Here is a 112657-nt window from a genome sequence, read left to right on the forward strand (position 1 = left end):
TCGAACGCCTCGCCACCATCCATGAAGCATTCCTGAAGATCGCCTGTTGCATCATCTGTTGGCGACACCTCAGGAAGTCATTTTGTTAGGCCTTCTTAATGCGCGGGGTGCCGGCAGGGAGGCCGGAAACCCTTCCGTCGAGCCGGCGGTCAGCCACGTGGCGGTAAACGCAAAGCGCCCCGCCGGAGCGGGGCGCCTGCCGTGGCTGGCACGGGCACGGGTCAGCCGGTGGTCTCGTCTTCCGGTCCGTCTTCGGGCGGGACACGGGAGGCCAGCACCTTGTCGATGCGCTTGCCGTCCATATCGATGATCTCGAAGCGCCAGTCGCCCCATTGCACCACGTCGGCGGTCTGCGGCAGGCGGCCCAGCAGCAGCAACAGCATGCCGGACAGCGTGTGGTAACGCTCTTTTTCTTCTTCCGGAACGTGGCGCAGCCCGGTGCGGTCCTTCAGCTCCGGGATCGGGATCAGGCCGTCCAGCAGCCACGAGCCGTCATCGCGCTGCACCGCCCACTCCTCGCCGGCGCTGTCGGGCTTGAACTCGCCGGTGATGGCCTCGATCAGATCCTGCAGCGTCACCAGGCCCAGCACCTCGCCGTATTCGTCGATCACGAAGGCCATCTGGCCGCCCGAGGCGCGGAAGTTCTCCAGCAGCTCCATGCCGGTCACGCTTTCGGGCACGAACACGGCCGGCTGTACCGCGGCGGTCAGGTCCGCCTCTTCGCCGCGCAGCCGCCGCGCCAGCAACTGGCGGGCGCTGACGACTCCAACGATGTCGTGCATGCCGCCACGCACCACCGGGAAGCGCGAGTGGTCGGATTCCTCGATGCGCTTCAGGTTCTCTTCCAGTGGCGCTTCCACGTCCAGGTAGACCACGTCGCCGCGCGGCACCATCAGGGAAGCGAGCTGGCGGTCGTCCAGCCGGAAAACGTTGCGCACCATGGTGTGCTCATGCTGCTCGATGACGCCGGCTTCGGAGCCTTCGACCAGCAGCGCATGGATTTCCTCTTCGGTGACGCCGGGGCCGCGGTCGGTCTTGGTGCCGAGCAGGCGCAGGACCAGCCGGGTAGAGCCGGAAAGCAGCTTCACAAATGGCGTGGAGGCGACGGCCAGCCAGGCGATCGGACGCGAGACCAGGCGCGCAATGGCTTCAGGAGCCATCTGGCCCAGCCGCTTGGGCACGAGTTCGCCCAGCACGATGGAAAAATAAGTCAGGCCCGCGACCACGATCGCCGTGGCAACGTAGCCGGCCGTGGTCTGCGCCAGGCCGTAACCCTGGAGCCATGTCCCGAGCGGTTGCGCCAGCGTGGATTCGCCCACCACGCCGTTGAGCACGCCGATCGAGGTGATGCCGATCTGGACGGTGGAGAGGAAGCGTGTAGGGTCTTCGCCCAGCTTGATCGCTTCGATTGCGCCACGGTCGCCGTCTTCGATCTGGCGCTGCAGCCGGGCCTTGCGGGCGGTGACCAGCGCGATTTCGGACATGGCGAACAGGCCGTTTAGCAGAATCAGCGCCAGTAATATGGCTATTTCCATCAGGGTGCGCGCCCTCTGCGCGCGGGGGTTTTAAAAGGGCAAGCATACCATCCGCGCAAGACCACTCGACGCCGGGCAGCGTGGCGACAGCGGTGGCCGGTTGTCCGGTCCGTATAGCGATAACCTGGGGAAATAGCTTGATATAAAACTTTCAATAGATAGTTATGGCTCGCTGCGCCAGACTTCTCTCCACGGCGGCACCCGTGCCGCCTTCGAAAAGCCTGAACCCAACAGGCGTGCGAATGACAAGGAGACAGAATGGACATCCGATGGACTGCCGTGCTGGTAGAGAAATTCGGCCACAGCTTCAGTGCCTACGCGCTGGATAGCGGCGCCCGCCGCTTCAGCGTGCAGCTGCCGGACTATCCCCATGAATTCGTGGTGGACCGCGAGCGGCTGTGCGGCTACGTGGGCCACTATGGTGTGCAGACCTTTGCGCACGGCGGCGATGGCGGCGCCGCGGTGATCGCGGTCGACCTGATGCGTGGCGCAGCTTCGGCCCGGCTCGATTGCGCGCCCTGGCACCGCATCCATGGCCTGCAGATCGACCGGCAGGGCCGGGTCTACGCGCTGAGCGAGCGCGACAATATGCTGCTGGTATTCGAGGCTCCGCTGGAGCGCCCGGTGCCGGATCGCGTCGTGCCGACTGGTGGGGTGAAAAGCCATTTGTTCGTACTGTCGGCCGATGGCGAACGGGCTTACGTGACCAACCTGCTGTCGCATAGCGTGACGCTGGTGCATCCGTACGATGCCACCCGTGCGCCGCGCGCGGCGAATGCGGGCAGGCGCCCCGAGGGTTGCTGCCTGAGCCGCGATGAATCGGCGCTATATGTCGCCAGCCGTGACGATCACAGTCTCACCCGGCTCGATGCGCGCACGATGGAAACGGTGCGCACGGTGCCGACTGGCGAGGATCCCACCCGTATCTACTGGTCGCCGGACGACCGCTTGTTCGTGCTCAACTACGGCGAGCGCAGCATCCGCATATTCGACCCCGGCACGCTCGCCGAAATAGGCCGGGTCGATACTGGCGCCAAGCCGATTGCGCTCGCCTTCCACCCGGCTGACCCGAACTGCGCCTATCTCACGCTCAACGATCACACCGTCAGCCGGCTCGACCTGCCCGGCCTGACCCTGCGCCATGCCTTCGCCACCGGCAAGGAACCGGACGGCCTTGCCATCCTGGCTTTGCCGCAGCAGTAGCTCCCGCACGTTTCAACAGAAAAGGCGTCGGCGCAGCACGCCGCCGGCGGCCAATACACAGACATACGGAGACAGAACATGAAAGGCCTGGAGCAAGCCGGCGCCGGCACGGCCGTTGCCCTCGATGCGGCAGCCGCGACCACTTCCGCCAGCATTCCCGCCCAGCGCTGGTGGCGCGTCATCCCGCCGATCCTGATGGTATGCATCGTCTCGGATATGGATCGCGTCAATATCGCCTTCGCGATGCCCGGCGGCATGGGCGACGCGCTCGGGATCGGCGCCAGCATGGCCGGGCTGGCCGGCGGCATCTTCTTTGTCGGATATCTCTTCCTGCAGATTCCCGGCGGCAAGCTGGCCGTGCGCGGCAGCGGGCGCAACTTCATCGCCTGGTCGATGCTGGCCTGGGCCGTCATTTCGGTGCTGACCGGCCTGGTGCGGAACCAGACTGAGCTGCTCGTGCTGCGCTTTGCGCTGGGGGTGGCCGAGGGCGGCATGCTGCCGGTGGTGCTGACCATGGTCGGCAACTGGTTTCCCGACCACGAGCGCGGCCGCGCCAACGCGCTGGTGATCATGTTCGTGCCGATCGCCGGCATCATCACCGCGCCGCTGTCGGGCCTGGTGATTGCCGCACTCGACTGGCGCTGGCTGTTTATCGTCGAAGGCCTGATTTCGCTGGTCTGCCTCGCGGTATGGTGGAAGCTGGCCTGTGACCGGCCAGAGCAGGCAAGCTGGATTTCGCCCGACGAGAAGGCGTACATTCAGACCCGCCTGCACGAGGAAGCACAGCGCTCGGCCGTCGCTGGCGCGCCAACGGGGCGGGGCGCGCCCGGCACGCGGGCGGTGCTGGCGCAAATCCTGGCGCAGGGCGTGATCTGGCAACTGATCGCTGTCAATTTCCTCTACCAGATGGGAATCTACGGCTACACGCTGTGGCTGCCCACCATCCTGAAAGGCCTGACCGGAGGCGGCATGGGCCAGGTCGGCATGCTGGCCATGCTGCCGTACGTGGGCACCATGGCTGGCATCCTCGTGATCTCCACGCTGTCCGACCGCACCGGCCGGCGCAAGGTGTTCGTGGTCTGGCCGCTGCTCGGCTTCGCCGCCTGCCTGGCGGGTTCGGTGTGGTGCCACGGCAATACCTGGCTGGCCTATGGCTTGCTGGTCGGAAGCGGCTTCTTCCTGCAGTCCGCCGCGGGGGTGTTCTGGACCATGCCGCCGCGCTTGCTGGCGGCCGAGCAAGCGGGCGTGGCGCGCGGCGTGATCAACGCGCTGGGCAACCTGGGCGGATTCTGCGGTCCCTATGCGGCGGGCGTGCTGATCGAGCGGATCGGCGCGGGAGCCGGCGTCTACCTGCTGGTTGCCGCGCTGGTGCTGGCCTCGGCCCTGGCCGCCACCTTGCCGGGGCGGTGCCGATGAACGGCAATCCGAGCGCTATGGGTGTCCAGGGCGCGCTGCCCCCGGGCCTGGCCATCGTCGATGCCCACCACCACCTCTGGCCACTCGGGCGCGGCCGCTATCCCTGGCTGCAGGACGAGTACCGGCCTCAGACATTCTTTCTCGGCGATTACGAGGCCCTGCGCCGCGATTACCTGGAAGCAGACTACGCTCATGACACCAGCGCCGTGACTGTGCTGGCGACCGTGCACGTGGAGGCCGAACGCGACCGCCGCGAAGCGGTCGATGAGACCGCGTGGCTGCATCAGGAACCCTGGCGGCGCGGCATGGCCGCCGCGGTGGTGGCCTACGCGCCGTTCGGCAATCCCGGGTGCGCCGCGCTGCTGGCTCGCCAGGCCGGTTTCGCGCGGGTCAGGGGAATTCGATGCAAGCCGCTGACCTCGGAGGGGCCAGGCCGATCGGTGGCGGGCCAGCCCGGGTCGATGCAAGACCAGGCCTGGCTAGATGACCTGGCGCGGCTGGCACACCATGGCCTGTCATGGGACCTGCGGGTGCCATTCTGGCACTTGCGAGAGGCGGCGCAGGTGGCGGCCGCCTTGCCTGGCCTGTCCATCGCGCTCAATCACGCTGGCCTGCCGCTGGATCGCTCGGAGCAGGGCCTGGCGTGCTGGCGCGCCGGCATGGAGGCGCTGGCAGCCTGCCCCAATGTGTCGGTCAAGCTATCGGAGCTGGGACTGGCCGGCGGGTACTGGGATGCACAGGGTAACCGCCGTGTCGTGCGCGAGGTGCTGGCCATGTTCGGCCATGAACGGGCAATGTTCGGCAGCAACCTGCCGGTCTCGCGGTTGAGCGCGGACTTCGGCACGATCCTTGGCACGATATGTGAAGCGCTGCCGGATCCCGTGGCCAGGCGGCGCGTGCTGGTCTCCAATGCGGCGCACTTCTACCGCATCGTTCCGGCGCAAATGGCCCCGGTCGCCGCACCGATGCCAGCGTCGCATGGGGTCGCTGGCTGAGCCGCCTCATGCTATAAGAGTCGGCTTTTGCCGGAGTCACCCCAAGCGGCCATCATGTCAGACTTTCCCGCGATCCTGCCGAGCGCGGCCACGCTGCGCAACCGCCTTCAAATGCGGCATTTGCGCCTGGCGCTGGCGCTGGCCGAACACCGCTCGCTGCGGCGTGCGGCTGCACAGATGTCGCTGTCGCAGCCCGCGGTCACCAAGGCGCTGCACGAGCTGGAGGGGATGGTCGGCACACTGCTGTTCACGCGCCACGCGCGCGGCATCGAGCCGACGGTGTTCGGCGAGGCCCTGATCCGCTATGCGCGCGTGGTGCTGGCGGACCTGGATGCCCTGCATGATGAATTTGCTGCGATTGCCGCGGGGGAGGTAGGCAAGGTACGGCTGGGTTCGATCCTCGCGCCGGTCCCGTCGGTGCTCTCCGGCGCCATCCATGCGCTCAAGGAACGCTATCCGCGCCTGAACATCGTGATGCATGTCGATACCAGCGACGTGCTGGTGCAGGCGCTGCGGCAGGATGCGCTGGACGTCATGATCGGGCGCATTCCCGAAGGCACGCTGGCTGACGATCTCGCCTTTGAACCGCTGTTCGAGGAAACCCTCGCCATCGTGGCGCGCGCCGGCCATCCGCAGGCGCGCAGGCGCAGTGTAAAGCTGGCCACCCTGGTTTCCTATCCCTGGATCATCCCGCCGGCGGCCACGCCGATGTGGCAGATCATCGACCAGACCTTCCGTGATAACCGTGTGGCGCTGCCGGAAGACATGATCGAAACCTCGTCGATCATGGCGACGCTGCCGCTGCTGGCCGGCAGCGACCGCATTGCGGTCGTGCCGAGTGCCATCGCGGATTACTTCGCCTCGCTGGGCGCGCTGGCAGTCCTGCCCGTTGCGATGCGCGGGCGGATGGTGCCCTATGGGATCGTGGTGCGCCGCCGCCGCGCCGCCACGCCTGCCATGCGGTTGCTGATCGACGCCGTGCGTGCGGCCCAATCTGGCAATTCGTGTGAGTTGACTGAATCGCTGTCATTACCCGCAAAGTAATCGTCATCCGCCGCAGTACATGCTGTAATGCAGTCATGGAAACCCTGACCCCCGGCTCCGAAGCCGCACTCGATTTCCCCGGCCTGCTGCGCTACTGGCGCAGCAGGCGTGGCTATAGCCAGCTCGCGCTGTCGCTGGCGGCCGGCGTGTCGCAGCGGCATATCAGCTTCCTGGAGTCCGGGCGGGCGCGTCCGAGCCGGGAAATGGTGCTGGCGCTGGCCGAGCGGCTCGGCGTGCCGCTGCGCCAGCGCAACCGGCTGCTGCTGGCGGGCGGATTCGCGCCGGCGTACAGCGAACACGCGCTGGCCTCGCCGCCGATGCAGATGGTGCAGCAGGCCATCGCGCTGATCCTGGCCAAGCAGGAGCCTTATCCGGCTGTGGTGCTGGACCGGTTCTGGAATCTGGTCGATGCCAACCAGGCCTACCGGCGCATGCTCGACCTCCTGCTCGAAGGGCGCGAGCCCGCCTCGCTGGGCGACGACGGGCGCCGGATCAACCTGATGCTGACGGTATTCGATCCCGATGGCTTGTGGCCGGTGATCGAAAACGCCAGGCAGGTAGGCAGGTACCTGCTGCGCCGTGTCTGGCAGGAGCTGCAGGTTCAGGCCCACGACCAGACCGCCCGCGAAATCTTCGACCGCATTGCCGGATGGCATCCGGATATGGTCGGCCCCGGTGGCGTGCTGTTGCCGGAAGAGGAGGGTCACGAAGGGCCGCCCCCTCCCGTGCTGCCGGTCGTGCTCCATGCCGGCGAGTTCCGGGCCTCGCTCTTCTCCACGCTGACCACGCTTGGCATTCCGCAGGACATTACCCTGCAGGAACTGCGCATCGAGTGCTTCTTTCCGGCCGACAATGCCGCGCGCACCGTTTTCGAGCATCTGGCTTCCAGGCGTGAACCAGCACTTCAGAACCGGTAGCGCAGATAGAAGGTGCTGAAGCCGGTTCCGGGATTGGGCTCCTTGATGCCGGCATTGGAAATGTGCTGGTAGCGGTAACCGGCGGCGAAGCGCTGGTCTTTGCCGAAGGCGATCCCGACGCCGGCGTACTCCGAAAACTGGAACGCGGTGGAGTAGCTGTGGTCATCCGAGGTGCGTGTCTCGCTGATCAGGCGCGGCCCCACTGACAACTCCAGGAACGGCACCCACGCGTGCCGCCGCCAAGCCAGCCGTACCACCGGCGATACGCCGAACTCCCAGGGATTACGCGGGTTCTTGTCACTCGTGCTGTGCCAGCGCGCCACGTTGACCTCCCATTGCAGATCCACCAGCCATCCCTCCGGATTGCCCCAGGCAAAGCCGGAGTCCCAGAGCAGGGCGATTTCCGCTTTCTGGACGTGGTGCTTGCCGTCAACGCCATAGCCGACCTGCACGGCCGGGTCGGCGCGCGCGGTACCCGCCAGCAGCAGCGAGCTCAAGAGAACGGTGGCAGCGAGTGCCTCCGGCGAGAGCCCGGGGCGACGACGCACCTGAACGTGCGGGAGGGGTTGGTTTCTTTCATAGCTGGCGTGCGTGCGCATAGGGCTTGGCTGGCTCGTTGTTGTCGGGTCGAGTTCTGTGCGGGGACGGCTCCCGGGGCGCTGTGTTCCTCGGGCCCGCCATCAGCCCGGCACCTATCGCAAACATCACCCGTCACCTATTTGTAGTACATGAAAGCGCACTCCGCAGCCCTCGAAGTGCTTCTCAATCGAATAGAACACTCGTGCTAAGATTCGCGAGCCAGCGCCGCGGGCGATGTCCACATGAACAATGCGGGGCAAACGCGAGCAGCGCCGGCATCGTTACGTCTTCAGGGCGGGGTGAAAGTCCCCACCGGCGGTATGCCGCAGCGCGCTTGCGCGCAATGCGGCGAGCCCGCGAGCGCTCGCATTCCCGTGCGAGGTCAGCAGACCTGGTGTGAGGCCAGGGCCGACGGTCATAGTCCGGATGAAAGAAGATGGGCGGAGCTTGCCAGCATGAATGCCCTTGTCCGCTGCCATGGACCGCGGCGCGCAGCCTGCTGCCGGGATTTTCATTTCCCGGCGCTGGCGCGTTGCTCTGTTGTTCTGGCGTGGACGCATTCCTGTTCCCCCAGGCAGTCCGCTGATCCTTCCCCTGAAACGCCCACTGAACTTTGCTCAAGGAGCGTTTCATGCTTAGCTTTCCGACCGAAGAAATCCAGACCCTTGCTGTTGCCGAAGCGGCGGACGCGCGACCGCTTGCGGTACGCATTGCCCAGGCGCTCGACGCCATGCGCGAAGGCCGTCCTGTCGTCCTGCTCGATGACGACGACCGCGAGAACGAGGCGGATCTCATCCTCGCTGCCGAATGCCTGACCCAGTCAAACATGGCCATGATGATCCGCGAATGCAGCGGCATCGTCTGCCTGTGCCTGACCGGCGAGAAGGTCCGTCAGCTTGGTCTGCGCCCGATGGTGGAGAACAACCGCAGCCAGTACGGCACGGCCTTCACGGTATCGATCGAGGCGCGCGAGGGCGTGACCACCGGTGTCAGCGCAGCCGACCGCATCACCACGATCCGGGCTGCCATTGCCGATGGCGCCGGAACCGATGCAGTGGTCAGCCCCGGCCATGTGTTTCCGTTGGTAGCCGTCGAAGGCGGCGTGCTGGCCCGGCGCGGCCACACCGAAGGCTCGGTCGAGCTGGCCCGCATGGCGGGGCTGTCGCCGACGGCCGTGCTTTGCGAACTGATGAATCCGGATGGCACGATGGCACGCCGTCCCGAGGCATTGGCCTTCGCCGAAATGTACCGGCTGCCGGTGCTGACCATCGCCGACCTGGTTGCCTGGCGCGAACTGCACGGCTGAAAACACACGGCACAAGCGCTGAACAAGCGCGGCATGTGCGACAATGCGGCTCGTTTTTCCCGTCAATTCGAGGGCGATTCCATGCTTTTCCGCATTCTTGCATGCACTGCCGCGCTGTTCGGCAGTGTCGTCAGTTTTTCCGCCCATGCTGAAGCCAGCGCGCTGCAGGCCCCGCGCCCGGCCGCTGGTGCCGGGCTCTACGAGTGCCCGGGCCCGAACGGCGGCACCGTGTTCCGCTCCACCCCACGCGAAGGCTGCTCGCTGCTCGCCGCGCCCGATCCGGCTGCACCGGACCCGCAACGCTGGCTGCCGCTGATGGGCGCCAATGGCGTGATCTCCTATTTCGACCAGTCGGCCGTGCGCCGGCAAGGCCCCGAGGTGGGCGTCGTGGTGATGCGCAACGCGCCGGCCGGCGTCATTCGCACCACCAGCGGCGAGCCGATCCGTTCCTCGCTCAAGCGCATGGTATTGAACTGCGCGACGTCGATGTACGCAGTGGTCGAACAGACGCTGTACAGCAAACGCTTCGCGCGCGGTGAGTCGCTCTACACCATCCGTGGCCCGCACACTGGCACCTTCCAGCCGGTTTCGTCGGGCTCCATTGCCGGCGAGTTGCTTCGCAGGCTGTGCCGCTAGACACCGTCCGACTTCAGAGTTTCAGTGAACTAGGGTTTGTCCCGGTCAACCTTCGGCCGTTCGTCCCCGTTGATGCAGATGACGACGCGCCGGCAACGCTGCCGGCCGCGACAGTCAACGCAGTCGATACCGACAAGGCAAGGCTCACAAGGAGGCTGAGATGAAGAAGTGGATCGTAATGCTGTCGATGGCAATGTTTGGCGCTGGTGCATTTGCACAGACTCCGGCGACCCCGGCAACTCCAGCCACTCCCGCTGCTCCCGCGGCAGCCAATAGCGCGGCACCGGCCAAGGCTGATACCGGCAAAGCCAAGGTCAAGAAAACCAGCGCCAAGAAGAAGAGCCACGCTCCCAGCACCAAGAACCCGATGACGAATAAAGGCGCCTGAGCGCCGGCTGTCGAAGGCGGCGGGCGGATGGCTCCCCGGCAAGCGGGGAAGCAAGTTCCGCCCGGAAACCGCCACGCCGCCGCCCGCGCGCCATGGCCGAGCCAGGCAGACTCTCAATGGCGATGTCGCGGATGGCTACTCTTGGGGCACGCACGCGTGCCGGCCGGGGGGCTGGGTAGTCAGGCGGATAGAGCAGAGAGGCTTCGGCCTCTCTTTTTTTTGCCTGTAGCCTGTCCGTGCTACAGCGCGCGTTGTCGGACTTCTACGTGGAGTACGAACTGTTCGTCGCGCTGGATCAGCCGCGCAACCGCTTCTTCGCGCTGTCCGCGCTGCACGCCGCGATCCAGGACCAACCAGCACGGCGTGCAGATCATGTCGCCGCATTTCCTGGCGCAGCCCGACAACACCGTCTACGTGCCGCGGCCAAGATGGTTCGAGGCGCCCGGGACTGCAGCGATCGACCCGGCCGGTAGATCGCGCCGCAAGGCATCGCCACCGGCCTGATGCCGGAGAACCCGGTTCAGTCAGCGACCTGGCGCGACTTCCATTGCCCGTTGGACTGCTTGCAGAACCATCCGGCCCAGTGCTCTTCGGCGCTGCCGCGCTTGAGATCGGACTTCAGCCGGCGGCATGGCTGGCCCTGATCCGTCTTGCTGCTGACCGGTGTGAGCGTGCCATCGATCTGCTGGCGCTTTCCGGCGGCGGGGTAGGTCCACTCCACCGCCTGCCCGTCGGCCGTATCGTTCAGCGCCTTGCGCACCGACTTCGCCAGCGATTGCGCTTCCTTGTCATTCAGGGTGCCGATGATGGTGCCGGTCAGGTAGTTGTCGAAGTAGGCATGCGCCGGGGTGGCCAGGGCCAGCAGCAGCGAAGATCCCAGTGCGCAGGCAAGGGCGCGGGGCAGGGCGGAGCGAAGGGCTTTCCGTGACGGCATGGCGATTCCTTGTGGCGTGGACGCGGAGGCGTTGGCGCGATTGCGCCGAGGCCGGCTTCCCGCGTGGATATTGAGTGGCATTGTAAGCGCAAGTGGCTGTCTCGAGGCCGGCCTGCAGCACGCATGATGCAGTGCGGCACAATGCCGGGCGACATTGACAGCCGGCGGTCGCTGGCCTAGCGTGGATTGTTGCCTATGACGCTTCAGCCGATGGCGGGAGCGCGTTCACCGGCAGCAGGGCGCGCAATGCGCAACAACCGCGAGAGGAGTTCCCATGAAGATGCGTTATCTGACCCTCGGACTGGCGCTTGCCGCAGCGCTCGGCGTCGCGCATGCACAATCGCCCGGCAAGTCCGGCAAATTCGATCCTTATACGGATGGTGCCAAGGCAGGCAAGGCAGACCCGTACACCGACGGCGCCAAGACGGACAAGTTCAACCCCTATACGGACGGCGCCAAGACAGACAATGTCAACTCGCTGACTCCTGGTGCGCGCACCGATCAGATGGAGCCGATCCAGGGCGGCGCCCAGAAGAGTGGCAAGTTCGACCCATATTCGGATGGTGCCAAGTCCGGCAAATTCGACCCGTATAGCGACGGCGCGAACAAGCAGTGAGGCGGTCTCGGCACGAGGCCTCGCGTACTGATGCATCACACTGGACAGCGGCGCCTGACGGCGCTGCTGTCGATGTGACCTCGCAGCCCGCAAACGCCCGTGCCATGCGCCTTTCCGGCTACCGGGGTTTCATTTTGTTTCAAACATTGCGTGATCGAAACGTGACTTTCGAGGCTCGAATTGTTATGGTTTGTTGCGCATCGCAGCAAATCGAACTTCGCGTTGACAGTCTCATCCCGTTCCCGCCCGGGCCATCCGGATTCGCGACGGGTCCGTCTCTTGCTGTGTCTTCATCCATCGTCCCGACCGCCGAAGCCGGTCACGTCATTTACGCTCACGCCCTTGGCATACATGTCAGCACCAGCCACGCCACGTCTGTCCGCAACGCTCATCGCGCCGCTCGCCAGCCCGACCGCCCGTCGTCGTGGCGCAGTGCGGCTCGCCGGATGGCTAGGTGGCGGCGTGCTGGCCATGTTTGCGGTGGCGGCGCATGCGTTCGACTTCGATACCGTGGCGGCGCGCGCGCGCCAGCTGGCGGCGTCGCCCTACAAGGCGCCGCAGCAGAACCTGCCGGGCGAGTTGCGCGAGCTGTCCTACGAACGCTATCGCGAGATCGAGTACAAGCCTGAACGCTACGTCTGGCGCGGGGCGCGCTTGCCATTCGAGTTGTCGTTCTTCCACGAAGGCATGGTGTTCGACCAGCCCGTCAAGATCAACGAAGTGGTGAGCGGCAGCGTGCGTGAATTCCGCTTCGATCCGGCGGCATTCAATTACGGCCCGCACAAGGTGGATGCCGGCAAGCTCAAGGGGCTCGGCTTCGCCGGCTTCCGCGTGCTGTATCCGCTGAACCAGGGCAAGCGCAAGGATGAGCTCGCGTCTTTCCTCGGTGCGAGCTACTTCCGCGCGCTCGGCAAGGACCAGTGGTACGGCTTGTCCGCGCGCGGCATTGCGGTCGACACCGCGCTCAACTCGGGCGAGGAGTTTCCGCGCTTTGTCGAATACTGGATCGAGCGGCCGAACGGTTCGGACAAGCAGCTGACCATCTACGCGCTGATGGATTCGCGCCGCATGAGCGGGGCCTATCGCTTTGTCATCAAGCCGGGCGAAGAGACCGCGATGGAGGTCAAGTCCCGCCTCTACCTGCGTGAGAACGTGACCAAGCTCGGCCTGGCGCCGCTGACCAGCATGTACCTGTTCGGCGAAAACCAGCCGTCGCCGACTACGGATTTCCGTCCCGAGGTTCATGACTCCGACGGCCTGTCGATCCATCTGGGCACCGGCGAGTGGGTCTGGCGTCCGCTGATCAATCCCAAGCGTCTGCTGGTGACGTCGTTCACGGCGACCAATCCGCAGGGCTTCGGACTGATGCAGCGCGACCGGAATTTCGGCAACTACCAGGAAATTGGCGCGTGGTATGAGCGCCGGCCCAGCGGCTGGATTGAGCCGCGCGGCAACTGGGGTTCTGGCCGGGTCGAGCTGGTGCAGATCCCGACGCCGGACGAGACCAACGACAACATCGTGGCCTACTGGGTCCCCGATAACCCGCCCAAGCCCAGGCAGCCATTCGACTATGAATACCGGCTGCTGTGGCAGAAGGACGGCGAGCAACTGCCGCCACTGTCGTGGGTCACGCAGACCCGGCTCGGCCAGGGCCTGACCCGCAAGCAGGACGACCCCAGCTTCTCGCTGGTGGTTGACTTCGAAGGCCCCGCCTTCAGGAAGCTGCCTGCCGACGTTCGCATCGACCCGGTGGTTTCGGCCGATGCAAACGGTGAATTGCTCAAGACGTCGGTGCAGCGCAATGACGCGACCGGCGGATGGCGCATGACCATGGTGATACGCCGCAAAGATGAAACCAAGCCGGTAGAGTTGCGCGGCTACCTTCGCAACGGCAATACAACCCTATCCGAGACGTGGAGCTACATCTTACCCCCAGGCTAAAGCAGCGACCGGTCCAGGCGGCGGCATGCGAGCGCTATGTCGACCGCCTGCCCGCATCGCCCGAATTGCGTACCGAGCTGCTTGCCGACGCATCGCCGGCCGCCTCCCTGTCCGTCAATGGCCGGGATGCGCAGGCGGCAATGGAGCAATTGCAGTCGAAACTTGCCAAGGACGCGGCGACCGCGCCGGGCGGCGCGACTTACGGTTCCGTCGGCCGTCGCTTCACGATGGCTTACGGCAATCCCCAGGTCGGTGGCGAACCGCTCCTGCAGCGCCGCGACGACGGCACCGTGCGCGTCAATACCGGGCCGGCGCCGGAGCGCAGCTCGATGGTCCCGCGCCAGTGGCCGCCGCATGTGCTGACCGGCTGGGTGCGCAACACCTGGCGCGGCATGCGCGGCCGCCCGCCGGTGCCCGAATCCTGGGACACCCTGCATGACGGTCCCGATGCCGAAGGCAAGTGGCATCCCGCCGGCTCGCACCGGCGCTGGTTCCTGCTCGGGTTGGTCATTGCACAGACGGTGCTGGCGACTTTCTTCATGACGAAGGTGCTGCCGTACCACGGTGCCGATCCGCTCGAGATCGCCATCCTGGTGCTGTTCGCCATCCTGTTCTCGTGGGTCTCGGCTGGCTTCTGGACGGCCATGATGGGCTTCCTGGTGCTGGCCAGGGGCGGCGATCGCCACCTGATCTCGCGCTCGGCCGCGCCCGATGCGCCCATCGCGCCCGATGCACGAACGGCGGTCATCATGCCGATCTGCAATGAGGACGTGACACGTGTCTTCGCCGGGCTGCGCGCCACCTATGAATCGCTGGAGCGGACCGGCCAGCTCGCGCAGTTCGATTTCATCGTGTTGTCCGACAGCGGCAATCCCGACCTGCGCACCGCCGAACACGATGCGTGGATGGAGATTTGCCGCGCGGTGGGCGGCTTCGGCCGCATCTTCTATCGCTGGCGCAAGCATCGCGTCAAGCGCAAGACCGGCAACGTGGCCGACTTCTGCCGCCGCTGGGGCAGCAAGTACCGCTACATGGTCGTGCTCGATGCCGACAGCGTAATGAGCGGCGACAGCCTGGCCACGCTGGTGCGGCTGATGGAAGCCAATCCGGGCGCAGGCATTATCCAGAGCGCACCGGTGGCCGTGGGCCGGGAAACGCTCTATGCACGCGTGCAGCAGTTCTCGACGCGCGTGTATGGGCCGCTCTTCACCGCTGGCCTGCACTACTGGCAGCTGGGCGAATCGCACTACTGGGGGCACAACGCGATCATTCGCGTGAAGCCTTTCATGGAGCATTGCGCGCTCGCGCCGCTGCCTGGCCGCGGGCCGCTTTCGGGCGAAATCCTTTCGCACGATTTTGTCGAAGCCGCGCTTATGCGCCGCGCCGGCTGGGGCGTGTGGATTGCCTATGACCTGCCGGGCTCGTATGAAGAGCTGCCGCCGAACCTGCTCGACGAGGTCAAGCGCGACCGCCGCTGGTGCCAGGGCAACCTGATGAACTTCCGGCTGTGGCTGAAGCAGGGCTTCCATGTCGTGCACCGTGCCGTCTTCCTGACCGGCATCATGGCCTATCTGTCGGCGCCGTTGTGGCTGCTGTTCCTGGTGCTGTCCACGGCGATGCTGGCCAAGCACGCGCTGGTGCCGCCCGAGTATTTCACGCAGCCGTACCAGCTGTTCCCGACCTGGCCCGAGTGGCATCCGGAGAAGGCGCTGGCTCTGTTCTCCGCCACGGCAACGCTGCTCTTCCTGCCCAAGGTGGCGAGCGTGCTGTTGCTGATGAAGGATGCACGCAGCTACGGCGGTCCGGTGCGGCTGGTGCTGAGCATGCTGATCGAGGTGTTGCTGTCTGCCTTGCTCGCGCCCACCCGCATGCTGTTCCACACCAAGTTCGTGATAGCGGCATACAGCGGCTGGGGCATCTCGTGGAAATCGCCTCCGCGTGAAGATACCGAGACCACCTGGGGCGAAGCCTTCCGCCGTCACGGCTGGCATACCGTGCTGGGCCTGGCCTGGGGTGCGCTGGTCTACTGGCTCAGCCCGTCGTACATCCTGTGGCTGCTGCCGATCGTGGGCTCGCTGGCCGTGTCGATCCCGTTGTCGGTGATGCTGTCGCGGGTGTCGCTGGGACGTGCCTCGCGCCGCGCGGGTCTGTTCGTGATTCCGGAAGAAGTCACGCCGCCGCGGGAGATCGTCGAAACCCAGCAGCATGTGGAAGCCGCCGGCGAAACGCCGGACTTCGTCGATGCCGTGGTCGACCCGGTCACCAATGCGCTGATGTGTGCCACGGTGTCGGCCCGCGTCGTGCAGCCGGATTCGGCGAAGCAGCGGCATGCCGCGCTGGTTCAGCATGCGCTGACCGGCGGCCCGCGCGCGCTGACGCCTGCGCAGAAGCATGTCTTGCTGAGCGATCCGTTCGCGCTGGCAAAGCTGCACGAACTGGTGTGGGGCTCGCCCCTGGCGGACGCCGGCTGGAAGGATACGCGGCTGCTGGTGCGGCGCGCCCCCAATGTCGTGCCGCTGCGCCCCAGGCTCGCCTGAAGCCGGAACACGCCTGGCGCAGGACTGCAGTCCGCCAGGCGCAGCCACTCATCGTGCAAGCCTTCTAATAATGCGAATGAGAATGACGTGCGATCCGTGCGCCATGCAGGCGCACTTGTCTGAGCCGGGCGGCAGCTTCAGCGCAGCGCCGCCGTGCAGATCGGCGAAGTGATATAGACATCCCCGACGCGGCGCTCGCCGCGGTCGTTCCGCGTCATGTAGCGGAACATCATGCTCACACCCAGCTTGGTCAGGATTTCCACGTCGCGATTGGCGCAGATATTGCGCTGCAGCGGCGCGGCATAGTTCACCTCGAAGCTCGCAAGGTCCAGCATCGGGCCGCGGTAGTTGGTGAGTTCCAGCTGAAACAGCACGTGCTTGCCGGGAACGGACTGGCAGCGGCGCAGGCGCGTCTCGCGGTCGATCTCGATGGGCAGTGCGTCATTGAGCTGGCGGCAGGCCCGCGCAAGCACGCTGTCGGGACGGTTCGTGTTGCGCAGCAGTTCGGGCACGCCGGCGGCGCCGGTGTTCTGGCCGGTGGCGGCACCCTTGAGCATGCGTGAGAGCGCTTCGGCCTCGTCGAATGGTGCCGCGGGCGCCGACGCCGATGCGGGCTGCCGCAGCTGTGCAGGGGCGCATTGCGCCGGCACAGGCAGCAGCAGCGCGGCTGCAAGTGCGGCAGCGCTCAGTGAAGCGGTAATCGGCGTGTGTCGTGTTCTCATGCAGGATAACGTTGCCGGGACCGGTATCTGTCGTCCGTCTCTGCGCGGCCGGCGGCGTGTGTCGCCGACAGGCAGGCATTGTACCCTTCACCTTGCTGCGCGTGAAAGCCACGCCACACGGGAGTGCGCCAGAATGCGTTGCCAGGCGCAGCCGTAGCGGCATCTTTTTGCGCGCTTTACCACTGATAACAATAGTGCCAAGGTTGGCAATTTCACCGAACCCGACTTTGGCAGGGCCTCATCAGTTTTCATGGCGGCACGTGTGCAACTCGGACAGGTTTCGTGAACGACTTCTTCAAACCTGGCTCCGCTCACGGCAGGCCGTGTTTGTTATGTTGTGAAACAATTGCACCTCATTCCAGGTTGCCCTCCGGCCCCGAGCCGCCGGCAACCCGGACCATTCCCCCGGAACTGCTCTGATGACCCAATCCTCAAGCGCCACGCAGTCGTCGCGTTTTCCTGTCTGGCTGCTGATCTGCGCCTCGCTGACCGCGCTTGCACCGCTCTCGATCGATATGTACCTGCCGAGCTTCCCCACGCTCGCTGGCGAAATGGGCGTGGATATCGGCCGGGTCCAGCTCACGCTGGGTACGTTCCTGGTGGGCCTTGCGCTGGGGCAGGCCTTCTACGGGCCGGTCAGCGATCGCTTCGGACGCAAGCCGCCGCTGTATCTCGGGCTGGGCCTGTATGCGCTGGCGGCGGTGGGCTGCGCCATGGCGCGCAGCGTGGAATCGCTGATGCTGTGGCGCTTCCTGCAGGCACTGGGCGGATGTGCCGGCATGGTGATGGCGCGCGCGGTGATCCGGGACCGGCTGGAAGCGCATGAGTCGGCGCGCGCGTTCTCGTCGCTGATGCTGGTGATGGGCCTGGCGCCCATTCTTGCTCCTATCCTGGGCGGTGCGGTCCTGGGCGCGCTGGGCTGGCGCGCAATCTTCTGGCTGCTGGCCGCGTCAGGCGTGCTGATCCTTCTGTTCGTGCACTTGCGCATGGAGGAATCGCTGGACCATCGCAAGGCCAGGCCGCTGCGTCTTGGCACGGTGGCGAGGAGCTACCTCGAGCTGCTGCGCGACAAGGAGTTTCTCGGCTATTCGCTTTCGGCCGGCTTCGGGTCGGCCGGCATGTTCGCCTATATCGCCGGGACGCCGTTCGTGCTGATCGAATTGCACGGCATCGATCCTTCGCACTACGGCTTCGTGTTCGGCGCCAATGCGCTGGGCCTGATCACCATGTCGCAGGTCAATGCACGGCTCGTACGTACCCGGACTGTTGACCAAATTCTCGGCCGCGCGCTGATCGGACCTTGCGTGGCGGGACTGGTGCTGGCTGCAGCTGCGCTCGCGGGGTGGGCAGTGCTGCCGGTGCTGCTGGCCGGGTTCTTTGTCTTTATTGCCGCGCTCGGCTGCATCACGCCCAATGCGTCCGCGCTGGCACTGGCGCATCAGGGGCATCGCGCCGGGACAGCCTCGGCACTGATGGGGACGCTTCAGTTTGGACTGGGCACCGTGGGCGGTGCCGCCGTCAGCCTGTGGCGCGACGGCACGGCACTGCCGCTGACGGTGGTGATGGCAGCCTGCGGCGCAGGTGCGATGCTGGCACGCGCCTACGGGCGGGCAGGCGCGTCGAAGTAAAGCGCTCGCGCCGTCAGGCCGCGTTCTGCATCACGACCATATGGGCCGGCATTGGCGCGGCATAGCCGGCCTGGCCGAAGCTTTCGCGGATGACGCGGTTGGTATCGAAGTACACCTGCCAGTAGTGGTCGTTATGGCAGTATGGCCTCACGGCCAGCACCGGGCCGACCAGCGTGAAGTCGAGAATCTCGACATCCACCGCGGGTTCCGGAATGACATTGGGAATCGCGGCGACACGCTCCTTCAGCAGCGCCGCCGCAGCCGCCGCGTCGGTGCTGCCCGCCAGTTGCGCCTTCAGTTCCACGCGCCGGTACGGATTGGCGGTGAAGTTCTGGATGGTGTCGGAGAAGATCTTGTTATTGCCCACCACGGTGAGCACGTTGTCGGGCGTATCGAGCGTGGTCGCAAACAGGCCGATCTCGCGCACCGTGCCGGTTACGCCGCCTACGGTAACGAAGTCCCCCACCTTGAAGGGCCGCAGCACGACCAGGAAGGCGCCGGCCGCAAAGTTCGACATCAGGCCCGACCACGCCATGCCAATCGCCACGCCGGCCGCAGCGATCAGCGCCGCGAAGGTGGTGGTCTGGATCCCGAAGTAGCCAAGGATGCCGATCACCAGCACGACGTTCAGCGTTACCGTGACGATCGACCCCACATAGCGCAGCAGGGTCGGGTCAACCTGCTGTTTGCCCAGCGAGTTCTGCACCAGCCGGACCACGAAATGGATCAGCCAGCGGCCGATGACCCAGAAGGCAAGTGCGGCGAGAATCTTTACCCCGAATTCGGTCGCATAGGCAACGACCACAGTCTGGAACTTCTCCAACGTTGAGGCATCCATCGTTATTTCCCTTTATTGTTGGCCAGTAACCGGCCGGCAAGAAATGAGGATCGCGAAGAGAGTCTGGCAAGCTGCAGCAGCCCGGCGCGCTGACGCGGCGCAAATACGTAGGCACGTAGGCACGTAGGCACGTAGGCACGTAGGCACGTAGGCACGTAGGCACGGAATTATTGCCATGCCGTTGGCGGAAGTTCAAGCAAAGAATTGTCAGGACAAGCTGCCTGAAGGCTGCTTGTCCTGTCTGGTGACGCCGCGGTGCTTACCAGTTGGTTTCGTGTTCCGGCGTGGCGGAGATGCGGTGCAGGGTCAGATCGGCGCCATTGAATTCGCTTTCGGCATCGAGCCGGATTCCGACCACTTTCTTCAGCGTGCCATAGACCACTGTGCCACCGACCAAGGCCACCACGATGCCCAGCGCCGTGCCGATAAACTGGGCGCCGAGCGAAACCCCGCCCATGCCGCCCAGCGCGCGGGCGCCGAAGATGCCGGCGGCAATGCCGCCCCATGCACCGCACAGGCCGTGCAGAGGCCAGACGCCGAGGACGTCATCGATATGCCATTTGTTCTGCGCCAGCGTGAACAGATGGACAAACAGCACGCCGGCCACGGCGCCGGTAACAAGGGCGCCAAGCGGATGCATCAGGTCGGAGCCCGCACAGACTGCCACCAGCCCGGCCAGGGGGCCGTTGTAGGCAAAGCCCGGATCATTGCGTCCAGCCCACCAGGCTGCCAGCGTACCACCGGCCATGGCCATCAGTGAGTTGATCGCCACCAGCCCGCTGATCTTGTCCACGGTCTGGGCGCTCATGACATTGAAGCCGAACCAGCCCACCGCCAGCACCCAGGCGCCCAGCGCCAGGAAGGGAATATTGGAGGGCGGATGGGCGCTGATGCGTCCGTCCTTCTGGTAGCGGCCACGGCGCGCACCGAGCAGCAGCACTGCCGGCAGTGCGATCCAGCCACCCACCGCATGCACGACCACCGATCCGGCAAAATCATGAAACGGTGCGCCAGTCAGCCTTGCAATCCAGTCCTGGATGCCGAAGCGCTGGTTCCAGGCGATGCCTTCGAAGAACGGGTAGACGAAGCCGACCAGCACGAATGTGGCCAGCAATTGCGGATTGAAACGCGAGCGCTCGGCAATACCGCCCGAGATAATCGCCGGGATGGCGGCAGCAAAGGTCGCCAGGAAAAAGAACTTGACCAGTTCGTACCCGCTCTTCTGCGCCAGAGTTTCCGCGCCGGACATGAATTGCACGCCGTAGGCGACTGTGTAGCCGATAAAGAAGTAGGCGATGGTGGAAACCGCGAAATCCACCAGGATTTTCACCAGCGCGTTGACCTGGTTCTTTTTGCGGACCGTGCCTAGTTCGAGAAATGCAAAGCCCGCGTGCATGGCCAGCACCATGATTGCGCCAAGCAGGATAAACATGGCATCGGTGCCGGTCTTCCAGTTGTCCATACGTACCTCATGCTCAAAATGGGAGCATGGGTACGCAAGAAGCATTCCAGGAACGGCTGCATGATGGTGCCGAATGCACCGGCATGGTGGAAGTCGCACCAGAATGCCACCGGGCAAGGCGGGCGGCGGGGTGGCAACCGGCCGGCCACTACCTTTGCAGGGGCGGCGACGAGACCGGCATGCGCCAATTTGAGGCATGAGGCAATGATTGATGACGCCTTACGGTGCAATGCACCACTAATGGGATGCCAGTTTCGGTGCCAACCCGGCTGTGGCAGCGTGGTTGGCTGCCGTCAAGAGGACAGCTGGTGCCGCGCGGAAAAATCGCCGTGGCAAGGCGAAAAAGAGGGGGAAATCGCCCGCTAACCGGCCTCAAGCAAGGATTTGCGGGCTTTTTCGTTGCATTGGTGCCACTGGGGATTGCCCAAGCCACAAAGGGCAGATTAGACTGCGCCGATCGGTGATTTGCCTTCTGGCAGATACATCGGTGACGACGACCAACAAGGGAAATCAGCCATGAATAAAGGTGAACTGGTATCGGCCATCGCCGCGGAAGCAGAACTGAGCAACGCGGCAGCCGAGCGTGCGCTCAACGCAGCGCTGGACAGTATCAAGAAGGCAGTGGCAAAAGGTGATTCGGTAACGCTGGTAGGCTTTGGCAGCTTCAGCTCGGGCAAGCGCGCAGCCCGCACCGGCCGCAACCCGCGCACGGGCGAAACCATCAAGATCCCGGCGGCCAAGACGGTCAAGTTCTCCGCCGGCCAGGGTTTCAAGGACGCCGTGAACAAGAAGAAGTAAGCTGTCTGCGTCCAGCATGTATGTGGAAAGCGGCCTCAAGGGCCGCTTTTTTGTTGCGCGCGATGCGCAAGGACGGGCTGGTATCTGCATGGCGATTGCCGGGCGCGCGCTTGCTCGCCCAACGGCGGGTTCCGGGTTAAACTGCCGGCGCCTCGCCCCCGCAATCTGGATCTCTCATCATGAACGACCTGTCCCACCAGCTTTCCATGACCGTGCTGATGACGCCGGACATGGCTAATTTCTCCGGCAATGTGCACGGCGGCACGATCCTCAAGTACCTGGACATGGTGGCCTACGCCTGCGCCAGCCGCTACGCCGGCCGCTACGTGGTGACCCTGTCGGTCGACCAGGTGGTGTTCCGCCAGCCGATCCATGTGGGCGAACTGGTGACCTTCCTGGCCGCCGTCAACTACACCGGCCGCAGTTCGATGGAGATCGGGATCAAGGTGGTGACCGAGAATATCCGCAGCAAGCTGGTGCGCCATACCAACAGCTGCTACTTCACCATGGTGGCCGTCGACGATAACGGCACGCCCGCGGAAGTGCCGCCGCTGCAACCGCGCGATGAAGCCGAGCGCCAACGCTTCGCCGCCGCCCAGCAGCGCCGCGCGCTGCGCCAGGAAATGGAAAAACGGCAGGGCGACATCAAGGCTTTGGTGCACTGACCGGGAGAGCTATGTTGCGCATCGGCACGATACTGGCCACGCTTGCCGTGATGTCCCTTGGACCCGTCGCCCACGCGGAAGAGATCGGCAGCGTCAGCACCAATTTCCGCATGACCGGCTCGGACAAGGTGGTGATCGAGGCCTACGATGATCCCCAGGTGGACGGCGTGACCTGCTATGTCTCGCGCGCCCGCACGGGCGGCATCAAGGGCTCGCTCGGCATGGCCGAAGATCCGCCGGAGTCCTCGATCGCCTGCCGGCAGGTGGGGCCGATCGTTTTCAAGGCACCGCTGAAGCAACAGGACAATGTGTTTTCCGAGCGCATGTCGATGCTGTTCAAGACCCTGCACGTGGTTCGCGCGGTGGATCGCAAGCGCAATACGCTGGTCTACCTGACCTATTCGGACCGCATCGTCAGCGGCAGCCCGCAGAACAGCGTGACTGCCGTGCCGGTGCCGACGGGCACGGCGATTCCCGTAAAGTAAATCGCCAGCCCGGGGCGCTGCGCGGCTATTGCGCCAGTGCCAGGCTTTCCGCCTGGCAATCGCGCGCCGGACCGGCTCCGCTGGCGCGTGCCGCGGCAAGTTCGGCCTTGGCCCTGGCCACGTCGGCCCGGAAGACCGGGTCGGCATGCAGGCGCGCAACGGTCGCCGCCGCCACCATGCGGCCTTCGTTCACATCGCTTTGCCAGTGCACATTGCAGACCACGCGGCTCTGCCCGAATGCGCGTCCGCGCGCCAGGATGGCGTCGGCACGCTCGGGCGATACCTCCGCCAGCACCAGTGCCCAGGCCCAGCCGATTGCGCTGTGGCCGGACGGGTAGGAACCGTCCGTGACCAGCGCCGCCTCTTCGGCCGGCGTGCACATCGGCGTCTTGTTGGCCATGAACGGACGCGCGCGGTTGTAGCGGTTCTTGGCGCCGTAGGTGGAGAGTCCCGCATCGACCATGGTGCGCCGCAGAAGCATGTAGAGATGCGGTGTCGCCTGCTCCGTGACAGGTGTGCCCAGCGCACATGAAAACGCGCCGGCGGCCTGCGGGAACTTGAGTTCGGCATCGGTTTCCGCCTGCTGCCAGCGCGCGGTGCCGCGCAGGGCGCTGGCCTGGCGCGCCACGTCCTGGTCGAGCGCGAAAGCCGGCGAATCCGCGGCCGGCGGCTGCGGAAGCAGCGCAAGGCTGTCAGGACGTGCATTGGGGGCAAGGTAGCCCGCAGGTACGCCGGGGCGCAACTGCGGCACGTCAGCCAGGTTGGTGCCGCCGCTCGTGCTGGCGCAGCCCGCAACCGCAATGAGCGCCAGTGCCGCGGCTGTGGCGGGTCGTGCGCGAAGCCAATTCATGTGATGCATCGATTCTGGTTTCCTTTTTTTGGATGCGAGGATCCGCCCTTCGGGCAGGCTTCAGGCCGCGCTTGCCTCGAACAGCTTGCGCAGATTCGACTTCATGATCTTGCCGTTGGCATTGCGCGGCAGCATGTCGGGCAGCAGGATGATCCGGGCCGGCACCTTGAACGCCGCCAGCTTCTGCCCCACGAATGCCTGGAGTTCCGCCTCGGTGGCCTGCATGCCCGGCTTGAGGCTGACCACCGCGCCGGGTTCCTCGCCGAGCATCTTGTGCGGAATGCCGACCAGCGCCGCGTCCATCACGGCAGGATGCTCGTACAGCACGCTTTCGACCTCGATGCAGTAGATGTTCTCGCCGCCGCGGATCAGCATGTCCTTCATGCGGTCGACGATATAGACGTAGCCTTCTTCGTCCATGCGCGCGATGTCGCCGGTGCGCAGCCAGCCGTCAATGAAGGTCTGCGCGGTGGCCTCGGGCTTGTTCCAGTAGCCGCGCACGACATTCGCGCCGCGCACCATCAGTTCACCGGTCTCGCCAGCTGGCAACGCGCGCCCGCGTTCATCGACCACCTTCATCTCGCCGATGGGCAGCGCCGGGCCACTGCTGTCGGGGCGAAGGACATATTCCTCGGCACTGTGGCTCGTGAAGGTAGCCGACGTCTCCGTCATGCCCCAGCCGATGCCCGGTGCGGAATGCGGGAATACCTCGCTGATCCTGCGCACCAGTTCCGGTGAAGCGGGTGCGCCGCCATAGTTCATATTCTCTAGCGACGAGAGGTCATAGCGATCGCGATCCGGATGTTCGATGATCTGCCATGCGATGGTTGGCACGCCGCCCGCAGCGGTGCAGCGCTCGCGCTCGATCAGCGCCATCGCGCGCTGCACGTCCCAGCGATGCATCAGCACGATCTTGGCGCCATTGACCAGCGCGGAATTGAGCACGGCCATGCAGCCGGTCACGTGGAAGAAGGGCACCGACAGCAGCATGCCTTTCTGTGGTGCGGCGGGGTCCGGTACTGGAATTGGCTCGCCCCGGCGCAACAGGTTGCGCATGGGGCTGAACAAGCCCGCCACCGCCACGCTGGTGGCATTGCGGTGCGTGCCGAGCGCGCCCTTGGGCTTGCCGGTGGTGCCGGAGGTATAGAAGATCGTTGCATCGTCATCGGCATGGATGGCAATGTCGGGCGCCGGCAGTTCGGGGAGATCAGCCCACGCATACGATGCGCCGATCACGCTTTCCAGCGGCGCCACGCGGGCATCGCCGATATCCGCGCCCGCGCGTGCGGCGTACACGCGTTCGAGTGCCGGGCATTGCGGCAGGTGTTCGAGGATGCGGTCCAGTCGTTCGGCGTCGACGATAGCCACGCGGCAGCCCGAGTCAGCCAGGCCGTACTCGAGTTCGGCGCCGGTCCACCACGCGTTGAGCGGCGTCACGATGGCGCCGGCCAGCAGCGCGCCGTAGAACGCCACCGGCCACTCGGGCAGGTTGCGCATGGCCACCGCGACACGGTCGCCCTTGCGCACGCCATCGCGTACAAGCGCATGTGCCAGTGTCAGCGCTGCACGGTGGAATGCCTCGAAGGAAACACGCTCGTCCTCATAGACCACAAAGGTCTTCTCGCCGAAGGCGCGCGTGGCGAGGAACAGGTCGCGCAGCGTGGGTGGCGCGTTCTTCCAGATGGTGGTGGGAATGCCCCGGATCTCGCGCGTTTCGGTCTCGAACGGCGCGCCAGGCGCGGTGAGCCGGGCGTGCGCCTCGGCCAGCGACATGACCGGCCATGAAAGGGCCGCTTGCGGATTGCTTGACATGACTGCCTCCCGGACTGCATTGCAGGTTAAGAGACGCTATCAAAATGATTCTGGCGTCGTTGCGCGGCCTTGCCGTACGACTTGTACTGTCTGCGGCCGCGCGTCTAGCCAGAACCGCTTCGCTTCATTTTGATAGCGTCTCTAAGAACCCAATTCATAATGAAATGGGTTCTTAGGGGACATGCAGAAGCTTGCCCGCTGAACAGCGGGCTCAGCGGAAGGCGGCAGGACGCCGCCCTTCCGCAGCGCGGATCAGATCGTGACGCCTCCGTCCACGACCAGCGCCTGGCCGGTCATGAAGGTGCTGGCGGCGGATGCCAGGTAGACGGCAGCGCCGGCGATTTCCACCGGCTCGCCGATGCGGCGCAGCGGGGCGCCCTGGGTGGACTGCTTGTAGCGCTCGGGATCTTCCCACAGCGCGCGCGCAAAATCGGTCTTGATCAGGCCCGGTGCGATGCAGTTCACGCGCACGTTGTGCGGCCCGAACTCCACGGCGAGGTTGCGTGCCAGCTGGAAGTCGGCCGCCTTGGAAACGTTGTACACGCCGATCGTCGGCGAGCCGCGCAGGCCGCCGATAGACGAAACGATGATGATCGAACCCTCCCTGCGCTCGATCATCTGCGGCGCCACCATCTGGATCAGCCAATGATTCGAGATCACGTTGTTGTCGAGCACCTTGCGGAACTGGTCGTCCGATACGCCGCTCATCGGGCCGTAATAGGGGTTCGATGCCGCGTTGCAGACCAGGATGTCGACCTTGCCAAAGGCGCGGTTGGTTTCGTCGACCAGGTGCTGCAGGTCTTCCTTCGAGGAAATATTGGCCGGCACGGCAATGGCGGTGCCCGCGCCGTGGCGGGCATTGATGGCATCCACCACTTCCTGGCAGGCCTCGGCTTTGCGCGACGAAATGACCACTTTGGCGCCCTGGACGGCCATCTGCTCGGCGATGGCGCGGCCAATGCCGCGGGATGAGCCGGTAACGACGGCAACCTTGCCCGTCAGATCGAACAATGACATGGAGTCTCCTGGTGTAGCTTTGGCTGGCGCATGGGCCGCCTGTGTTCCCGGCGTTCTGCCTGGCAGCACGCCTTGGTGAAGTACCGCCGGAACATTATGGTTGGGCGGTTTCGCCCAGTCCACAGGCAGATACCCCGCGCGCGGCGCATATCAGCAATCTTTCTGCAGGCAATGCGCGCCGTGCATGGCAGGCATGCTGCACAGCGGAACGGCTACGGGAGAACCCGTAAGAAGTCAGCTTCCCGGCGCGGATTGCAGGAGGTTCGGGAGCGCGCCCGCCAGCGCTGCGCGCAGTGGATCGTCCAGCGTCAGGCCGAAGCGGTTCGAGAGCGCATCGATGACGTCGGCCGGCGTGCCCAGCCGCACCTTGCTCACGCTGCCGTCCGCGCCACGCTCGGCCAGATCACCATTCAACAGCGTCAGGCGTGCGGCGCCATCGGTGCGCGCGGCCATCAGCCTGCTCACGAAGACGCTGTCCGGATGCGTCGCGACGTACCAGTTGCGCGAGACGAAATCGATCCATTCCTGCGGCGTCAGGTCGAAGCGATAGACCTTCATCCAGCCGCTTGCGCCGTGCACCTCCAGGTCAAGGCAGTGAAAGGCGCTGCCGGAGAGCGCAGCCGGGGCGGGGACCAGCCGATAGGAGGACGCGTCGGGAGCAGGGCCCGAAAGCGGTAGCGCGCGGGGCGGCGTCGGACCGCCAAAACCCACATCGGCGATATAGCTACGGTGCTCGGCTTCCACCCGCAGCAGCATGTGCGAGGGCATGGTCTGCACGGCATCCGGCATGCCCCAGCGCACGCGCGCAGCCAGCGGGATGACCGCAAAGCCCAGCGCGGCCAGTGCCGCGGCCAGCAGCGTGTTGAGCTCAAAGCAGTAGCCGCCGCGCCCGCGCGTCACCAGTTTGTCGAACACAGTGTCCAGATCGATCGCCACCGGGCGACCCAGCAGCGGATCGACGTTCTCGAAGGGAATGCGGGCAAGCTGGGCCGCGATCACCGTATCGAGCGCCTCCAGCGTTGGCGAGGGCGGAGCATCGATGCCCAGGCGTGCCAGGTAGGCGTCCAGGCGGGGAGCGTCGAGGATCATCATCTGTATTGGGATCGGGAGGCGAAAACCGGCTCAGTGAAGCGATTCCAGCGCCGGCAGGTCAACCAGGTCGATGCCGCCGTACCGCAGCCGCAGCAGGCCGCGCGCTTCCAGCTCGCGCAGTGCGTGGTTGACGGTCTGGCGGGACAGGCCGAGCATCTGGGCCAGCTGTTCCTGGGGAATCCGCACCGTGCGCACGCCCACGGGACCCTGCTCGGGGAAGTTGCCGTAGCCGTGCGCGATCGCGGCGAGGCGGCGGGCCGTGCGCGCCGCGGGCGGCAGCAGCTGCGCCTCCTCGACAAAATCGAAAGCCTGCCGGGTCTTGTTGGCCAGCAGCCGGCCGAACTCGCGCCACCATGCCGGCTGCCCGGCCAGCAGATGCTCGAGCCGGGTGCGCGGCACGTGCAGCAACGTGGTTGCGCTGACCGCGCGCGCGTCGTGCGTGCGCGGCAGCCCGTCGAACAGGCAGATTTCGCCGAACCATGTACCGGGCTCCAGCAGGCCGAGCAGGGCGGCCTTGCCGGATTCCCCGCTGGCATCGATCTGCACCGTGCCGCTGACAACGCAATACAGCCCGTCGAACGCGTCGCCTCGCGCAAAGAGGGTCTCGCCCGTCACCAGACGGCGCAGCGTGCCGTCGGCGAGCAGCGCCTGCTGCAGCGCGTCGGGCAACTGGGCAAACCACGCCCCCGTGCGGACGGCGCCCAGCGCATCGGTGGGCTTGCCGGGCTGGATTGCGGCACCCATGTCGTCTCCGGTCTACTGTTGCTTGTCTGCGCGGACGGGTTCGAACCCGTTCTGCGCGGCACCGTGCAGACTGTCAAAAACCGGACAGACTGCGCGGCCCCGCGCCCACTACTATAAATCCACAATGAATCCGGTAGCGATGGGCTGAATGCTTGCCTGCGCGCGCCGCAACAAGGAGACGCCCCCGTGAAGACCCTGATCGATCACCTGGCGAACTACGCCGCCTACCATCGGGACCCGCGCAACGTCTTTACCCACTTCATCGGCATCCCGATGATCGTGCTGGCAGTGACCGCGCTGCTGGGCCGCCCCGCCATACCGCTGGGCGATGGCTCGGCCTACCTGACGCCGGCGATGCTGGTGTATATCCTGTCGTGCCTGTTCTACCTGCGCCTGTCGCTTGGCTTCGGGATAGCCATGGCCGCGATCCTGGCCGTCTTTCTCTACGTGGGCGCCCTGATTGCCGCGCTGCCGACCGGCTGGTGGCTGACGGCCGGTGCAGGCCTGTTCGTAGTGGGCTGGGTCATCCAGTTCATCGGCCACTATTACGAAGGCCGCAAGCCTGCCTTCGTTGACGACCTGGTCGGCCTGCTGGTCGGCCCGCTGTTCCTGGTCGCGGAAACTGCCTTCGCGCTCGGCCTGGCCCGCGATACACGCGAGGCGATGGGCGCCCACGCGCCCTGAAGCGGCGGTAGCGCAGGCTCAGGCCATTCCGGCAGGCAGCCGCAGCCGGGCCGAAAGTCCGCCCTGCGGACTGCCGGCAAGCGTCAGCGCTCCGTCGTACAAAGCGGCAATTTCCGTCACGATGGACAGCCCCAGGCCGCTGCCGGCGGCGGCCTCGTCGAGCCTGCCAAAGCGCGTGGCGGCCAGCTCGCGAGCCTCGGGCGGCATGCCCGGGCCGTCATCCTCCACCACTACTTCGAGCATGCCACCGTCTTCATGCAGGCGGATCCGAACCTGGGAAGTGGCCCACTGGCAGGCATTGTCGAGCAGGTTGCCGAGCATCTCGATCAGGTCCTGCCGGTCTCCGGCGAAGTGACCTTCGCCTTCCACAGTCATCTCCAGCGCACGTGCCGCATGCAGGCGGGAGAGGGCGCGCGTCAGTTCCCGCACAGCCGGCCCGGCTTCGATCCGTGCGCCACGCGCGGCTGCCGCACCGGCAGCGCGCGCCCGCGCGAGATGGCGATCCACCTGCCTGCGCATTGCTTCCACCTGCCTTGTCACCGCGTCGGCGGTGCCACCCGGCAGGCTGCCCGCCTCGTTGGCGATGACCGCCAGCGGCGTCTTGACCGCATGCGCCAGGTCAGCCGCCTGGCGGCGAGAGCGCTCCAGCGCCTCGGCATTGCGCGCCAGCAGCGCATTGATTTCGCTGACGAGCGGCACGACTTCCGTTGGCCAGCTGCCGCCCAGGCGGCTTTCGCGCCGCGCCTGCATGGCGGAAAGCGCGCGCCGCAGGCGCGCCAGCGGCGCCAGCCCGAACTTCACCTGTGCGGCAATGGCCAGTAGCAGGCCGGCGCCCAGCGCCGTCAGCGACCATCCGAGCAACTGGTTGAAGGCGTAGCGCGCGGCGCGCAGCTCGGTCCGGTCCAGCGCGACGGAGAGTTCCACCGGGGTGTCCGAAGATGCCAGCACGAGCTGCCTCGATACCACCAGCAGCGACTGACGGTTCGGGCCGGGGCGCACGTCGGCCTGGGTGCCGGCTACCTTTTGACCGACGGTAACCGGCATTTCGGTATCCCACAGCGAACGCGAACGCAGCAGGGCGCCGGGCGCCCGCGCCTGCCAGTAGGCGCCGGAATAGGGCAGTTCATAGCGGGGATCGGCCGGCGCACGGGTCAGCAGCAGCTTGCCGTCCGGAGCCCAGTCCAGCGCCGCCGCCAGGCTGGTCAGCTGATGGTCGAGCTGGCGCACGTAAGTGTCGTTGACGTGACGCTCGAACAGCGTCGACAGCAGCCATCCGCTCGCGCCCAGCGCCGCGGCCAGCCAGATCGCTGCTACGGCAAGCAGCCGCAGTGCGAGGGAATTTCGCATGGCTAGGCGGCCGGCGGCGGGCGCAGCCGATAGCCCTGTCCGCGCACGGTCTCGATCACGTCCACGCCGAGCTTGCGGCGCAGGCGCCCGACAAAGACCTCGATAGTGTTGCTGTCCCGGTCGAAATCCTGGGCATAGATGTGCTCTGTCAGCGTGGTCTTGCTGACAATGACGCCGGGATGGTGCATCAGGTAGTCCAGCACCTTGAACTCGTGCGCGGTCAGGACCACGGCCGCGCCGTTGACGCTCACCGTGCCGGCGCGCGGATTCATCAGCACCGGCCCGCAGGACAGCTCGGGGGCAGGCATGCCGTGGCTGCGCCGGATCAGTGCGCGGATGCGCGCCTGCAGCTCCTCCATGCGGAACGGCTTGGCAAGGTAGTCGTCGGCACCGGCATCGATGCCTTCGACTTTCTCGGTCCAGCTGTCGCGGGCGGTCAGGATCAGCACCGGCAGGTTGAGCCGCTCCGCGCGCCAGCGGCGCAGGACAGAGAGGCCATCCAGGCGCGGCAGGCCGAGGTCGAGGATGACGGCATCGTAGGGCTCCTGGCTGCCCAGGTGCCAGGCATCCAGGCCGTCCGCCGCCAGGTCGACGGCGTAGCCTGCTTCGGCGAGGCTCGCGCGGATCTGCCCCGAAAGGGTCGCTTCGTCTTCTACCAGCAGGATGCGCATCGGTTCGCTCCGTGTCCCTTGGTGTCCGTCATGGCTTCTTGCGGGCCTGGTCGAGGTCGCGTCCCTTGGCCTTGATCAGGGCCGCGGTGCGGGCATCGTATTTGAGCTTTGCCACGGAGCCGGTGGGCAGCAGCAGCTTGACTTCGTACTGCCAGATGCCGTCATCGCGATCCAGTTCGACGCCGATCACGTCGCCGGCGTACTGGCTGGCTACCGTTTCCAGGATGCGCGACAGCGGCAGGATCTCGCCCGACTGCACCGCGGCGCGTGCGCGGTCGGCATCCTTGTCCGCATGGGCGGGGGTGACGGCAGCCAGCGCCAGCACGATTGCGGCGGGAATGAGGGCGACTGCGGGGCGGCGCAGGAAGGCGGGAAGCAAGCGGCTCATGGCCTGAAGTTTGCATCAGAAACACTGAACGCGGGCTGAACGGGTCGCTCAGCACGGGTTCACGCCGTGCTTACGACAATGCTTGCCAACGCCATCCTCCGGAGTCCAGACATGTCGTCCAGCCCCATGCATGCCCCCGTTGTATCCCGCTTCCCATCGCTGCGCCGCCGCCACCACCGCGTACTCGCACTGGTGATGGGGGCACCGTTCTCCATCCTGTGCGTGGCGAGCGTGTTCTGGATGCAGGTCGACCTCCTCGCGCTCTGGCATGAATGGATGCGTGCCGACGCCAGCCCGGCGATGGTCGCGCTCGGTGCGCTGGCAGCGGGTCCGCTGCTGGCATTTTGCCTCGGCGAGTAGCTGAATTTCGTACGCGGCGCGAAGGCATTCCGGACGCAAACGGACCGGCTGCGAGATCGCGAAGAACGCGAAAGTGGGGGTACGTAGGCCCTCAACGCGCTTCCGATGAGGTAAAGCTGCGACAAAACACGGGGTTTTCACGGGGTTTTGCTGTTTGGGCGCATGAAAAACCCTTGACTTGTGGTTGTTTCCGCTATGATTCAGTGGGCGTCGGCATAGACGATCTGCAACGCGATGCGAAGCGATCCGCCGGCTCTTATTGTTCAACTCACGTATATCGATATGGCGACCAAAGCGAAACCGACCGCGAAGACTGCAACCAAGCCCGCTGCCAAGAAGGCCGCGGCAACCAAGGCTCCTGTGAAGGCTGCCGCAAAGAAGGCCGCGCCGGCCAAGAAGGCTGCTCCGGCTGCCGCGGTGACCCCGCGTCCGCTGAAGGACACCTTCAACAAGTCGAGCCTGGTCGCTCACCTGGTAGCTCAGACCCAGCTGGAAGCCAAGGCCGTGAAGACGGTGCTGGCCCATCTGGAAAACACCATCGTTAGCGCACTGAACAAGAAGGGCGCTGGCGAATTCACGCTGCCGGGCCTGCTGAAGGTGACCGCGCAACAAGTTCCGGCCAAGAAGAAGCGCTTCGGCAAGGATCCGTTCACTGGCGAAGAGCGTTGGTTCCCGGCCAAGCCGGCCAGCGTCAAGGTCAAGGTGCGCCCGCTGAAGAAGCTGAAGGACGCCGCAGCTTAATTCGCGACAGCTTGTCAGTACTGAAAAAGGAGCCGCCTGCCGGCTCCTTTTTTTTTCGGGCTCCGGAAGCGTCCGAGACGTGTTCCGCGCATTGCCGACGCCGGCGCCAGACCGGCAACAGGAGGAGAAACCATGCCCAGTATCCGATGCCGCCTGTGGCGGCTGGCCTTGCGGGTGGTCCGGCGCAAGCAGCGCTTTGCCAGCGTGCAGGCGCTGCACGAGGAGATCCGCCGCCGGCGCCTTGCCGGCCGGGCCCATCCGTCGGCAAGGCTGTGTGCCAGGCATGACATCAATGTCGCCCGGGTCGAGGGGATGGAGGTCTACACGGTGAGCCCCAGAGGCGCGCCGAATGCCGGGCGCGCCCGCCACGTGCTCTACCTGCACGGCGGAGGCTACGTGTTCGACATCGTCAGGCAGCACTGGGATTTCATCGGCAAGCTGGTCGATGCACTCGGCTGTACGGTGACGGTGCCTATCTATCCGCTGGCGCCGGAGTATTCGTACCGGGAAGTCTTCGGCTGTCTGCAGCCGCTCTATGCGCAATTGCGGCACCAGGACCCGGGGATGGACCTGACCGTGATGGGCGACTCGGCCGGCGGCGGCATGGCGTTGGCGCTGACGCAGTTGCTGCGCGACAGCGGACAGCCGCAACCACAGCGGCTGGTGCTGCTGTCACCGTTCCTGGACGCTACCGGTGAGAACCCCGGCATTGACGCACTGGAGCCGCTTGACCTGATGCTGTCGCGACCGGGCGGCATCGAGTGCGGCCGGGTGTACGCCGGTGGCGACCCGGTTACGCTGGCGCAGGTCAGCCCGATGCGTGGCGATCTGCGCGGGCTGCCGCCTGTCTCGCTGTTTATCGGCACCCACGACATCCTGCTGCCGGATTGCCGCTTGTTCCGCATGCAGGCGCAGGAACGAGACCTGCCGCTCCAGTACTACGAGTACGAAGGGATGTTCCACGTCTGGATGCTGCTGCCGATGCCGGAGGCCGATGCGGCCTTTGCGCAAATCGTCAGGGCCGTGCTGGCGGACGAAGCGGGTACGGCGGGCGAGCGGGCTGTGCCTGAGGCAGTGGCGGACGCGGCATGAATGCGAGGCACACGCCATGCGGGTAGCGTCCGCGCGCGGAAGCTTGCGGCGATATGGCAGCGGCTTAATCCACGTCAAATTGCCGGTACCCGCGCCCCCCTAGAATCGGCTTCGTCATGGGTGCGGGGGCGCTCCCCGTGACAACCAGCTTCCGGTGTTCTCCCGGAGGTTCAGCCCGCGGCCAGCAGTGGTCGTGGGCTTTTTCTTTGCTGAAACGCCGGCGCGCTGCCAGGAATATTCACTGTGGCCCTGCGATGATCTGCTTGGCGTAGCTCGCGCGCTCCATTTCGCGCACTTCGACGGAGATCTGCACGCTCTGGCCATCGGCGGATGGACGTACGGCCTCGGCAATGACGTCGCACACGGCGCGCCCGAGCGCCTGCCGCACGGCAAGTTCGCGTCCGTCGAGGATGGACAGCCGCGCATGGACGAAAGCCCGCTCCTCATTCTCCACGCCTTGCCGGAAGATCGGGAGCGTGATGCAGCGCGACTTGATATCGGGCTCCTGGAATTCCCCGGATGCGAGCAGTGCCGCGTTGGCTTCGTCGAGCAGTTCTTCCTGCGAGCAGTTCAGGCGGGTGTTCTCGGTGATTTCGATGACAAGGTGCGGCATGGCAGTGATCCGGTAAGAAGCCTTGGGGTGCCGCCATGATAAGGGGAATCCCTCGGCCTGAGCGACTGGCGGAGGTAAGCTTGCCGCATGGCCCGACGTACGGGCGCGACCGATTCTCCAGATGGAAGCCATCAGCCTTGAACTCTTCCTGCGCCTGCTGTGCGGGCTGCTGGTCGGTGCCTTGATCGGCCTGGACCGGAACCGGCATGGCAAGGCCGCCGGCATGCGTACGCTCGGTCTGGTCTCGCTGGGCGCCGCAACTGCGGTCAGCATGGTGACGCTGAGCGCGCATCCGCCCGACGCCAAATCGCGGGTCCTGCAGGGCTTGCTGACCGGGATCGGCTTTCTCGGGGTGGGCGTGATCGCCCGGCACGGCACCCGCGACCGCCCGCAAGGCCTGACGACCGCGGCTGCGATCTGGCTGGCGGCAATCCTCGGTGCGGCGGCGGGTGCCGGCTATTACGCGGTGCTCGGCCTGTCACTGGGCCTGGGGCTGATCTTGCTCCTGCTGGGAGGCCGCTTCGAAATGGCGATGCACCGCAGGCTGGACAGGCTGAATGGCGGCAAGCAGCGGCACGCCGCCAGCGGTGACCCGGAGGATCCGGACGCGAGCAACGGGCCGGCCTGAATCAGACCTTGCCTTGAAACGACTTTTCGCACTCCTGGTGAGCCCAGCCGTCCTGTCCGGCTGCGGCACGCTCACTCGCAAGTCGAGCCTGACGGAGCGCACCTGCTTCTGAGCGAGAAGGCGTCGCCGGGCTCCAAGCGCTGATTGCGCAGGCCACGCAGTCGGCAAAATGAAAAAGGGGCGCAACATGTGCGCCCCTGTCCAGCCTGACCCTGGCTATGGATTCAGGCGTGCACCGCGGTGCGGCGGCGATGCTGCCGGATCGCAAGCGGCGGCACGGCAACGGCGGCCTGCGGGACGGCGATCGGTTGTGCCGGGCTATCGAAGCGAGCCGGTTTTTCGCGCGCCAGCTGCTGCAGCTGGGCCAGTTTCGCCTTCAGGCCTGCATCGAGCTTCGGCGCGGGCGCAAGCGTAGAAGGGCAGGCCACGCCGAGGATGTCCAGGGCCTGGCGGAAATTGCCGACCGTCAGTCCCTCGGCCGGATCGATGCTCACGAGGTGCTCGCGCTGGGCTTCGGTCATTGACTCGGGCGATGCGCAGGACAGGATGACGTAGCTTGACGGCATCACGCGGCTGGCGAAGTACGCGGTAATCTCGGCGCTGTGGCCACCTGCGACCGGTGGGGTCATGCCTTCGACCTGGAGATCCAGCTGCTGCAGGATCGCCGAGGGCGTGCCACGCCGCCAGGCATCCGATACGACCACGCGCGCACCGGCTACGCCGAACAGACGCCGGATATAACCAAGTGCGATGGGATCGAAGAACCTGACATCACGCAGGGTCCCCGTATTGGGAGTGCCGCCCAGCCGTGCGTTGGAGCGGTCCGAGTAAAGGACGCCGGGGACGTCCAGCATGATGAGTCGTTCAGACATGATTTCCTGGCGGTGGCCAGATCGGGTTGGTGTGAGGAAAGATTACTCGGCAATCCCCCCTCTGCGCGTAACCGCGGCCGCCGCAACTTGAAACATATCTGTAACTTTGTCGAGGGAGACGTAAATGCCGGTTACCCCTCCATGTCAAATGTTTCCGGCAGACACATCTGTCACCAGCTGTATCGGAGCGTTGACGCGGGGCGCCGTGTCAGAAGCGGAAGCGCGCCACGTCCGAGGCCAGCCCTGCCGCCTGTTCGTCCAGGCGCGCAGCCTGGCCGGCGACGGTATCGACCAGCGCCGCATTCTGCTGGCCGGTCTGCTCGAGTTGCCCGACCGAATGGCCGACTGCGCGCACGGCCTGTGCTTGCTCGTCGGCCAGTCCGCGCAGGTGTTCGGCCAGCATGTGGCTGTGCCCGACCGCGGCTTCGATGCGGCCCATGGCGGCAACGACGTCGGCACTCAGGCGGGCGCCGCGTTCGATCTCGCGCGTGGCGTTGCCGACGATGCCGCCGATTTCGCGTGCCGCGCTGGCGCTGCGCTGGGCAAGCGCCCGGACTTCCTGCGCGACCACCGCAAAGCCGCGCCCGGCAGCTCCGGCACGGGCAGCTTCCACCGCGGCATTCAGCGCCAGGATATTGGTCTGGAAGGCGATGCCTTCGATGACCGTGACGATCTCGGAAATATGTTTCGAATGCCCATGGACAACGTCCATCGCACCGCTCATATCGCGCACGACGGCGGTACCCGAGTCGGTTGCCTCGCGCGCCTGGCGGGCCATGGTGCTGGACTCGGTGGCCTGCGCGTGCGCCTGCTCGACCAGCGTCGCCAGGCTGCGCACGCTGGCGGCGGCATCGGCAAGGGCGGTGGCCTGCTGCGTGGTGCGCGCCGCCAGTTCGTGGTTGCCGCTGGCGATGCCCTGCGTGGCGGCCGTGATTTCCTGCGCGGAGGACTGGATACGCTCGAGCACGCCGGCCAGCTGGTCGCGCATGCCCGCAAGGAAGTAGAGCAGGCTGCCGGAGTCGCCGGGGCGCAGCGCGATGGTCGCAGTGAGATCGCCTGATGCAATGCGGTTGGCCACCTGCGCGGCATTGCGCGGCTCGCCGCCCAGTTCGCGCGTCAGGCTGCGCGCGGCGAACCATGCCAGCACCCCGGCGGCGCCCAGGCTGGCCACGAGCAGCGCCACCATCACCGCCTGCGCGGTCAACTGGCTCGACGCAACGCTTGCAACGGTCTCGGCCGCCTGGCGCTCTTGCCGTGCACGGGCGGCTTCCATCAGTTTGCTCAGCTTCTGCAACTGCTCGACGACGAAGTGGCCATCGACGGAAACCGCGCTGTCGAACTGCAGGGGGTCAAGCGGCTGTTTGCGCAGCAGCTCCACATAGGCCTGTACCAGCTTGCCGGTCTGGACGCGCTCGCTCCGCAGCGGCTCGGCCTGGCCGGGGGCGGCATGCAGCACGCCTTCCAGTGCGGCATCCAGGCTGGTGAGGGAAGCGTTGATATCGGAAACAGCCTCATCGCGCTCGCTGCCGCTGGTTGCCATCGTCAGCGCCAGTTGGGCGCGCCCCAGCCCGGCCAGTGCGGATTGCGCGCGCTCCGCAGAGATGGCTCCGCGCATGTCCCGCTGATAGAGGGTGTCGGTCCGTTGTTTGAGCGACACCAGGTTTACGATGCCGGTCAGGCCCACCGCCGCGCCGAACAAGTAGACCAGCGCGAACGCCGCGCACAGCCGCGCGGCCAGCGGCAGCTTCGCCAGCCACGTACGCGCGCCATTGCGGCGGGCGCGGGGCAGGCCGAACTTCAGGGCTTGCAACACGAAATCACTCCTGCCGGGCGCACGGCCCGGATATAGACCCGGAAAGCAGCAACGCGCCGGCGTCTCTCGGATGGACACCTGGTCGCGCAGCCAGCGCGGATAGTCGGCGAGATGTGTGACGTTGGCGTGACATCCTCGGATGTGCAGGGTCTGTCATACGGCTGTCACACTGCTGTCATGCAATACAGGCTGGACTATCGCCCGCCTGATCCCTCCCATCCGCCATGTTCCCTGAAGCCCCCGTGGCCGCCGGCAGTGCACTGCAGGCACCGCGTCTGCCGCCGCTGCACGCCGTTTTCCAGCCAATCGTGCAGGCCGCCAGCGCAGAAATCCTCGGTTACGAGGCGTTGATCCGGGGCCCGCTCGGCTCGCCCTGCGCCTCGCCGGAGGCCCTGTTCGGGCTAGCTCGCGACCCGGCTGCCACCATCGAGCTGGAAGTCCACGCGGCAAGCACGGCGCTGGCATCCTGGTCCGCCCTGGCGCTGCCCGGAAAGCTGTTTCTGAATTTCAGTCCGCTGACGTTGCGGCATCTGCTGGCCGAAAGGGGAAAGCCGCTTTGCAAGCTGATCGGCGGCAACATTACTCCGTCGCGGCTCGTGATCGAAGTCACCGAGCAGACGCCGATCGGGGACGCCGCGAGCTTCGGGCGCGCTGTCGCGGTGCTGCGCGAGCTGGGCATGCAATACGCGCTGGACGATTTCGGCACCGGGCATGCGAACCTGGATCTGCTCGCGCATTTATCGCCACAGTTCGTGAAGATCGACAAATCGTTGATCCGCGGCATCGCGTCGTGCTCGCGCAGGCTGGAGATCCTGCGCTGCATCCTGCGGATGATGAGCGCCTTTGGCGGCCGCGTGATTGCCGAGGGTATCGAGGACGAGGATGAGCTCGCCGTGATCCGGGATCTCGGCGTCACCGGCGCGCAGGGGTATTACCTTGGCCGCCCGCTGGCGGAGCCGGTCGCGCAGACCGCCGCGCACGTGCGGCAGGCGCTGACATCAAGGCAGATCGCGGTGTTCCCGCAGATGGTGCGTTCCGGCTGGTCCGGCATTACCGCCGGCCGGCTGTTGCGCGCGGCGCCGACGGTGTCGCCGGCCACCAGCAATGACGAGGTGCTCCGGCGCTTCCAGGCCCAACCGGACCTGCACGCGGTTGCCGTGGTGAACGACGAGATGAAGCCGCTGGCCATCATCAGCCGCCAGAATTTCATCGACCGCTACGCGGCGCCGTTTCATCGGGAGCTGTATGGCAAGAAAGCCTGCATTGCCATGGCCAACCGCGAGCCGGCCTGCTTCGATAAGCATGCCAGCCTGGAAGAGATGGCGCAGATCCTGGCCGGCGAAAACCCGCGCTCACTTGCGGACGGTTTTGTCATCACCGACCAGAATCGCTATATCGGCCTGGGGACCGGCGCGGACCTGATCCGCGCCATCACGGAGGTACGGATGGAGGCCGCGCGCTACGCCAATCCGCTGACCTTCCTGCCAGGCAATATCCCGCTCAACCAGCATATCGACCGTCTGATCGAGGCCGGCAACGAGTTCCATGCCTGCTATGTCGACCTGAACCACTTCAAGCCCTACAACGACCAGTATGGCTATTGGAAAGGCGACGAAATGCTCAAGGGCGCCGCCGCCATCCTTACCGAGTCCTGCGATCCCGCCCGCGACTTTCTCGGGCACGTGGGAGGCGATGATTTTCTGGTGCTATACCAGAGCGCCGACTGGGCTGGGCGTGTGCAAGAAGCAATCCGGCGTTTCAACGACGCCGCGCGCGAGATGTATGCGCCGGCAGACCGCGCCGCGGGCGGCATTCACGGCGAAGACCGGCACGGCCGGCCCGTCTTCTTTGCGCCGGTTTCGATGGCGGTGGGCGTGGTACGGGTGGATGTGGAAGGGGTGGCCGGCCTGCAGCGGCTTGGCAGCCAGCATATCGGTGCCGCTGCGGCAGCGGCCAAGCGAGAGGCCAAGCGGTCCGCAACCGGTATCGCCGTGCTTGACTTCCTGGCGCTGGCTGACAGCCTTCAGCCCTAGCGCTTCCGGCGCCTTCGCTTGCGCTTTGGCGGATTCAGCAATAGCGCAGCGGAATTTTCTTCAAGAATGTCAAGCCGATAGCCGTGCGCGTAGACCACGGTGATCGTGACACCGTTCTCGACGCCCAGGTGCAGCGTCTTGCGCAGGCGCGACATCAGGCCAGCCAGGGCGCGCGACAGTGGTGGCAGTTCGTACCGCCAGATCGTGTGGGCGATGCGATTGTTTGGCAACACCCGGCCCGCGTTGGAGAACAGCAGCATGGCCAGGTCGAATTCCTTTGGCGTGAGCGAGATGCGCTCGCCGTGCAGCGTGGCGAAGCGCCCGACACTGTTGAGCCGGTAGGGGCCCGCACGTACCACCAGTCCCTGCCGCAACCGTTCGCCGGTGGCGCGCCGGCGCAGCGCGGAAATGCGTGCCAGCAGCACGCGACCGCTCAGTGGCCGGGGCAGATAGTCGTCCGCGCCGGCATCGAGCGCATCGATCAGTTCGTCTTCGCCGCCGGAGCCGGCCAGCATCATGATCGGAAGGTCGCGCGAGCGGGCGCCGCGAACGGCGCGAATGACGTCAATCGCCGGAATATCCTGGAGGTCGGCGTCAACCAGCAGCATGTCATAGGGCGCCTGGCTGATGCCATGGATGAGGTCGCGGCCGGCCTTGAAGATGCTGCAGCGGAACCCAGAGCGGACTAGCAACTCCTGGATGACCTGAATCTGGGCAGACTTGCCCCTGAGCAGTGCGATGTTTATCGACGGGGACATACGGAAGCAGTGGCTTGCACTTTGGGTGACGACCCGAAAGCGTAAAAACTCGGCCACGGTAGAACAATCGGACAACTCCGAAAATACAGGCGGATATCTCCGAACTGGCTTGCCCTTATCCACAGTTCGTGTGGACAAGTTGGTCAGTGCCGCCCCGCAAGGCGCGTCAGCTTGCTGGTCAACCGGTCTGCCTAAAAAGTGGGCAGACGCGTAGGGCGGCTGTGGGATGCATGCTGTGTTTTCGGCACGGCGCGGCCCACGCTGTGCCAAAATAGCGCATCCCATCCCGGTTCCGGTGGCGGAAGCCTGCCGATGCTGCAAAACCCAAGCGTCATTGCGACAGTCGTTCTGACCTTCCACGTCATCGGCGTGCTGGCGGCGCTGCATGCCGTGATGACCGTGCGCACCGCGCCGGGTGCCATTGCGTGGGCGGGGTCGCTGGTGATGATGCCGTACTTCGCGCTGGTGCCTTACCTGATCTTTGGCCGGAGCACCTTCGCTGGCTACGTCAATGCGCGCCGCTTCAATGACGACAGGCTGCGCGAGATCCGCCATGGCATGACGCCGGACGAACGCGATGCGCGCAGCGCCTGTGTCGTCCACGCGCCGGAGCAGGCCTGCATGCGTGCGCTGCCACGGCTGACCGGCATGCCTTGCCTGGCCAACAACGATGTGCGCCTGCTGATCAACGGCACGGATACCTTCGAGGCCATCTTTGCGGCCGCAGCCACGGCTACGCAGGTCCTGATCGTCCAGTTCTTTATCGTCCATGACGATGCGCTTGGCCGCCGCCTGCAGGCGCTCCTGTGCGAGCGCGCGCAGGCCGGGGTCAAGGTCTATTTCCTGTTCGACAGCATTGGTTGCCATGCGCTGCCGCGCAGCTATGTCAGGACGCTGCAGGAGGCGGGCGTGGACGCACGCGCCTTCTCCACGCACCGCGGTTTCGTCAATCGATTCCAGCTGAATTTCCGTAATCATCGCAAGCTCGTCATCGTGGACGGGAAGCAGGCCTTCCTGGGCGGGCATAACGTCGGGGTCGAATACCTCGGCGAATCCCCGCCCCTTGCGCCCTGGCGTGATACGCATATTGAAGTGCAGGGCACAGCCGTGCTGGACCTGCAGGTGGCATTTGCCGAGGACTGGTACTGGGCCGCGCGCGAGGTACCGCACTTGCTGATGCCGCCGACGGAAGTCGGCGGGCACATGACCTGCCAGGTCGTACCCTCTGGCCCGGCCGATGCGCAGGAGACTTGCTCACTGTTCTTTGTCGAGGCGATCCAGTCGGCGCGCCGCCGCCTGTGGATCACGTCGCCATATTTCGTGCCGGACGAGGCGGTCTTCGCGGTGCTGCGCCTGGCCGTGCTGCGCGGCGTGGACGTGCGCATCCTCATTCCTTCCCGGCCGGATCATCTGGTGGTCTATGCCGCGTCCACGCTCTATGCATACCAGGCCGTTGGCGCCGGCATCCGGATGTACCGCTACCAGCCGGGCTTCCTGCACCAGAAGGTCATCCTGATCGATGACGAGGCCGCGGCGATCGGCACCGCCAACCTGGACAACCGCTCATTCCGGCTCAATTTCGAGCTGATGGTGATGACTGCGGACAGGAATTTCGCCGCGCAGGTAGCCAACATGCTCGAAGCCGATTTCGCGAAGGCGAAGCGGATAGGCCCGGACGAATTCCTTGGCGCCCCGGCGCCGCTGCGCGTGGCCATGCATGTAGCCAAGCTGTTTGCGCCGATCCTGTAGGCCTGGGCCAGGCCTCGCGCCTGAATCGCCCTGATTGTGTACACTGTTCACTATGTTGAAACAAATATAACAGACAGACGTGTACAGGGAAAAAGCATGACCCGGGCCGCCCCCACGCCACCAGCGCGCAGCACCTATCGCCACGGTGACCTGCGGCGTGCCCTGCTGGAGGCCGGCATCGACCTGGCCCGCGAAGGCGGACCCGATGCCATCGTTCTGCGCGAGGCAACCCGGCGCGCCGGCGTAGTGCCGAACGCGGCATACCGCCATTTCGCCAGCCGGCAGGATTTGCTGCAGGCAGTGCGTGCCGCGGCACTGTCGTCGCTGGCCATCGCAATGGAGTCGGAACTCGGCGGACTGCGTCCCGGCCGCGGCGCGGCCGCGCTGGCTCGTGCCAGCCTGCGCGCGGTTGGTACCGGTTATCTGCGCTTTGCGCTGACCGAAACGGGGTTGTTCCGCACGGCATTCTCGGTACCGGACGAAGTGGAAAATGACGCAGATCCTGCCAAGGCAGGCAACAGCGGCCTGAATCCGTTCCAGTTGCTCGGCGCCGCGCTGGACAAACTGGTAGAGGCCGGTGTCCTGCCCGCCGAGCGCCGGCCGGGCGCCGAGTATCTCGCGTGGTCCGCGGTCCATGGCCTCGCCATCCTGCTGATCGATGGCCCGCTGCGCAGCCGGGCCCACGAGCAGGCCGAGGCCATCGGCCAGCGCCTGCTGGATATGGTCGAGAAGGGAATCTGATCCCGGTGCGGCAATCCTTGCGGAGCAAAAAAATGCCACGACGGCGGGCACCATCGTGGCAGCGTAAGGAGCCGGGACGGGGGTCAAGGGAGGGGCGCGAAACAGAATGTATTCCGTTCATTCTCACGCGAAAATCGGATAATTCTTGATTATGCCGGCCAACTCCAATGGCGCGAATGCAGTGCAACCGGGCTGGCCAGTACAGGCGCAGGAATTGGCGCGCCGGCACCCCGTCTAACGTGTATCAACAGGGGTGACAGACGGCGGGGTGGACATGGTTAACAGACACGGCTGGATCCTCGCGTTCGCGCTGGTGCTGAGTGGCTGCGTGGCGTATCCGGGGTATTATGATACGGGTTATCCCGCTTACCCCGCATACCCCGGCTACGCGGCCGCGCCGTATTACTACGGTCCCGGCTATCCGTACTATGGTGCTTGGCCGGCGTATGGCGGGTTCTATGGCAGCTTCAGCTATGGCTGCTGCTGGGGGCATGGCTGGCATGGCCACGGCAACGGAGGTGGCTGGCATGGCGGCGGCCGGGGAGGCGGGCGTGGCGGATGGGGCCACGGGCGGTGACACGAAAGATGGTCACCGTGGTCCGGCAGGACTAACATCGGGCTATGGTCGCAACCGGAGGCAGTCCACCATGAGCAAGCCCGTACCGCAGAAGGACAAGCAGCCCGCACCGAAGCCGCAAAAGTCCGGCGAAGACATCATCGAAAACGAACTCGACGAAGCGCTGGAGGAGACGTTCCCCGCCAGCGACCCCATTGCCGTCGATTCGGAAGTGCAGCGCCGGCCGAAGAACAGATAGGCGGCCGGCCTGACAGTTTTTCCGCGCCCGACCTCAGGGCAGTTGACGCAGTTGCCCGATCACGGACATCAGGCGCCCGTGCGCCACGATCACGCCTGACTCATCCTGCAACGCCTCCTGATAGCGCTTGCGGAAGGCGCTGTCCGTTTTTTCACTGAACAGCTTTTCGGCGGCACGCGCCACGGCGCGGCAGGTGTCGTCGTGATGCTCTTTGGATTCCAGCTCTTCGTCGATCTCGATGATCAGCCGTGACAGCGGGTCCAGCCAGCGAAAGAAGTTGTCTTCGGTCACCAGCTGCACAAACAGGCCTGCGGGTATCGGCCCGTTCAGGCGCTCGTACTGGCCCCGGTCGTAGCCGATGACTTCCTTGTGGACTTGCAGCAGCGCCGCGCGCAGGGCCTGCAGGCCGGAGCGGCGAGTTTCCTGGGTGGCGAGGAATTGTTCGTTGGGCATGCCCATCTCCACTTTCATGGTTCGTGGGCAGGACACCGGGGCAGGTCCCGATAGAGACGCCGTCGCCTGCCCGGGACCTCCGGGCGCAGCCGGCCAGCTCACCTGGCACCGTCCGGCGCGCCTGCCAGTATAGGCAGATGCCGATGGCCGGGCCAGCAGGGCGGGCTAGCGAAATACCCGTACTTGCGCGCCGCGGAAAAATGGCGTCAACCGTTGACGGGACTGGGTTGCCCGGCGCCGAGCAGGTCCGCCGCGCGAGAGCGGCGCGCATCGGCTGAGCGGAAATAGCGGACCACGGTCGACACGCTGGCGTGTCCGGTCATGGTCATCGCTTCAGGGAGTGGAACCTGCTGCGCCGCGGCCTCGGTCACGAAGCCGGAACGCAGCGAATGCGCTGAAAAATCGCCTTCCAGTCCGGCCAGCGCACAGCGCTCCTTCACGATCCGGCTGACGGCCGCATCGGACAAACCTTCTCCAACGTGCCCGCCGCGCCGTATGCGCCGGAATAGTGCTCCGTCTTCGATCCGCGCAGCCGCGAGCCATGCCTCCAGCGCCTGCCCGGCGGGACCCACGACAGGCTTGCCGATGTCGGCCTGCATGTTGCCTGCCTGATTGGTCTTGGACCATCCCATCGCGTAGACAAACTCGCCCGGCGCCACCCGGGTGACATTGGCCATCGTGGCGCGCGTCACCTCGGACCGGCGCCGTCCGCCGCTGGACCACGCAAACAGCAGCAAGGCGCGATCGCGCAGTCCGCGCAGCGAGTCATCACAGGTTTCCAGCAGTTGCAGCAGTGGATCGCGGGTCAGCGCGGCCTTGCGCGCCTGGCGCTCGCCGCGCCGCGCGTAGGCGCGGCGGATACCGGCAAGCAACTCGCGCACGGATGCATCGGCACAGGGGTTGGGCGCCTCACGCATTCGATGGAGCTTGGCCAGTACCGCCAGACGATGCGTAAGCGTTGCCAGCGCGGGCGGCCCGGTCCGGGCCTTGTAGCCCTGGCTGACCAGCGCCTGGTCCAGTGCCTGCGGCATTTCGCAGACCAGCCCCTGCGGCGTCTGCCGCGTAGCGTGGTCCACGATGAACTGGATTACGACCGCCGGCAGCAGCGGAAGCGCGATAGGGCGGCGATAGCGCAGGGTGTACCAGGCTGCCCAGTAGCGCAGGGCAGAGCGATAGCTCGCCACGGTGTTACGCGATTCCCCCTCGCGCAGGAGAGCGGCCGCGGCCTGCTCGGCAAGCGGATCGAGTTCAGACGGGCATAGCGGCGCAACGGGCGCGGGGAGTTCGACATCAACGATAAAGGCTGGAGGATTGGGCGAAATCATATTGAATATGATGTATGCTGTTATGAATCATACAGCAAATAGGAATAAGGCGCGATAACTCTTCATTATCGAAACTTATCCAGCAATCATGCCCATCGAATCCGTCCGTAGCCGCGGCATCACCCGCGATGACGTCTGGCAGGCAGCCGATGCCTTGCTGAAGGCCGGCCAGCGGCCGACCATCGAACGCATCCGCCAGCATCTGGGGCGCGGGTCTCCCAATACGGTGAGTCCGCATCTCGATGCGTGGTTTGCGGCCCTGGGTGGCCGGCTGCAGGATGCGCAGGCCTTTGCGCCCACAACCGGCTATCCCGATCCGGTCGGGCAGGCCGCGCGATATCTGTGGGAAGCGGCGCTAACCGAAGCTCGTGCGGCGGCTGAATCGGCATTGTGCGAACGCGAAACTGCGTTGCGGCAGGCCGAGGCGGCGCTGGCAGCGCAGCGTGATCAGCTGGCGCAGGAACGCGAAGTCCTGCAAGCCAGGCTGGAAGGTGCCGAAACGGCCATGGCGGAGCTGGCGCGTACGCGCGATGAGGCGGTCGAGCGAGCCGGGCGCGCCGAGGCGGCGGCGGCCGCGCTGCAGCGGCAGGCCGATGCCTTGCTGGCGGAACGCGCTACCGCGCAACAAGAAAAGGACGATCTCCGGCGCGAAGTCGCCGCCCAGCGTGCGGCCTGGGATCAGGAACGTGAGCTCATTACCGCGCGGGCGGGCGCCAATGAGCGCCGGATGGCGCTGGAACTGGATACGGCACGCGTTGCCGCAAAGGAAGGACAGAGGCTCCTGGAGGCGGAGCGAAAAGCCGCGATGGAGCGACTGACGCATGCGGCCGAAGTGGCTTCGCGGCAAGGCGGGGAGATGACCCGGCTCGGCAATGCGATTGCGGTGCTGGAAGAGCGCGTCAGGCAGCGGGAAAGCCTGTTGGCCGAATACAGGGAGCGACTCGAGGCAGGACCGCCGGCCGCTCCGCCAACGCTGGCGCGCCGGCAGCGGCTGGCAAGGGCGAAACCCGCGATCGGGCGCAGTACCCGCCTCAGGACACGCGTGCCCGCGGCCTAGCCAGACTGCTCACGCCGATGCCGGCGGCCGAGCCACACGGCTGAGCTTAGTGCGACGCTTATGCCGGATAAGGCATAGCGGCCATTCCCGGCGCGGATTCCGGCTGGATTGCGAGCTCGCTTACTGTATATTCATACAGTCATTGATCCAGCGGCTGCGAGGCATTCCTGGCTGCCGGCTCGTCGCTTTTTCCAGATGCAGTCTCTTCCATCCGTCGCGGGGCAGCCGGGCCCGGATGAGCCCGCGCACCGGTACGTCGTTGCCGTGCGCGCCTTATGCGAATTCACCGCCAAGGCGGGCGACCTCGACCTGCGCTTTGTCCCGACGCCCACCGCACAAGAGGGTGTGGCGGGCCATGGCGTGGTGACCGCGCGCCGTGGCGAGGGCTATCAGGCAGAGGTTTCACTGAGCGCCGACTTCGGCCGGCTGCATGTCCGCGGCCGCGCGGACGGCTACGACCCCGCCGCGAACCGGCTGGAAGAAATCAAGACCGTGCGCGGCGAAGCCGACGTCCCGGACAACCATCGCCACCTGCACTGGGCGCAGGCGAAGATCTACGGCTGGCTGCTGTGCGCGAAGCTGGGCCTGTCCGAGCTGGAGATCGCGGTGGTCTATTTCGATATCCTCAGCCAGCGCGAGCAACCGGTCATCCAGCGTTTCAGCGCACCTGAGCTGAAAGCCTGTTTCGAGCAGACGTGCCGCCAGTTCCTCAGTTGGGCGCAGCTGGAGATGGAACACCGGTGCGAGCGCGACACCGCGCTCCAGGGCCTGACATTCCCGCACGCTGAATTCCGCGCCGGGCAACGCGAACTGGCCGAAGCGGTCTACAACGCCAACCGTTCCGGCCGCTGCCTGCTGGCGCAGGCGCCGACGGGGATCGGCAAATCGCTCGGCACGATCTTCCCGGCGCTCAAGGCGACGCCGGGGCAGGGCATCGACAAGCTGTTCTTCCTGTCGGCCAGGTCGACGGGGCGCGGTGTTGCGCTGGAAGCCGCCGCGCTGATCCGCAGCCATGCCGGGGCGCCGCCGCTGCGCGTGCTGGAGCTGGTCGCGCGCGACAAGGCCTGCGAGCATCCCGGACTGGCCTGCCACGGCGAGTCCTGCCCGCTGGCGAAAGGCTTCTACGACCGGCTGCCGGCAGCGCGCGACGCCGCACGCGCTTTGCCGGTGCGGGATCGCGGCGCCGTGCGCATGCTCGCGCGGGAGCACGGCATCTGCCCGTACTACCTGTCGCAGGAGCTGGTGCGCTGGAGCGATATCGTGGTGGCGGACTACAACTACTACTTCGATCGCAGCGCCTTGCTGTACGCGCTCACCGTGACCAGCGGATGGCGTGTCGGCGTGCTGGTCGACGAGGCGCACAACCTCGTCGAGCGCGGGCGCGGCATGTACACGTCGGAGCTTGACCATCATGCCTTCCGTACCTTGCGGCGAGACGCACCCGCTGTGCTGGCGAAACCGATGGACCGCCTGCATCGGCAATGGAATGCGCTGGCCCGGGAGCCGGCCGATGCCTACCAGGTGATGGCCGCCGTGCCCGCTGCATTCCTGCACGCGCTGGACGAAGTCTGTGCGGCCACCCTGGCGCATATGAGCGCGCAGCCGGGTGTCCATGAGCCGGAACTGCAGCGCTTTTACTTCGATGCACTGCATTTCGCCCGGCTGGCTGAGCAGCTCGATGCCAATTCGCTGTTCGACATCCACCGTACACCGCGCGCGCGCCGGGGCGTCAATGCGCGGCTCTGCATCCGGAATGTCATTCCGGCGCCGTTCCTGCGCCCACGCTTTGCCGCGGCCCATTCCACCACGCTGTTCTCCGCCACGCTCGATCCCGCCCGCTATTACCTGGATACGCTGGGTTTGCCGAAGCAGTGCGCGCAGGTGGCAGTGCCTTCGCCGTTCGGCGCCGAGCAGCTTGAAGTGCGCATCGCGCGACGGATATCCACCCGCTACACGCAGCGCCAACGCTCGCTGCCGGCACTGGTCAGGTTGATGGCAAACCAGTTTGCCTCCCACCCCGGCAACTATCTCGCCTTCTTCAGCAGCCACGACTACCTCCAGCAGGCCGTGACGCTGTTCGGCCGGCAGTTTCCCCAGATCCCTCACTGGGCGCAGTCTCGCGGCATGGATGAGGACGAGCAGGCGGGGTTCCTCGGTGCCTTCGCGCCGGGCGGGGCAGGCATCGGCTTTGCCGTGCTCGGCGGCGCATTCTCCGAAGGCGTGGACCTGCCTGGCGACCGTCTGATCGGCGCATTCGTGGCGACGCTCGGGCTGCCGCAGTTCAATGTGGTCAACGAACAGATCCGCGAACGCATGGAGCAGGTGTTCGGGCAGGGCTATGCATATGCCTACCTGTATCCGGGGCTGCGCAAGGTGGTGCAGGCCGCCGGCCGGGTGATCCGGACCCGGCAGGACCGGGGCGTCGTCCACCTGATCGACGATCGCTTTGCGGCCGGCGAAGTTCGCCAACTGCTGCCAGACTGGTGGGAAATCGGATTCCACGAGTCCGCCTGAATCATGGATGCGCAATACAGGAGAATGGCAGCATGCCAATGACCGATACCTACGCCGCTACAGAGCCCTCGCGCGCCGAGGTTGACGCGCTGCCCGGCGGAACCGTGATCGAGTTCGGCGCCCCGTGGTGCGCCTACTGCATCCGCACGCAGCCGTACCTGGCCGAAGCATTCGCCGCGTATCCGGGGCTGCGGCACATCAAGGTCGAGGATGGCAGCGGCAGAAGGCTGGGCCGCTCTTTCCGGGTCAAGCTGTGGCCGACCCTGATCTTCATGCGTGACGGGCAGGAGATGGCGCGACTGGTCCGCCCGACCGACGCCGGCGCGATCCGGGATGCGATGGCGGGAATTGTCTAGGGAAAACCCTGTACGAAGCTTGCGGCATGGCAGGCCGGACTCAGCCGCTCCCTGCTTCAGGAGGGGAAAGTCCGGCGCGTTTCTGCCGATGGACGTGGGGTGGGCGCTCAATGCACGGCCGGAGCAGGCGCCAGTCAGTCCTTTCTGTTTCCAGTACCGGCCTACCGGGCGCAACGGCGCCGGGCAGGACGGTCCAACCCTACCTTTCGACCCATGAGCGCCGACAGCCCCGAGCAGCGACCTACCGTCCTGGTGGTAGACGACGTCCCCGAGAATATCGCCGCGATGATCGCGATGCTTCAGGACCAGTACCGCGTCAGGGTGGCGACCCGCGGAGCCACCGCGGTGCAGCTGGCGTCGACGGCCGCCCCCGACCTGATCCTGCTGGATGTCCTGATGCCGGGCATGGATGGCTATGCAACCTGCCGCCTGCTGAAGGCCGACCCGCGCACCGCCCACGTGCCGGTCATCTTCCTGACCTCGCGCACGGATGAACTGGACGAAGCGCGCGGGTTTGAGGTCGGGGCGGTGGACTACATCATGAAGCCGGTCAGCCCGCCGGTGGCCCGCGCCCGTATCGCCAGCCAGCTGGCACTCAAGCAGGCCCACGATTTCCTGCGCGACCGCTCGGCCTACCTCGAAGCGGAGGTGCAGCGCCGCACGCGCGAGATCACGATGATCGAGGATGCCACCATCATTGCGCTGGCAGCCCTGGCCGAGACCCGCGACAACGAGACGGGCAACCATATCCGCCGCACCCAGCACTACGTGCGCGAGCTCGCCCGCGCACTGCGGCACGATCCGCGCTTCCGCGACCAGCTCGACGATGAAACCATCGATCTGCTGTTCAAGTCCGCGCCCCTGCACGATATCGGCAAGGTGGGCATCCCGGACCGCATCCTGCTGAAACCTGGCAAGCTGACCGCGGAAGAGTTCGAGGTGATGAAGAACCACACTACGCTGGGTCGCGATGCCATTGCCGATGCCGAGGCCCAGTGCGGCACGCGCAATTCCTTCCTGCGCTACGCACGGGAGATTGCCGAGCATCATCATGAAAAGTGGGATGGCAGCGGCTATCCGGACGGGCTGCAGGGCGATGCGATCCCGGTCTCGGCGCGGCTGATGGCCGTTGCCGATGTCTATGACGCCCTGATCTCGCGCCGGGTCTACAAGGCGGCCTTCACGCATGAGGACGCCGTGCGGATCATTGTCGAAGGCCGCGGCCGGCATTTCGACCCCGGCATGGTCGACGCCTTCTGCGCCATTGCCGACCAGTTCCATGCCATTGCGCTGCGCTATGCCGATCCGGTAGCCGCGGCCGACGCCGAACCCGCCGCCGCAGGCGCCGCCTGAAGCCCATGGCAGCACAACGCAGCAGCACGGCAAGCTGGCGCCGCGGTCCCTTGCTGGCCTACGCCGCGTTGCTGGCCGTGGCGGTATGCCTGGTGGCCTTTGCCGCGGCATCGATGGTGCGCGAGAACGAGCAGGCCAGCGTCGGCGCGCGCATGGGCGCCACCATCAACACCACCGCGCGGCAACTGGAGATCTGGGCCGGGGAGCAGCGGCGCCGTACCGTATCGATCAGCGCACTGGACGAGACCGTCAGGCTGGCGCGTCCCCTGCTCGCCGGCGGTACCCCGGCAAGCCCCGACCGCGTCAGCGAGTTCATCAACTGGATCACGCCGCTGTACCGCTCTAACGGCTATATCGGCTTTGCCCTCGTCACGCCCGACAACCAGATCGTCATCTCGGACCTGCCCGGACGCAGCGGCCAGGCGCTGCTGCCGGAGTCGGCCCGGACTGCAACCCGCGCGCGCCACAACGGCGCGGCAGTATCGGCGCCATATCCGGGGCCGGCCGTGGCACCGGCCCCCACCGGGCTCGTGACCAGCACGCCGTTCCAGGTGGTGTGCTCGCGCTTGTGGGACAAAGCGCGCGTAACCGGTGCGCTTTGCCTGCGCATCGATCCCTATGCGGTGATGCTGCAGATCCTCAAGGCAGCACGCTTTGGCAGCAGCGGCGATCTCTATGTGATCGACCGCGATAGCCGGCTAATTACGCCGAGCCGGTTTGACGAGGAACTGGTCGGCGAGGGCCTGCTGCCTGCTGGCGGGCCATCGATCTTCAATGTATGGGCGCGCGTGCCGACACCGCTGGGGAACGGCACGTACCAGGCCTCGGCAGGCGCTCCGCTGACGCGGATGGCGCAGCGGGTCTTGCGCGACGAAACGCTGCAGGCCGCCTTTGGCTACCGCAGCTATCGCGGCAGGCGCGTGGCCGGAGCCGGGCTCTGGGTACCGGCGCTTGACTGCGGGCTGATCCTCGAGCAGGACATGGACGAGGCCTTCCACTCCTACCGGTCCACGCGCACGGTCGTGATGGGGATGGCGCTCGCGATCATGCTGCTGATCGGCCTCGCCGCATGGGCGCTGCGCCGCAGCCAGCATCGCCTGGCGCAGAGCGAAGAGCGGCTGCATGCGATGCTGGATCACTCGCCGGCCACCATGCACCTGAAGGACCGGAACCACGCCTTCCTGGCCCTCAATCCTGCGATGGAAGAGCTGCTCGGTGCGCGCCAGGAACACGTGCTGGGCAAGACCGACCGCGAACTTGCCGCCATGCCGGACGGCACGCAGGAGCGCTGGGAGATCGAAGAGCGCGTGATGACCACCGGCCAGGCCGAGGAGCACGTCTACGTCATGCAGTCGCCCCGGGGCAAGCGCGACCTGCAGGTCGTGCGCTTTCCGGTGCGCGATCCGGCCAGCAACGCGGTGGTAGGAGTCGGCGCGGTCGGCATCGACATTACCGACCAGGTCAGGGCCAACGGCAAGCTCAGGGAGTTGTCGCAAACGCTGGAGCAGAAGGTCTGGGAACGCACGCGCGAACTCGCGATTGCCAACGCCGAGCTGGCAAGTGCCAAGCACGCGGCCGAATCCGCCGCCCAGGCCAAGGCGAGTTTCCTGGCCAATATGAGCCACGAAATCCGCACGCCGATGAATGCGGTCATCGGCATGGCACACCTGGCGCTGGGCACGCAGCTGAACCCGAAGCAGCGCGACTATCTCGAGAAGATCCAGCGCTCCGGGCAGCATCTGCTGGGCATCCTGAACGACGTCCTGGACTTGTCGAAGATCGAGGCCGGCAAGCTGGAGGTTGAAGAGATCGACTTTTCGCTGGAGCGCCTGCTGCGCACGGTGGGTGACCTGGTGTCGGAACGCGCGGCCGCCAGGCAGCTCGAACTGATCGTCGAAGTGGCGCCGGACGTCCCGGACTCGCTGCGCGGCGACCCGCTGCGGATCCGCCAGGTGCTGATCAACTTCACCACCAACGCGGTCAAGTTCACCGATCGCGGCGAGATCGTGGTGCGCGTGGTCCGCTGCGACGATGAGCACGCCACCACCCGCATCCGCCTGCATTTCGAAGTCCGCGATACCGGCATCGGGATCGAGGCCGAAATCATTCCCCGCCTGTTCCAGAGCTTCGAGCAGGCCGACAGCTCGACCACGCGCCGCTACGGCGGCAGCGGGCTGGGCCTGGCCATCAGCCAGCGGCTGGTGACACTGATGGGCGGCACCATCGGCGTGCAGAGCGAGGCCGGCAAGGGCAGCACATTCTGGTTCGAACTGGACTTGCAGCCGGGCACGACGCACGCGCCGGCGCTGCTGGTGCAGCCCGCGCTGGCCGGCCGCCGCCTGCTGGTGGTGGACGACCACGGTTACGCACGCCAGGTCATCGCGAGCATGCTGCGCGGCTTTGGCTTCCGTGTGGAGGAAGTGGCATCGGGCGAAGCCGCGCTGGCGGCCATCGAGCGTGCCGATGCCGAGGCGGATCCCTATCACGCTGTCTTTATCGACTGGCGCATGCCCGGGCTGGACGGCATCGAAACCGCGCGCCGGCTCGCCGCCATGCCGCTGCGGGGCTCGCGGCCGCGCGCGCTGATGGTGACTGCCAACGGCCGCGAAGAAGTGCTGCGAGAAGGGGAGCGCAACGGCTTCGAGGCCATGCTGCTCAAGCCGGTCAGCCCTTCGGTGCTGTTCGATGCCACCATGCGCGTGCTGGCCGCCGGGCCGGACCTTGCCGAGCCACGGGCCCATCGCCGTGCAACGGGCCTGGGCTGGTCGCTGCCGCAGTGCCGGGTCCTGCTGGTGGAGGACAACGAGATCAACCGGGAAGTGGCCGTGCACCTGCTGCAGCAGGCCGGCATCTCGCCCGATACAGCCGGGAACGGCGCCGAGGCGCTGCAGTGCCTTGCCGTGCAGGCATACGACCTGGTCCTGATGGATATGCAGATGCCGGTCATGGACGGTATCGAGGCCACCCGGCAAATTCGCGCCAATCCCCGGCTGGCAGACCTGCCCGTGGTGGCCATGACCGCCAACGCGCTGCCCGAAGACCGCGAACGCTGCCTGGCCGCCGGCATGAACGACCATATCGCCAAGCCGATCAGCCCGGAGGCCTTCTTCGCGACGGTGCATCACTGGCTGACCGGCACGGCGCAGCGCGCGGCCGCTTCGACCGAACCCCGCGCAGCGCGCTTGCCCTGGCTCCAGGCGCTCGCGGCGGCAGGCGTGCCGGATGTCGAAGGCGGGTTGGGGCGGGTGGCAGGAAACGCCGGAACCTACCGGCAGCTGCTCGCCCGGCTGGATTCGGGCTATGCGGATATCGTCGACCGCATCGGCGCGCTGATGCAGGCCGGCAACCACACAGAGGCCGCGCGCCAGGCGCATGTCCTGCTCGGGGTGGCCGGCAATCTCGGGGCGAGGCTGGTGGCTGACGGCGCGGCAGGGCTGGAAGCTGCGCTGGAAGCCGGCGATGGAGCAGGGGCCGAAGCCCGGCTGGACGATTTGCGCAGCGCCTTTGCCAGCCTGCAGGACGCGCTGCGCGCGCATCTGCCGCCAGCGGATAAGGCTTCCGTGCCGGCAGACGGCAGTGATACCGCCAGCATCACGGCCATCTTTGCGCTATTGCGCCGCCAGCTGCGTGAGGGCGCCAGCGATGCCCGCCTGACCTTCGCGAGCCACCACCATCGGCTGGCCGATGTCCTGACGGCCAGAGAGGTCAGCCACTTGCGCATGGCTGTCGAATCGTTTGACTACGAATCGGCGCTGGCCGTGCTGGATGGCGCGGCGCCTTAGTGTTGTTGCCGCCGACGGCCCCAGGCAATTCGGATTCGTGACCCGGCGCGCCGGCGTGGCAATCGCGACCCGGCCTTACTTCGCAAAGACCTGGTTGATGTCGCCGAAAGCCTTGAATTCGAGCGCATTGCCCGACGGATCCAGGAAGAACATCGTGGCCTGCTCGCCGACCTGGCCCTTGAAGCGCACGTGCGGCTCGATGACGAACTTCGTGCCGGCAGCGCGCAGCTTTTCCGCCAGGGCTTCCCATTCGCTCATCGGCAGGATGGCGCCGAAATGGCGCACCGGCACCTCGTCGCCGTCAACCGCGCTGGTGGAACGGTGCCCGCATTCCTCTGGGGCCAGGTGCGCCACCACCTGGTGGCCATAGAAATTGAAATCGACCCAGGCATCGGAACTGCGGCCCTCGGGGCAGCCGAGCAGCTCGCCGTAGAAGCGGCGCGCCTCGGCCAGGTCGTTGACGGGAAAAGCGAGGTGGAATAGCGGAATTGTGCTCATTGCATTGGCCTTCTGTCGGGAGTGTCGGAAACGGCTGCATTGATTGTAATCAGCAGAACCCGTAATATGAAACGAATCATTTTTGATCTGAGCATCATAGTTTTTGATCGATGATCCGCTACTTCCGCACTTTCCTGGTGGCTGCCGAGACCGGCTCGTTTTCCGCTGCCGGCGCCAGGCTGGCGCTGACGCAATCGGCTGTCAGCACCCAGATTCGCCGGCTGGAGGAGGACCTGGGCTGCAGCCTGTTCGATCGCTCCGGCAAATCGGTCACGCTGAGTGAAGCGGGGCGGCGGCTTTTGCCGGACGCACAGCGCTTTATCGAACTCTATGAAGCCATGAAAGGCACGGCTGGCGCGCCGGCGGATGCGGCGCCGCTGGACCTGGGCGCGGTCTCCACCGTCCAGGCTACGCTGCTGCCAGTGGCCATGCAGCGCTTCCGGGCGGATTTTCCCGACACCCACGTCAACATCGTGCCGGGCATGTCGACGCAGTTGCTGACCCAGGTGGATGCGCGCGAACTGGACATCGCCGTGCTGGTCAAGCCAAGGCTGGGGTTTCCGCCGGAGCTGAAATGGGTGCCGCTGCTCCATGAGCGCTTTGTCGCCATCGGGCCAGTGGGTGCACCGGCGGATTTGCGGTCGATGCTGGCGGCGCTGCCGTTCATCCGCTACAACCGCCACTCCACCGGGGGGCAGCTGGTTGACCGCTACCTGAAGCGGCAGCGCCTGTGGGTCAGGGAAGGGATGGAACTGGATGAACCCGCCGTGATCCTGCAGATGGTCGACCAGGGGCTGGGCTGCGCCATCATTCCCGCCGACCTTGTGTCGCTCGCCAGCGCCGTCAACGTGATCGAAGCGCCGTTGCCGGGCGGGCCGATCTTCCGGGATATCGGCGTGCTGGTCCGGCAGTCGGCACTCAGGCGCGCCCCGGTCGGGGCTTTGATCGATGCGCTCGTCTCGGCGGGCAACAGCTGGCAACGATAGTGTTGTCCCGCATCAGCGCACTCATCCGATAGAACCCGCGCCGGCAATCAGCCTGCCTGGTTCACGACGGTCGCCGCATGGCCGGTCGGCCTGGACGCCTGTTCGCATGGCTGGGCCTGGCGCGCCTGCGCCTGTCGGGCCGCGCGGGCGCGTTCGATCACGGTGAAGTCCGGGCCGGCATGGGCAGGCAACGCGGACGCAAAGGCAGTGACGCTAAGCAGCGCCAGCAGGATCTTGTTCATGGGAATGTCTTGCGGAGGGAGAGCGGGAACGGCGAGGTTTGGGACGCTACCGTGGCGCCGGGGATGGACACCCGGCGCCGGTACTGTCAGTCGTGCTCGTACTTAAACGGCGGCTTCAGCGCGTGCAGCGCCGTGGGCAGGCGCAGCCGAAACGCCGCTGCGGTCCATGCCGGCGAGGTTCTGCTCCGATGCGGGGCCAAACGCGCCGTCGGTGAAGGGATCGCGCTTGCCGATCGCATTTGCGCCATCGGTGTACGGATCCGGCTTGCGGATGCCATGCGCGCCGTCGGTGAACGGGTCGCGCTTGCCAATGTGCATTTCATAGCCATAGCGGTCGCCGGGAACGCCGCGGTCTTTCAGGCCTTGTGCGCCGGCCTGGCCGCTGGCCAGCACGCAGGCGCCGAGGGTTGCCGTGGTAAGGAGGGCTTTGAGAATCTTGTTATGCATGTCAGCTGCTTCTTCTAACTGATTGTGGACGACACTTCCGTGTTGAGACGGCGCGGGATTGGCGGATTTGCGTCCCGCATGCCGTCCGGTTCGCCTTGTGGGCGGTGCCGCAGCGTGGGAGTCGTGCGGCACGGAAGGAAGTGTAGGCGTCGGCAGGTATTCCTGTGATGATTTAAATGTCAGGGGATCAGTCGTTTTTCTCATGCATGTTTTTCTGCGCGGACCTTGCTTCCTGCCAGCCTCCGCCAAGCGCAAGGAACAGGTCGATCTGCCGCAAGGCAACCTGGCTTTCCGAGGCGGCCAGCGCTGCGTCGGCGTTCGCGAGCGTGCGGTCCGCATCCAGTTGCGACAGGTAGGGCACGCGGCCTGCCTGGTAGAGCAGGCGCAACTGGCGGGCAGCTTCTTCGGCCTGTTCGCGCGCGGCGTGCAGCGCCTGCTGGCGCTCCAGTTCATGCGTGTAGGCGGTGAGCGCGGTTTCTGTCTCCTGCAGGGCCTTGAGCACCGTACCGTCGAAGCGCGCCAGTGCCGCATCGGCGCCGGCCTCCATGCCATGGATACGTGGCCGGACACCGTTGGTCGGAAACGACCAGCTCAGCAACGGCCCGAAACCCCAGCGCGCGGTCGGGCCGCTGCCGAGATCGCGCATCACGCCGGTGGTGCCGATCGATGCGCCGATACGGATCGATGGATACAAGTCTGCTGTCGCCACCCCGATCTTTGCGGTGGCAGCAGCCAGTTCGCGTTCCGCCTGCCGGATGTCCGGCCTTCGCTTGAGCAGGGCAGCGCCGTCGCCGACTGGCAGTGGCTGATGCAGCCGCGGCTCCTCGTGGCATTCGGCCTCGGCAGGAGTCAGGTCTGCCGGCGGTTTGCCCAGCATCACTGCCAGCCGGTAACCGGCGGCGGCGCGCTGTGCTTTCAGCTCGGGCAATGCGGCACGCAAGGTGTCGGTCTGTGCCTGGGCGCGGATCGGATCGGTGGGCAGGCCCCGACCGCTGGCGGCCAGTTTGCGTGCCACGTCTACGGCGCGCTCCTGCAAGGCGAGCTGCCGCTCCGCAACCTCCAGCTCATGCGAGGCGGCACAGCCCTGTACGTAAGCGCGTACGGTCTGCGCAACCACGCCCACGCGCGCCAGGTCCAGCGCGGCCTCGCTGGCCTGCGCGTTGGCCAGCGCCGCCTCATCGGCGCGCGCCAGCTTGCCGAAGATGTCGATCAGATACGAAACACTCAGGCCGAAATCGCCGAGGTTGAGGACTGGCGGCTGGGTGGTCTGCAGGAAGCTCTCGCCCGACAGCTGTGCACGTTCGGCCTTGGCACTGATGCCCCCTTGCGGCAGGTTCTCAGCCTCCACCTCGTGATAGACCGCGACGGCGCGGCGCAAGTTGGCGGCAGCCAGCCGGATATCGGTGTTGGCGGCCAGTGCTTGCTGCACCAGCCGGTCGAGCTTCGGATCGTCGTAGAGCCGCCACCAAGCGTCGGGCACCGGCGCGATGGACACCGCATGGTTGTCCCCGCCAAGCAGTGCGCCATTGGCGGATGCCGACCGGATCGCCGCGTTCCCAGGCACGCGATAGTCGGGGCCGACCGTGGTGCAGGCAAACAGCAGCGGGACAAACGGCGCGAGCCACGCAAGTCTGCGCGTGCTCACGGCTGGCGCTCCGCCGCGGCCCTGCGTGGCTCCACGACCGAAACGGTGGCGGTTCGCCCCGATACTAGCCGCACATCCGCCGGCACGGTATCGAGCGTGATGCGCACCGGCACGCGCTGCGCGAGCCGCACCCAGTTGAAGGTGGGGTTCACGTTCGGCAGCAGGTTCGAGCCGCTGGCGCGGTCGCGGTCCTCGATGCCGGCGGCGATGCTCTGCACATGCCCGCGCAGGCGTTGCGGCTCGCCCATGATGCGCACCTCGACCGGGCTGCCGATATGGATGCGATGCAGCTTGGTTTCCTCGAAATAGCCTTCCACATGGAAGGACGCCGCGTCGACCATCGACAATACCGGGCGCCCCGTCGACACATAGTCGCCAAGGCGCGGCAGGCGGTCGTTGAGATAGCCGTCGGCGGGGCTCAGCACGCTGGTACGCTCCAGGTTCAGGCGGGCCAGGCGCACGGCGGCCTCCGCCTGCGCCAGCGCAGCTTCGCCTTGCTCGACGCGGGCGCGGCCCTGTTCGGCGACTTCGCCGGCCACCAGCCCGTCAAGCGAGCGGTTTCGCGCGGCCTCGCGGCGAGCCTGCGCCAGCGTTGCGCGCTGCGCGGCCGCGGTGGCAATCGCCTGCTGCAGCGCCAGCGCGTAGCGGTCGCGGTCGATCTCGAACAGCAACTGGCCGCGCTGCACGCGCTGGTTGTCGTGCACCAGCACGCGCGTCACCAGGCCGGATATGTCGGGCGCGATCTGCACGATATCGGCACGGACATGGCCGTCGCGGGTCCAGGGGGCAGCAGTGTAGTAGTCCCACAAATGCCTGAGCACCAGCACGGCGACAAGCGCGGCAACGAGTGTGGGGATCAGGGGGACGATCGAGCGGAGTCTGAATGTCATGAAGGCAACCCCGGGGCCATGGCGACCACGGCGCCCAGGACGATCACATAAAGGGAAAGGTTGAACAGCGAGCGGTGCCAGACCGCCCGGTAGAAGCCAAGGCCGGTCAGCACCACGCGAATGCAGGTGGTGATCACGAATGCCGCCAGCATCAGCACCAGCAGTCCGGGCACAAACACGCCATAGAAGTCGATTTCACCGCTCATGTCCGTTTCTCCGCAGAGTCATTGCCTTGCCTGCCGGTCCCGCCGGATCACGACGGGGCGCCGGGGTGCAATGTGACCTGCAGCACCACCAGTGCATCCAGCATCTCGCGGCGGGCGCCGCCAGGCACTGCAGCCACCTGCCTGAGGGCTTCGTCAATCCATGCCGTCAACTCGGCAGGCGCCGCGATGACATGCCCCGCCCGCAACCGGGCGCGGAAATGCCTGGCAACCACGCTCAGCACGCGCCTGACCGCCTTGCGCGCTGGCAGGGGCAGCGACGGCAGCGCCTGTTGCAGCGCCAGCGCGCAATAGCCGACCTGCAGTTCGACAAAGCCGTCGGACGAGAGCTTGTCGTCGCTGGCCGCCAGCCTCGGCACCAGCTGCCCGAGCCGGTCGAACATGCGGCCGCCCAGCCTGGTGTGGGCATCCGCGGCGCGGCGGGTGGCGGCCTGCGCCAGGTCCTGCCAGCTGGCGCGGATCAGCCGGCGTGCCGCCACGCGCGCGCCGAACGGACGCGTGGCCATGGCCCAGACCGGCGCGAACAGCATGGCCGCAGCGGTCGCCAGGCTGCCATTGAAGGTGGCGAGGAAATTGGCGTCGTAGACGCTCTGGATATTGGCGAACGACGCGGTATTGACCGACAACAACATGGCGATCAGGTTGAAGCCGGGCCGGGCGATCAGCATGCCGATGCCCAGGTAGGGCAGCGCGAGCATCCCGGTCAGCGTTTCGAAGCTCTGGGCATTCGGCACCACCAGGAACAGGTAGAACGATGACACCAGCAGGCAGACCGTGCTCCATCGCAGGAACGAATAGGCGACAGGACGCGGCTCCTCGATGGTGGCAAAGAAGCAGCAGGCGATCGAGGCCACCGCAACCGCGCCCGCACCGTCCTCCCAGCCCGAGAAGATCCATATCAGCCCGGCACAGAAGACCGCCAGACCGGTCGAACACGCGCCGAACAGCAGCATGCCGTGGTCATGGTGGTGGGCGCGTGCCGGTTGTGCTTCAACCTGGGGAAGCGGCCGCCGCGGACTGTCCGGGCGGTCGCCGATACCCTGCTGCAGGGCGACACAGGCGTCCCAGTGTTCGGCGAGCTTGCCCAGCTGGCTCCATGCGGTAGCGGCGAGGGCGGCATGGTGGCCCCCGCGCGGTCCGTGGCTCGCGCTGCCGCCAGCGGCGCGCTGCGCCGGCGCCGTGGCGCGGCCTTTCAGCCAGCCGGATGTCGCCGCGAGTGCTTGCGCGAGCGGTGCCGGCATGCCATCCGGATGCTTCCGCAAGGCCTCCAGCACGCTCGCCAGCGACGACAGCAGCGGCATCAGCATCGTCATGCGTTCGCGCAGCGCGCGGGCGTGGCGCAGGGTGTTGGCGCTCTCGGTATCGTAGGAAAGCTGGGTGATGAGCTGGTCGAGCGCGAGGATATCGGCCGCCAGCCGATGACGGCTGGCACTGGCGTGGGGATCGCCCGACATGATGTCGGTCGCCCACGCGGCGGCATCGGCCAGCCAGGTGGCTGCGCGGGCCCGCAGCGCGGGCGCCACCTTGGCGGGAAATACGATCGCGCCAACCAGCCCTGCGCAGACGATGCCGATCACGATTTCCTCGATCCGCGCGACGGCAATGTCGAAGATCCCGGCAGGCTGGCTCACGGCCGGCAATGCCACGATCGGCAGCGTATAGGCCGCGAGCAGAAAGACGTAGCTGCGCGGCGTCCGCTGCAGCATGGAAAGGTAGACCAGCCCTACGATCCACAGCGAAATCGCGCCCATCAGCACGATCGGCATGTTGACCAGTTGCGGCACGGTGGCGACCGCCGCCGTTGCGCCCAGCACGGTGCCTGCCACGCGGTACGCCGCCTTGGACCGGGTCGCGCCGGTCAGCGGATGGGAGACGAAGTAGACCGTGGCCATCGCCCAGTAGGGGCGCGGCAGGCCGAGGGCAAGTGCGATGTAGAGCGCGAGCATCGCGGCGGCGAACGCCTTCAGTGAGAACAGCCACTGTCGTGCAATCGCCATGGGGGTCTTTCGTTGGTGGTGGGGGCCGCCTCCGCCATGTGGCGTCGGCGGCTTGCGCCGACTGTTCCCATAAGCGGATATGCGTGGAAGCGAAGTGTAGCCAAACCAAAGGCATTCCAATCATGATTTAATATTGGTTTCGCCATTCGGTTTTCTCATACTCCAGGCAGAAGGACGCTTGCATGCCCATCGATATCCGCGCGCTGCGCTATTTCGTCGAGACGGCGCGCCTGAGGAGTTTCACTCAGGCCGCCACCTCGCTGTATGTCACCCAGTCCACCATCAGCAAGATGGTTCGCCAGCTGGAAGACGAGGTCGGGCAGCCGCTGCTGATCCGCGAAGGCAAGACCGTGCGGCTGACCGACGTCGGCCGCGTGGTCTACGAGCGCGGGCAGGAGGCCCTGGGCGTGGTGCACCGGCTGACGCTGGAGGTGGCGGACATGTCGTCGCTGGGCCGGGGCCAGCTCACGGTGGGCATCCCGCCCATGGTCAACCTGTTTTTCTCGCCGGCGGTCAGCGCATTCCGCCAGCGCTATCCCAACCTGGAGCTGAGCCTGGCGGAGCAGGGCGGGCAGGTGGTCGAGCAGCGCGTGGCAGGCGGCGAGCTGGAGGTGGCCGCCACGGTGCTGCCCGGCGACAGCGGGCTCGCGCTCGAAACACGCCAGTTCGCCAAATACCCGATCTGGGCCGTGGGCCCGCGCAAGGCGTCATGGGCGCGCGGAAAGACGGTTTCGCTCTCGGCCCTGCGCGATGAACCGCTGGTGCTGCTGACCGAGGAATTCTCGCTTACCCGCAAGCTCAGGCAGGCGTTCCTGGAGGCGCGCATTGAGCCGCGTGTGGTGGCGCAGAGCGGCCACTGGGATTTCCTGGCTTCGATGGCGGCCGCGGGACTGGGCACCACCTTCCTGCCGCAGCCGTTCCTGGAGCGGCTGCAAGCGCGGGACTCGCTGGCCGTGGCCCGCGTGACGGAGCCCGGCATGGACTGGGCGCTGGCCCATATCTGGTCGCCCGGCCGCTACCTGTCGCATGCGGCGCGGGCGTGGCTTCAGGTATGCGAGGAGGTGCTGGGAAGCTGACGGACGCGTTTCCGGTATTCCTCCCGGCCGAGGTACGCAGCGGCGGCGGCCACCATGATGGCCAGGCCGTACCAGGTCAGCGCGTAGCTGAGGTGGTTGTTGTTGAAGACCGTCACTGTCAGGCCACCCACCGGCCAGGCTTTCGGATCGCTGCCGGCGGGAGGCGGCACTGCCTCTGCATCGATGAAGTACGGCGCCACGTTGCCCAGCCCGCGGCGCGCGGCAATGGCCGGCACATCGCGCGAGAACCACTGGTCGCGGGCGGCATCGTTGTGGCGCAGGAAGCCGGTGCCCGGTTCGCTCATGCGCAGCAGGCCGATGACCTGGCTCGTGCCGCTGGCCCCGGCGTGAGCAGGATGATCCCGGAACGGCTCCGGCACGAATCCGCGGTTGACGAGGACGATGCTGCCATCCGCCATGCGCAGCGGCGTCACCACCCAGTAGCCGCCACCGAGTTCGGTAACGGCCTGGACCAGCGTCTGTTTGTCGTCGAGAAAGGTGCCGTTGGCACGGATGCGCCGGTATTCGTCAGCGGGCTTGTTCAGCGTGGCCCACTGGCCGGAAGCCGGTGCATCCTCCGCGGGCGCGTGCACGCGCTGCTTCACGTGGGCGATCAGATCCAGCTTCCAGGCGCGCCGTTCGATCTGCCAGTTGCCGAGGGCGACCAGGCCGGCAATGGCCGCCACTGCAAGGATTCCCAGGATTGCCAGCAGTGCCGGCGGGAGGGGACGGGATGATTCGACCGGCGCGGCGCGGTCTGGGCTGGAACCGGTCAAGGCAAATTCTTCGTGGTCTGCATGCCCGGCATCATATTCGAATTCAGGTGGAACATCACCCAGAGGGTGCCGGTCAGCGCGATGACGACCAGCACCAGCGTGAACATCAGCGCCAGCATGTTCCAGCCGCCTTCTGACTTCGCGTTCAGGTGCAGGAAGTAGATCATGTGCACCACGATCTGCACGGCACCGAACGCGAGCAGGACCAGCGCGGTGGTGCTGGATTTGTCGAACACCTTTCCCATCACCAGCCAGAACGGGATGGCGGTCAGGATCACCGAGAGCACAAAGCCGGTCACGTAGCCGCTCAGGGAGATATGGATCTCGCTTTCGCCATGGCCATGCCCGTGTCCGTCGTGGCCATGAGCGTCCATCGTGTCGTCGTGCGCGCTCATGGCAGGGCTCCCATCAGGTAGACAAAGGTAAAGACGCCGATCCAGACCACGTCCAGGAAGTGCCAGAACATGGACAGGCACATGAGGCGGCGCTTGTTTTCCGGGATCAGGCCGTGCCGGGCCACCTGCGTCATCAGCGTGACCAGCCACACGATGCCGAACGTCACGTGCAGGCCGTGCGTGCTGACCAGCGCGAAGAACGATGTCAGGAAGCCGCTGCGCTGCGGCCCCGCGCCTTCGCCCACCAGGTGCACGAACTCGTAGATCTCCACGCTGAGAAAGGCCGCGCCCAGCAGGCCCGTCACTGCCAGCCAGCCCTGTGTCGCCCCGATGCGGCCGCGTTGCGTTTCCAGCATGGCAAAGCCGTAGGTGATCGACGACGTCAGCAGGAACGAGGTGTTGAGCGCCACCAGCGGCAGCTCGAACAGTTCGGCGCCGGACGGCCCCCCCGCGTAGTTGCGGCCGAGCACGCCGTAACCGGCGAACAGGCAGGCGAAGATGAGGCAGTCGCTCATCAGGTACAGCCAGAAGCCGAGCAGCGTGCCGTTGGGCACGTGGTACTCGTCGGCCATGTAGAACTGCATCGCGCCGGCCTGCACGTGTTCGCGCGGCAGGCCGTCCTGCGCCCGCGCGCCGCCGGTGGGGAAGGGAGCGACGGTATCAGCCATGGCTGCCGAGCAGGGCGGTGCGCTCTGCCTCCGTGCTATTGACCGATTCGGCCGGGATGTAGAAGTCGCGCTTGTAGTTGAAGGTGTGCCCGATGGCCGTGGCGATCGTCGCCACGAATGCCAGCACCACGAGCCACCAGATATGCCAGATCAGCGCGAAGCCGCACACCGTGCTGAGCCCGGCGAGGATGATCCCGGCGCCCGTGTTCTTCGGCATGTGGATCGGGATGAAACCCTGCTCGGGCCGTTGATAGTGATGCGCCTTCATCTGCCACCAGGCGTCGGTGTCATGCACGATCGGCGTAAAGGCAAAGTTGTAGGGCGGCGGCGGCGAGGAGGTTGACCATTCCAGTGTGCGGGCATCCCACGGATCGCCCGTCACATCGCGCAGCGATTCCCGGCGCATGAAACTCACCACAAGCTGGATCAGGAAGCACCCGATCCCCAGCGCAATCAGCAGCGCGCCCAGGCCCGCCAGCTGGAACCAGATCTGCAGCGAGGAATCTTCGAAATGGCTCATGCGGCGGGTCACGCCCATCAGCCCGAGCACGTAGAGCGGCATGAACGCCAGATAGAAGCCGACCAGCCAGAACCAGAACGAGCACTTGCCCCAGAACGGCTCGAGCTTGTAGCCGAAGGCCTTGGGGAACCAGTAGTTGATGCCGGCCATCAGGCCGAACAGCACGCCGCCGATGATCACGTTATGGAAATGCGCGACCAGGAACAGGCTGCCGTGCAGTGAGAAATCCGCCGGCGGCACCGCGAGCAGCACGCCGGTCATGCCGCCGATCACGAACGTGACCATGAAGCCGACCGTCCACAGCATCGGCACCTCGAAGCGGATGCGGCCGTGGTACATCGTGAACAGCCAGTTGAACAGCTTCGCCCCGGTCGGGATCGAGATGATCATGGTGGTAATGCCGAAGAACGAATTGACGCTGGCGCCCGAGCCCATGGTGAAGAAGTGGTGCAGCCAGACCAGGTATGAGAGCACCGTGATCACCACCGTGGCGTACACCATCGACGCGTAGCCGAACAGCCGCTTGTGGCAGAAGGTGGCGACCACCTCCGAGAACACGCCGAATACCGGCAGCACCAGGATGTACACCTCCGGGTGGCCCCAGATCCAGATCAGGTTCACGTACATCATCGCGCTGCCGCCAAGATCGCTGGTGAAGAAGTTCATCCCCAGGTAGCGATCGACCGCCAGCATCGCCAGCGCGGCGGTCAGCACGGGAAAGGCGGCGATGATCAGAACGTTGGTGCACAGCGCCGTCCACGTAAAGATCGGCATGCGCATCAGGTTCATGCCGGGCGCGCGCATCTTGACGATGGTCACCAGCAGGTTGATGCCGGATAGCACGGTCCCGATGCCCGCCACCTGCAATGACCATAAGTAGTAGTCCACCCCTACGTCCGGACTCTGCAGGATGCCGGACAAGGGCGGATACGCCAGCCACCCGGTGCGCGCGAACTCGCCCACGAAGAGCGACATCATCACCAGGATGGCGCCGCCCGTGGTCATCCAGAAGCTGAAGTTGTTCAGGAACGGAAACGCGACATCGCGCGCGCCGATCTGCAGCGGCACCACGAAGTTCATCAGGCCCGTGACCAGCGGCATGGCCACGAAGAAGATCATGATCACGCCGTGCGCCGTGAAGATCTGGTCGTAGTGGTGCGGCGGCAGGTAGCCCAGGTTGTCGCCGAAGGCGATGGCCTGCTGGATGCGCATCATGACCGCGTCCGCAAAGCCGCGCAGCAGCATCACGATGCCGAGGATCACGTACATGATGCCGATCTTCTTGTGGTCGATGCTGGTGAACCACTCGTGCCAGAGATAGCCCCAGGCCTTGAAGTACGTCACCGCCCCGACCAGCACCAGCCCGCCGATGACCACCGCGATGAAGGTGGCCAGCAGGATCGGCTCATGTAACGGAATCACCTCCCAGGTCAGGCGGCCGAAGATCTGCGTGGCGAGTTCGGATCGCTCCGGCATGTTGGTCTCCAGGACAACAACTGCGTTTTACAGGATCATCTGTCTGGGCTTTCCGTCAGCTACCGCAGCAGCCTTTCGGCACCGGCGACGCTGACATCCACTGGCTCTGCAGGCGTATTGCTGGCTGTGCATACAGCTCCGGTCAGGCCCCGTGCCCGGCGCGAATCGAGCGCCATCATGTCTTTCTGGCAGACCTGTCCGGCCTGCACGCAGCGGTTGAGGATGGCGTCGAAGAGGTCGGCGGGCACGCTGCCATAGAGCCGCACGGGTTCGCGTTCGCTGGGCTGCTCCAGCTGCGTGTAGGTGGCGCGCGACAAAGGCTTGCCCTCGGCCTTGACCTTCTGCACCCAGCGGTCGAATTCCTCGTTGCTCAGGCCGTGGAACCTGAACCGCATGTGCGAGAAGCCGGCACCGCTGTAGTTGGCCGAGAAGCCCTCATAGACGCCCGGCTCGTTGATGACCGCATGCAGCCGGGTTTCCATGCCCGGCATGGCATAGACCTGGCCGGCGAGGGCGGGGATGAAGAAGGAGTTCATCACGCTGGAGGCCGTGATCTTGAAGCGGATGGGCCGGTCGACCGGCGCGGCCAGCTCATTGACGGTGGCGATCCCCTGCTCCGGATACAGGAAGAGCCACTTCCAGTCCAGGGCCACCACCTCGACCGTCAGCGGCTGCACGTCCACCGGCAGCGAGCGGCCTTCGTCCAGCCGGCTCAGGGGCTGGTAGGGATCCAGCTTGTGCGTGCTGACCCAGGTCACGGCGCCCAGGGCAATGATGATCAGCAGCGGGGCGGACCAGATCAGCAGTTCCAGCACCGTGGAATGGTCCCAGTCCGGGTTGTAGTGGGCGTCCTGGTTGGACGCCCGGTATCGCCAGGCAAACAGCAGGGTCAGCACGATCACCGGAACGATGATCAGCAGCATCAGGCAGGTGGAAATGATGATCAGATCACGTTGCCGGACGGCGAGATCGCCGGCGGGGGCAAGCAGCACGGCGTTGCAGCCGCTCAATGCCAGCGTGGCTGGCAGCAGCAACAACCAGCGGATCGGGCGGCGCATTGACATTGTCTGACCGGGAGATCGCATAGCCTTGGAGTCCGTGCCATTTGTACGCGGGGGCATACGTGACTTAGACTGTTCTGAGCAACTATGGCAGTTTAGGCGCTCAGGTGCCATTCTTCATGGTGCAATTTGCAGCGCCGTCCTCATAAACGAAGGGAGGTATGCCGATGTCCAGCCTGACCCACCAGCACCGGGCGTCTCCTTCGGCACCTCCAGCGCCCGGCGCCGCGCATGTCGCGCCGGCAGAAATCGCCACCGGCGTGGTGATTGGCCGGGCTTCCGAGTACTTCGACTTCTTTGTCTACGGCATCGCCTCGGTGCTGGTCTTCCCGACTGTCTACTTTCCGTTCACCGGCCGGCTGGAAGGCATCCTCTACGCCTTCGCGATCTTCGCGCTGGCATTTATCGGGCGGCCGTTCGGCACCGCGCTGTTCATGCGTATCCAGCGCCGATGGGGCCGGAGCATCAAGCTGACCGCGTCGCTGTTCCTGCTTGGCACCGCCACCGTGGGCATTGCCTTCCTGCCAGGCTATGCCGATCTCGGCCGAACCTCGATCATCCTGCTGGCGGTATTCCGCACGCTGCAGGGCGTGGCTTTTGGCGGCTCATGGGACGGGCTGCCGTCACTGCTGGCGCTCAATGCGCCACCGCAGCGCCGCGGCTGGTACGCGATGATGGGACAGCTCGGCGCGCCCACCGGCTTTATCGTGGCCGGTTCCCTGTTCCTGTTCCTGATCTCCAGCCTGGACGTTCACGAGTTCCTGGAGTGGGGTTGGCGCTATCCCTTCTACGTCGCGTTTGCGATCAACGTGGTGGCGCTCTTTGCGCGCCTGCGCCTGGTGGTGACGCACGAATACACGCAGCTGCTGGACGAGGACGAGCTTGAGCCCATCAGCACCACGGAGATCGTGAAGAAGCAGGGGTACAACCTGCTGCTCGGCGCATTTGCCGCGCTGGCGAGCTATGCATTGTTCCACCTCGTGACCGTGTTTCCCTTGTCGTGGGTGGCGCTGCATGGCACGCAGTCGATCACGGATGTGCTGGCCATCCAGATCGTGGGCGCCGTGATCGGCATCATCGGCACCATTGCATCCGGCTTGATCGCGGACCGCATCGGACGGCGGACGACGCTTGGCCTGATGGCGATCCTGATCGGCATTTTCAGCCTGTTCGCGCCGGTGCTGATGGGCGGCGGCCCGGCGGGGCAGGACCTGTTCATCCTGATCGGCTTTGGCCTGCTCGGCTTGTCATACGGGCAGGCGGCGGGGGCCGTCACGTCTAACTTCGAACGGCGGTATCGCTACACCGGCGCGGCACTGACCACCGATATGGCCTGGCTGTTCGGCGCCGCGTTTGCGCCGCTGGTCGCGCTCGGCCTGTCCGTCGAGTTCGGGCTGATTGCGGTCAGCGGCTATCTGCTTTCGGGGGTTGCCTGCACATTGCTGGCGTTGCGGGTAAACCGGAAGCTGCTCGGCAGTCATGAGTGATGCCGGCCGGGCTGCCTGGTGCCGCGGGCTGGGCGGTACCGAGACGCGGATGCTTCGGCTTCAGGCGGTCTTGGCCTGGCTCTCGAAGTAGTCTGCGTATTCGTCCCGTACCACCTCCTCGATCCGCGCGATCTCCTCTTCCGTCAGGTCGGTGAATTTCGAGCGCTTGCGACTCGAGAGCTCGCCATGGTTCCGCACGATCAGGTCGATCAGATTGGTCAGGCGCGGTTGGGGCAAGTCCAGCCATCCTTCCAGCCTTGCCTTGCTCGCGTCGAATGCCTTCAGATACCGGATCTCCAGCGTAAGGTCCTCTTCGACGCATTGCTCGATGCATTCGAAGACGAATTCGCACAGCGCCGTCGCATCAAACGAGGCGTACAGCCAATAGGGCTGCGGCGACTTGATGAGTATCGTGTCGCTATCCGCATCCAGGGCGTAGTTCAGCAAGCTTGTGCGTGGCCCGGAGTAGTCCTTGAGCAGGCCGGCGTAGACCGGCAGGTTTTTCAGCATGCTCGCCGAGACGGGCAGCACGATGCCTTCCGGCGTGACACCGGCCTGACGCAGCAAGTGGTGAATCAGGAATCGGTGCAGCCGGCCGTTACCATCGTGGAACGGGTGGATATAGACGAACCCGAACGAGACACATGCCGCGACGATGATGGGGTCCACTTTTGCTTTTATCAGGCCAGCGAGGCAGGCCAGGCCATTCATCATTGGCTCGACTTGCGCCGGCGCCGGCGGGATGTAGTCGGCGATGTTTCGCAGCCGTCCACCGCGGGAGAGCCAGTTCTGGCGATCGCGATATGAGTATTCGGCCCGGATCGTCGAGATGATCTCGTTCTGCCATTCGCAGAACTGCTCTTCGTCGAGCGAAACCGCTGCGCCAGCGAACTCCAGCAGGCGCCTGAATTTCGCGACGCGCTGATTGTCCGGCAACTCCTTCTCGATCGAGTATGTCGATCGCGTTTCAGCCAGGTAGAGGTAGTCCACCGCGCGTGCGAGAACCTCCGGCTCGAGCCGGTTGATGGCTGCAGCGATCATCCCCGGCAGGTCGGCAGCGATGAAGGCCTCGAGGCGCTCCGTTCGACGCACCAGCGGGCAGAGTGCGGCCGGGCCCAGGTGGTTGTTCAGGATTCCAAGCTGCGCGTCGAGCTGGCTGGGGCCCGTGACGTATTTCGCCTCGTCCAGGGTCGGCACACGAGCGGCACCGGTGGGCAACTTGTAGTCGAATTCGGCGCCAGCCAGCCACTTGGCGTAGAAAGCCGCAAGCCGGGCGTATCGCGATCCCGGGGTCGAAGCGAGCCATTGGCGTACTTCGTCCACGGCGGTCTGGTGTTCGAAGAGTGCCGCGAGCACAGTCAGGTTCATCGGCTCCTTGCGCAGCGCGAAGGTCAGATGGTCGACAGTCGTATCCTCGCCGCGGTACCGGTTCCGGGGATATACCGTCTTGATGCTCCCGTCGGCGCCCGTGTGGGTGCTCATTACCCCCGTCTTGTCAGACAGCGCGGAGGTCGCAAGCAATGGCGGAACGCGCAGGCTGAACTTCGAGATCAGGGCGCTGTAGCCAAGTGGAGTATGAGCCATAACGGCGGGAGTATGTGCGTAGAGATGTGCAAACGGATTACCAAAGTCTATATGCGACTTACCGTTTTGACTACGGGGATGATATGGCATTACCAGCTTGCATATCGGATGGCCTGGCGGAGGCTTTTACCAGATCCAATACAATGCTTACCTGTTCACCTATCTGGTAGCGGAATCGTTACCATCTCGCATATCGGGCCGGGAAGCATTTTGTGGCTCCCGGCGCCCGGAGGCCGGCAAAGAACCACAAAAAGGCCCTGCAAGTTTTCACCGATCCGGCCGCCCAGACCGATTTCATGCACATCGACATCCGAAGCGAATCTGCCGCAGACGCGGAAGACATCGCGCAACTTATCGCCGAGGCGTTCCTCGACGCCCCGCACACGAGCCACACCGAGCAGTACATCGTCAATGCGCTCCGGGACGCCGGGCAGCTCACGATCTCCCTCGTGGCTGAGGACAACGACACCATTGTCGGGCACGTAGCGATTTCCCCGGTCTCAGTGTCCGACGGCAGCAGCGGATGGTATGGCCTGGGGCCGATCGCCGTTGCGCCGCAACGCCAGGGCCAGGGCATCGGCGGCCAGTTGATGACCCAGGCCCTGGCCGGCCTGCGCAGGCTTGGTGCCGCGGGCTGCGTGGTGCTGGGCGACCCCGCCTACTACGGCCGTTTCGGTTTCCGGGCGAATCCGTCGCTGGTGCTGGCGGACGTTCCGCCCGAGTTTTTCCAGGCGTTCTCTTTCGACGGAAAAACGCCTGCGGGAACGGTGTCGTATTCCGAGGCCTTCGGTGCGGTGAAATGATCGCTAGCCAGCCGCCGACGTCAGCAGCTCCGTGTTCAGCCCCGGCATGTTCTCCACCCTCAGCGTCTGCGGCACCGACAGCGAGATGTGGGCCGCACGCAGCCGCTTCAGGATTTCGAACAGCAGCTCGCTCTTGGTCGTGGCCGCGATGCGCGGGCTGGCGACATAGCCGGTCACGCTCAGGGTAATCCCGTTCGGCGCGAGCTGGCTGAACGTGACCGAAGGCGCCGGGAGGTCGAGGATGCTCTCGTTGTCGCGATAGGCGCCTAGCAGCAGGTCGCGTACCTCCTCCGGGTCGATATTGAGCGGGAAGGTCAGCTGCAGCGTCGCCACCCCCTGGGTGCTGTTGCTCATCGTCACGTTGCGCAGGTTCTGCGAGATCAGCTGCGAGTTGGGCACGATCACCGTCGAGCGGTCGCCCAGCTGGATCTCCGTGGCGCGTACGTTGATGCGCCGGATATCGCCTTCCACGGTGCCAATGCTCACCATATCGCCGACCTTGACCGGCCGCTCGGTCAGCAGGATCAGCCCTGACACGAAGTTCTTGACGATCTCCTGCAGGCCGAAGCCGATGCCCACTGACAGCGCGCTGACGATCCAGGCCAGGTTCTCCCATTTCACGCCCAGCAGCGACAAGGTCAGCAGCACCAGCAGCACATAGCCCACATTGCTGTACAGCGTGACCAGCGAAGCGCGCAGGCCCGGCTCCTTGCAGACCTTGGGCAACAACTCGGCGTCGAGCCAGCGGCGCACCGAGCGCAGCAGCCAGATGCCGACCGTCAGCGCGATCACCGCGTTCATGATGCGGTCGGGCATGATGTTCAGGCTGCGCAGCTTCTCGCCACCGAGGACCAGCAAGAGGCTGTTGAGCAGGTCGACGGGCGTGGTGCCGAAGCCGCCGGTCAGCAGGGCGATCACGGCCAGCAGCAGCAGCAGGCTCGCGCCGATTCCAGACAGCACCGTCGAGACTTGCTCCAGGTGTTCATCGTCAATGCCGAACAGCTGCTTGATCAGGCGGCCGCTGGTGTGCTCGGTCGAGAACAGGCTTTCGGAGGTGTCGCGGGTCAGCTGCGTCAGCAGGTACAGGGTGCACAGCACGATGTCGAACCAGACCAGCTCGTAGGTCAGGAAGCGCGCAAAGCTGATATAGCCAAGCAGCAGGGCGCCGAGCGAGACGATGATGGTGACGGTCACGCCGGCGTGGATCATGCCGGCCAGCGTGGCGCGCGCCTCGGGCCGTTCGCCGGCCGCGGCCAGTTCGGTGCGTACGCGGTTGGCGCGCATCAGCGCGGCGCCGATGGTCAGCACCACCACCAGCGAGACCAGCCCGCGGCCCAGCAGCGTGACCTGCACGCTGGTATCGGCCATCCGGTTCAGCACCTCCAGCGTGCCGGCCAGCAGCAGCAGCCCGGCCAGAAGCCGCGGGAACGGCTTCATCGCCCGCGCTACCGGATCGGCCAGCGCAGGCAGGCGCCATGACGGGTGGCGCGTACATAGCAGCGCCCGGCCGAGGCCGGCGATCAATGCACTGGTCAGCGTCAGCTTGAACAGCTCGCCAAGCAGGTCCTGCAGATCGGGGGGCACCTCGTAGAGGCGGGTGAAGGCGATAAAGGTCACCTGGACCGCCAGCGCAGTCGTCACCACGGTGGTCAGCGCGGTCGCCAGCGCCAGCGCGCTGCGCCGAAGGCGCGTTTCCGGCAACCGCGTGAGGCAGAACCACGCCAGGCCGCGCTCGGCCAGCCGCCGGCCGAGTGTCCAGACCGCGAGCGCAAACAGCAGGAGCAGGGCAGTCGCAGAGCGTTGGCCTGGCTGCCATGCAGACTGCAGCATTGGCACGACCTCGTCCTTGAACGTGTCCATCCGCTCCTTGTCCTCAGGCGACGGCTTGAACAGCGGCGCCCAGAACTGCGGATTCAGGATGCTTTCCGAACGCAGGGCGAGCTGGTCTTTCATCCAGCCGCGCTGCAGCTTGGCGAGCTGATCGTTCAGGTTGGCAATGTTCTCCTTGCCCTCGGCAGCCTGCTTCAGTTCATTGTCCAGCTGCGTCCTGCGCGCATTGAGATCGGCCCGTTGCTGCGCGACGGCGGGTGCTTCCGCCGTCTTGCCAGCCGCTGGTGGCGGACCGAGCACATCCAGCTGGGCCTGCAACTGTGCGCGCTGAGGCTTCAGTGCAGCTTCAAGCTTGTCGACGTCTTTCGCCAGTTGCTTGAGGTTGTCATCGACGCCTTCCAGCCTGGTGTTGCCGGAAGCACTCGATGCCAGCTGCTTGATGCGGTCCTGCTCGGTCTGCAAGCGCTTGAGTTCAGCGACTGCCTCGGTATGTGTCAGGGCCGGAACCTGCTGTGCTTCTGCATCCGACGCCGCGTCCGCGGCAAAGGCTGCCGGCAGCGCCGACGGCATCAGGTGGATCAGTGCAACCAGCACAAGGCCCGGCGCGAGCCTGGAGAGTTTGCTCATGGCGGAAACCCGTTGGATGGTCTGGCCGCGCCGGCAATCAAGCATGCGTTTTCCGAAATGCCATGACTTCGCCGAATGGCGGAAGGCGGGGGATGACGATCGGAATGCTGGACGGCCGGGTGCCGACGAAGAACACAGGAAGGGACCGTCACATGACTGGCGGTCCACTTCCGCGAAGTTGGTCAGCGGGCGAGCGGTGTTCACCGCTCGGCGGGCTGCAAACGAGCCCTGGTTGACGTGGGGGCGCGCTGACCGGATTCAGGCGATCAGTGGGCTGGCTAGCGGCCTGACCGCGGAAGCCTGGATTATACGCAAGCGTTCAGATCACACGGGTTTTCCCGGCTGCCGGCTTACCTGACCGCCGGCTTGACCTGCCACGACACGCTGATGTCGCCGTTGACGAAGGTCTGGCAGGCCATGCGGTAACCCTCTGCCAGTTCCTCCTGGCTCAGGTGGTTGCGTTCCTTGGGCTTGACCGGGTCGGTATGCTCCAGCCCGCGTTCGATCCTGCATTTGCAGGTTCCGCACAGGCCGCCGCCGCATTTGAACGGGATGCCGCCCTTTTCGCGCAGCGAGACACGCAGCAGATTGCTGTTGATGGGGGCGCTGACGACTTTGCGATCGTTGGTGAGGAAGGTGATTTCGATCATCTTGCTGTCCGGTACGTATTGGCGATGCGTGGCTGCGCGCGTCAGACGCGCTGCAGCGCGATGTCCATGCTGCCGAAGCTGGCCAGGCGGCGCAGTTCGGCGCGGGCGGCCTCGATGGTGTCGAACCTCTCCAGGAACTTCGACGGGACGAGGTTGACCGTGCCCTGCGGCGTCTCTTCCACCACGCGCACTTTCACTTCCCGCGTCAGCTCGGCTATGACGAAGCGGGCAGTCTGCTTGCCGTAGAAGAGGTAGTCGTAGGCCTCGACGGGCGTGATGCCATCGACGGCTTCGGTGCGGAACTGGCCGGCGCGGCTGGTCAGGATCACGTACATGGCATCGCTCCGTGGGGCCTCAGGCTGCGGCGCGCGCGGGCGTGGCGCCTTCCTGCGCGGCGGCCTGCGCATTCTCGTCGGCCTCGTCCTGCTCGAGTTCGATGTCGTGCTGGATCCACAGCTGGCAGGCGAGCCGGTAGCCTTGTTCGAGCCGGTCGCCCAGCTGCTTCTTTTCCTTCCAGTTGGGCGGCGGCAGGTGCTCGGCACCGCCGATCACGCGGCAGGCGCACTTCGCGCATTTGCCCATGCCGCACTCGTAGCGCAGGTTGGGGTAGGGGAACTGCTTGATGCCGGCGCGCACCACCAGATTCGTGTTGTCCTTGACCTCGTCCTGAAAGACCTGGCCGTGCTTGTGGAAGAGAACTTTCGGCATGACGTGTTTCCTGCGGGCAAGCGTTGGGCACACCGGCCGTCGTGGCCGGCGGCGTCTGTTTCCGGGGTTAGGGTAAGTCGGGCTTCAGGACCAGATCAGCATGGCGGCGGCTGTCGAACAGGCCAGGCCGATGAGCACCGGGATCAGCAGGGCGCGCACCGCGTCCAGCACCGGCACCCGGGCAAAACCTGCCACGGCGATCAGCGAGGACCACGCGATCAGCGTGCCGCCGCCGGTCCAGACCGCGCCCATCTGGCCGACGGCTGCCAGCGTGGCCGGGTCGAAGCCGACTACCGGACCGAGCGCGCCGGCCAGCGTGCCGGTGAGCGGCAGGCCGGCAAAGCCGGAGCCATCGATGCCGGTGATCATGCCGACCACCAGCACGCCGTAGGCCACCAGTACGTGGTTGTCCGGGATCATGCTCTGGTAGGCCTGGATCAGCTCGAACAGCAGGCTGGGCGCCTTGCCCGGCGGCAGGCCGAGGATCTGCGCCGCGGTCTCGCCGGCGCCGACGAAGAAGAAGCCGGCAATGGGAAGCACGGAGCCCATGGCCTTGAAGGCGAACACGAAGCCGTCGGTGATGTGCTCCGGGCAGACATCGAGCATCTTGCGCGGGCCTTCGGCGGCCAGCGTGGCCAGCATCATCAGCACCGCCGCTACGCCGCCCACCAGCGCGGCGGCATCGCCGCCTTTCAGCTCGGGCATGGCCATGCCGAACTTGGGCACCACCATGATCGCCACCACCGCCAGGAAGGCAACCGGCGTCGCCACGGCGAAGCACTTCGACCACTTCACGCGGCGGCGCGCCACCATGGCCAGGCTGGCTTCGATATTGGAATCGGTGGCGAGCGGCTCGCTGTGGCTCGTGCCGCGTGCCAGTTCGGCCTTGTCGAAGGTGCCGCCGCCGTCGATCGCTTCGGCCGCGGCGCCGGTCGCTCGCGCCTGCCAGCGGTCAAGGAGCAGGCCGCTCGCGGGCTGGATATGCCGGCGCATCGAAAGGTAGGCCAGCACCAGCGCAATGGCGCCGGTGATGATCGACAGCGTCAGCGCACGGTCCGCCACCACTGCGGCACTGACTGCCGCGCCCGCGGCCTTGGCGCTGATACCGGGCGCAACGCCGATCACATAGTCGGACGAGAGCGCCATGCCCTGGCCGGCAATGGCAATCGCCATGGCGCCCGCCAGCGGCGGCAGGCCCGCGGCAATGGCGGCAGGCAACAGGATCGCCGAGACCAGCGGTACCGCCGGCGTCGGCCAGAAGAACAGCGAGATCAGATAGGTAATGCCGGCGAGGATGAAATAAGCGGAATGGCCGTTCTTCATGATCAGGCGGAACGGCTCGACCATGCGGATATCCGAACGCAATGTCTTCAGCGCGTTGAGCAGCGCCGTCATGAAGGCAATCACCAGGAAGATGTTGAACAGCTCCTTGGCGGCTACCAGGCTGGCGGAGAACACGCCGCCGAGCGCGGCGACGGGGCTGCCCGTCAGCGCGAAGACAACCAGGCAGGTGCCGACAATGGACGGCACCACGACATTGGCGCGCAGGATCATCGTCAGCACGATGACTGCCACCCCTAACAGGTAAATCCAGTGCGCGGCACCGATCACGGCTTCGTGTTGCATGACAGCTCCCCGGGGGCGAAGGGTTGTAATGGTCTTGTGGGGCTGATGTGTCAGCCTTGTCGGTATACTATATTCACAATATCCGGTGAACAAGCGAAATATTGTACGTAGTTATACCGGCTCCCAAGTGGTGCGTCTTCCGGGAGAAACCCGCGCAAACATTGGGAATACATAGAGCTTCAGCGGGCAAAGTGGTGCAGGGTCGACACAATGGAGCTTGCCCGCACCATATTTGTGTATGTAGACTGTATACCAAAAATAAATCGAGCTTTGCGCCAGGACTAAAGATCCCACCGGAGATTCCATGCAGCACATCACAGACCAGATGATCGACCGCCATGTCAGTGGCGAAGCGGCCCAGCAGGTGATGCTGGAAGCGTTCAGCAGCTTTGGCCGCGAGCGTGCCGCCATGCAGGAGCGCATCCGTACCGAGGCCGGTGGCGTCAAGTTATCAACGCTTGGCGCCGTCCTCCCCGACCAGGGGGTGGCCGGCGCCAAGGTATATACGACCATCAACGGCCAGTTCTCCTTTGTGATCCTGATCTTCTCCACCGAGGACGGACGGCCGCTGGCGTCTTTCGATGCCGGTGCCATCACACGGCTGCGCACGGCAGCCTGCACGGTCATGGCGGCACGGCACCTGGCTCGCCCGGATGCCCGCACGCTGGCGCTGTTCGGTGCCGGCACGCAGGGGACGGCGCATGCGCGCCAGCTGAGTGCGGCGCTGCCGCTGGAGCGCATCCTGCTCTCTGACCCATACGCGGATGCCGCTACCGCCGAGCGCCTGGCCGGCTGGTGCGGCATCCCCGTGTCATTTGCCGAGCCCGAAGCAGCAGTTGCCGATGCCGACATCGTGGTAACGGCATCCCGTTCGACCACGCCGCTGTTCCCGGGCAGCGCGCTGAAGCCGGGTGCTTTTGTCGCGGCGATCGGTTCCAGCCTGCCGCATACCCGCGAGCTGGACGACGACTCCCTCCGGCGTGCGGCCTCGGTCGTGGTGGAGTGGCGCCCGCAATCCACGCGGGAGGCGGGCGACATCGTGCTGGCCGGGCCGGACGCGCTACCCGCGCAGAAGATCGTGGAACTTGCCGAGGTAGTGCTGGGCACCGCCACGGCGCGCCGGAATGCGGACGACATCGTGATCTACAAGTCTGTCGGCGTGGGTCTGGAAGACATCGCGCTGGCCGGATTCGCCTGGAAACAGATCCAGTCGGCACGGGCCGTTGCGGCCTGAAGCGGCACAGCGGGGCAGGATAAGTGCCTGCCTAAAAAATGCTTGCCGCCCGCCGACTAATGTATATAGTATACCGAAACACCGAGGCGCCGACCCATTCGACGCCGGACTAGCCCCAAGCCAAATAAGGAGCCCCGACATGGCTGAACTGATGAACCGAGAAGAATTCCGTGCCGCCCTGGAAGAAGCGATCAAGGGCAAGAGCGCCAACAAGGCGCCGTTCAGCGTGGCCTGGGCCAGCGGCAAGCTGAGCCGCGAACACCTGGCCCGCTGGGCCGAGAACCACTACCACTATGTCGGCCCGTTCGCGGACTACCTCGCCTATATCTACGCCCGCACGCCGGACCGCTTCACCGAGGCCAAGGACTTCCTGCTGGCCAATATGTACGAGGAAGAAATCGGCGGCGACCGCCACACCGACCTGCTGATCCGCTTTGCAGAAGCCTGCGGCACCACCCGCGAGCGCGTGATCGATCCGGACAATATGTCGCCAACCACGCGCGGCCTGCAGGCCTGGTGTTATTCGGTGGCGATGCGTGAAGACCCCATCGTGGCCGTGGCTGGCCTGGTGGTCGGGCTGGAATCGCAGGTGCCGTCGATCTATCGCAAGCAGACGCCCACGCTGCGCGACAAGTACGGCTTCACCGATGAAGAGGTCGAGTTCTTCGACCTGCATATCGTGTCGGATGAAATCCACGGCGAACGCGGCTACCAGATCGTGCTGGAGCACGCTGATACCCCCGAACTGCAGCAGCGCTGCCTGAAGATCTGCGAGATCGGCGCGCAGATGCGCCTGCTCTATACGACTGCGCTGTACTACGACTACGTCCAGAAGGAACTGCCGCTGCCCGAGCTGGAGATGGCTGCCTGAGGCACAAGACTGAAGCGCGTTTGCCGGACCGGCAGACAGTGTCCGACCGGGAAGGGCGCCGCAGGGCGCGCTTCTCTCCTCACCAGAGTTAGCAACATGACAGTCGGAAAGCAGGACGAGTTCTACAACTACATCGACGGTGAATGGTCCGCGTGCCAGTCGGGCCGGACCTTCGAGAACATCAACCCGGCCGATACCGGCGATATCGTCGGCCGCTTCCAGGCATCGTCGGCCGCGGACGCCCACGCCGCGGTAGCGGCTGCCGCAGCGGCCTTCGAGGGCTGGAAGGCAACCCCGGTGTCGAAGCGGGCCGCTGTGCTGAACCGCGCCGCCGATCACCTGGAAGCGAATGCCGACAGCATCGCCAGCGAACTGACGCGCGAAGAGGGCAAGGCGCTCAGCCTGGCCAAGGATGAAGTCCTGCGCTCGGCCCAGACGCTGCGCTTCTATGCGGTCGAAGGCCAGACCTTCACCGGCGAGACCTTTCCGCAGGACGACCCCGACATGCTGGTCTACAGCCAGCGCGAACCGCTGGGCGTGGTGACGGTGATTGCGCCGTGGAACTTTCCGGTGTCGATCCCCGCGCGCAAGATTGCGCCTGCGCTGATCACCGGCAATACGGTGGTGTTCAAGCCCTCGTCCGATGCGCCACTCAGCGGCTACCGCCTGGCCGAAGCCCTGGTCAAGGGCGGACTGCCGAAGGGCGTGCTGAATTTCATCACCGGCAGTGCGGCAGAGATCGGTGCCGCCATCACCGGAGCGCCTGCCGTGCGCGCGGTCTCTTTCACCGGCTCGACCCGGGCCGGAGAGCAGATTCACCGTGCCGTGCCGCTCACCACGCGCACGCAGATGGAACTGGGCGGCAAGAACCCGCTGATCGTGATGGAAGACGCCGACCTGGACAAGGCGGTGGACCTGACCATCAAGGGCGGTTTTTCCCTGAGCGGGCAGGCTTGCACCGGTACCAGCCGCGTGCTGGTGCTGTCGGCGGTCAAGGCCGCGTACACGGAGAAACTGCTGGCCAGGGTCAGGACGCTGAAGATCGGCAGCGGCATGACGCCAGGCATGGACCTGGGGCCGCTGGCGACGCGCAAGCAGCTCGAGACCGTGCTGGGCTACATCGACATCGGCAAGTCCGAGGCCGCGCTCCTGTGCGGGGGCGAACGGCTGACCGGCGGCGACTTCGACAAGGGCTTCTATGTGTCGCCGGCCGTCTTTACCGACGTCACGCAGCAGATGCGGATCGCGCGCGAAGAGATCTTCGGGCCCGTGATTGCCATCATCGAATGCCGCGACTACGCCGATGCCATTGCCAAGGCCAACGATACCGAGTACGGCTTGTCCGCCGCCATCGCCACCAACAACCCGCGCTATATCCACCGTTTTGCCGCCGACATCCAGGCCGGCACGGTCAAGATCAACCGCACCACGACCGGCAATCTCGTCAACGCCCCGTTCGGCGGCTTGAAGCGCTCCAGCACTTCAACATTCCGTGAATCGGGCCGCACCGGGCTTGAGTTCTATACGCAGGTAAAGACGGTCTACCGCGGCTGCTGAGCACGCGGGCGCAAACCCAATCCAGGAGAAGCCAATGAAAAAGGCCATCAAGCTCGAATTGAAGGAAGCCCGCCACATGGTGGCTGCAGCCATCGCCAGGTCCGAAGAAATCGGCGTGCTCGAATCCATCTGCGTCGTCGATGACGGCGGCTATCCGCTGGTGCTCGAGCGCATGGACGGCGCCCGCATCACCGGCCCGCAGATTGCGTGGAACAAGGCTTTCACGGCGGCCGGGCACAAGCGCTCGACCCACCTGTTCAACCAGACCCCGAATGGCCCGGGCCTGCCCGGCAATGAGGCGTTCGGCATCCAGTGGAGCTTCGAGGGCAAGTTCGCGGCGTTCGTCGGCGGCTTCCCGATCGTGGTCAATGACGAGGTGATCGGCGGCATCGGCCTGAGCGGGGGCAACGGCGAGCAGGACACGCAGGCGGGCCTCGCCGCGCTCAAGGCGTTGCAGGAACTGCTGGCGCCGCAAGACCTGGCGGTGCTGGTGCAGGCCGATATCAAGCGCTAGCCCCAACTGCAACCTGGCCGGCGGCCGGGGCGGGCAAGCCTGCCTGCGCCGCTGGCAATCGTCACCGAATACCCGGACCCGGCCGTCATGATTCATCGCATCCAGATCCTCGAAACCCGCGACACCTTCGAAGTCCAGCCCGGCGAATCCGTGCTGGAAGGCGCGTTGCGACAGAACGTGGCCTTGCCGCACGACTGCCAGCTCGGCGGCTGCGGCAGTTGCCGGCTCCGGCTGGTGGAAGGCAGCGTGACTTATGACGAATACCCGTTCGGGCTGACGCCCGAAGAGGAGGCCGCCGGCTACGCGCTGGCCTGCCAGGCGCGGCCGCAGGGCGACCTGGTCGTCAGCATTGCGCGCGAAGAAGCCTGCGCGGAACCCGCGCCGCATATCGCGGTGGTGCGCGGCATCCGCCCGTTGTCCGCGGACGTCCTGCACGTCGACCTGGAAATTCCGGAAATCGATGCGCTCGACTACCGGCCCGGGCAGTATCTCAAGATCCTTGGCGACGACGGCCTGCCGCGCAGCTTCTCGATGGCGTCGGTGCCCGCCGGCGGCCATGTCGACCTGCACGTGCGCCGCATTCCTGGCGGCGCCTTTACGGAAAGCACGGTTTCACGGCTGAAGGCCGGGGACGAGTTGCAGGTCGAGCTGCCGCACGGCTCGTTCTACTATCGCGAGAAGGACTACCGCCCGCTCCTGATGGTGGCGACTGGCACCGGGCTCGCGCCGATCAAGAGCATCCTCGAATCGCTGATGGATGATCCGGACTGCCCGCCGGTCTCGCTGTACTGGGGCATGCGCGAAGCTGGCGATCTCTACCTGCATGATCAGATCCAGGGCTGGGGCGAGCGCCTCTATGACTTCCAGTACGTACCGGTGCTATCGCGCGGTGCATCGTCGTGGACTGGCCGCCGCGGCTATGTGCAGCAGGTCGTGGCGGAGGATCTTGCCGATCTCTCGGAGCACGCAATCTACCTGTGCGGTTCGCCCGACATGATTCGCGACGCCAAGGCGACGTTTCTTGAGCGTGGCGCCAGCGCAGACCATACCTATTCAGACAGCTTTACCTTCCAGCGCACCTGACGCGAATTTGGGCAGGGCTCGCTGTATACAATGCTCAGTATCCCGGCTGGTGTGCCGCAGAGGCGACGCAGGGACGCCAGCGAGGGAAATGTAGCAGCGCTGGTATACAATACGGACAACCTCGGGCCTTGCCCGAGGCAACCGAAACAGCCTGATGGATCCTTGTATCCGCCCACTATGCCAGCCAATACCCCGTCCCGAACCGAGCAGGAAGTCGTGAGCCTCGGCGCGAGCCATTCGCCTCTGTTTACGCTGGTGACCGACAGGCTGCGTGAGCGGATCCTCAATGGCGAGTACGAGCCCGGCGAAAGGCTGGTGGAGAACAAGCTCTCCGCCGAACTGGGCGTCTCCCGTATCCCGGTGCGCGAAGCGCTGCGCACACTGGCAACCGAAGGCCTGGTGCTGATCGAGCCACGCCGCGGCGCGTCAGTCGCCAGGCTGTCGGCGGATGTCGCCCGCGAGATGGTCGAGGTCCGCGCCACGCTGGAAGGGCTCAATGCCAAGCTTGCAGCGCAGCGCCGCGACCCCACATTGATCGCCGAGCTGGAAGCGGTGCTGCAGGAAGGCATTGAAGCCGCCGCCAGCGGGCGCACGGACCAGCTCCTGGTGCTGAATTCGCGCTTTCACGATGTGCTTGGCAATATCGCCGCCAACAGCGTGCTGCAGGAAATGGTGAAGTCGCTGCGCGAGCGTACGGCGACACTGTTCGGACCCGCCAATATGGTCAGGGCCCGCCAGAACTGGGACGAGCACGCCCAGATCCTGCAGGCCGTGATCGCCGGCGATGCCGACCTGGCCGCATTGCTGGCCACCCGCCATGTCTACAGCGCGGCCAAGGCTGCTGAGCTTCCGGTCGGCGACAAGACTCGCGCGGCCTGATCCTGCACGCAAGCGGGGAGGGCAGGCCCATTGGCTGCCTCCAGCATGCCGCTTGCGGCGGATCATCCACATTCAGTAAGACCTCTCACTCATTGACTCCGGCGCCCAGCGCCATTCCTGTTCACGGTTGCACAGAACTGACGCATCGCGCCCTCAAATGGCGCAGCGCACAAGAATTGTGTATACTGTCGACAACTCGTTTCCCGAGACAGTCAATAGGTGAAGACCATGCGTTATCCCGAAGCCAGCTACCTGAATACCCCGGTTGGCGAGCAACTGCTGCAGCATTACGCCTCGCGCGACCGGATTCGTCACGCGACTGCGCTGTTTCCGCTGCGCCTTGCCGATCTCGGCAATTTTCTCCGCGCACTGATTGGCGCCTCCAGCCGCAGCGGCCGTCTGGCCTGATCTCCGCAATCCGGCTGGCGCCCCGGGGCAGGCGATCAGGGTTGCCCCCCTTTTGCAGCCGCGCACGCTTTCGCTACACTGAAACGCCGTGCGCCTTCCCCAGGAAAAGAGACCAGAACCCGTCCTTTGGCGCGCGACGCACGTCTCGCGCCCCATGCCGCCCGCCAAACCGTCTTCCTCCACACTGACAGCCGACGCGCCCGCGCCGCGCAACCTGCGCCATGTCGTCGCCGACGAAGCCCAGGCCGCAGCGGCGGAGCTGAACGGCTGGCAGCAGCGCTACCAGCAACTGACGCCCGGTGTATTCCGTGCCGAGGTCTCGCAGGTCACCTACGGTGACGTCCATGTATTCCGCGAACAGACCACGCAAGCCCTGCTGGAAGAGGGCGAAGCGGCACGAGGCTATGTATCGATTGCGTTGCCCCACCTCCAGTGCGATGGCGGCTGGTTCCACGGCTATCCGATGCACGGGCAGGCACTGCTGTGCGCCGGCAACGGCAACGCGCTGGCCATGCGTACCCCGCGCCAGCTCGATCTGGCGGGCCTGACGGTGCCGATGCCGGCGCTGCAGCGCGCAGTGGCGCTGGCCGGCGGAAAGCCGGTGCCGCTCGAGCGGATTGCGCCGGTACGCCAGTTGCGCCCGGCCATCGGCAACGAGCTGCGAGCTGTGCTGCTGTCAGTGCTGGCGACGGCGGCGATCGATGCGGAAGTCTTCAGCCACCGCTTCGTGGAAGGAGCGATCCGCGACGCGCTGCTGCTGGCGACGGCCACCGCGCTCGTGGACGATGGCGATCGCTCGCCGGAGCGGCTGCCCACCACGGCCGCGCGGCGCAGGCTGGTGGCCGATGCTTATGCGCTGGTGCGCGCCACGCCTGATGAGGCCTGGAGCATCCTGGCGCTGTGCGAGTACCTGGGCGTGTCGCGCCGCACGCTGCAATACAGTTTCAACGAAGTGACGGGCCTGTCGCCGCTCGATTTCGTGCGGGCGGTGCGCATGAACGGCGCGCGCCAGGCCCTGCGCGCGGGCACGCCCGAATCGGTCGGCGCGGTGGCGGCGCGCTTTGGCTTCCATCATCTGCCGCGCTTCGCGGCGCAGTACCGCGCCTTCTTTGGCGAGCTGCCGTCTGCAACACTGGCACGGCGCCGCTGAGCCGCTTGCCGGCACGCGCCATGTCAGCTCCCGAAGCGGATCGGATCGTAGGGGAGGGGATCGATATAGGGCGGGTCCCCGTCGATCAGTTCCGCGACCAGCCGCGCCGTGGCGGGACCCAGTGTGAAGCCTTGATGGGCGTGGCCGAAGTTGAACCACAGGCCGCGATGATGTGGAGCCCCGCCCACGATCGGCCTCATGTCGGCGACACATGGCCGGGCGCCGAGCCAGGGTGTGCTCTCGACCGGCGCCCCGAGCCGCAGCAGCTCGCGCGCGTAGCGCTCGGCACGCTGCAACTGAACTGGTGTTGGTGGCGCGTCATGGTGGGCGAACTCCGCTCCCGTGGTCAGGCGCAGCCCCCGCTGCATCGGTGCCAGAACGACGCCGTTTTCGGCATCGAGCAGCGGACGGTTCGGCATCCGCTCGACCGCATAGTGGCGGTGGTATCCGCGCTTCACGAACAGTGGAAAGCGATAGCCGAGCGGCTTTGTCAGGGCCGGCGCCCAGGGGCCTAGTGCGATCACTGCATGCGCCGCCGTAAGCGGACCGTCTTCCGTTGCCACGGTCCAGCCAGCCCCGGCCGGCATCAGCGTGGTAGCGTCGCCGCGGCGGATGATGCCCCCCTCGTTCTCGAATAGTGCGGTGTAGCGGTTCACCAGTTCGCCGGGATCGGTGATGGTCCAGGGATCGCGCCAGTGGATCGCGCCTGCCATCGTTCCGTGCAGCACAGGTTCGGCAGCGGAAAGCGCGGCTCCGTCCAGGATCTGGCAATCCAGCCCGTGCTCCTGCGCGACCGCGGTCGCGGCCAGTGACGCCTGGTCGAATGGCGAGGCGCTGCGGTAAGCCTGCAGCCAGCCCGACTTGTGCACAAGGTCCTGCGCGCCGGCCAGCGCGATCAGCCGGTCATGCTCGGTGAGGCAGTGGCGGATCAGCGCGCTGTAGGCCGTCACCGTGGCGGCATACCGCGCGGGCGCTGACTCGTACCAGTAGCGCGCCAGCGCCGGCAGCAGGCTGGCGAGCGCGCCAGGGTGGTAGTGGACATCGTTGCCCTGGCGGGCGATCACGCGAAGTATTGCCAGCCACTCGCGGGGAAAGGCATAAGGCTGTACGGCTTCGCGCTGGATGATCCCGGCGTTTCCGTACGACGTCTCCCTGCCAGGCGCCTGCCGGTCGACCAGCACGACCGCATGGCCGCGCTGGCGCAGTGCGAGCGCCGTGCAAACGCCGACCATGCCGGCGCCGAGTACCACGATGTCTTTTGTCATGCCGGTAGTCCGTGGTTCAGGTTTGCAATCTGCGTCATGGCAATCCGGACCTCGCTGGAGAAGGAGGCCAATGCCCGATTCTCCACGCCGGACCGATCTAACGAAATATGCTTCGCCAGCAATAAATCGAATGAATGATTGCCGATAGCGCAATCATTCATCGCTTACGCGCGTGATGGCCTCCGCCAGGTGCTGGACGAACGCCCGCCCCGCGGGTGGCAGGTTTCGCTTGGCCAGCGTCTGGACCTCGATGGAGCGCTCGTTCAGCTCGCGGTCGCGCAACGGCACGGCGGCGATGGTGCCGGCCTTCAGCCGGCCTCTGACGGAAAGCTCCCCGTAGAAGGTGATGACGCCGCCCCCCGCCGCCGCGAATCCGAGCAGCGAATCGAGATAGTTGCTGGAAAAGACCGTTTCGTAGCGCAGGCCCTGCCGGCTGCAGCTGGTGTCCAGCAGCTGCCGCAGCGAACTGTCCTTGGGCGGTAGCGCGAGGGGATATCCGATGACCTGCGACAGCGAAATCTGGCGCTGCCCCGCCAGCGGATGGTCGGGGGCCATGATGGCAAGCACGGGGGCAGGGTGGCGCAGTTCCACCTCGATATCCGGCTCGGGAAGTCCGCTCAGCGTGATGCCGACGTCGGCCTCGCCGTCGCGTATGCGGCGGGCAATGTCGCCTTGCGGGCAGACGTCGAGATCGAAGCGGATCCCGACGTACTTTTCCCTGAAGCTCGCCGCCAGGGTCGGGATGAATTCGTGCGCAATGCCCTCCACGCTCGCCAGCCGCACCCGCCCCACGCGCAAGCCGCGCAGGGCCTGGATATCGCTCGTGACGCGGTCGATGTCCTGCTGCGTGCGCTTGGCATAGGCCGCCAGCAGTTCTCCTGCCGCGTTGGGGGCCAGGCCCCTGGCCCGCCGGTCGAACAGCAGGGTGTCGAGTTCGCTTTCCAGCTTCGCGATCTGCCTACTCACCGCCGACGGTGCGACGTTGAGCTTCAGGGCGGCGTCCTTGACCGAGCCCGTGCGCACGACTTCAAGGAAGTAGCGGACTGCGGTCTCCTGCAGGATGCGATAGGACATGGCTCTCGGCGAAAACTGGCGGGCGGATGCGGTCGATTCTACGGATTGCCGATTTGGCAATCAATAGTTCGAAACATTGCTACGAATTCATTCGAATTGAATCGTACGATGACGTTACACCAGTCCCCTGTTCGCGCATCGCCTGCCCATCCTGCCGGAGCCTCAACATGCGAATCCCTGCCCACCGCGCCTTGCTCCTCCTCCTCGCGTGCACCATCACCGCCGGCGCTGGCCTGGCGCCAGCGCTTGCCGCCGCGCAGGGGGGCTATCCCTCGAAGCCGATCCAGCTTGTCCTGCCGTTTCCGCCGGGCGGCGCCACGGATGTCGTTGGTCGCCTGGTGGGCAAGAAGCTGGGCGAACTGCTCGGCCAGACCGTGATCATCGACAACCGCCCCGGTGCCGGCACCATCGTGGGCGCCAGCTTTGTGGCGAAGTCCGCACCGGATGGCTACACGCTGATGGCGACATCAGGCACCACGTTCACGGTCAACCCGGCTATCTACCCGCGGCTTCCTTATGATCCGCAGAAGAGCTTCGAGCCGATTGGCCTGATCGGCTCGACTGGCCTGATCCTGCTGGCGAACCGCGACGTTCCCGTCAACAACCTCAAGGAGTTCGTCGCTGCGGCCAAGGCTGAACCCGGCAAGTATTCCTATGGCTCGTTCGGCGCCGGCACCACATCGCATTTCGCCGGCGAGGCGCTCCTGAACCTCACCGGCACCAAGCTGCTGCATGTGCCCTACAAGGGCAGCGCTCCGGCCATGACCGACCTGATCGGCGGCCAGATCCCGTTCAGCGTAGATACCGTGGCCGCAGCCATTCCGCAACTCAAATCCGGCAAGATCAAGGCCATTGCGGTGACCACGGCCAGGCGCTCGGCATTGCTTCCGAACGTGCCGACCGTGGCGGAAAGCGGCTATCCCGGCATGGACGCCAGCACCTGGATCGCGCTTGTCGCGCCGAGGGGCCTGCCGGCGGACGTCAAGGCCAGGCTTGAGAAGGCACTGGCCGAGGCCGTCGCCGATCCCGCGACCCGCAAGAAACTGACCGACAACGGCATTGAGCCGTTCTACGCGCCGGGCAAGCAAGTCAGCAGCATGATCGAGAAGGAAATGCCGCAGATGCGCGCCATTGCGCAACGCGCCAATATCAAGCTCGACTGACCGGCCATCCTTTGCGAGATACGCGCGAGATTGCGCATCCGCGCCGCGGCTGGCGCGGCTGGCGCGGCCACCATCACGGTCGATTGACCTTCCTGCTTCCAGATCCGGGCCACTGACCAATGGATGAAATGGCCCAAGGAGATTCCTGCTTCATGAATGCACAAGACAACCTGACCTCGGTTTCGGCAGTCGAACTTCGCCGCCTGATCGGCACCAAGGCAATCTCGCCGGTCGAACTGCTGGACGCCTGCATCGCCCGCATCGAGGCCTACAACCCGGCCATCAACGCAATCACGGCGACCTGCTTTGAGCGGGCACGCGAAGAAGCCCGGGCTGCCGAGCAGGCTGTCATGCACGGCGAACCACTCGGCCTGCTGCACGGACTGCCACTGGGTGTGAAGGATCTGGAGGCGACGGCAGGCTTGCTTACCACCTATGGCTCGCCGCTGTTCCGCGACCATGTGCCTGCCCAGGACAACGTGCTGGTGGCGCGGCTGCGGGCGGCCGGCGCCATCGTCGTCGCCAAGACCAATATTCCCGAAATGGGCGCCGGAGCGAACTCCCGCAATGCTGTCTGGGGCGCGACCGGCAACCCCTTCAATCCGAACCTCAACGCGGGGGGGTCCTCCGGCGGTTCGGCCGCTGCGCTGGCGGCCGATTTCCTCCCGGTCTGCACGGGTTCCGACACTGGTGGCTCGCTGCGCATTCCCGCGGCCAAATGCGGCGTGGTGGGCTTCCGGCCTTCACCGGGCATCGTGCCCAACTCACGCAAGCTGCTGGGCTGGACCCCGATTTCGGTGGTCGGCCCGATGGGCCGCACGGTCGCCGATGCTTGCCTGCAGCTGGCGGCTTCGGCGGGCGTATCGGTCACCGATCCGCTGAGCTACGAGGTGAACCCGGCGGCTTTTCTCGCGCCCGCACGCGTGGACCTGTCGGCCTTGCGGGTCGGCTGGACCGAGGATTTCGGCTGCTGCGCGGTGGACAATGGCATCCGCCGCGTGTTCCGCGCGAAGATCGCCGCGATGCGGCATCTTTTCAGGCATTGCGACGAGGTGGCCTTCGACCTGGGGGATGTGCACCGGTGCTTCGATGTGCTGCGCGCAGAGAGCTTCGTCGCGGGCCTGCACGACGCCTACCAGCGCGACCCGGCCAGCCTCGGGCCCAATACCCGTGCAAATTACGAAATGGGCGCGAAAATGTCCCTGGCGGACAGCGCATGGGCGCAGGCCGAGCAGAGCCGCATCCTGCAGCGCTTCCAGCAGGCCTATCAGGACTACGACATCATTCTGTCGCCCACCACGCCGGTTTCGCCTTTCCCCTGGACCAGTCTTTACGCGGACGCCATCAACGGCGAGAAGCAGGAAAACTACTACCGCTGGCTGGCCCTGACCTATGTCGTGACCCTGACAACGCACCCGGCCATTTCGTTGCCCTGCGGCACCGACGACCATGGCCTGCCGTTCGGCCTGCAGGTGACAGGCCGGTTCCGTGGCGACGCTGAAACGCTGGGCGTGGCCCAGGCGATGGAAGCGGCGTTTGCCACCTCGGCAGCATTGCGCCGTCCCATCCCCGATCTGGCTACGCTTGCACCGGCCAATCCGGCATTGCGCTCGATCGTCACCGCGCCGCCGGTCTTCGGTGCTGCGGCGCAAGCGAGCGGTGTCTCCGCCGTGTAGGCGTAACCGCCCGGACCCCGCCGCCGACCCGGCTACGCCATCATCGCGCGCGGCAGGTGGCGGCCTACCCAGTCGCGTTCCTGTTCGTAGGCGCGCGCCAGGCGCAGCACGCTGAGGTCGTCGCGCGGACGGCCGATCAGCTGCATGCCCATCGGCAGTCCTTCCCGCCCGAAGCCCACCGGCACGCTGATGGCCGGGCAGCCCGACAATGTCCACGGAAACACCACTTCCATCCAGCGGTGATAGGTGTCCATCTGCCGGCCCGCAATGGATTTCGGCCACGGCTCGCGCACGTCGAAGGGAAACACCTGTGCGGTCGGCACGGCAATGTAGTCGAAGCTGGCAAAGACCTGCTGCAATGCCTGCAGCCATGCGCTGCGCTCCGCGCTCGCGGCGAAGACATCGCTGGCGCTCAGCTTGAGCGCGCCCTCGATCTCCCACACCGCTTCGGGCTTGAGCAGCGCGCGCTTGGCGGGATCTCGGTAGAACGGCAGCATGCCGTTGCCGACCAGGAAGTGGCGGTGCACCAGCCAGGTCTTCCACAGCCGCTCCGGTGCGAACGGTGGTTTGATTTTTTCCACCGCGACGCCAAAGGCCGGGAAGGCCTGCAGCGCCTGTTCGCACAGCGGCAGGATGCCGGCTTCCATCGGCAGGCAGCCGTCCCAGTCACCCAGCCAGGCGATGCGCTTGCCCTTGAGGTCGGCGCCGAGTGACGCCATGACATTGTCCGGATTCAGTCTGGCCAGCACCGGGTCTTGTTCAAGCGCCAGTGGCGTGCGCGGGTCGGGGCCCGCCTGCGTGGCGAGCAGCAGCGCGACGTCGGCCACGGTGCGGCCCATCGGCCCTTCATAGCCCAGCTGCTGGATGAAGACCTCGGGGGTAGGGCCGTAGGGCACGCGGCCCATCGACGGCCGGAAGCCGTAGACATTGCAGAAGCCGGCCGGGTTGCGCAGCGAGCCGCCGAAGTCGCTGCCGTCGGCAACCGGCAGCATGCGCAGCGCGAGTGCCGCGGCCGCGCCGCCACTGCTGCCGCCGGCACAGCGCGTGGTGTCATAGGGATTGCGGGTGGCGCCGTAGACCGGGTTGAAGGTCTGCGAGCCGAGGCCGAACTCGGGCGTGTTGGTCTTGCCGATCAGGATCGCCCCGGCCTTGCGCGCGCGCTCGACGATGATGGCATCGGTCGCGGGCACGTTGTCCTTGAAGATCGGCGAGCCGAAGGTGGTGCGGATGCCGCGCGTGAGCGCCAGGTCCTTGGGGGCCTGCGGCATGCCGTGCATCCATCCTGCAGACTTGCCGGCCGCCAGCGCCTGGTCGGCAGCGGCGGCCTCCTGCATCAACGCGTCGTGCTCGCGCAGTGCCACGATGGCATTGGCAGCCGGATTGACGCGCCCGATATGCGCCAGGTACACCGACATCACCTCGCGGCACGATACCCGGCGCGCATGGATCTCTCGCGAGAGCTGCCACGCCGGCATCAGCACGACAGGATCGGGCGCGCCGCTGCTCGCCTGCCCGGTGGCGCCAGAGGACGGTGTGGCGGCACCTGCGTTCCGGGACATGGCGGACGTGGCCGCGGCAGTGGTGAGCGCGGCACCCGCCAGTTGGCCCAGCCACTGGCGGCGCGCGGGTTGAGGCAGGGGCGTGGTGGACGGCGCGGGGGATGTTTTCATGGTCGGTCTTGTCATGATGGAAATTCCGCGACGCTCACACTGCAATCATCACCGACTTCGTCTCGGTATAGTGGTCGAACACCGCCCGGCCCATTTCGCGGCCCAGCCCGGACTGCTTGAAGCCGCCGAACGGCATGGCGTTGTCCAGCAGGTTGTGGCAATTGACCCAGACCGTGCCGGCCTTGATGCGTGGCACCAGCCGATGCACGCGCGAGAGGTCGTTGGACCATACCGAGGCCGCCAGCCCGAAGGGGGTGCCATTGGCGCGGCCGACTACCTCGTCGATGTCATCGTAGGGCAGCGCGACCACCACGGGGCCGAAGATCTCCTCCTGGACGACGCTCGATGTCTCCGGCGCATTGGCCAGCACGGTTGGCTTGAAGAAGTGTCCGCGCGGCATGTCGGCCGGTCCGCCGCAGATCAATTGTGCCCCTGCCTGTATGCCTGCCTCGACGTAGTGCGATACGCGCTGCCGTTGCCGGCCGGACACCAGCGGGCCCATGGCCGTGTCAGGCTCCAGGCCGGCGCCCAGCCGCAGGCTGCCGGCAATGCCGGCCAGCGCCGCCACCGTGGCATCGAACTTAGAGCGGGGCAGATATAGCCGCGAGCCTGCTGTGCACACCTGGCCCTGGTTGAAGAAGATGGCTTGCGCAGCGCCTGCTGCGGCAGCCTCCGGCGTCATGTCGTCCAGCATGATGACCGGCGACTTGCCGCCCAGCTCCAGCGTCACGCGTGCCAGCCGTTCCATGGCCGTGCCGCCGACCAGCTTGCCGACCTCGGTCGAACCCGTAAAAGCGATCTTGTCCACGCCAGGGTGGGCTGCCAGCGCGGCGCCGCAATGCGCGCCGTCGCCCGTGACAATATTCACCACGCCGGCCGGATAGCCAGCCTCCATCACCAGTTCGCCCAGGCGCAGCGCAGACAGCGGCGTTTCCTCGGCTGGCTTGAGCACCACCGTGCAGCCACAGGCGAGGGCAGGGCCGAGCTTCCAGGCCGCCATCAGCAGCGGGAAGTTCCACGGGATGATAGCCCCGACCACGCCCACGGCCTCCTGCCGCGTGAAGGCGACAAACTCGCGCTCGCGCACCAGCGGTACCGAGACTTCCAGGCTCTCGCCGTGCAGCTTGGTGGCCCAGCCGGCCATGTAGCGCAGGAAGCCTGCCGCCCCGGCCACGTCTACCACGCGGGCCATGCTCGCCGGCTTGCCGTTGTCGAGCGCCTCGATCTGGGCCAGTTCCTCGGCGTTCGCTTCCACCAGGTCGGCCAGGCGCAGCAGCAGGCGCTCGCGGTCCGAGGGCCGCATCGCCGCCCAGGCGCCTTGCTCGAAGGCCCTGCGCGCGGCCTGTACGGCCATGTCGACATCGGCGGCCTTGCCCGCGGGCACTTCGGCCAGAGGAGTTTCGGTGGCCGGGTTCTCGGTGAGGAAAACAGTGCCATCAGCGGCTGCCAGCCACTGGCCATCGATCAGCATGCGCCTGGGGCGTTGCAGGAAGGCGCGGGTGGCGCCTGATAGCAGGTCGGTGCGGGTGTTCATGAGTCTCCTTCGTTGTTGGGTATGGATTGAGTCAGCGGGGGCTCGACAGAATCGCTGCGCGGTGCGCAGCCACGTCGTCGAGCCGGTCGTTGCGGTAGCGGGTGACTTCCTGCGGGGTAAACGGGGCGATGTCCTGCCGTCCGGTCAGCGCGGGCAGCATCCAGTTCATCAGCTCGGCAATCTGGGCGTCGGTCAGGTCCGAGCCCGAGGTGCCGGGCACCTGGACGAGGAATGCCCGGCCGGCCGCCGTGGCCAGGAAGCGGGGGATGGTCACGCGCATGTCCGGAATGCCCGCCGCCGGCTTGCCGGAGCCGTCCGGCAGGTGGCAGCCGGAGCAATGCAGCACGTAGTTCGCGTGGCCGCGCTGCAAGGTGCTTTCAGCGTGCGCGGCACAAGCCGGCAGGCATGCCGCCAGGCAGGCAAGCGCACGGCGCAACATGAGGCGGCTCATGTCAGCGTACCGGCTCGCGCAGCTTGCGCACGGCGCCTGGCGTCTTGCGTTCGGCGCGGGCCCTGGCCAGCGTGTCTGCAGTGACGGCGGGCGCTGCCTGTCCGTTCTGCGTGCCGAGCCAGGCCAGCACCGCCAGCAGCGACTCGTCCGGCAACGTGGCAAAGGCCGGCATCACGCCATTGAAAGACTGGCCCTGCGACTCGATCGGTCCTGCCAGCCCGTGCACCAGCACATTGGCCAGGTAGCCCTGCCCGGCAGGCGTGGCCAGGCGCTCGCGCAGCGCATTGGCGAGCGGCGGCGCCACGCCCGCAATGCCCGAGGCATCCATGTTGTGGCAGGCGGCGCAGTTGGCGCTGAACAGTTCCTTGCCCTGCGCCACCAGGTCGGCGGCGCCGGCAGGCAGCGCAAGCATGAGCGCCGCGGCGGCTGCGAATGAGGAGAACATGCGGCGGGTCATTCCTGGACTCCGAGGATGATCGAGGTAGTGCAATGGAACATGGTGCTGCTGTTGCTCATGCACCAGTTGACGTCGTTATGGACGCCAAGCTTGTAGCCGGGCCGTTCGCGCTCGTTGGTGTTGCACTCGCAGCGCCCGCAGGTGGTTTTGCCGCAGCAGTCGTTGTAGCTGACCATGTAGTCCTTGCCATCGGCCGGATTGCGGCAGGTGCCGACCCAGGACACGCGCGACGGCTCGGTGCCGGGCGGGCAGGTGGTGGAGCTGCCGCCGCAGCAGGAGCACAGGAAGCCGTCGACCGCGCAGTACTTCCAGTAGTCGCACGAGGTCTCGTCCACGGACTTCCCGGTCCCGGCGCCGTGCGCGGCGGCGGCGTGGGCGCTGCGGTCGAAGGGAAGCACGGGCAGGGCCATGCCTCCTACCATCACCTTGCCCAGTGTGGCAAGCATGCTGCGGCGTCCGACGCGCTGGGCGGCGCGGCGGGTCTGGCGCTCAAAGAGGTTGTCGAACCACATATCAGTTCTCCGTGGCGCTCAGGCGTGGGTTTCGAGGAATTGCTGCACGGAGGCCACGTTCAGGTCCATGGCGGTGAACAGGCTGTCGAGCTGTTCGCGCGAATTGACCAGCCCCTTGGCGCGCAGCGTGCCCTGCGCGTCGAGCAGCACGGCGTAGGGCAGCTTGCCGATCTGCAGGTGCATGCCCAACTCCTTCGACAGCACATACTCGAAGTCGCCCAGCCCGGCCTGGCGCAGAAAGGCGAGATGCTCGGGCTGCTCGCCATCCGAGGCCAGCACGATGTGCAGCCAGCCGCGTTCGCTGGCGCTGATCGACTTCAACACCGGGATCAGCTTCTTGCAGACGGGGCAGGTTGGCGAGAGGAAGAACAGCAGCGTGCTGGCGGGCTGTTGGCCGCCAACGGCGACGGCGCTGCCGCGTACGTCCTGCAGATCGAAGCGCGACAGCGGCTGGCCCACGCGCGGGCCAGCGTCGATCACCAGCGCACCCATTGGCGCCACGCGTTCATAAAGGATGCCGACCTGGCGCGCCAGCGCGTAAAGGCCGAACAGGAGCGCCAGCACGGCAATCCACAGCACGATATTGGCAATCACAAGAGCAGTCATGACAGTTTCAGCAAGGAAGAGGGAAGGGATCAGGCACGGGCGCGCCCGGCGTTGACGAGCAACTGCGTGGCCACCTGCCATATCAAAAGCAGGGCCACGGCGCAGAAGGTGGCGGCGGCGTAGTCGAGCGGAGCAAGGGCGCGCGGCGAGCCACTGGCGGCGGAGACCGCGGCCGTGGCCAGCACCGCCAGCAGTGCGCCGTTACGCAGCACCAGCCCGCCGGAAAGCGGCATGCTGTCTGCGGTGCTGCCGCACCCGCAGCGGATGTCGCGCCGGCCACGAGCCAGGTTGGCGCATACCGCCGCTGTGACCAGTCCGACCACGCCGAGACCGGCCAGGGCCGACAGCGCCTGCAGGGGCAACACGACCAGCAGCAGCGCGGCGCACGCTTCGGCCGCGACGAAGGCCAGCGCCGCTGCGCGAGTCCAGGCGGACGGCAACAGCCGGTAGGCGTCAAATGCGGCGTGGAAGCGATCCAGGTCGCGCAGCTTGGGAGCCACCGACAGCATCAGCGCCAGCGCCGCGGCCGCGCTGCAGGCGGCGGTGACGACCGGGTCGGCGATCAGGATGGCGGCATTCATTGGTGGGCCTCCACCTGCACGGCGTTCTCGCTCACCCCATCCAGTCGCGCTAGTGCCTTCAGGCGATTGGCAGGATCGAGCGCGACCACGCCGGACTTGACGGCATCGAGTACGTACAGCGTCGGACGCGGTCCCTGTGTGATGGTCAGCGCCACAGCGTTCCCGCCCGGCGCGCGCGCAACACGCTTGTGACTGGCGAGATCGAGCGTCCAGATCTCGGCGGCCGGCGACTTGTGCGAGCCTTCACGGCTTTTCGGGTGCATCCCGACGTAGAGTCGCTGACTGGCGGCGTGCAGCGCGAACAGCTGGTAGCCGCCCGGCTTCCAGCCGCCTTTGGCGTCTGCGGCATCGACGATGGGCCATGGCTTGCCGAAGCCCGGAGTCTCGCCCGAGAGGTCGGCGGTATAGACATTGCCGTTGAAAGACAGGAAGTAGAGCGTGTTGCCGATGCGCTCGGCATGCAGGAAGACCGGGTCGGCCTGTGGATCGAACATGCGCGCGCTGCGCTTCTGCCCGGCCGGCTGTCCGTTCGCGTCATGCGAAACCGTCAGCATGGCCCCGTCGCTGCACAGCGTCTGGAAGCGCTGGCTGGAGGCCGCGCTGGCAAAGATGCCCCAGCAGCCGGGCGTCTGCACCTCGGCCGCGAGTTTGCCTTCCTTCAGGTCAACAATGCTGACCGAAGTAGCCGGCGTGGCATTCTGGACGTACAGGAAGCGCCCGTCTGCCGAGCTGGCGATGATGCCCCGGTAGTTGAGCGACTGCGCATGGCGCGGCGGGATCACAATCTCGCTGCGATAGGCCAGCGTATCGGCGTCGTACAGGCTGACTACGTCGGTACGCTCGCCGCGCGTCAGTCGCGGATAGTAGGTGGAAACCACGTAGATGGTGCGCTTGTCGGGTGACAGCAGAGACTGGCCGCCGAAGCCGGTAGGCAGCAGGCCCAGGTACTTCATCCGCTTGCCATCCACGACGTGCAGGCGCCCATCGACCATGTGGCGGAATGCTACGTCGGAGATATAGAGACGGTTCTCGTCGGCGGGCGCGAGCTTCTCTACGGTAAGCGTCTCGGGGGGCAAGTCTTCGGCCCTGGCGGAACAGAGGCCGAAGGCGAGGGCGGCGGCGAGGACTGCGGGGATGGGATGCCACGGCGCACGGGCCATGCGGCATGACATCCTGCTTGGGTGATTCACGACTGGCTCCTGTCGATGCGGGGATGGGGCCAGTCTAGAAAGGTGCCGGATCGGGCGTTAGCCGGAATCGGCAATGGACATACCGGTGAATCTACCGACGGCGCAGAGGAATTGGATGTGCGGCAGGCGCCACCAGGCGCCAGTTCGGGGCGCCACGGCATTACGGTTCCAGATCCGAATGCTCACCCAGCGGGCGCACGCCGGCGGCGCGTCGGGAGAAACGGAACAATATCCGTTTTTGGCAATCATGATGCAGCGCGCCGCCTACGACCTCGCGTTGCAGTCTTTGCCTCGTTATTTTGATGTGCGCCACGACGTTTCATTTCCTACACATCCTTTATTTATTACCGCGTGCCGCCACGTTTCATTTTCTATACATACTTTTTGCCGACCATTTGGGCGGCATTGCCTACTGCTTCTTCACGAGTTATCTTGCGCGCCCGCACCCAACTTCAGTTGGGATTGGCAATCTTTTTTGAGAGCGTTGGACAGCGGCTGCCGCCATGCCTGCCGGAGCCTCCAGAACCTATTTGTCATGGGCAGTAGTGCCTTGTTCCGCAAGGCTTTGCGGGAATTCCGCAGGCCCATGGTGAAGAACTCCAGGGTTAGTGCAGTACGCTCCGGGATTATCCGGCATACCGGTGATGCGATGCATTCCAATCGGCGCTGCCGAGAGCGTCATTCCACATACGCACGGCTCGTCCATAGAGCCGATTTTCTATTCCGTGGCTGCCATCTAGATTGACCTCATCGTTGGCGTTTGCAAAAGCCATCGAATTCGAGTGCTCAAAAAGTTCCGGGGGGATCCATGAAACGCATCCACATGAAGCTGGCGGTTTTGCCGCTCGCCTGTCTGGTCATCACAGTCGCGGGTTGCGGCGGAGGCGGGGGCGACTCGACGCCCACCAGTACTGCAGCCACCCCAGGCGCGGGAACGCCAACACAGACGCCAACGCCAACGCCAACGGCGGCCACCACCAGCGCCATGCTGTCCGGCACCACCGATCCGGGGCCCGACATCGGCAAGGACGGGGACTTCTATCTGAATACCGCCACCTGGATGCTGTTCGGGCCCAAGGCAAACGGCGTGTGGCCGGCCGGCGTTTCGCTGGCAGGACCAGCCGGAGCGACAGGTGCCAAGGGCGATACAGGGGCCACCGGCAATACCGGCGCGGCAGGGAGCACCATCCTGTCCGGCTCGGTCGACCCGACCGACGGCGTCGGCAACAATGGCGACTACTACATCAATACCTCAACGTCGATGCTGTTCGGGCCCAAGGCGGACGGCAAGTGGCCACCGGGCGTCCCGCTGGGCGGCAGCACCGGGTCGCCGGGCACCGGCGGCGGCGTCATTCTGTCGGGCGCGGGTGCTCCCAGCAACAGTATCGGGAACAACGGAGACTTCTATCTCGACACCAACACCTGGACGCTGTACGGGCCCAAGGCCGATGGCGTGTGGCCGGCAGGGGTCTCGCTGGCCGGTCAGTCGGGCAACACCGGGGGCACCGGTGGTACCGGCACCAGCGGCGGCACAGCCGGCAATGGCGGCCATATCCTGTACGGCAATGGTGCGCCGACCAACGACATCGGCGTCGATGGCGATTTCTATTTCGACACCTCGACGTCGACGCTGTACGGTCCCAAGCAAAACGGCCAGTGGCCGACTTCGGGCGTGACCATGACGACCAGCACCGTCTACAACGGCAACTTCAATGTGCCGGACACGCTCAGCCGCGGCGTCTATGTCATGACAGGCTCCGGCGGGGCAGTTCCCTTGCCGTCGGACTTCGGCGTCCTGTTTCCCTACGATTGCAGCCGAGTCACGCTCACAGCCTCCACGCTCGGCAAGCCGCAGGGAATGCTGAACATTTCGGTGTACAAGGTGACGGGGTCTGCCGCTTCAGCGACTGTCGCGCCGGTCAACGGCCTGAGTTGCAGGATCACCAACGGCCAGCAGGGTTGCAGCACGGAGGTGCCGTCCGGAACCGTCAACCATAACGACAAGCTGCAGGTACAGCTTGATAACAACCAGGCCACCAATTGGGGCGGCCTCACCGTCAACCTCGCCTGTACCAAATAGGCCAGTTGGATGGGGATGCCCGTCCGCACCGGGGCAGACGGGCGCTTGAGTGGCGGCAGGACAGCTTGTCCTGCCGCTTTTCTATTTCCGGTGGCGCGCTTGCTCGACGCAAGGGCCGCGCCATTACTTCCTGCGCAATGGCTCCAGCAGGGATGACAGGCCGTTGTGGTCAAGCTCCTGCATCAGCGCCAGCAAGCGGCCGATTTCACCGGGCGGGAAGCCTTCCCTGGCGAACCAGTTCAGGTAATGGCCGGGCAGGTCGGCAATCAGCCTGCCTTTGTACTTGCCGAACGGCATGGCCAGGGTGACCAGGCGTTCCAGATCTGCTGGATACATGCTTGCTTTGTGAGGGTTCCTTCATTGCTGACACCATGGTGGCATAACGCCACACGCGCCGCCGTCGCAAGGCAATATCTTCCGCCGGACGACTCGCGCAAGATACTGCCGTTTGTGGGATACGTACAGACCCCGTATATTCCTTTGCTGCCTGTCTACCCTTCTGGTCTACGCATCCGCTATGAAGAAGATTTCCGCCCTCAAAACTGGAATCATCGCCGCCGTGTCTCTTTTCTGCGGGCCCGGCGCCTACGCCGCAGATGGCGGCGCTCAACGCCAGCTCGAACGCGCCGTGAACGAGGCGATCCGGCCTGTCATGGAGCAGAATAACGTCCCGGGAATGGCCATCGCGGTCACGGTCCGGGGAGAAAGATACTTCTTCAACTATGGCGTTGCCTCGAAGGAGGGCGGCCAAAAGGTCACCAGGGATACGATCTTCGAACTCGGCTCGGTCAGCAAAACCTTCACGGCAACGCTTGCGGCCTACGCGCAAGCGCGTGGCGCCCTGTCTTTCTCCGATAATGCCAGCAAGTATCTGCCGGCGCTTGCCGGAAGCAGCTTCGACACCATCAGCCTTCTAGAGCTCGGCACCTATACGGCGGGCGGTCTGCCGCTGCAGTTTCCTGATTCCGTCACCGATCCGGAAAAGATGATCGCCTATTTCAGAAACTGGCGTCCAGGCTACGCCCCAGGCAGCCATCGACGCTACTCGAATCCCAGCATCGGCCTGTTCGGCTATCTGGCCGCCAGAAGCATGGGCGAACCATTCGATGATCTGATGGAAAAGAAGATTTTCCCGGGACTTGGCCTGACGCGCACCTACATCCGGGTTCCCCAGGATCGGATGGGCGATTACGCGTACGGCTACTCAAAAGACGGCAAGCCAATCCGGGTAACGCCCGGCGTCCTGGATTCCGAGGCCTACGGCGTGAAGACGACAGCGGCCGACATGATCCATTTTGTCGAGGCAAACATCAACGGAGCAGGGCTGGACGATGCCCTCCAACGCGCGGTCGCCACCACGCAAACCGGATACTTCAAGCTGGGCAACATGACGCAAGGCCTTGGCTGGGAGATGTATGCCTGGCCGGCGAACCTTGACGGCCTGCTTGCCGGGAACTCGGAGCGGGTGAGCCTCGAGGCCAACCCGGCGACCAGGCTTGCTCCGGCGCAACCGCGACAGTCCGATGTGCTGATCAACAAGACCGGCTCGACGAACGGGTTCGGTGCGTATGTGGCCTTTATTCCCGCCAGGCGCATTGGCATCGTGATGCTGGCGAACAGGAACTACCCGATTCCAGCCCGCGTAAAGGCTGCGTTTCAGGTATTGACGGCGCTGGACGAAAAGATCGGGTCGGCAAGTGGCCGCTAGTCGTTGGGTGCGAGAAAGGGCAACAGGTCTCGCGGGGACGCTATTGCGATAACAGGATGTGTGGGCCTACGTCGTTGTTCGCCGTATTGGCACCCGCGCCTGTCCTGACGGTGTAGTTTCCACCGGTCAGGTCTGTCGTGATCGAGTTGTTCCTGAACGTGGTTGCCTTGATGACGCCGACCACCGATCTGGAGCCGAAGTTTTTGCCTGGATAGGAAAGCCGGTTCCCGGAGAAGCTGGAAACACCGGCCGTGACATTGGGAAAAGGGCCGTCGGAGCCCGGCCGGTGAGTGCTGATGAACGTGTTGTTCTCGATGACGATTCTCGTCCCCGCATCGATCGCCTGAAGTCCGACGCCACTGCTCTTGATCGTGTTTCCCCTGACGATCGTATTCACGGTTTTCATGTCGCCAACGCCCTCCGAATAGGCGGGGTAGACGGCGCCGTCGATGGTATCGATATTGTTGTTTTCAATGACGGCTCCGGGCGCGGACAAGATGATCACGTAAGGATGCTTGTTCCCGGCCCGGCCCACGATCTCCGAATTCCTGATGGTGACGTTTTCGGTATTCCTGCCGTTGTCGCCGCCGACGAATTGCGAACCTTTGTTATTCAGGAAGCGACAGGCATCGAAGACCATATCTCCCGTCCTCGCGGTAACGCCGTCAGCCCGGGTTCCGTCGGGCTCGATATCGACGCCCGCGGCAGGGGAGTGGGCAGGGTAGGACCCGTCCGTAATGCCGGTGTTGCGGAATGAGGAGTTGGTGATCCTGAACGATCTTGCCTGCATGATGCTCATCCCCTGCCGAGCATTGTTGTAGGAATCCACGTCGTGAATGGTGCCATTCAGATCGGCGGTGAATTCGCCGCCTATGAACAGGCCGTCGCAGGCAAAGTGATGGATCTTCAGGTGGCTGAGTTCATAGTTGGAACTCGCATTCGTCTGGATGCCATGGGAAGGCGTTTCATCCAGGGGATTGCCATTCGGCGAAGGCGGCCGCGACATCTTGTCGACGTTCCCGTATATCTCCAGGCCCGAGATCCTGAAGTTGCTGGCGTTCCTGATCTCGAACCCTAGCTGGTGTCTGTCGGAAGACCATGAACCACCACGGTTGTGGTCGTTGGTGATGGTGAAGTCCCCTTTGAAGGACACCATGGACCCCGTGCAGCCGATCAGGCTGAAGTTGCTGGCTCTGAGGAGCCGGATGTTCTGATTGCTGTTCGCCCCGGGGCCGCCAGCGATGGCATAGCGATTGATGTAGTAAGTCCCCTTGGGGAAATAGATGATCTGTCGCCGGGCAAATCCGCGATTCGAAATCTCCGCTGCCATCCTCTGGAAGGCGTTGTATTCATCCGTAGTGCCGTCCCCCTTGGCCCCGTAGGAGGTGATGGCTTTCACGGTAGCCCCCGGATAGGCCCGTTTCTCAGCGGTCAGAAGCGGGCAAGCATCCGAGGCGGTCGCGCCGCCCGCAAGCGAGGGCGGGCCAGATTCGGTCGCGCCTGCGCCAGTCGGGTTGCCGGAACCCTGCCGGGTTTCATTCAAACTCCTGGCTCTGGCCTGGGATCCGGTCTGCGGATGGCTCGGAAGGAGCAGATATGAACAGCAAAAGACCGCTATGACAAAAAACCAGAAGAGCTTCGACTTCTTTCGCTTTTCGAAAGGAGGCATAAAGTCCCCACGGAATGAGGCCTGGTACGGAACTTCGGATACCTGGAAGCGTATCCCAGGACAGAGCAAAGGGCTTCGCCAGGATCATGGCGTGCGAGGGGCACCGCACAGATGGTCGCCGGTTCTACATAATCCGAATTTCCTGGGAGCCTCTTGCACCTCGATTGCACCTCGATTTATTACGCATAATTAGTCTTATGTTAAATTACAACAGCCCAAAGTGCCCGCTAAGGCGCCCCGTCGACAGACTAACCTGCTGCGTCGCAGCAATGGCTGTAGAATACGCGACCCCGATTCAAACGGCCACGGCGCTCTCGATTTTGGCCCATCGTCACACCGATACCCCTCACGAGCCTTGACATCAGTCCGGATAAGGCACGCAATCGAGCGCACTGCAGTCGAAACGCGATTCACGAAGGAAATAGCAGTCAATGACAAGCGGCGCACAACGTACGGTAGCCAAAACACGAGAAGCAGGCGGAATCAAGAACCCCGGCCAGACAAGCGCGGGCTCAACGGCGCAGCCTGATCCCTCGATCGAGGCCGCCGCGCGTAGTCAGCAATTGCGGGCCCTGATCCAGCTGGGCAAACAGCGCGGGTATCTGACCCACGCGGATATCAGCGACCATCTGCCGGAGAACTTCGCGGACACGGCTGCGATGGAGAGCATCGTCAGCACGTTCGCCGAGATGGGCGTGAAGATCTATGAGCAGACGCCGGACGCCGAGACGCTTCTCCTGAGCGATAACGCGGTGGTGGCCTCGGACGATCAGGCCGAAGAAGAGGCTGAGGTAGCGCTTGCGACCGTGGACTCCGAGTTCGGCCGGACTACCGACCCTGTGCGCATGTACATGCGCGAAATGAGCTCGGCAACGCTGCTCACGCGCAAGCAGGAAGTCGAGCTTGCCAAGCGGATCGAGGACGGCCTGAACAATATGGTTCATGCCATCTCGGCCTGCCCTTCCACCATCGCCACGATTCTCGAACTGGCCGGCCGGGTTGCCAGCAATGAAATCGGCATCGATGATCTGGTCGATGGCCTGAGCGATGAGAGTATCCCCGAACCAGCCGCGGCGGCGGCAACTGACGAGGCGGACGACAGCGTCGATAGCACCGACGAGGACGATGACAGCGCTGAAGACACCGCCGACGAAGGGTCGACCCAGCAGAGCGGCGAAACCGACCTCACCCACCTGCGCGACGAATGCATGAAGCTCTTCGCGCGTGTCTCCGGGCAATTCGAGCTGATGCGCAAGGAAGCCGAAAATGGCGCGGGGTCGGAAGCGTTCCTGTCCGCAAGGGATGCCGTGCGCGACGAATTGCGCACGATTCGCTTTACCGCCAAAACCATCGAGCGCTTGTGCGCGAGCGTCCAGGCGATGGTCGATGACGTCCGCACTGTCGAGCGGCAGGTGGTTCAGCTGCTGGTCGAGCGGTGCGGGATGGAGCGTGAGGAAGTCGTTGCCCGCTTCCCCGGCAATGAAACCAACCTCGCGTGGGGGCAGGATCTTGCCGCCCAGTCCCGTCCGTACAGTGCCGCGGTCGCGCGGGCCCTCCCCGACCTCGAAGCGCATCAGCAAAAGCTGATCGACATTCAGGCCCGGGCCGTGCTGTCGCTGCCTGAGCTGAAGGCTGTCAACCGGACCATGCTGGCCGCCGAGCGGCAGATGCGGCAAGCCAAGCATGAGATGACGCAGGCCAACCTGCGGCTGGTGATCTCGATTGCCAAGAAGTACACGAACCGCGGGATGCAGTTCCTGGATCTCATCCAGGAAGGCAATATCGGCCTGATGAAGGCGGTCGACAAGTTTGAGTATCGCCGCGGCTGGAAATTCTCCACCTACGCGACGTGGTGGGTCCGCCAGGCCGTCACGCGGGCGATCGCCGATCAGGCCCGGACCATACGCGTCCCGGTGCACATGATCGAGCAGATCAACAAGCTCAATCGCCTGTCGCGGGAGATCATGCAGCAGACCGGCAAGGAACCCGATCCGGCTGTGCTTGCCGAGCGCCTGGAGATTCCTGAGGAGAAAGTCCGCTCGATCATGAAGATCGCGAAAGAGCCGGTTTCGATGGAGATGCCGGTTGGCGAGGACGGCGATACCAGCCTCGGTGACATGATTGCGGACTCGGAAACCGCCACGCCCGCCGACGCCGCGTTGCAGGCGGGCCTGCGTGCTGTGGTGCGCGAGATGCTCGACGAGCTCACGCCCCGCGAAGCCAAGGTGCTGCGGATGCGCTTTGGCATCGATATGTCTACCGACTACACGCTGGAAGAAGTCGGCAAGCAGTTCGATGTCACACGAGAGCGGATTCGCCAGATCGAAAGCAAGGCGATGAAGAAGCTGAGGCATCCCAGCCGCGCCGAGCAGCTGGTTACCTACCTGCGTGACGCCTGATGCCTGCCGGTGCCCGCTAAGTGGCGGGCTGTCACATTAGTTAGGGCAAAATCCGAAGCTGCGAAGGCCGACGGGGCCGGGAACAAAGAGGCCTACGCCGGGCTTGTGCCCCGGCTTCCAGGTCGCATGTGGCTGCGGCCCCCTCTGCGGCCCCTGTCTGCCATCTGATTTCCGGCGCAGCAAGAGGACAGCTCGTCCTTCAACAGAGCGCACAGGAGCTTTTCCATGACTGACTCGAACCTATCTTTCTTCGGCAGGGTCTCGCTTGCCGTGGGCACCTTCTTTTCCATCCTTGGCAACGGCGAATTCGCAGCCGGCGTCAAGCGCCTGCGTGATGGCGAGGGATTTGCCCCCGCGGCCCCGGCACCGGTGTCGGCACCTGCCCCGGTCGCGGAACCGGTCGCACCCGCGCTGAAGGAAGCGAGCCCGGTGGCGGCCCTCCAGTTGCTGGGACTGCTCCAGCGCGATGCACGCTTCGTCGACTTCGTCGAGGAGGACATCGCGCGCTATTCCGACACCGAAATCGGTGCCGCCGCCCGCCTCGTGCACGATGGCTGCCGCGCGGTGCTGCGCGAGCATTTCAGCATCCGGCCGGTGCGCGAGGAGGCCGAGGGCAGCCGCGTGACGCTGGCCGACGGCTTCGACGCGAGCGCCATCCGCCTGACCGGCAACGTGGTAGGCAGCGCGCCGTTCCACGGCAGCATCAGCCACCGCGGCTGGAAGGTCGAGGAAGTCCGCCTGCCCCGCGTGGCCGAGCGCCATGACGCCACCGTGATTGCCCCGGCCGAGGTGGAGCTATGAGCGACGCGCGTTATGCCATCGGCATTGACCTGGGCACCACCCATAGCGCCGTTTCCTACGTCGACCTGGCCGCCAGCGATGGCGAGAAGACCAGCCAGGGTGTCCTGCCCATCACGCAGCTGACCGCGCCGGGAGCCGTCGAAGACCTGGACCTGCTGCCCTCCTTCCTGTACCTGCCGCACGCCAGCGAACTCGCCCCGGGCGATCTGGGGCTGCCGTGGAACGCCGAGCACGATTTCGCGGTGGGCGAGCTGGCGCGCAGCCGCGGCGCGGCTACGCCGATCCGCCTGGTATCGAGCGCAAAGAGCTGGCTTTGCCACCCCGGCGTTGACCGCCGCTCGCCAATCCTGCCCAACGACGCGCCGCCTGAAGTCTCGCGCGTCTCGCCGCTCGAGGCTTCCGTGCGCTATCTGACGCACCTGCGTGAAGCCTGGGACCAGGCCCACCCCGAAGCGCCGTTTGGCGAGCAGGACGTCACGGTGACGATTCCCGCATCGTTCGACCCGGCCGCGCGGGAACTGACGGCCGAGGCCGCCGCCGCGGCCGGGTATGCCCGCATGACCCTGCTCGAGGAACCCCAGGCCGCGCTCTACAGCTGGATCCAGAAAAGCGATGGCCACTGGCGCAAGCAGGTAAAGATCGGCGACATCATCCTCGTCGTGGATGTCGGTGGCGGCACCACCGACCTGTCGCTGATCGCCGTCATCGAGCGCGAAGGCAACCTTGAGCTGCACCGTGTTGCCGTGGGCGACCATATCCTGCTCGGTGGCGACAACATGGACCTGGCGCTTGCCCACGTGGTGGCGCGCAAGCTGGCAGCCCAAGGCACGCAGGCCGATCCGTGGCAACTGCGCGCGCTGACCTACGCCTGCCGCGCGGCCAAGGAAACGCTGCTCACCGACCCGGATACCGATACGGTGCCGCTGGTTGTGCCAAGCCGGGGCTCAAAGCTGATCGGCGGCTCGATCCGCACGGACCTGACCCGCGCCGAGCTGACCCAGACCATCCTGGAAGGGTTTTTCCCGCAAGTGGAGGCTTCGGCCCGTCCGGTGAGCCGGGCTCGCGCCGGCCTGACGCAGCTCGGCCTGCCCTACGCGCAGGACGCGGCCATCACGCGGCATCTGGCCGCCTTCCTGGGCCGCCAGGTGTCGGCGCTGGCCGAACTCGACGGCCTGCAAGGCGCACAGCCGGAAGGCGCGACGATCCTCCACCCGACCGCCCTCCTCTTCAACGGCGGCGTGTTCAAGTCGGGCCTGCTGGTGGACCGCATCCTGCAGACGCTCAATGGCTGGCTCGCCGCGGAAGGCGCGGCGCCGGCGCGCCTGCTTGACGGCGCGGAGCTGGACCTGGCAGTGGCACGCGGCGCCGCCTATTACGGCTACGTGCGGCGCGGCAAGGGGGTCCGGATCCGTGGCGGCACCGCGCGCGCCTACTACATTGCGGTGGAGTCGTCGATGCCTGCCGTGCCCGGCTTCGAGCCACCCGTGCAGGCGCTGTGCGTCGCGCCGTTCGGCATGGAGGAAGGGACCGAGGCCGCGCTGCCGCCACAGGAATTCGGCCTGGTGGTGGGCGAGCCCGTGCACTTCCGCTTCTTCGGCTCGTCGGTGCGCCGCCAGGACCAGGTCGGCACCCTGCTCGATGACTGGGGGCCGGAGGAATTGCAGGAGCTCGAAGAGATCCAGGCAACCCTGCCAGCCGAAGGACGAACGGCAGGCGAAGTGGTACCGGTCAGGCTGCATGCGCGCGTGACCGAGGCCGGCACGCTGGAACTCGAGGCCGTGCCACGCGGCAACGGCGAGCGCTGGAAGGTCGAGTTCGATGTGCGCGGCAACGCCGATGCCTGAACATGCGAGCCGGCCGACGATGAAGCAGTACGTCGTCGGCATTGACCTCGGTACCAGCAATACGGTCGTCGCCTATGCGAAGGCCGGATCCGACGATATCCGCGTCTTCGACATCGATCAGCTGGTCAGCCCGGGTGAGGTCGCGGCTCGCCCCCTGCTGCCCTCCTTGCGTTACCACGCGGCGCCGGGCGAGCTCAGCGGCGATGACCTGCAGTTGCCCTGGCAATCCGCCGCGAGCGCCGCCGCGCGCCGGACCGTGTTCGGCCGCCTTGCGGCGACGCTGGGCGCACAGGTGCCCGGCAGGCTCGTGACCAGCGCGAAAAGCTGGCTGTCGCACGCTTCGGTCGACCGCACCGCCTCAATCCTGCCCTGGGGGGCGGACGAGGAGGTCGGCAAGATCTCGCCGGTCGTCGCCAGCGCCAGCTACCTGGGCTATGTGTGCTCCGCATGGAACCACCGGTTTCCCGAAGCAAGGCTCGAGGATCAGGACGTGGTGCTCACCGTGCCCGCCTCGTTCGACGAAGGCGCGCGCGCGCTGACGCTGGAAGCGGCTCGCATGGCCGGGCTGCCTGCCCTGCGCCTGCTCGAAGAACCGCAGGCCGCGCTCTACGACTGGCTGTTCCACCATCGCCGGACCCTGGACGCGGACTTGGCGCAGACGCGCCTGGTGCTGATCTGCGACGTGGGCGGCGGCACCACTGACCTCACCCTCATCCGGGTGGAGATGCAGGACGGGCAGCCACAGCTGACGCGCATCGGCGTGGGCAACCACCTGATGCTCGGCGGCGACAATATGGATCTCGCGCTCGCACATCTTGTCGAAGCGCGGTTCGTCCAGGCGCAGGGCTCCGCCCAGGCGCGGCTGTCGGCGGCCAGCCTGTCCCAGCTCGTCGCGCGCTGCCGCGTCGCCAAGGAACAGCTGCTCGGTGCGCAGCCACCGGACTCCGTCACGGTGACGCTGCTGGGCACGGGCTCCCGGCTGATCGGCGGCGCACGTTCGGTGGAAGTGACGCGGCAGGAGATCGAACAGCTCGTCGTCGACGGCTTCTTCCCCAAGGTGTCATCCGGCGAAAGGCCGGGGCGCGCACGGGGCGCCATTGTGGAATTTGGCCTGCCGTATGCGTCGGACCCGGCCGTCACCCGGCACGTCGCGTCGTTCCTGAGCCAGCACGCCGCGCAGTCGCGGGCGGCACTGGACGTACCACAGACGCAGGATGACGCCCTGCCGATGCCCGATACCCTGCTCCTCAACGGTGGCGTGTTCCGGGCCGAAGCCCTGGCGGACCGCATCGCCGACACGCTGGCCACGTGGCGCGGAGAGCCGTTGCATGTGCTGCACAACGACGATCCCGACGTGGCCGTGGCGCGCGGCGCGGTGGCATACGCGCGGGCGCGTGCCGGCCAGGCCCCGCGCATCGGCGGCGGCTCGCCGCGCAGCTACTTTCTCGTTCTCGATGATGGCGCATCGAAGCAGCAAGGAATCTGCCTGCTGCCACGGGGCACGGAAGAAGGCCACGAGATCCACCTCAGCGATCGTACCTTCGCCTTGCGCCTGGGACATCCGGTGCAATTCCACCTGGTCTCCTCCGTCGCCGACACGGCTTATCAGCCGGGTGAACTGACCGGGCTGTCGACGGGTGACTTCGTTCGCCTGCCGCCAATCGCCACCGTCGTGCAGCCGCGCGGCACCAGCGGGCCGCGGGAAACGCCGGTGCAGCTCACCACCTGGCTGACCGAGGTCGGCACGCTGGAGGTCCACTGCGCCGAGATTGCGGATGCCTCGCAGCGCTGGCGGCTTGAATTCCAACTGCGCGGCAATGATGCCCAGGCGGCCACGTCCGCCACGGATACGGCGCATGCATCGTTGCCACAGGCCATCGAGGCGATAGAGCGCACCTTCGGTGCCCGCTCGCAAGACGTCGGCCCCAAGGAAGTCAAGCGGCTGCGTGCGCAACTGGAGCAGTTGCTGGGCGCACGCGCGCAGTGGGATAGCGCCCTGCTGCGCGAGCTGTTCGGTGCATTCTGGGAGCGCGTGCGGCGGCGACGGCGCACTGCCGACCATGAACGGCTGTGGCTGAATCTGGCCGGCTATTGCGTGCGCCCGGGATTTGGCTACCCGCTCGACGAATGGCGCGTCGAACAACTCTGGTCGCTCTACGACCAGGGGATCCAGTACGTCAACGAAAGCCAGAACTGGTCGGAGTGGTGGACGCTCTGGCGGCGCGCGGCTGGGGGCCTGGATGAGAGCGCGCAGCTGCGCTTGCTGGACGACATGGCCTTCTATCTGCAGCCCCCCGGCAGTACGCGGTACAAGAAGCCCGCCGCGCCCGCAAGGGCCGGTTATGCCGATATGGTGCGCCTTGCCGGATCCCTGGAGCGCATCCCCGCCGAACGCAAGATCGAGCTCGCCGAATGGCTGCTGGCCCGGCTGCGCAAGCCTTCGGAAAACAGTCAGGGCTGGTGGGCGGTGGGCCGCATCGGGGCGCGTCGGCCATTCTATGGCAGCGCGCACGGCGTCGTGCCAGTGGAGCTCGCCGCACAATGGGTGGAGACGATCCTTGCGCTTGACTGGAAAAAGGTCGAGCCGGCCGCGTTCGCCGCCGTGCAGATCGCCCGCATGACCGGCGATCGCAGCCGGGACCTGCCTGACGAGATCCGGTCGGCTGTCGTGCACCGGCTCGAAGCCGCCAACGCGCCGCAAAGCTGGATCGCCATGGTGCGCGAGGCCGTGGAACTCGATGCGTCCGACGAGGGCCGGGTATTCGGGGAGGCGCTGCCCTCCGGCCTCAAGCTGATCGCCGGGTAATCAACCTGAATGGGGTTGCGGATAGCGGCGTTCCGGCGGTTACGCAGTGCCCGCCCCGCGCCCCACGTGTGCCAGCGCCAGTGCCAGCCTTGCCCCCACCTCGGCGTTGTGTTTGACGAGCGCGATGTTGGTCGCCAAGCTGCGTCCGCCCGTGAGCGCCTTGATGCGAGCCAGCAGGAAGGGGGTCACGGCCTTGCCGGCGACGCCTTGCGCCGCGGCCTCGGCGAGCGCCTGCCGGGTGAGCGCGTCGATTTCACCTGACGCCATCGCAGCAGCTTCCGGCACCGGAGTGCTCAACACCACGCCGCCCGCAAGACCCAGGTCCCACTTGGTGCGGATGAAGCGTGCCTGCTCCGCCGCGTCGTCCAGCCTGAAATCGGCGCGAAAGCCGCTGTCGCGCGTGTAGAACGCAGCGAAATTGTCTTGCTCGCAACTGAGCACGGGCACGCCATGTGTTTCCAGGTATTCCAGTGTGAGCCCGATATCCAGGATGGACTTCGCACCGGCACAGACCACCGCCACCGAGGTCTTCGCCAGTTCCTGCAGATCAGCCGAGATGTCAAAGGTCTCCTGCGCGCCCCGGTGCACGCCGCCGATGCCGCCGGTGACGAAGACCTCGATGCCTGCCAGCGCAGCGCATATCATGGTGCCGGCTACCGTCGTGGCGCCGAGCCCGCCGCTGGCCAGCACGGCCGGCAGGTCGCGGCGGCTGACCTTTTGTGCCTGACCCGAGCGGCCGAGCAGTTCCAGTTCGTCATCCGAAAGGCCGATGCGGATTCGCCCACCGATCAGCGCGATCGTCGCAGGCTCGGCGCCCAGGTCGCGGACCAGCGCCTCCACTTCGCGCGCTGTGCGAACGTTCTCCGGATAGGGCATGCCGTGCGCAATGATGGTCGATTCCAGCGCCACGAGCGGGCGGCCGAGGGCCTGTGCGACGGCCACCGGCTTGCTGAAGGTCAACCAGGAGCGGGCAAGATCGGCAGTCATGTCGATGGGTTCGACCTGAAGTTGGCCAAGGCAGGGATGGGCAGGAAGCGGGCAGTACAAAATCCGGGCCCACTCTCTGCCCTTTGCCCCAGCATACGCAAATGGCCCAAGCGGTTCGGCAAACAGCCGTAAGCCCCCTACCCTCAGTCACCGAGGCTTACGCCTCGGCTACATCTTCTCCGGCATGGCCGACGAGTGATGGCTTGTGATCAGCCATTGCGCACCATCCCAGTGATAGGTGTAGGTAAAGCGGGCCTTAACGACCGCTCCCGTCCGTGCGAAGGTGAATGTGTAGAGCCCGGAATCCACCGCGGAATTGCATCCCAGCTCAATGCTGCGAAAGTCAATCTTCCCGGACGGACGGTCTTGCAGGAAGTGATGGAAGTAGTCCTCTTTCTCGGCGACTGTCAGGCGAGGCTTGTTGGATACCGTCGGAAGAAGAATGGACCGTGCTGCATAGTTGGCCACCACCTTGTGTGGATCGCCGGTCTGCAGGGACTGATTCCATCGATCAAACAATGCCGCAATCTCCGGCTCCGACGCCGCCTTGCAGCCTTCCGTGCGCGACGCCTGCGCATTGCCGGGCGTGCCCTGGTTCATGGCACATCCCGCGAGCACGAAGGTCAGGGCAGCAATGCGAAGTAGCTTCATGGCAGAGTTCCTCAGGTTAGGTTTGCGAGCCAGGGTACACCGGCTGAAGTATGGTTCATCCAGCAAGCGTTAGCCAATCTCCGCCCCCTTCCGGCGCGTCTGCACATGGCGGCTTTGCCGAACGTAACCTGACGCCGGTTGCAGGCGGTCGCAACGGTAAAACTGCGTCGCCCTCCGCGTAAACCCCGATGCCCCGGTAGCCACATTGACAGTTTGCTGACAGCCTACCCGCCTAGAATCTGGCCCCTGGTTAGCCGGATCGCCGACGCATGTCGAAATCCGGCGTTGGCGCCCTCCCCGGCACGAGAAACAGGGCCTCGCTGGCCCCGGCGTAATGGCCAGCCGGCGAAACGCTTACTTCACGACAGGAAAGCAAATGGAAAACGGTGCACGCGAACAGATCCCGGCCACGCTGATCCCCGGCGACGGGATTGGTCCCGAAGTGGTGGACGCCACCGTCAGGGTGCTGGAGGCGCTTGGCGCCCCGTTTGCCTGGGATGTCCGGCAGGCGGGCATGGCCGGTATCGAATACGCCGGCGACCCCATGCCGGAAGAGACGCTGGACAGCATCCGCCGCACCGGCCTCGCCCTGAAGGGGCCGCTGACCACGCCGGTGGGCGGCGGCTTCCGCTCGGTCAATGTGCGCCTGCGCGAGGCATTCAACCTCTATGCCAATGTGCGCCCGGCCCGCACGCTGGTGCCGGGCCGCTTCGAGAATATCGACCTGGTGCTGGTGCGCGAGAACGTCGGCGGCTTCTATGTGGCGCACGACTATTACATTCCGGTTGGCGACGACCCGCATGCGGTGGCGGTGTCCACCGGCACCAACACGCGCGACGCCTGCCGGCGCATTGCCCGCTTCGCCTTCGAGTACGCCGTCAGGAACGGCCGCAAGAAGATTACGGTAGTGCACAAGGCCAATATCCTGAAGGCGCTCACCGGCATCTTCCTGGAAGCGGCACGTGAGGTGGCCAAGGACTACGCCGGCCGCGTGGACATGGACGACATCATTGTCGACGCCTGCGCCATGCAGCTCGTGCTGAACCCATGGCGGTTCGACATGCTGCTCTGTACCAACCTGTTCGGCGACATCCTGTCGGACCAGATCGCCGGGCTGGTTGGCGGGCTGGGCATGGCGCCGGGCGCGAACATCGGCGACCAGGCCGCGATCTTCGAGGCAGTGCACGGCTCTGCGCCCGATATCGCCGGCAAGGGCATTGCCAACCCGATCTCGCTGATGCTGGCCGCCGGCCTGATGCTTGACCACGTGGGCCGCCAGGACCTGGCCACGCGGCTGCGCTCGGCGATCGAGCTGA

105 protein-coding genes, 1 pseudogene and 1 riboswitch (1 of these 107 cut by a window edge) are annotated in these 112657 nt (G+C 65.7%); of the genes and pseudogenes, 53 read left to right on the forward strand and 53 right to left on the reverse strand.

The features are described 5' to 3' along the window. Window positions 1–89, forward strand: a pseudogene (locus tag RM96_RS38455) (IS5/IS1182 family transposase); the annotation flags it as partial. Window positions 90–221: 132 nt separating this feature from the next. Here RM96_RS38455 and RM96_RS03970 read toward each other — a convergent pair. Then, complete coding sequence (locus RM96_RS03970; RefSeq protein ID WP_039007942.1) at window positions 222–1535, reverse strand: hemolysin family protein; 1314 nt, start codon at window positions 1533–1535, stop codon at window positions 222–224. A 258-nt stretch (window positions 1536–1793) separates the two neighbouring features. Here RM96_RS03970 and RM96_RS03975 point away from each other — a divergent pair, with 258 nt between their 5' ends. The 5 genes from RM96_RS03975 to RM96_RS03995 all read left to right on the forward strand — a co-directional run bounded on the left by RM96_RS03975 (window position 1794) and on the right by RM96_RS03995 (window position 7110). Then, a complete protein-coding gene (locus RM96_RS03975) occupies window positions 1794–2738 on the forward strand; it encodes a YncE family protein (RefSeq protein ID WP_039007943.1) in 945 nt (314 codons plus the stop codon). Between the two features lie 78 nt (window positions 2739–2816). Further along, entirely contained in the window at window positions 2817–4154 is a 1338-nt protein-coding gene (locus RM96_RS03980) for an MFS transporter (protein ID WP_039007945.1), read from the forward strand. Further along, window positions 4151–5149, forward strand: a complete 999-nt coding sequence (locus RM96_RS03985; RefSeq protein ID WP_238587077.1) for an amidohydrolase family protein — start codon at window positions 4151–4153, stop codon at window positions 5147–5149. Before RM96_RS03980 ends, RM96_RS03985 begins: the two co-directional genes overlap by 4 nt. A gap of 54 nt (window positions 5150–5203) precedes the next feature. Then, window positions 5204–6193, forward strand: coding sequence for a LysR family transcriptional regulator (locus RM96_RS03990; protein WP_039007950.1), 990 nt, complete (start codon window positions 5204–5206; stop codon window positions 6191–6193). Window positions 6194–6228: 35 nt separating this feature from the next. Then, window positions 6229–7110, forward strand: coding sequence for a helix-turn-helix domain-containing protein (locus RM96_RS03995; protein WP_039007952.1), 882 nt, complete (start codon window positions 6229–6231; stop codon window positions 7108–7110). Here the strand turns inward: RM96_RS03995 and RM96_RS04000 are convergent. Beyond that, window positions 7098–7709 carry an acyloxyacyl hydrolase gene (locus RM96_RS04000; protein WP_082016414.1) on the reverse strand — a complete coding sequence of 204 codons (612 nt, stop codon included), beginning with the start codon at window positions 7707–7709 and terminating at the stop codon, window positions 7098–7100. The two genes, RM96_RS03995 and RM96_RS04000, sit on opposite strands and share 13 nt — an antisense overlap. 261 nt (window positions 7710–7970) lie before the next feature. Next, window positions 7971–8131: riboswitch (FMN riboswitch) on the forward strand. Window positions 8132–8320: 189 nt separating this feature from the next. Here RM96_RS04000 and ribB point away from each other — a divergent pair. From ribB to RM96_RS04015, 3 genes are all read left to right on the forward strand, one after another. Next, window positions 8321–8995, forward strand: a complete 675-nt coding sequence (ribB, locus tag RM96_RS04005) for a 3,4-dihydroxy-2-butanone-4-phosphate synthase (protein WP_039007956.1) — start codon at window positions 8321–8323, stop codon at window positions 8993–8995. 81 nt (window positions 8996–9076) lie between these two features. Continuing rightward, window positions 9077–9631 (forward strand): surface-adhesin E family protein, encoded by a 555-nt coding sequence (locus RM96_RS04010; RefSeq protein WP_039008130.1) that lies wholly within the window; start codon window positions 9077–9079, stop codon window positions 9629–9631. Window positions 9632–9791: 160 nt separating this feature from the next. Continuing rightward, entirely contained in the window at window positions 9792–10019 is a 228-nt protein-coding gene (locus RM96_RS04015) for a hypothetical protein (RefSeq protein ID WP_039007958.1), read from the forward strand. A 239-nt stretch (window positions 10020–10258) separates the two neighbouring features. On the opposite strand, the gene RM96_RS40785 is transcribed toward RM96_RS04015, so the two are convergent. Next, window positions 10259–10393, reverse strand: coding sequence for a hypothetical protein (locus RM96_RS40785; RefSeq protein WP_443112235.1), 135 nt, complete (start codon window positions 10391–10393; stop codon window positions 10259–10261). Between RM96_RS40785 and RM96_RS40790 the strand changes: the two genes are divergently transcribed. Further along, window positions 10392–10523, forward strand: coding sequence for a hypothetical protein (locus RM96_RS40790; RefSeq protein ID WP_443112236.1), 132 nt, complete (start codon window positions 10392–10394; stop codon window positions 10521–10523). The genes RM96_RS40785 and RM96_RS40790 overlap by 2 nt on opposite strands. Before the next feature lie 16 nt (window positions 10524–10539). Here the strand turns inward: RM96_RS40790 and RM96_RS04020 are convergent, their stop codons facing one another. Next, window positions 10540–10953 (reverse strand): RT0821/Lpp0805 family surface protein, encoded by a 414-nt coding sequence (locus RM96_RS04020; protein WP_039007960.1) that lies wholly within the window; start codon window positions 10951–10953, stop codon window positions 10540–10542. A gap of 274 nt (window positions 10954–11227) precedes the next feature. Between RM96_RS04020 and RM96_RS04025 the strand changes: the two genes are divergently transcribed. The 3 genes from RM96_RS04025 (at window position 11228) to mdoH (ending at window position 16047) form a co-directional block, all read left to right on the forward strand. Then, entirely contained in the window at window positions 11228–11569 is a 342-nt protein-coding gene (locus RM96_RS04025) for a hypothetical protein (protein WP_039007961.1), read from the forward strand. Window positions 11570–11920: 351 nt separating this feature from the next. Beyond that, window positions 11921–13510: a glucan biosynthesis protein G gene (locus RM96_RS04030; protein ID WP_039007963.1), complete on the forward strand. Its 1590-nt coding sequence runs from the start codon at window positions 11921–11923 to the stop codon at window positions 13508–13510. Then, window positions 13483–16047: a glucans biosynthesis glucosyltransferase MdoH gene (gene mdoH, locus RM96_RS04035; protein WP_082016415.1), complete on the forward strand. Its 2565-nt coding sequence runs from the start codon at window positions 13483–13485 to the stop codon at window positions 16045–16047. Before RM96_RS04030 ends, mdoH begins: the two co-directional genes overlap by 28 nt. A gap of 137 nt (window positions 16048–16184) precedes the next feature. Here the strand turns inward: mdoH and RM96_RS04040 are convergent, their stop codons facing one another. Continuing rightward, entirely contained in the window at window positions 16185–16769 is a 585-nt protein-coding gene (locus tag RM96_RS04040) for a hypothetical protein (RefSeq protein ID WP_039007965.1), read from the reverse strand. 419 nt (window positions 16770–17188) lie between these two features. Between RM96_RS04040 and RM96_RS04045 the strand changes: the two genes are divergently transcribed. Continuing rightward, window positions 17189–18397 carry a Bcr/CflA family multidrug efflux MFS transporter gene (locus tag RM96_RS04045; protein ID WP_039007967.1) on the forward strand — a complete coding sequence of 403 codons (1209 nt, stop codon included), beginning with the start codon at window positions 17189–17191 and terminating at the stop codon, window positions 18395–18397. Window positions 18398–18410: 13 nt separating this feature from the next. Here the strand turns inward: RM96_RS04045 and RM96_RS04050 are convergent, their stop codons facing one another. Together RM96_RS04050 and RM96_RS04055 are read right to left on the reverse strand one after the other, a co-directional pair. Next, on the reverse strand, window positions 18411–19235 hold the full coding sequence (locus RM96_RS04050; RefSeq protein WP_039007969.1) for a mechanosensitive ion channel family protein: 825 nt from the start codon (window positions 19233–19235) through the stop codon (window positions 18411–18413). Window positions 19236–19494: 259 nt separating this feature from the next. Beyond that, window positions 19495–20697, reverse strand: a complete 1203-nt coding sequence (locus tag RM96_RS04055) for an ammonium transporter (protein WP_039007971.1) — start codon at window positions 20695–20697, stop codon at window positions 19495–19497. Window positions 20698–21213: 516 nt separating this feature from the next. Between RM96_RS04055 and RM96_RS04060 the strand changes: the two genes are divergently transcribed. The 3 genes from RM96_RS04060 (at window position 21214) to RM96_RS04070 (ending at window position 22645) form a co-directional block, all read left to right on the forward strand. Beyond that, on the forward strand, window positions 21214–21495 hold the full coding sequence (locus RM96_RS04060) for an HU family DNA-binding protein (RefSeq protein ID WP_008651272.1): 282 nt from the start codon (window positions 21214–21216) through the stop codon (window positions 21493–21495). Window positions 21496–21674: 179 nt separating this feature from the next. Further along, complete coding sequence (locus tag RM96_RS04065; protein WP_039007978.1) at window positions 21675–22160, forward strand: acyl-CoA thioesterase; 486 nt, start codon at window positions 21675–21677, stop codon at window positions 22158–22160. 11 nt (window positions 22161–22171) lie between these two features. Continuing rightward, complete coding sequence (locus tag RM96_RS04070) at window positions 22172–22645, forward strand: CreA family protein (RefSeq protein ID WP_039007980.1); 474 nt, start codon at window positions 22172–22174, stop codon at window positions 22643–22645. A gap of 25 nt (window positions 22646–22670) precedes the next feature. On the opposite strand, the gene RM96_RS04075 is transcribed toward RM96_RS04070, so the two are convergent. From RM96_RS04075 to RM96_RS04095, 5 genes are all read right to left on the reverse strand, one after another. Beyond that, window positions 22671–23504 carry an acid phosphatase gene (locus RM96_RS04075; RefSeq protein WP_338011399.1) on the reverse strand — a complete coding sequence of 278 codons (834 nt, stop codon included), beginning with the start codon at window positions 23502–23504 and terminating at the stop codon, window positions 22671–22673. 51 nt (window positions 23505–23555) lie between these two features. Further along, entirely contained in the window at window positions 23556–25307 is a 1752-nt protein-coding gene (locus tag RM96_RS04080; protein ID WP_039007982.1) for a class I adenylate-forming enzyme family protein, read from the reverse strand. Between the two features lie 252 nt (window positions 25308–25559). Beyond that, window positions 25560–26324 (reverse strand): SDR family oxidoreductase, encoded by a 765-nt coding sequence (locus tag RM96_RS04085; protein ID WP_039007984.1) that lies wholly within the window; start codon window positions 26322–26324, stop codon window positions 25560–25562. Window positions 26325–26558: 234 nt separating this feature from the next. Continuing rightward, a complete protein-coding gene (locus RM96_RS04090; RefSeq protein WP_039007986.1) occupies window positions 26559–27416 on the reverse strand; it encodes an arylamine N-acetyltransferase family protein in 858 nt (285 codons plus the stop codon). Window positions 27417–27446: 30 nt separating this feature from the next. Continuing rightward, window positions 27447–28160, reverse strand: coding sequence for a Crp/Fnr family transcriptional regulator (locus RM96_RS04095; RefSeq protein WP_039007988.1), 714 nt, complete (start codon window positions 28158–28160; stop codon window positions 27447–27449). Between the two features lie 186 nt (window positions 28161–28346). Here RM96_RS04095 and RM96_RS04100 point away from each other — a divergent pair, with 186 nt between their 5' ends. Further along, a complete protein-coding gene (locus tag RM96_RS04100) occupies window positions 28347–28844 on the forward strand; it encodes an Mpo1 family 2-hydroxy fatty acid dioxygenase (RefSeq protein WP_039007989.1) in 498 nt (165 codons plus the stop codon). An 18-nt stretch (window positions 28845–28862) separates the two neighbouring features. Here the strand turns inward: RM96_RS04100 and RM96_RS04105 are convergent, their stop codons facing one another. The 3 genes from RM96_RS04105 to RM96_RS04115 are packed head-to-tail and all read right to left on the reverse strand — an operon-like array spanning window position 28863 to window position 31250. Next, on the reverse strand, window positions 28863–30191 hold the full coding sequence (locus RM96_RS04105; RefSeq protein ID WP_039007991.1) for a sensor histidine kinase: 1329 nt from the start codon (window positions 30189–30191) through the stop codon (window positions 28863–28865). Between the two features lie 2 nt (window positions 30192–30193). Continuing rightward, on the reverse strand, window positions 30194–30862 hold the full coding sequence (locus RM96_RS04110; RefSeq protein ID WP_039007993.1) for a response regulator transcription factor: 669 nt from the start codon (window positions 30860–30862) through the stop codon (window positions 30194–30196). 28 nt (window positions 30863–30890) lie between these two features. Then, window positions 30891–31250: a PepSY domain-containing protein gene (locus RM96_RS04115; protein ID WP_039007995.1), complete on the reverse strand. Its 360-nt coding sequence runs from the start codon at window positions 31248–31250 to the stop codon at window positions 30891–30893. A 111-nt stretch (window positions 31251–31361) separates the two neighbouring features. Here RM96_RS04115 and RM96_RS04120 point away from each other — a divergent pair, with 111 nt between their 5' ends. The 3 genes from RM96_RS04120 (at window position 31362) to RM96_RS04130 (ending at window position 33443) form a co-directional block, all read left to right on the forward strand. Next, window positions 31362–31610 (forward strand): hypothetical protein, encoded by a 249-nt coding sequence (locus RM96_RS04120; RefSeq protein ID WP_039007998.1) that lies wholly within the window; start codon window positions 31362–31364, stop codon window positions 31608–31610. A gap of 282 nt (window positions 31611–31892) precedes the next feature. Beyond that, window positions 31893–32351, forward strand: coding sequence for an HU family DNA-binding protein (locus RM96_RS04125; protein ID WP_039008136.1), 459 nt, complete (start codon window positions 31893–31895; stop codon window positions 32349–32351). A 132-nt stretch (window positions 32352–32483) separates the two neighbouring features. After that, on the forward strand, window positions 32484–33443 hold the full coding sequence (locus RM96_RS04130) for an alpha/beta hydrolase (RefSeq protein WP_052279314.1): 960 nt from the start codon (window positions 32484–32486) through the stop codon (window positions 33441–33443). A 238-nt stretch (window positions 33444–33681) separates the two neighbouring features. On the opposite strand, the gene RM96_RS04135 is transcribed toward RM96_RS04130, so the two are convergent. After that, on the reverse strand, window positions 33682–34056 hold the full coding sequence (locus RM96_RS04135; RefSeq protein ID WP_039008000.1) for a 5-carboxymethyl-2-hydroxymuconate Delta-isomerase: 375 nt from the start codon (window positions 34054–34056) through the stop codon (window positions 33682–33684). A gap of 121 nt (window positions 34057–34177) precedes the next feature. Here RM96_RS04135 and RM96_RS04140 point away from each other — a divergent pair, with 121 nt between their 5' ends. Next, the gene (locus RM96_RS04140) at window positions 34178–34684 is read left to right on the forward strand and encodes an MgtC/SapB family protein (RefSeq protein ID WP_039008002.1); all 507 of its coding nucleotides are present in this window, start codon (window positions 34178–34180) and stop codon (window positions 34682–34684) included. A gap of 224 nt (window positions 34685–34908) precedes the next feature. On the opposite strand, the gene RM96_RS04145 is transcribed toward RM96_RS04140, so the two are convergent. Then, the gene (locus tag RM96_RS04145; RefSeq protein ID WP_039008004.1) at window positions 34909–35556 is read right to left on the reverse strand and encodes an HAD domain-containing protein; all 648 of its coding nucleotides are present in this window, start codon (window positions 35554–35556) and stop codon (window positions 34909–34911) included. A gap of 208 nt (window positions 35557–35764) precedes the next feature. Continuing rightward, window positions 35765–37369, reverse strand: coding sequence for a methyl-accepting chemotaxis protein (locus tag RM96_RS04150; protein WP_039008006.1), 1605 nt, complete (start codon window positions 37367–37369; stop codon window positions 35765–35767). A 224-nt stretch (window positions 37370–37593) separates the two neighbouring features. On the opposite strand from RM96_RS04150, the gene RM96_RS04155 reads away from it, so the two are divergent. After that, window positions 37594–39402, forward strand: coding sequence for a phosphodiesterase (locus tag RM96_RS04155; protein ID WP_039008008.1), 1809 nt, complete (start codon window positions 37594–37596; stop codon window positions 39400–39402). Here the strand turns inward: RM96_RS04155 and RM96_RS04160 are convergent. Next, window positions 39399–40283 carry a response regulator transcription factor gene (locus RM96_RS04160; RefSeq protein WP_238587079.1) on the reverse strand — a complete coding sequence of 295 codons (885 nt, stop codon included), beginning with the start codon at window positions 40281–40283 and terminating at the stop codon, window positions 39399–39401. The genes RM96_RS04155 and RM96_RS04160 overlap by 4 nt on opposite strands. 189 nt (window positions 40284–40472) lie before the next feature. Here RM96_RS04160 and cls point away from each other — a divergent pair, with 189 nt between their 5' ends. The 4 genes from cls (at window position 40473) to RM96_RS39245 (ending at window position 43465) form a co-directional block, all read left to right on the forward strand. Next, window positions 40473–41909 carry a cardiolipin synthase gene (gene cls / locus RM96_RS04165; RefSeq protein WP_039008010.1) on the forward strand — a complete coding sequence of 479 codons (1437 nt, stop codon included), beginning with the start codon at window positions 40473–40475 and terminating at the stop codon, window positions 41907–41909. Between the two features lie 96 nt (window positions 41910–42005). Then, entirely contained in the window at window positions 42006–42650 is a 645-nt protein-coding gene (locus tag RM96_RS04170; protein WP_039008011.1) for a TetR/AcrR family transcriptional regulator, read from the forward strand. Between the two features lie 274 nt (window positions 42651–42924). Continuing rightward, entirely contained in the window at window positions 42925–43227 is a 303-nt protein-coding gene (locus tag RM96_RS36725; RefSeq protein WP_082016416.1) for a hypothetical protein, read from the forward strand. A 70-nt stretch (window positions 43228–43297) separates the two neighbouring features. Beyond that, window positions 43298–43465, forward strand: coding sequence for a hypothetical protein (locus RM96_RS39245; protein WP_193752384.1), 168 nt, complete (start codon window positions 43298–43300; stop codon window positions 43463–43465). A gap of 33 nt (window positions 43466–43498) precedes the next feature. Here RM96_RS39245 and RM96_RS04175 read toward each other — a convergent pair whose 3' ends face one another. Both RM96_RS04175 and RM96_RS04180 read right to left on the reverse strand, forming a co-directional pair. Next, window positions 43499–43924, reverse strand: coding sequence for a hypothetical protein (locus RM96_RS04175; protein WP_039008013.1), 426 nt, complete (start codon window positions 43922–43924; stop codon window positions 43499–43501). A gap of 200 nt (window positions 43925–44124) precedes the next feature. Continuing rightward, window positions 44125–45243 carry a site-specific integrase gene (locus tag RM96_RS04180; protein ID WP_052279315.1) on the reverse strand — a complete coding sequence of 373 codons (1119 nt, stop codon included), beginning with the start codon at window positions 45241–45243 and terminating at the stop codon, window positions 44125–44127. An 88-nt stretch (window positions 45244–45331) separates the two neighbouring features. Between RM96_RS04180 and RM96_RS04185 the strand changes: the two genes are divergently transcribed. The 5 genes from RM96_RS04185 to RM96_RS36230 all read left to right on the forward strand — a co-directional run bounded on the left by RM96_RS04185 (window position 45332) and on the right by RM96_RS36230 (window position 54305). After that, window positions 45332–46300 (forward strand): DNA-binding protein, encoded by a 969-nt coding sequence (locus tag RM96_RS04185; protein WP_238587080.1) that lies wholly within the window; start codon window positions 45332–45334, stop codon window positions 46298–46300. Window positions 46301–46495: 195 nt separating this feature from the next. Then, complete coding sequence (locus RM96_RS04190) at window positions 46496–48814, forward strand: ATP-dependent DNA helicase (RefSeq protein WP_052279316.1); 2319 nt, start codon at window positions 46496–46498, stop codon at window positions 48812–48814. A 32-nt stretch (window positions 48815–48846) separates the two neighbouring features. Next, on the forward strand, window positions 48847–49170 hold the full coding sequence (locus RM96_RS04195; RefSeq protein ID WP_039008017.1) for a thioredoxin family protein: 324 nt from the start codon (window positions 48847–48849) through the stop codon (window positions 49168–49170). 213 nt (window positions 49171–49383) lie between these two features. Next, entirely contained in the window at window positions 49384–50523 is a 1140-nt protein-coding gene (locus RM96_RS04200) for a response regulator (RefSeq protein WP_052279317.1), read from the forward strand. Between the two features lie 5 nt (window positions 50524–50528). Continuing rightward, window positions 50529–54305: a response regulator gene (locus tag RM96_RS36230; protein WP_052279318.1), complete on the forward strand. Its 3777-nt coding sequence runs from the start codon at window positions 50529–50531 to the stop codon at window positions 54303–54305. A 75-nt stretch (window positions 54306–54380) separates the two neighbouring features. On the opposite strand, the gene RM96_RS04210 is transcribed toward RM96_RS36230, so the two are convergent. Further along, the gene (locus tag RM96_RS04210) at window positions 54381–54803 is read right to left on the reverse strand and encodes a VOC family protein (RefSeq protein WP_039008019.1); all 423 of its coding nucleotides are present in this window, start codon (window positions 54801–54803) and stop codon (window positions 54381–54383) included. Between the two features lie 110 nt (window positions 54804–54913). On the opposite strand from RM96_RS04210, the gene RM96_RS04215 reads away from it, so the two are divergent. Further along, window positions 54914–55789 (forward strand): LysR family transcriptional regulator, encoded by an 876-nt coding sequence (locus RM96_RS04215; RefSeq protein WP_039008021.1) that lies wholly within the window; start codon window positions 54914–54916, stop codon window positions 55787–55789. A 47-nt stretch (window positions 55790–55836) separates the two neighbouring features. Here the strand turns inward: RM96_RS04215 and RM96_RS04220 are convergent, their stop codons facing one another. The 6 genes from RM96_RS04220 to RM96_RS04245 all read right to left on the reverse strand — a co-directional run bounded on the left by RM96_RS04220 (window position 55837) and on the right by RM96_RS04245 (window position 61234). Further along, a complete protein-coding gene (locus RM96_RS04220; RefSeq protein WP_039008023.1) occupies window positions 55837–56031 on the reverse strand; it encodes a hypothetical protein in 195 nt (64 codons plus the stop codon). A gap of 102 nt (window positions 56032–56133) precedes the next feature. Next, a complete protein-coding gene (locus tag RM96_RS04225) occupies window positions 56134–56478 on the reverse strand; it encodes a hypothetical protein (protein ID WP_193752385.1) in 345 nt (114 codons plus the stop codon). Between the two features lie 187 nt (window positions 56479–56665). Beyond that, on the reverse strand, window positions 56666–58123 hold the full coding sequence (locus tag RM96_RS04230) for an efflux transporter outer membrane subunit (RefSeq protein ID WP_039008024.1): 1458 nt from the start codon (window positions 58121–58123) through the stop codon (window positions 56666–56668). Further along, the gene (locus RM96_RS04235) at window positions 58120–59013 is read right to left on the reverse strand and encodes an efflux RND transporter periplasmic adaptor subunit (RefSeq protein WP_039008029.1); all 894 of its coding nucleotides are present in this window, start codon (window positions 59011–59013) and stop codon (window positions 58120–58122) included. Before RM96_RS04235 ends, RM96_RS04230 begins: the two co-directional genes overlap by 4 nt. Further along, window positions 59010–59219, reverse strand: coding sequence for a DUF1656 domain-containing protein (locus RM96_RS04240; RefSeq protein WP_039008031.1), 210 nt, complete (start codon window positions 59217–59219; stop codon window positions 59010–59012). The genes RM96_RS04235 and RM96_RS04240 overlap by 4 nt, the downstream gene beginning before the upstream one ends. Window positions 59220–59266: 47 nt before the next feature. Continuing rightward, window positions 59267–61234: an FUSC family protein gene (locus tag RM96_RS04245; RefSeq protein ID WP_039008033.1), complete on the reverse strand. Its 1968-nt coding sequence runs from the start codon at window positions 61232–61234 to the stop codon at window positions 59267–59269. 182 nt (window positions 61235–61416) lie between these two features. On the opposite strand from RM96_RS04245, the gene RM96_RS04250 reads away from it, so the two are divergent. Next, window positions 61417–62310, forward strand: coding sequence for a LysR family transcriptional regulator (locus RM96_RS04250; RefSeq protein WP_039008035.1), 894 nt, complete (start codon window positions 61417–61419; stop codon window positions 62308–62310). Here RM96_RS04250 and RM96_RS04255 read toward each other — a convergent pair. The 5 genes from RM96_RS04255 to cyoA are packed head-to-tail and all read right to left on the reverse strand — an operon-like array spanning window position 62280 to window position 67209. Further along, entirely contained in the window at window positions 62280–63086 is an 807-nt protein-coding gene (locus RM96_RS04255) for an SURF1 family protein (RefSeq protein ID WP_039008037.1), read from the reverse strand. The genes RM96_RS04250 and RM96_RS04255 overlap by 31 nt on opposite strands. Continuing rightward, window positions 63083–63481, reverse strand: a complete 399-nt coding sequence (cyoD, locus tag RM96_RS04260) for a cytochrome o ubiquinol oxidase subunit IV (RefSeq protein ID WP_039008039.1) — start codon at window positions 63479–63481, stop codon at window positions 63083–63085. Before cyoD ends, RM96_RS04255 begins: the two co-directional genes overlap by 4 nt. Next, window positions 63478–64149 (reverse strand): cytochrome o ubiquinol oxidase subunit III, encoded by a 672-nt coding sequence (gene cyoC, locus RM96_RS04265; RefSeq protein ID WP_039008041.1) that lies wholly within the window; start codon window positions 64147–64149, stop codon window positions 63478–63480. Before cyoC ends, cyoD begins: the two co-directional genes overlap by 4 nt. Continuing rightward, window positions 64142–66145, reverse strand: coding sequence for a cytochrome o ubiquinol oxidase subunit I (gene cyoB / locus RM96_RS04270; RefSeq protein WP_039008042.1), 2004 nt, complete (start codon window positions 66143–66145; stop codon window positions 64142–64144). Before cyoB ends, cyoC begins: the two co-directional genes overlap by 8 nt. A 59-nt stretch (window positions 66146–66204) precedes the next feature. Further along, entirely contained in the window at window positions 66205–67209 is a 1005-nt protein-coding gene (cyoA, locus tag RM96_RS04275; RefSeq protein ID WP_238587082.1) for a ubiquinol oxidase subunit II, read from the reverse strand. Between the two features lie 164 nt (window positions 67210–67373). Between cyoA and RM96_RS04280 the strand changes: the two genes are divergently transcribed. After that, complete coding sequence (locus RM96_RS04280) at window positions 67374–68693, forward strand: MFS transporter (protein WP_039008160.1); 1320 nt, start codon at window positions 67374–67376, stop codon at window positions 68691–68693. A 60-nt stretch (window positions 68694–68753) separates the two neighbouring features. Here RM96_RS04280 and RM96_RS04285 read toward each other — a convergent pair whose 3' ends face one another. Then, window positions 68754–70277, reverse strand: coding sequence for a Fic family protein (locus tag RM96_RS04285; protein WP_039008046.1), 1524 nt, complete (start codon window positions 70275–70277; stop codon window positions 68754–68756). 296 nt (window positions 70278–70573) lie between these two features. Here RM96_RS04285 and RM96_RS04290 point away from each other — a divergent pair, with 296 nt between their 5' ends. Beyond that, window positions 70574–71080 (forward strand): GNAT family N-acetyltransferase, encoded by a 507-nt coding sequence (locus RM96_RS04290; protein WP_039008161.1) that lies wholly within the window; start codon window positions 70574–70576, stop codon window positions 71078–71080. A 3-nt stretch (window positions 71081–71083) separates the two neighbouring features. On the opposite strand, the gene RM96_RS04295 is transcribed toward RM96_RS04290, so the two are convergent. From RM96_RS04295 to RM96_RS04315, 5 genes are all read right to left on the reverse strand, one after another. Continuing rightward, window positions 71084–73537, reverse strand: a complete 2454-nt coding sequence (locus RM96_RS04295) for a DUF3772 domain-containing protein (protein ID WP_039008164.1) — start codon at window positions 73535–73537, stop codon at window positions 71084–71086. Window positions 73538–73887: 350 nt separating this feature from the next. Next, on the reverse strand, window positions 73888–74187 hold the full coding sequence (locus RM96_RS04300; protein WP_039008048.1) for a 2Fe-2S iron-sulfur cluster-binding protein: 300 nt from the start codon (window positions 74185–74187) through the stop codon (window positions 73888–73890). A 41-nt stretch (window positions 74188–74228) separates the two neighbouring features. Then, a complete protein-coding gene (locus RM96_RS04305; RefSeq protein ID WP_039008050.1) occupies window positions 74229–74522 on the reverse strand; it encodes a hypothetical protein in 294 nt (97 codons plus the stop codon). Window positions 74523–74541: 19 nt separating this feature from the next. Further along, a complete protein-coding gene (locus RM96_RS04310) occupies window positions 74542–74895 on the reverse strand; it encodes a 2Fe-2S iron-sulfur cluster-binding protein (RefSeq protein ID WP_039008052.1) in 354 nt (117 codons plus the stop codon). 84 nt (window positions 74896–74979) lie between these two features. Continuing rightward, on the reverse strand, window positions 74980–76521 hold the full coding sequence (locus RM96_RS04315; RefSeq protein ID WP_039008055.1) for a hypothetical protein: 1542 nt from the start codon (window positions 76519–76521) through the stop codon (window positions 74980–74982). A gap of 304 nt (window positions 76522–76825) precedes the next feature. Here RM96_RS04315 and RM96_RS04320 point away from each other — a divergent pair, with 304 nt between their 5' ends. The 8 genes from RM96_RS04320 to RM96_RS04355 all read left to right on the forward strand — a co-directional run bounded on the left by RM96_RS04320 (window position 76826) and on the right by RM96_RS04355 (window position 84217). Continuing rightward, window positions 76826–77755, forward strand: a complete 930-nt coding sequence (locus RM96_RS04320) for an ornithine cyclodeaminase family protein (RefSeq protein ID WP_039008056.1) — start codon at window positions 76826–76828, stop codon at window positions 77753–77755. A 139-nt stretch (window positions 77756–77894) separates the two neighbouring features. After that, window positions 77895–78626 carry a TenA family transcriptional regulator gene (locus RM96_RS04325; RefSeq protein ID WP_039008058.1) on the forward strand — a complete coding sequence of 244 codons (732 nt, stop codon included), beginning with the start codon at window positions 77895–77897 and terminating at the stop codon, window positions 78624–78626. A gap of 96 nt (window positions 78627–78722) precedes the next feature. Continuing rightward, entirely contained in the window at window positions 78723–80183 is a 1461-nt protein-coding gene (locus RM96_RS04330; RefSeq protein WP_039008060.1) for an aldehyde dehydrogenase family protein, read from the forward strand. A 34-nt stretch (window positions 80184–80217) separates the two neighbouring features. Continuing rightward, the gene (locus RM96_RS04335; RefSeq protein ID WP_039008062.1) at window positions 80218–80697 is read left to right on the forward strand and encodes a GlcG/HbpS family heme-binding protein; all 480 of its coding nucleotides are present in this window, start codon (window positions 80218–80220) and stop codon (window positions 80695–80697) included. An 87-nt stretch (window positions 80698–80784) separates the two neighbouring features. Then, window positions 80785–81780 (forward strand): 2Fe-2S iron-sulfur cluster-binding protein, encoded by a 996-nt coding sequence (locus tag RM96_RS04340; protein WP_039008064.1) that lies wholly within the window; start codon window positions 80785–80787, stop codon window positions 81778–81780. Window positions 81781–81957: 177 nt separating this feature from the next. After that, the gene (locus RM96_RS04345; protein WP_039008066.1) at window positions 81958–82659 is read left to right on the forward strand and encodes a GntR family transcriptional regulator; all 702 of its coding nucleotides are present in this window, start codon (window positions 81958–81960) and stop codon (window positions 82657–82659) included. A 228-nt stretch (window positions 82660–82887) separates the two neighbouring features. Further along, window positions 82888–83067: a hypothetical protein gene (locus RM96_RS04350; protein ID WP_039008166.1), complete on the forward strand. Its 180-nt coding sequence runs from the start codon at window positions 82888–82890 to the stop codon at window positions 83065–83067. Between the two features lie 154 nt (window positions 83068–83221). Beyond that, on the forward strand, window positions 83222–84217 hold the full coding sequence (locus tag RM96_RS04355; protein ID WP_039008068.1) for an AraC family transcriptional regulator: 996 nt from the start codon (window positions 83222–83224) through the stop codon (window positions 84215–84217). A gap of 23 nt (window positions 84218–84240) precedes the next feature. On the opposite strand, the gene RM96_RS04360 is transcribed toward RM96_RS04355, so the two are convergent. Both RM96_RS04360 and RM96_RS04365 read right to left on the reverse strand, forming a co-directional pair. Continuing rightward, on the reverse strand, window positions 84241–85482 hold the full coding sequence (locus RM96_RS04360; protein ID WP_039008070.1) for an NAD(P)/FAD-dependent oxidoreductase: 1242 nt from the start codon (window positions 85480–85482) through the stop codon (window positions 84241–84243). 153 nt (window positions 85483–85635) lie between these two features. Continuing rightward, on the reverse strand, window positions 85636–86556 hold the full coding sequence (locus RM96_RS04365) for a LysR substrate-binding domain-containing protein (protein WP_039008072.1): 921 nt from the start codon (window positions 86554–86556) through the stop codon (window positions 85636–85638). Window positions 86557–86723: 167 nt separating this feature from the next. Between RM96_RS04365 and RM96_RS04370 the strand changes: the two genes are divergently transcribed. Next, window positions 86724–87719 (forward strand): Bug family tripartite tricarboxylate transporter substrate binding protein, encoded by a 996-nt coding sequence (locus RM96_RS04370; protein WP_039008075.1) that lies wholly within the window; start codon window positions 86724–86726, stop codon window positions 87717–87719. A 152-nt stretch (window positions 87720–87871) separates the two neighbouring features. Then, window positions 87872–89395 carry an amidase gene (locus RM96_RS04375; protein ID WP_039008077.1) on the forward strand — a complete coding sequence of 508 codons (1524 nt, stop codon included), beginning with the start codon at window positions 87872–87874 and terminating at the stop codon, window positions 89393–89395. A 32-nt stretch (window positions 89396–89427) separates the two neighbouring features. Here RM96_RS04375 and RM96_RS04380 read toward each other — a convergent pair whose 3' ends face one another. From RM96_RS04380 to RM96_RS04415, 8 genes are all read right to left on the reverse strand, one after another. Continuing rightward, window positions 89428–90870, reverse strand: coding sequence for an amidase (locus RM96_RS04380; RefSeq protein WP_039008168.1), 1443 nt, complete (start codon window positions 90868–90870; stop codon window positions 89428–89430). A gap of 229 nt (window positions 90871–91099) precedes the next feature. Then, window positions 91100–92599, reverse strand: a complete 1500-nt coding sequence (locus RM96_RS04385) for an aldehyde dehydrogenase family protein (RefSeq protein WP_039008078.1) — start codon at window positions 92597–92599, stop codon at window positions 91100–91102. 31 nt (window positions 92600–92630) lie between these two features. Next, window positions 92631–93050, reverse strand: a complete 420-nt coding sequence (locus RM96_RS04390; RefSeq protein ID WP_039008080.1) for a c-type cytochrome — start codon at window positions 93048–93050, stop codon at window positions 92631–92633. A 1-nt stretch (window position 93051) separates the two neighbouring features. After that, window positions 93052–93507: a c-type cytochrome gene (locus RM96_RS04395; RefSeq protein ID WP_238587083.1), complete on the reverse strand. Its 456-nt coding sequence runs from the start codon at window positions 93505–93507 to the stop codon at window positions 93052–93054. Next, the gene (locus tag RM96_RS04400; protein WP_039008082.1) at window positions 93504–94019 is read right to left on the reverse strand and encodes a methylamine dehydrogenase light chain; all 516 of its coding nucleotides are present in this window, start codon (window positions 94017–94019) and stop codon (window positions 93504–93506) included. The genes RM96_RS04395 and RM96_RS04400 overlap by 4 nt, the downstream gene beginning before the upstream one ends. 18 nt (window positions 94020–94037) lie before the next feature. Continuing rightward, on the reverse strand, window positions 94038–94625 hold the full coding sequence (mauD, locus tag RM96_RS04405) for a methylamine dehydrogenase accessory protein MauD (protein WP_039008084.1): 588 nt from the start codon (window positions 94623–94625) through the stop codon (window positions 94038–94040). Window positions 94626–94654: 29 nt separating this feature from the next. After that, window positions 94655–95206 carry a MauE/DoxX family redox-associated membrane protein gene (locus RM96_RS04410; RefSeq protein WP_039008086.1) on the reverse strand — a complete coding sequence of 184 codons (552 nt, stop codon included), beginning with the start codon at window positions 95204–95206 and terminating at the stop codon, window positions 94655–94657. After that, complete coding sequence (locus RM96_RS04415) at window positions 95203–96396, reverse strand: amine dehydrogenase large subunit (protein WP_238587084.1); 1194 nt, start codon at window positions 96394–96396, stop codon at window positions 95203–95205. The genes RM96_RS04410 and RM96_RS04415 overlap by 4 nt, the downstream gene beginning before the upstream one ends. 808 nt (window positions 96397–97204) lie before the next feature. Between RM96_RS04415 and RM96_RS38460 the strand changes: the two genes are divergently transcribed. Next, window positions 97205–98476, forward strand: coding sequence for a hypothetical protein (locus tag RM96_RS38460; protein WP_039008088.1), 1272 nt, complete (start codon window positions 97205–97207; stop codon window positions 98474–98476). A gap of 123 nt (window positions 98477–98599) precedes the next feature. Here the strand turns inward: RM96_RS38460 and RM96_RS04425 are convergent, their stop codons facing one another. Next, complete coding sequence (locus RM96_RS04425) at window positions 98600–98812, reverse strand: DUF3820 family protein (protein ID WP_039008090.1); 213 nt, start codon at window positions 98810–98812, stop codon at window positions 98600–98602. A 181-nt stretch (window positions 98813–98993) separates the two neighbouring features. On the opposite strand from RM96_RS04425, the gene ampC reads away from it, so the two are divergent. After that, entirely contained in the window at window positions 98994–100184 is a 1191-nt protein-coding gene (gene ampC / locus RM96_RS04430) for a class C beta-lactamase (protein ID WP_039008092.1), read from the forward strand. A 40-nt stretch (window positions 100185–100224) separates the two neighbouring features. On the opposite strand, the gene RM96_RS04435 is transcribed toward ampC, so the two are convergent. After that, a complete protein-coding gene (locus RM96_RS04435) occupies window positions 100225–101853 on the reverse strand; it encodes a glycosyl hydrolase family 28-related protein (RefSeq protein WP_039008094.1) in 1629 nt (542 codons plus the stop codon). A 431-nt stretch (window positions 101854–102284) separates the two neighbouring features. On the opposite strand from RM96_RS04435, the gene rpoD reads away from it, so the two are divergent. The 4 genes from rpoD to RM96_RS04455 all read left to right on the forward strand — a co-directional run bounded on the left by rpoD (window position 102285) and on the right by RM96_RS04455 (window position 109703). Then, window positions 102285–104252, forward strand: a complete 1968-nt coding sequence (gene rpoD, locus RM96_RS04440) for an RNA polymerase sigma factor RpoD (RefSeq protein WP_039008096.1) — start codon at window positions 102285–102287, stop codon at window positions 104250–104252. Window positions 104253–104477: 225 nt separating this feature from the next. Beyond that, on the forward strand, window positions 104478–105053 hold the full coding sequence (locus RM96_RS04445; RefSeq protein WP_039008099.1) for a DUF2760 domain-containing protein: 576 nt from the start codon (window positions 104478–104480) through the stop codon (window positions 105051–105053). Then, the gene (locus RM96_RS04450; RefSeq protein WP_039008101.1) at window positions 105050–106897 is read left to right on the forward strand and encodes an Hsp70 family protein; all 1848 of its coding nucleotides are present in this window, start codon (window positions 105050–105052) and stop codon (window positions 106895–106897) included. Before RM96_RS04445 ends, RM96_RS04450 begins: the two co-directional genes overlap by 4 nt. After that, window positions 106872–109703: an Hsp70 family protein gene (locus RM96_RS04455; RefSeq protein WP_082016418.1), complete on the forward strand. Its 2832-nt coding sequence runs from the start codon at window positions 106872–106874 to the stop codon at window positions 109701–109703. Before RM96_RS04450 ends, RM96_RS04455 begins: the two co-directional genes overlap by 26 nt. Before the next feature lie 39 nt (window positions 109704–109742). Here the strand turns inward: RM96_RS04455 and RM96_RS04460 are convergent, their stop codons facing one another. Together RM96_RS04460 and RM96_RS04465 are read right to left on the reverse strand one after the other, a co-directional pair. After that, a complete protein-coding gene (locus tag RM96_RS04460; RefSeq protein ID WP_039008102.1) occupies window positions 109743–110690 on the reverse strand; it encodes a pseudouridine-5'-phosphate glycosidase in 948 nt (315 codons plus the stop codon). Window positions 110691–110858: 168 nt separating this feature from the next. Next, complete coding sequence (locus tag RM96_RS04465) at window positions 110859–111290, reverse strand: DUF4440 domain-containing protein (RefSeq protein WP_238587086.1); 432 nt, start codon at window positions 111288–111290, stop codon at window positions 110859–110861. Between the two features lie 427 nt (window positions 111291–111717). Here RM96_RS04465 and RM96_RS04470 point away from each other — a divergent pair, with 427 nt between their 5' ends. Then, window positions 111718–112657 carry the 5' portion of an isocitrate/isopropylmalate dehydrogenase family protein gene (locus tag RM96_RS04470; protein ID WP_039008106.1) on the forward strand. It continues 101 nt past the right edge of the window, so only the first 940 of its 1041 coding nucleotides appear in the window; it begins with the start codon at window positions 111718–111720; the stop codon falls past the right edge of the window.

Origin of the sequence: Cupriavidus sp. IDO, assembly GCF_000812465.1 — a bacterium.
Taxonomy (GTDB): Bacteria; Pseudomonadota; Gammaproteobacteria; order Burkholderiales; family Burkholderiaceae; genus Cupriavidus.

Coding starts and splice junctions, on each gene's coding strand:
- RM96_RS03970 (WP_039007942.1), bottom strand. CDS start 1,535: ATGGAAATAGCCATATTACTGGCGCTGATTCTGCTAAACGGCCTGTTC.
- RM96_RS03975 (WP_039007943.1), top strand. CDS start 1,794: ATGGACATCCGATGGACTGCCGTGCTGGTAGAGAAATTCGGCCACAGC.
- RM96_RS03980 (WP_039007945.1), top strand. CDS start 2,817: ATGAAAGGCCTGGAGCAAGCCGGCGCCGGCACGGCCGTTGCCCTCGAT.
- RM96_RS03985 (WP_238587077.1), top strand. CDS start 4,151: ATGAACGGCAATCCGAGCGCTATGGGTGTCCAGGGCGCGCTGCCCCCG.
- RM96_RS03990 (WP_039007950.1), top strand. CDS start 5,204: ATGTCAGACTTTCCCGCGATCCTGCCGAGCGCGGCCACGCTGCGCAAC.
- RM96_RS03995 (WP_039007952.1), top strand. CDS start 6,229: ATGGAAACCCTGACCCCCGGCTCCGAAGCCGCACTCGATTTCCCCGGC.
- RM96_RS04000 (WP_082016414.1), bottom strand. CDS start 7,709: ATGCGCACGCACGCCAGCTATGAAAGAAACCAACCCCTCCCGCACGTT.
- ribB (WP_039007956.1), top strand. CDS start 8,321: ATGCTTAGCTTTCCGACCGAAGAAATCCAGACCCTTGCTGTTGCCGAA.
- RM96_RS04010 (WP_039008130.1), top strand. CDS start 9,077: ATGCTTTTCCGCATTCTTGCATGCACTGCCGCGCTGTTCGGCAGTGTC.
- RM96_RS04015 (WP_039007958.1), top strand. CDS start 9,792: ATGAAGAAGTGGATCGTAATGCTGTCGATGGCAATGTTTGGCGCTGGT.
- RM96_RS40790 (WP_443112236.1), top strand. CDS start 10,392: ATGTCGCCGCATTTCCTGGCGCAGCCCGACAACACCGTCTACGTGCCG.
- RM96_RS40785 (WP_443112235.1), bottom strand. CDS start 10,393: ATGATCTGCACGCCGTGCTGGTTGGTCCTGGATCGCGGCGTGCAGCGC.
- RM96_RS04020 (WP_039007960.1), bottom strand. CDS start 10,953: ATGCCGTCACGGAAAGCCCTTCGCTCCGCCCTGCCCCGCGCCCTTGCC.
- RM96_RS04025 (WP_039007961.1), top strand. CDS start 11,228: ATGAAGATGCGTTATCTGACCCTCGGACTGGCGCTTGCCGCAGCGCTC.
- RM96_RS04030 (WP_039007963.1), top strand. CDS start 11,921: ATGTCAGCACCAGCCACGCCACGTCTGTCCGCAACGCTCATCGCGCCG.
- RM96_RS04040 (WP_039007965.1), bottom strand. CDS start 16,769: ATGAGAACACGACACACGCCGATTACCGCTTCACTGAGCGCTGCCGCA.
- RM96_RS04045 (WP_039007967.1), top strand. CDS start 17,189: ATGACCCAATCCTCAAGCGCCACGCAGTCGTCGCGTTTTCCTGTCTGG.
- RM96_RS04050 (WP_039007969.1), bottom strand. CDS start 19,235: ATGGATGCCTCAACGTTGGAGAAGTTCCAGACTGTGGTCGTTGCCTAT.
- RM96_RS04055 (WP_039007971.1), bottom strand. CDS start 20,697: ATGGACAACTGGAAGACCGGCACCGATGCCATGTTTATCCTGCTTGGC.
- RM96_RS04060 (WP_008651272.1), top strand. CDS start 21,214: ATGAATAAAGGTGAACTGGTATCGGCCATCGCCGCGGAAGCAGAACTG.
- RM96_RS04065 (WP_039007978.1), top strand. CDS start 21,675: ATGAACGACCTGTCCCACCAGCTTTCCATGACCGTGCTGATGACGCCG.
- RM96_RS04070 (WP_039007980.1), top strand. CDS start 22,172: ATGTTGCGCATCGGCACGATACTGGCCACGCTTGCCGTGATGTCCCTT.
- RM96_RS04075 (WP_338011399.1), bottom strand. CDS start 23,504: ATGCATCACATGAATTGGCTTCGCGCACGACCCGCCACAGCCGCGGCA.
- RM96_RS04080 (WP_039007982.1), bottom strand. CDS start 25,307: ATGTCAAGCAATCCGCAAGCGGCCCTTTCATGGCCGGTCATGTCGCTG.
- RM96_RS04085 (WP_039007984.1), bottom strand. CDS start 26,324: ATGTCATTGTTCGATCTGACGGGCAAGGTTGCCGTCGTTACCGGCTCA.
- RM96_RS04090 (WP_039007986.1), bottom strand. CDS start 27,416: ATGATGATCCTCGACGCTCCCCGCCTGGACGCCTACCTGGCACGCCTG.
- RM96_RS04095 (WP_039007988.1), bottom strand. CDS start 28,160: ATGGGTGCCGCAATCCAGCCCGGCAAGCCCACCGATGCGCTGGGCGCC.
- RM96_RS04105 (WP_039007991.1), bottom strand. CDS start 30,191: ATGCGAAATTCCCTCGCACTGCGGCTGCTTGCCGTAGCAGCGATCTGG.
- RM96_RS04110 (WP_039007993.1), bottom strand. CDS start 30,862: ATGCGCATCCTGCTGGTAGAAGACGAAGCGACCCTTTCGGGGCAGATC.
- RM96_RS04115 (WP_039007995.1), bottom strand. CDS start 31,250: ATGAGCCGCTTGCTTCCCGCCTTCCTGCGCCGCCCCGCAGTCGCCCTC.
- RM96_RS04120 (WP_039007998.1), top strand. CDS start 31,362: ATGTCGTCCAGCCCCATGCATGCCCCCGTTGTATCCCGCTTCCCATCG.
- RM96_RS04125 (WP_039008136.1), top strand. CDS start 31,893: ATGGCGACCAAAGCGAAACCGACCGCGAAGACTGCAACCAAGCCCGCT.
- RM96_RS04130 (WP_052279314.1), top strand. CDS start 32,484: ATGCCCAGTATCCGATGCCGCCTGTGGCGGCTGGCCTTGCGGGTGGTC.
- RM96_RS04135 (WP_039008000.1), bottom strand. CDS start 34,056: ATGCCGCACCTTGTCATCGAAATCACCGAGAACACCCGCCTGAACTGC.
- RM96_RS04140 (WP_039008002.1), top strand. CDS start 34,178: ATGGAAGCCATCAGCCTTGAACTCTTCCTGCGCCTGCTGTGCGGGCTG.
- RM96_RS04145 (WP_039008004.1), bottom strand. CDS start 35,556: ATGTCTGAACGACTCATCATGCTGGACGTCCCCGGCGTCCTTTACTCG.
- RM96_RS04155 (WP_039008008.1), top strand. CDS start 37,594: ATGTTCCCTGAAGCCCCCGTGGCCGCCGGCAGTGCACTGCAGGCACCG.
- cls (WP_039008010.1), top strand. CDS start 40,473: ATGCTGCAAAACCCAAGCGTCATTGCGACAGTCGTTCTGACCTTCCAC.
- RM96_RS04170 (WP_039008011.1), top strand. CDS start 42,006: ATGACCCGGGCCGCCCCCACGCCACCAGCGCGCAGCACCTATCGCCAC.
- RM96_RS36725 (WP_082016416.1), top strand. CDS start 42,925: ATGGTTAACAGACACGGCTGGATCCTCGCGTTCGCGCTGGTGCTGAGT.
- RM96_RS39245 (WP_193752384.1), top strand. CDS start 43,298: ATGAGCAAGCCCGTACCGCAGAAGGACAAGCAGCCCGCACCGAAGCCG.
- RM96_RS04175 (WP_039008013.1), bottom strand. CDS start 43,924: ATGGGCATGCCCAACGAACAATTCCTCGCCACCCAGGAAACTCGCCGC.
- RM96_RS04180 (WP_052279315.1), bottom strand. CDS start 45,243: ATGATTTCGCCCAATCCTCCAGCCTTTATCGTTGATGTCGAACTCCCC.
- RM96_RS04185 (WP_238587080.1), top strand. CDS start 45,332: ATGCCCATCGAATCCGTCCGTAGCCGCGGCATCACCCGCGATGACGTC.
- RM96_RS04190 (WP_052279316.1), top strand. CDS start 46,496: ATGCAGTCTCTTCCATCCGTCGCGGGGCAGCCGGGCCCGGATGAGCCC.
- RM96_RS04195 (WP_039008017.1), top strand. CDS start 48,847: ATGCCAATGACCGATACCTACGCCGCTACAGAGCCCTCGCGCGCCGAG.
- RM96_RS04200 (WP_052279317.1), top strand. CDS start 49,384: ATGAGCGCCGACAGCCCCGAGCAGCGACCTACCGTCCTGGTGGTAGAC.
- RM96_RS36230 (WP_052279318.1), top strand. CDS start 50,529: ATGGCAGCACAACGCAGCAGCACGGCAAGCTGGCGCCGCGGTCCCTTG.
- RM96_RS04210 (WP_039008019.1), bottom strand. CDS start 54,803: ATGAGCACAATTCCGCTATTCCACCTCGCTTTTCCCGTCAACGACCTG.
- RM96_RS04215 (WP_039008021.1), top strand. CDS start 54,914: ATGATCCGCTACTTCCGCACTTTCCTGGTGGCTGCCGAGACCGGCTCG.
- RM96_RS04220 (WP_039008023.1), bottom strand. CDS start 56,031: ATGAACAAGATCCTGCTGGCGCTGCTTAGCGTCACTGCCTTTGCGTCC.
- RM96_RS04225 (WP_193752385.1), bottom strand. CDS start 56,478: ATGCATAACAAGATTCTCAAAGCCCTCCTTACCACGGCAACCCTCGGC.
- RM96_RS04235 (WP_039008029.1), bottom strand. CDS start 59,013: ATGACATTCAGACTCCGCTCGATCGTCCCCCTGATCCCCACACTCGTT.
- RM96_RS04240 (WP_039008031.1), bottom strand. CDS start 59,219: ATGAGCGGTGAAATCGACTTCTATGGCGTGTTTGTGCCCGGACTGCTG.
- RM96_RS04245 (WP_039008033.1), bottom strand. CDS start 61,234: ATGGCGATTGCACGACAGTGGCTGTTCTCACTGAAGGCGTTCGCCGCC.
- RM96_RS04250 (WP_039008035.1), top strand. CDS start 61,417: ATGCCCATCGATATCCGCGCGCTGCGCTATTTCGTCGAGACGGCGCGC.
- cyoD (WP_039008039.1), bottom strand. CDS start 63,481: ATGAGCGCGCACGACGACACGATGGACGCTCATGGCCACGACGGACAC.
- cyoC (WP_039008041.1), bottom strand. CDS start 64,149: ATGGCTGATACCGTCGCTCCCTTCCCCACCGGCGGCGCGCGGGCGCAG.
- cyoB (WP_039008042.1), bottom strand. CDS start 66,145: ATGCCGGAGCGATCCGAACTCGCCACGCAGATCTTCGGCCGCCTGACC.
- cyoA (WP_238587082.1), bottom strand. CDS start 67,209: ATGTCAATGCGCCGCCCGATCCGCTGGTTGTTGCTGCTGCCAGCCACG.
- RM96_RS04280 (WP_039008160.1), top strand. CDS start 67,374: ATGTCCAGCCTGACCCACCAGCACCGGGCGTCTCCTTCGGCACCTCCA.
- RM96_RS04285 (WP_039008046.1), bottom strand. CDS start 70,277: ATGGCTCATACTCCACTTGGCTACAGCGCCCTGATCTCGAAGTTCAGC.
- RM96_RS04290 (WP_039008161.1), top strand. CDS start 70,574: ATGCACATCGACATCCGAAGCGAATCTGCCGCAGACGCGGAAGACATC.
- RM96_RS04295 (WP_039008164.1), bottom strand. CDS start 73,537: ATGAGCAAACTCTCCAGGCTCGCGCCGGGCCTTGTGCTGGTTGCACTG.
- RM96_RS04300 (WP_039008048.1), bottom strand. CDS start 74,187: ATGATCGAAATCACCTTCCTCACCAACGATCGCAAAGTCGTCAGCGCC.
- RM96_RS04305 (WP_039008050.1), bottom strand. CDS start 74,522: ATGTACGTGATCCTGACCAGCCGCGCCGGCCAGTTCCGCACCGAAGCC.
- RM96_RS04310 (WP_039008052.1), bottom strand. CDS start 74,895: ATGCCGAAAGTTCTCTTCCACAAGCACGGCCAGGTCTTTCAGGACGAG.
- RM96_RS04315 (WP_039008055.1), bottom strand. CDS start 76,521: ATGCAACACGAAGCCGTGATCGGTGCCGCGCACTGGATTTACCTGTTA.
- RM96_RS04320 (WP_039008056.1), top strand. CDS start 76,826: ATGCAGCACATCACAGACCAGATGATCGACCGCCATGTCAGTGGCGAA.
- RM96_RS04325 (WP_039008058.1), top strand. CDS start 77,895: ATGGCTGAACTGATGAACCGAGAAGAATTCCGTGCCGCCCTGGAAGAA.
- RM96_RS04330 (WP_039008060.1), top strand. CDS start 78,723: ATGACAGTCGGAAAGCAGGACGAGTTCTACAACTACATCGACGGTGAA.
- RM96_RS04335 (WP_039008062.1), top strand. CDS start 80,218: ATGAAAAAGGCCATCAAGCTCGAATTGAAGGAAGCCCGCCACATGGTG.
- RM96_RS04340 (WP_039008064.1), top strand. CDS start 80,785: ATGATTCATCGCATCCAGATCCTCGAAACCCGCGACACCTTCGAAGTC.
- RM96_RS04345 (WP_039008066.1), top strand. CDS start 81,958: ATGCCAGCCAATACCCCGTCCCGAACCGAGCAGGAAGTCGTGAGCCTC.
- RM96_RS04350 (WP_039008166.1), top strand. CDS start 82,888: ATGCGTTATCCCGAAGCCAGCTACCTGAATACCCCGGTTGGCGAGCAA.
- RM96_RS04355 (WP_039008068.1), top strand. CDS start 83,222: ATGCCGCCCGCCAAACCGTCTTCCTCCACACTGACAGCCGACGCGCCC.
- RM96_RS04360 (WP_039008070.1), bottom strand. CDS start 85,482: ATGACAAAAGACATCGTGGTACTCGGCGCCGGCATGGTCGGCGTTTGC.
- RM96_RS04365 (WP_039008072.1), bottom strand. CDS start 86,556: ATGTCCTATCGCATCCTGCAGGAGACCGCAGTCCGCTACTTCCTTGAA.
- RM96_RS04370 (WP_039008075.1), top strand. CDS start 86,724: ATGCGAATCCCTGCCCACCGCGCCTTGCTCCTCCTCCTCGCGTGCACC.
- RM96_RS04375 (WP_039008077.1), top strand. CDS start 87,872: ATGAATGCACAAGACAACCTGACCTCGGTTTCGGCAGTCGAACTTCGC.
- RM96_RS04380 (WP_039008168.1), bottom strand. CDS start 90,870: ATGCCGGCGTGGCAGCTCTCGCGAGAGATCCATGCGCGCCGGGTATCG.
- RM96_RS04385 (WP_039008078.1), bottom strand. CDS start 92,599: ATGAACACCCGCACCGACCTGCTATCAGGCGCCACCCGCGCCTTCCTG.
- RM96_RS04390 (WP_039008080.1), bottom strand. CDS start 93,050: ATGAGCCGCCTCATGTTGCGCCGTGCGCTTGCCTGCCTGGCGGCATGC.
- RM96_RS04395 (WP_238587083.1), bottom strand. CDS start 93,507: ATGACCCGCCGCATGTTCTCCTCATTCGCAGCCGCCGCGGCGCTCATG.
- RM96_RS04400 (WP_039008082.1), bottom strand. CDS start 94,019: ATGTGGTTCGACAACCTCTTTGAGCGCCAGACCCGCCGCGCCGCCCAG.
- mauD (WP_039008084.1), bottom strand. CDS start 94,625: ATGACTGCTCTTGTGATTGCCAATATCGTGCTGTGGATTGCCGTGCTG.
- RM96_RS04410 (WP_039008086.1), bottom strand. CDS start 95,206: ATGAATGCCGCCATCCTGATCGCCGACCCGGTCGTCACCGCCGCCTGC.
- RM96_RS38460 (WP_039008088.1), top strand. CDS start 97,205: ATGAAACGCATCCACATGAAGCTGGCGGTTTTGCCGCTCGCCTGTCTG.
- RM96_RS04425 (WP_039008090.1), bottom strand. CDS start 98,812: ATGTATCCAGCAGATCTGGAACGCCTGGTCACCCTGGCCATGCCGTTC.
- ampC (WP_039008092.1), top strand. CDS start 98,994: ATGAAGAAGATTTCCGCCCTCAAAACTGGAATCATCGCCGCCGTGTCT.
- RM96_RS04435 (WP_039008094.1), bottom strand. CDS start 101,853: ATGCCTCCTTTCGAAAAGCGAAAGAAGTCGAAGCTCTTCTGGTTTTTT.
- rpoD (WP_039008096.1), top strand. CDS start 102,285: ATGACAAGCGGCGCACAACGTACGGTAGCCAAAACACGAGAAGCAGGC.
- RM96_RS04445 (WP_039008099.1), top strand. CDS start 104,478: ATGACTGACTCGAACCTATCTTTCTTCGGCAGGGTCTCGCTTGCCGTG.
- RM96_RS04450 (WP_039008101.1), top strand. CDS start 105,050: ATGAGCGACGCGCGTTATGCCATCGGCATTGACCTGGGCACCACCCAT.
- RM96_RS04455 (WP_082016418.1), top strand. CDS start 106,872: ATGTGCGCGGCAACGCCGATGCCTGAACATGCGAGCCGGCCGACGATG.
- RM96_RS04460 (WP_039008102.1), bottom strand. CDS start 110,690: ATGACTGCCGATCTTGCCCGCTCCTGGTTGACCTTCAGCAAGCCGGTG.
- RM96_RS04465 (WP_238587086.1), bottom strand. CDS start 111,290: ATGAACCAGGGCACGCCCGGCAATGCGCAGGCGTCGCGCACGGAAGGC.